Here is a 112,708-nt window from a genome sequence, read left to right as displayed (position 1 = left end):
GGGTGCGCCCGAGGGCGAAGCGGGCGTAGTGGTCGGCCGGGTCGAGCTCGATGACGCGCAGGAACCCCGCCTCGGCCCGCTGGAACTGCGCGGACGCGAGGTAGGCGCGGGCGGCGAGCAGGTGCACCGAGGCCGCGGCGTGCTCGGTCTCGAGCAGCGGCGCGAGGGCCTTGAGCGCGTCGAGAGGGCGGCGCCGCTCCAGGAGTTCCTCGGCGCGGCGGAACTCGTCCACCGCGGAGACCGCTCTGTCCTGGTCGGGATCGGGCTGTGCGGCGGACATCGTTGCCACCGTAGGCCGAGTCACGGAACGGCGCGAGGGCTCTCGCCCGCTCGCCCGGCGGCCCCCGGTGGTCGAGCTCCGCCGCGCTCCGTCTCCCGTGCGTGGCGCGGCGGTCGGCGCATGACCGGCGTCTACGATGCTGGCGACGTGCCGTGCCCCGGGGCGCGGTCTCGCGACACAGCGTTTCATCACAGGGTTCGGAGGCATGGTCCGTGGCGGTCATCGAGCAGGTCGGCGCACGGGAGATCCTCGACTCGCGGGGCACACCCACGGTCGAGGTCGAGGTGGCGCTCGACGACGGCACGCTGACCCGCGCCGCGGTGCCCTCCGGGGCGTCGACGGGCGAGCACGAGGCCGTGGAGCTGCGCGACGGCGACGACTCCCGCTACCTCGGCAAGGGGGTCGAGCGTGCCGTCGCCGGCGTCCTCGACGAGATCGGGCCGGGCCTGGTCGGCATCGACGCCGCCGAGCAGCGCGTCGTCGACCAGAAGCTCATCGACCTCGACGGCACCCCCGACAAGTCGCGCCTGGGTGCCAACGCGCTGCTCGGCGTCTCGCTCGCGGTGGCGCGCGCGGCCGCGGAGTCCGCGGAGCTCGACCTGTTCCGCTACGTCGGCGGCCCGAACGCCCACGTGCTGCCGGTGCCGATGATGAACATCCTCAACGGCGGCGCCCATGCCGACTCGGGCGTCGACATCCAGGAGTTCATGATCGCGCCGATCGGCGCGGAGTCCTTCCGCGAGGCCCTGCGCTGGGGCGCGGAGGTCTACCAGTCGCTGAAGAAGGTGCTCAAGTCCCACGGTCTGTCGACGGGCCTCGGCGACGAGGGCGGGTTCGCGCCGTCGCTGCCGAACAACCGCGAGGCGCTCGAGCTCATCGTCGCCGCCATCCGCGAGGCCGGGTACAGCCCCGGCCGCGACGTGGTGCTGGCCCTGGACGTGGCCGCCAGCGAGTTCTTCTCCAGCGGCGTGTACACCTTCGAGGGCGAGACCCGCAGCGCCGCGCAGATGAGCTCGTACTACGGCGAGCTGCTCGACGCCTACCCGCTGGTCAGCATCGAGGACCCGCTCTCGGAGGACGACTGGGAGGGCTGGACCAAGCTCACCGGGGACATCGGCGACCGCATCCAGATCGTCGGCGACGACCTGTTCGTCACCAACATCGAGCGCCTCGAGGAGGGCATCGAGCGCCGCGCGGCGAACGCCCTGCTGGTGAAGGTCAACCAGATCGGCACGCTCTCGGAGACCCTCGACGCGGTCAGCCTCGCCCAGCAGTACGGCTACCGCTGCATGATGAGCCACCGCTCCGGCGAGACCGAGGACACGACGATCGCGGACCTCGCCGTCGCCACCAACTGCGGACAGATCAAGACCGGCGCGACGGCCCGCTCCGAGCGGGTCGCGAAGTACAACCAGCTGCTGCGCATCGAGGAGGCCCTCGGCGACGCCGCCCGCTACGCCGGCGACCTGGCCTTCCCGCGCTTCGACCCGGACGCCTGAGCAGCGTGCCCGCCGGAGACCGCACCCCCGCCGACGGTCCCGCCGACCGTCCGACCGGCAGCGGGTCGGCCGGGCGGTCCGGGTCGTCGGGCACGTCGCGGGGTCGCGGTCGCCGGGGGAGCACCGCCGGCGGGTCGAAGGGCTCGAAGAGCGGCACGAGCAGCAAGGGTTCCGCGCCGTCCCCGCGCGGCCGCACCCGCGCCCGCCAGGGCCCGCGCCGCGACCCGCAGCGCGTCGTGCGCCGCCGCGGCCCGATCGTGCCGTCGGGCCCGGCCGCCGCGGCCGCGCGCGCCCGCCGGGCCGCCCAGGCCACCGGCGGGGCGCTGGGGCTGTCCACCGCGCGGCGGGCCGCCGTGCTCGCCGTCGTCGTCTGTGCGCTCGCGCTGACCGTCGCCGTGCCGCTGCGCAACTACGTGACCCAGCGCCACGAGCTGGCCGCCGTCGCCGCCGAGCAGCAGCGGTTGGGCGGTGACGTCCGCCGCCTCACCGACGACCGCGCGGCCCTGCGCGACCCCGCGCACATCGAGGCGCTGGCCCGCGAGCGCCTCGGGTACGCCCGGCCGGGCGAGGTGCCCTACCGGGTGGAGCTGCCCGGCGACGCCACCGCGCCCCGCGACGCCCGCGACGGCGAGGCGGGCGCGGGCCTCCCGCCCGCCGAGGCCGAGCTGCCCTGGTACTCCCGCGTGGCGCGGACGACCCTCGGGACGGCGCCGTGACCGGTCCGGACCCCCGGCCGGATCCCGACGACGTCGCGGCGGTCGCCGCGCAGCTCGGGCGCCGGCCCCGGGGGCTGCGCCGGGTCGCGCACCGCTGCCCGTGCGGGCTGCCCGACGTCGTCGAGACCGCGCCGCGCCTCGAGGACGGCACGCCGTTCCCGACCCTCTACTACGCGACGTGCCCGCGCCTGACCTCGCGGGTCGGGACGCTCGAGGCCGACGGGCTGATGCGCGAGCAGACCGAGCGGCTCGACGCCGACCCGGACTTCGCCGCCGGTTACGCGCGGGCCCACGCCGACTACCTCGCGGAGCGCGACGCCATCGCGCCCCTCGGGACCGAGACGAGCGCCGGCGGGATGCCCGAGCGCGTGAAGTGCCTCCACGTGCACGTGGCGCACACCCTGGCCCGGGGCCCGGGCGTGAACCCCGCCGGCGACGAGACCCTCGAGCGCCTCGAGCAGCGGTGGCGCGGGCCGTGGTGGCACGCGGGCCCGTGCGTCGAGGTCCCGGGTGGCTCGACGGGCTGACGGCTCGACCTGCTGATCCCGCGGTGCCCCACCGGGGGACGTGACCACCGGGCACCGTGCCGCCGCCCGCACGCACCGTGGCCCGCGCGCCACGGACCGGTGGAGCTGTGCCACGCCCCGGTCACGACCCCGCTCCCGGTTTGATCGGCGTCCGGCGGCACCGCAGGATGGGTCCCAGCCGGTTCCCCCGATCGGCAGAGTGCAGTGGTGCGGACGGCCCGCTGCACGAGGGCGGCCACCCGCCGCCGTGCCCCGCGGTCCCCGAGGCCGCGGGCGCACGCCGGGCCCGCCCGCGACCGGCCGTCGGGCGGCCCCACCCGCCGGGGCCGCCCGACGCCGGGCCGGTCGCCGTCCCCGGGGTGAACCCGCTCCGGGCGTGCGGATCACGACGTCAGTAGCGTGCGAGGGCGAGCCCCGTCGTCCGGGGGAGCCAGCTGGTGTGAGGGGGCGTCCATGCCACGGGTCGCGGCCGTCGACTGCGGGACCAACTCGATCCGCCTGCTGGTGGCCGACGTGACCGTGCGTGAGGACGGGTCGGCCTGGCTGCGCGACGTGCACCGCGAGATGCGGATCAACCGCCTGGGCCAGGGGGTCGACGCGACCGGGCGGCTCGCGCCCGAGTCCCTCGCGCGCACCCGCGAGGCCCTGGGCGCCTACGCCGAGATGCTGCGCCGCCACGGTGTGGCCGTCGGCCCCGACACCGTGCGGGTGTGCGCGACCTCGGCCACGCGCGACGCGGCGAACCGCGAGGAGTTCTTCGGCGCGGTCCGCGAGGTCGTCGGCGTCGACGCCGAGGTCATCACGGGCGACGAGGAGGCGCGGCTGTCCTTCGCGGGCGCCGTCGCCGACCTCGACCCCGACGAGGGACCGTTCGTCGTCGCCGACGTCGGCGGCGGGTCGACCGAGCTGGTGACCGGGACGTGGGACGCGGTGCGTGCGGAGGTCATCGGCGCCCGGTCGACCGACGTGGGCTGCGTGCGCCTGACCGAGAAGTTCCTGCACGACGACCCGCCGACCGCGGAGGAGACCGCCGAGGCCGAGGAGTTCACCCGCGCCACGCTCGCGCCGGCGTTCGCCGACGTGGCCGTCGGCGACGTCCAGACGTGGGTCGCGGTCGCCGGCACCGCCACCACGCTCGCGGCCATCGCGCTGGACCTGCGCACCTACGACGCCGAGCGCATCCACCTCTCGCGCCTGGGTCTCGACGACGTCCGCGCCACCGCGCACCGGCTCGAGTCGATGCCGCGCGAGCAGCGGGCCGCGCTCGGCCCCATGCACCCCGGCCGTGTCGACGTCATCGGGGGCGGCTCGCTGGTGATGCGCGTCCTCGCCGACGAGCTCGCCGAGCGCACCGACGTCACCGAGCTGGTGGTCTCCGAGCACGACATCCTCGACGGCATCGCCCGCGACCTGGCGGCGCGGTGGTGACGACGGCGCGCACCACCACCGCGGCCGGGGCCGGCGTCCTGCCGCTCGCCGCGCTGGTGCTCGCGCGCCGGGTCCGCGCGCTCGTCGCGGTCACCGTGCTGCACTCGGTCGCGATCGCGGTCACCGCCTGGTGGGCCGGCAACGGGCCGAGCCTGCCCGGCGTCGCCGCGCTCGCCGCCCACCTCGCGGTCTCGCTCGGGGCGGCGCTGCCCGTGCGCTGGCAGTTCGCGGGCGACCCCGCCCGCCGCGAGCGCCGGGCCGTGCGGGCGATGACGATGTCGTTCGTCGTGCTCGCGGTCTACAGCACGGTCGACGCGATCACCGACGCGCTGGCGCGGCCGCTGCCGGGCGAGACGCTGGTCGGCGCGGTCCTCGGGCTCCTCGGCGCCGTGGCGCTGCCGCTGCTGGTCGCCGCCGACGCCCGGCTCGCGCGCGCCGAGGGCGTCGACCGCGACCCGCGAGCCCGCGGGGCCGCCCCCGCGACCCTCGTCGTCGCGCTCGACGCGGTGCTGCTCGCGGCCGTCGCGGTCGACCTCACCCACCTGTTCGGCGGCCCGCCGGGGCCGTCGGTCGCCGCGCCGGCCGTCTCGGCCGTCGTGGCCGTGCTCGCCGCGCGGGAGGCGTGGGGTGCCTGGCGGGGCTGACACGGACCCCGCCCTCGTCCCCGACCTCCCCGCCCTCGACGCCGCGGTGTCGGAGTGCCGGGCCTGTCCCCGGCTGGTGGCGTGGCGGGAGGAGGTCGCGGCCACCCGGCGCGCCGCGTTCCGCGACGAGACCTACTGGGGCCGCCCGGTCCCGGGCTTCGGCGCCACCGACGCGCGCCTGCTGATCGTCGGCCTGGCCCCGGCCGCCCACGGCGCCAACCGCACGGGGCGCATGTTCACCGGCGACCGCAGCGGCGACGTGCTCTACGCCGCCCTGCACGCGGTCGGGCTCGCGTCGCAGCCGACGGCCGTCGCGGCCGACGACGGCCTGGAGCTCGCCGGCACCCGCATCACCGCGCCCGTGCGCTGCGCCCCGCCGGAGAACAAGCCGACACCCGCCGAGCGCGACCGCTGCCGGCCCTGGCTCGCCCGCGAGCTCGCGCTGCTGCGCGGCACGCTGCGCGCGGTGGTCGTGCTCGGCGGGTTCGGCTGGCAGGCGCTGCTGCCCGTCCTCGCCACGGCCGACCCCGCCGGTGGGCACCCCGGTTGGGTGGTCCCGCGGCCGCGGCCGGCCTTCGGGCACGCGGTGCACGTGACGCTGGAGCCCGCGGACGCCGCGGCGGCGGCGCCGCTCGAGCTCTTCGGCTGCTACCACGTCAGCCAGCAGAACACCTTCACCGGACGCCTCACCCCGGCGATGCTCGAGGCGGTCCTCGCCGACGCGGCCCGGGCGGCGGGGCTGGACCCGGCCCCTCCGGTCCGGCACTCCGACTAGGCTGCGGCCGCGCCGGTCACGACCACGAGGTCCGCCCCTGTAGCCCAATCGGCAGAGGCAGGCGACTTAAAATCGCCGCAGTGTGGGTTCGAACCCCACCGGGGGCACGCGCCGCTCGTCACCCGCTCGTCACCCCGTTGGCCCCTCCGTCACCTCCGGCACGCCGCTGCGTCGACTCCGCGTCACCCGCCCGTCGCAGCCATCGTGCGAAGAGCGGTCCGGTCGGCCGGGACGGCAGCGAAGGGTGACCGCTCGGGCGCCCCGATCGGACCGCTCGACGTTCGCGCCCGAAAGCTGCTCCGAACGGGCCAGAAGATCAGTCACACTCCCCGTCGGGAGGTGAGCGACGTGGCTGATCCCGGGGACCTGACGGGTCGCATCCCGGTGCCCGCCCGAGAGTCGTCCGGAGGCTTCTCCGGGGAGCCCTCAGGGGCCCGACCGCCGTGGCGGGAGCTCGAGGGACTGCGGCCGTTGACGCTGCGGGCCTGCCGGCGGCTGGTGGTCGTCGCGCCGCACCCGCGCGACGAGATCCGCGCGGCCGGCGGGCTGCTGCGCCGCCTCGCGGCGCGCCACGCCTCGGTGGACGTCCTCGCGCTCACCGACGGCCCCGGCCGCACCTGCACCCCGCCGGAGGGGCTCGCCGTCCCCCGCGGGCCGGAGCCGGCGCTCACCGACCTGGTCGTGCGCCCCGACGACCTCACGGACCCCGACACGCTCGCCTCGGTGCTGGCACGTCTCGACCGGGCGGTCGGCCCGGACGACGACGACGCCGCCGACGTGTCCGGCGTGTCCGGCGTCGACGTCGAGGAGGCCGAGCTCACCGCCGCCTACGAGGCGCTCGGGGTGGCCGAGGTCCGCCGGCACCGTCTCGGGCTCCCCGACGGCGGGCTCGCGGGGTGCGAGGCCGACGTGCTGGGCGCGCTCAGCGAGATCGTCGGCTTCGTCGAGGACCCGCACGGGCTCTGCGTGCTCGCGCCCTGGTCGGGCGACGGCGACGACGACCACGAGGCCGCCGGGCGCGCCGCCGAGACGGTCTGCGCCGCCTACCGCGTCCGTCTCGTGCGGTGGCTGGACCAGGCGTGGAGCTGGGCCGGCCCGGAGTCCGACGAGGTGCCGTGGCGGCGCGCCCGCCAGCTCGCGCTCTCCGAGACCGTGCAGGCCCGCAAGCTCGCCGCCAGCGCGGCGTTCGGCGGCCGTCCCGGACGCGACCGGGAGCTGCCGGACGGCTCGGCGCCGGGTCCCCGTGAGGTCTTCCTGGTGTGAGCCGCTCGTCCCGTGTCCTCCTCGTTCGTGGTGTGGACACCGTGTGGTGCACTCGGCCGGGCCCGGCGTCACCCGGTCGACCTCGTGGGGGTCACACCCACGTCGTGGCCGGGGTGGGGCCGATAGGCTCCGTGGGGTGACGGGCAGGACGAACGGCGATCACGGCGAGGTGGCGACGGAGGTCCCCGGTCTCGGCACCGAGACCACCAACGGCGCCGACTACGTCGCCGAGGCCCAGCGCGTCCGTGACTCCGTGGTGGACGCCGGCGGGAGCCGGACCGACCTCCCGCAGGTCCTGCACACCGCCCCCGCGGCCGTCGCGCTCATCGACCTCGGCGAGGGGCTCGTCACCTACGCCAACGACTCGGCCGCGGGGCTCACCGGGGGCCGGGCCACGCTGCCCGTCGAGATCGACGCCTGGAGCGAGGCGGCCGGCCTGACCGACCTGTCGGGGCGGCCCATGCGCGACACGGCGTCACCCCTGTCGCGCGTCGCCCAGGGCATCCCGGTCTCCGGCGAGCCCGTCGCCGTCGCCGACGCGGCCCGCAAAGGCTCCGAGGCGTCCGAGGAGGAGCGCGAGGAGGCCGAGGGCCGGCTGCTCTGGGTCACCGGCTTCCCGCTGTCCGAGGCGGTCAACTCCGACGAGCGGCGGCTCGCCCTCGTCGTGTTCCTGCAGCTCTCGGGCGCCGGCGCCCAGCGGCACCTGGAGATGGTGCGCGACCGTGCCGTCGTCGCCACCGAGCTCTCGTTCACGATCTCCGACCCGGCGCGCGACCAGAACCCCCTGGTCTGGGTCAACCCGGCGTTCACCGCGCTCACCGGCTACGAGCTCGACGAGGTGCTGGGACGCAACTGCCGCTTTCTGCAGGGCCCGAACACCGACCCCGCCTCGATCTCGCGCATCCGCACGGCGCTGGCCGAGGAGCGGCCCATCACCGAGGTGCTGCTCAACTACCGCCGCGACGGCACCGCCTTCTGGAACCAGGTGTCGATCACCCCGGTCGTCGACGGCCAGGGGCGGGTCGTCAACTTCGTCGGCGTCCAGGCCGACGTCACCGAGCGGGTGATGGTCGAGAACGAGCGGCGCGCCGCGCTCGCCGCCGCCGAGGAGACCCGCGAGCAGCTGCGCTTGCTGACCGAGTCGACCTCGGCGATGTCGGCGAGCCTCGACACCACCGGCGTCGCCGACGCGCTCGCCCGCATCGTCGTCCCCGCGATGGCGGACTTCTGCTGTGTCGACCTGCTGGACGAGGTCGACGACAACACCTCGGTGCGCCGTGCGGCGGTCAACCACCGCGACGAGTCCAAGTCGTCCGAGGTCCGCGAGCTGGGGCGGTGGGTCAGCCCGACCGAGGACGGCCGTGACCCCATCGGCCAGGCCCTCACCACCGGGGCGCCCTCCCTGCTGCCCGAGCTCCCCGTGCGGCCCGCGGGCATCGCCGAGAACCCCGATCTCCTGCGCCGTTACGAGGCACTGCGGCCGCGCTCGGCCATCGTCGTGCCGCTGCGCGCCCGCGGCCAGGTGCTCGGCGCGCTGACGCTGGGCACCGAACTGCCCTACGGACGGCGCTACTCCCAGCGGGACCTCTACCTCGCCGCCGATCTCGCCGCCCGGGCCGGCCTCGCGGTCGACAACGCCCGCCTCTACGCGCGCGAGCACGGCGCGGCCGAGACGCTGCAGCGCAGCCTCCTGCCCGCCGTGCCGACGATGGCGGGCATGACCATCGCGTCGCGCTACCTCGCCGCCACCGACGGCGCCCAGGTCGGCGGCGACTGGTACGACATGCTCACGCTGCCCGACGGCGCCGTCGGGCTCGCCGTCGGCGACGTCGTCGGCCACGACCTGCGCGCGGCCGCCGCGATGGGCGAGCTGCGCGGGGTGCTGCGCTCCTACGCCTGGGAGGGCCTCGGCCCCGCCGACGTCGTCGACCGCTGCGACGACGTCGTGCAGGGGCTGGACATGGCCGCGATGGCGACGGCCGTCTACGCCCGTCTCGAGCGCGGCGACGCCCCGGACGACACCGGCTGGACCCTGCGCTACTCCAACGCCGGGCACCCGCCGCCCCTGCTGCGCCGCGCCGACGGCGCCGTGGAGCTGCTCACCGGCAACCTCTCGCCCCTCATCGGCGCGACGCGGGCGATCACCCGCCAGGAGACCAGCGTGCGGTGCGGGCCCGGCGACCTGCTGGTGCTGCACACCGACGGGCTCATCGAGGCCCCGGGGATGGACCCCGACGAGCGCACCCAGCTCATCGTCGACACCCTCGCCGCGCAGCCGCTCGACATGCCCGTCGAGGAGCTGTGCGACCGGCTGCTCGGCGTCCTCGGTGTCGACAGCCTGCGCGACGACGCCGTCCTGCTCGCGATCCGCCTGGACCACCAGGCGCCCGGCTGACGGCTCGGGTCCCGGCTCCGGACTCCTTGCTGTCGACACACGACGGCCCGGCCCGTCAGCGGTGACGGACCGGGCCGTGGTTCGTGGGGCCGGCGTCTAGGGCCGGGGCTCCTCGCCGGGCGGGGGCGGCGGCGGGGCCTGACCCTCCGCCTGCTGGTCGCCGTGCAGGAAGTCCTTGGCCTTGTCGGCGCCCTGGCCGATCTGGTCCTCGTGGCCCTCGAACTTGCTGTTGACGAAGTCGGCGCCCTTGTCGACGAAGCCGTCGGCCTTCTCCGGGTTCTCGCCGGCCCAGTCCTTGGCCTTGTCCACCATCTTGCCGAAGTCCACCATGCTCGAGTCCCCCTCCTCGCGTGGGTCGTGGGGTGTGCCCGAGCAGCATGCCCCGTCGTCGCGGGATGACACCACCGACCCGGCCCAGTGCCTCCGAACGGGCGGATAGACTTCCCCACGGAGGTCCTCCACGGGGCGAACTGGACACGCTCCGTCCCCACGGAGTTCCCCACCATCCGGTAAAGTTCCTTTTACCCGGGCGGGAACCGAACCGCCGGTCCGGTCGTTGGACCGGGTGGACGACAGTCCGCGGCCGACCCGCACGATGACATCCCGCCATCGGTGCCGGCTCCGCGTAGGAGGAGGACGAGAGGTGCGCACCAGCAGCAACCCGGCGTTCCGCAACCTGCCCACCTCACCGGGTGGGTACGCGCGGTTCGGCCCGGCAGGCCAGGCCCCGGCGGGCATGGCCGGCGCGGGCGGCATGTTCGGCGGGGGCGGCAGCCCCATGCCGACGGCGGCGGCCGAGGACCGTCCGCTCACCGTCGACGACGTGGTCCAGAAGACCGCGCTCAACGCCGTCCTGGCCATCGCGGTCGGCATCGGCAGCGCCGTGGTCGGCCTCGGCGGCATCGGCATCCTCGGCGGCCTCGTCGTCGGGCTGGTGCTCGCCCTGGTCATCATCTTCAAGCAGAGCACCAACAAGTTCCTGGTGCTGGGCTACTCGCTGGCCGAGGGCGTCGCGCTGGGGTCGTTGACCGGCGTGCTCGAGGCCTCGAGCAGCCAGTACGCGGGCATCGGCTTCCAGGCCATCCTCGGCGTGCTCGGCGTCTTCATCGGCATGCTGGTCGTCTACAAGACCGGCGCGATCCGCGTGACGCCGCGCCTGACCAAGATGGTCATCGGCGCCGCCATCGGCGTGCTCGTGCTCATGATCGCGAACCTGCTGATCGGCTTCTTCGTCGACGGCGGCCTGGGCCTGCGCTCCGGCGGCCCGCTCGCGATCATCTTCAGCCTGGTCTGCATCGGCATCGGCGCCTTCATGCTGCTGCTCGACTTCGACCAGGCCGACCAGGCGGTCAAGGCCGGCGTCCCCGCGCGCTTCGCGTGGTACCTCGCCTTCGGCTTCATGACCACGCTGGTCTGGCTCTACATCGAGATCCTGCAGCTGCTGAGCTACTTCAGACAGTAGGCACCGCGGACGACGGCCCCTCCCGGCAGGTTCCGGGAGGGGCCGTCGTGTGTCCGGGGTCGGCGGCCCCCGGGGCGGGCGGCGCAGCGGGGCCGGGTGCAGCCGGGGCGGGCGGCGCGGGGTGCGGTGGCGAGGTGCGGTGGCGAGGTGCGGTGGCGAGGTGCGGCGGCGGTGTGGAGCGAGGGACGCCCTGGCTGCGTGCGACGCATCTAGGGACGCCTTCGCTCCTCGGGCCCCGCGGCGACCGGGTGGAGCGAGGGACGCCCTGGCTGCGTGCGAGGCATCCAGGGACTCCTTCGCTCCCCGGGCATGCCTCGGTCACCAGGGGCTCCGCGCTGTGACGGCCGGTCGCGGGCGCGCGCTGGCCACGGCGTAGGCGGCGAGGAGATCGGCGCGGACCTGCGCACGGTCGTCGCGGAGCTGTCGAGGTGTGTGCGCCACGACGTGGACCGCGTGTCCGGTCATCCGGGCCTCGCGGTGCAAGGTCGCGTCGAACGCCTCGGGAGCCCCGTGGTGCTTGAAGGAGTGGATCTCCCAGGCGAGCCCGACCTCGTCGAGCCAGCCGTCGGGGTCGGCCAGCCAGGTCCCGTCGTCGAGGACGAGGCGCGGGTTCCAGACGATCGAACTGAACTCGGGGATCGTCGCGGCGATCGATCGCGCCCATGCCTCCGGCGCCGACCGGACGCCGTCCTCGAGCTCGACGAGCACCGTGCGGACCTTGGCCGTGCCGCGCCGGGAACCATCCTCCAGCTCGCGGCGCAGGGCGCGGACCGACACCAAGCCGCGTTGAACGGCTTCCGCCAGCAGCGCCCGAATCTGGTCGAGGTCACGGAATCGGCGGGCCGCGTCGATGACGGCCCGGGCCACCGGGGCGATCCGGAGGCCGTTGACGACGACGGGCTCGGGGAGACGGTGGGTGCGCTCGACAGTGATCGGAGCGCGTGACACCCGGTGATGTCCGTGGTCGACGAGCACCAGGAGGGCCCCTCGATCGTCCGGGACCCGCTCGAGGCCGTGCAGGCGCGCAGCCGCGCTCCCGGACAGCACCGCTCCGTCACCTCCGTACAGGAGGGCTGCGGCAGATCGCTGATCGGCCGTCTTCGGAGGACCGGTCAGCGAGATGACTCCGTACGCGCTCCGGTCCCAGGTTCCCGCCTGCACCCGCCGCGTGATGGTGCTCGACAGGACGCCCATGCCGACGAGATCGGCGTGACGGATCTGATCGTGGAGTGCTGCTTGGTGGACGGCGACCCAGTCGATCGCGCGACGACGGCTCATGCGGGTTTCGACGACGGCGCGGTCCGCCCGGTTCCGTGGGGGTCGCCGCGTGGGAGCGAGGGCGTCCCTCGCTGCGTCCCACGCAGCGAAGGTGACCCTCGCTCCTCCACCCGCTCGCACGCGGAGGCGTCGCCCGGATAGCGAGGGCGTCCCTCGCTGCGTCCCAGGCAGCGAAGGTGACCCTCGCTCCCACCACCCGAGCTGCCACCCGCCCACGGCGCGGTACCCGGGTCAGTTCAGGCGCTCGAGCACCATTGCCATGCCCTGCCCGCCGCCGACGCACATGGTCTCGAGGCCGAGGGTGGCGTCGCGGGTGCGCAGCCCGTTGATCAGGGTCGTCGCGATGCGGGCGCCCGTCATGCCGAAGGGGTGGCCGACGGCGATCGAGCCGCCGTGCACGTTGAGCTTCGCCTCCATCTCGTCGTCGCTCATCCCGAGCCGGCGGGCCGAGGGGATGACCTGGGCGGCGAACGCCTCGTTGATCTCCACGAGGTCGATGTCGGCGAGCGAGAGGCCCGCCCGGGCCAGGGCACGCGCGGAGGCCTCGATGGGCCCGAGGCCCATGATCTCCGGCGACAGCGCGCTGACGCCCGTGGACACGATCCGCGCGAGCGGGGTGATGCCGAGCGCCTCGGCCCGCTCGGCGGACATCACCACGAGCGCCGCGGCGCCGTCGTTGAGCGGGCAGGCGTTGCCCGCGGTGATGCGCCCGTCGGGGCGGAACACGGGCTTGAGGTCGGCGAGCGCCTCGTAGGTCGTGCTCGGGCGCGGGCTGTCGTCGCGCTCCATCACCGAGCCGTCGGGCAGCGTCACCGGGGTGATCTCGCGGGCCCAGAAGCCGGTCTCCTCGGCGCGGGCGGCGTTCTGCTGCGAGCGGTACGCGAAGCGGTCCATCTCCTCGCGCGTGACGCCCTCGGCCAGCGCGACGTTCTCCGCGGTCTGCCCCATGGCGATGTAGGCGTCGGGCACCAGGCCGTCCGCGCGCGGGTCGTGCCACTCCGACGCGCCGGACGCCGCGACGTCGGCCGTGCGCTGCTCGGCCTCGGCGAAGTACGGGTTGTGGGTGTCGGGCAGCGAGTCGGAGTTGCCCTTCTCGAACCGCGAGACGGTCTCGACGCCGGCGGCGAGGAAGACGTCGCCCTCGCCGGCGCGGATCGCGTGCGCGGCCATCCGGGCGGTCTGCAGCGACGAGGAGCAGTAGCGCGTGATCGTCGCGCCCGGCAGCGTGTCCATGCCGAGCTCGACGGCGACGATCCGGGCGAGGTTGAAGCCCTGCTCCCCGCCGGGCAGCCCGCAGCCGAGCAGGAGGTCCTCGACCTCGGCGGGGTCGAGGGCCGGCACGGCGTCCAGCGCGGCCCGCACCACCTGGGCGGTGAGGTCGTCGGGCCGCATCGCGGCCAGCGAGCCCTTCCTGGCGCGGCCGATGGGCGAGCGGACGGCGGAAACGATGACGGCCTCGCGGGCAGGGTCGACCATGGCGCCGACCCTACGACCGCGAGCGTGTGGCGCTACAGACTCTGGATGGCAGCGGTGGGCCACCGCCGGCACGACACGCCCGGCCGCGACACGCAGCCACGACACGCCTGATCGCGTGAGACCGCGCACGTCGGTGGGGGCGAGCGGCGTGCGACTCCCGGAATCCGGAAGATGGGCGGCATGCGCTACGTCGAGCACGTCGCCGACCTCATCGGGCACACACCGCTGGTCCGTCTCAACCGGGTCGTGCCGACAGGGCCGGACGCCCCGCTCGTGCTCGCCAAGGTCGAGTACTTCAACCCGGGCGGCAGCGTGAAGGACCGCATCGCCGAGAAGATGATCGACGCCGCGGAGGCGTCCGGCGAGCTCAAGCCGGGCGGCACGATCATCGAGCCCACGTCGGGCAATACCGGCATCGGGCTCGCGATCATCGCCCAGCAGCGCGGCTACCACTGCATCTTCGTCTGCCCGGACAAGGTCAGCGTCGCCAAGCAGGACGCGCTGCGGGCCTACGGCGCCGAGGTCGTCGTCTGCCCCGCGGCCGTCGAGCCGGAGAGCCCGGAGTCGTACTACTCGGTGTCCGACCGGCTGGCCCGCGAGACCGAGGGCGGCTGGAAGCCCAACCAGTACGCCAACCCGGCGAACCCGGCGTCGCACGTCGCCACGACCGGCCCGGAGATCTGGGAGCAGACCGAGGGGCGCATCACCCACTTCGTCGCAGGCGTCGGGACGGGGGGCACGATCTCCGGCACCGGTCACCACCTCAAGGACGTGTCCGGCGGCCGCGTCCGGGTCGTCGGGGCGGACCCCGTGGGCTCGGTGTACTCCGGGGGCGACGGGCGTCCCTACCTCGTCGAGGGCGTCGGCGAGGACTTCTGGCCCGCCACCTACGACCGGGACATCTGCGACGAGATCGTCGCGGTGCCCGACGGCGACTCGTTCCACATGACCCGGCGCCTGGCCCGCGAGGAGGCGCTGCTGGTCGGCGGGTCCTGCGGCATGGCGGTGTGCGCGGCGGCGAAGGTCGCCGCGACCGCCGGGCCCGACGACGTCATCGTGGTGCTGCTCCCCGACGGCGGCCGCGGCTACCTGTCGACGGTGTTCAACGACCAGTGGATGTCGTCCTACGGGTTCCTCGCCATGGACACCGGCGAGTGGACCGTCGGCGACGTGCTGCGCCGCAAGGACGGGTCGATCCCCGACCTCGTGCACGGGCACCCCAGCGAGACCGTGGCGGACGCCGTGTCGATCATGCGCGAGTTCGGGGTCTCGCAGATGCCGATCGTCCGCGCCGAGCCCCCGGTGATGGCCGCCGAGGTCCGCGGCGCGGTGACCGTGCGCGACCTGCTCGACAAGGTGTTCAACGCGCAGGCCTCGCTCACCGACCCCGTCGAGCGGCACCTGTCGAAGCCGCTCCCGAGCCTCGGCAGCGCGGAGCCCATCTCGAAGGCCGTCGAGGCGCTGCGGGGCGGCGACGGGGCGCTCGTGGTCGTGGACGGCCGGCCCGCCGGCATCGTCACCCGCGCCGACATCCTCGCGTTCCTCGCCACCGGCAGCCGGTACGACGTCGGTGGACCCGCGTGATGCCGGCATGCCTAGGGTGGACGGGGTGAACGGTTTCTCCACCCGCGCCCTGCACGACGGGCAGGAGCCCGACCCGACCACGGGCTCGGTGGTCGTGCCGATCCACGCGACGTCGACGTTCGCGCAGGACGGCGTCGGCGGCCTGCGCTCGGGCTACGAGTACGCGCGCACCGGCAACCCCACCCGCACGGCGCTCGAGACGACGCTGGCCTCCCTGGAGGGCGCGCGGCACGCTCGCGCCTTCGCCTCGGGCATGGCCGCCGAGGACGCGCTGCTGCGCGGCGTGCTGCGCCCGGGCGACCACGTGCTCATCCCGATGGACGCCTACGGCGGCACCTACCGGCTGATCTCGACGGTCTACTGCGACTGGGGCGTCGAGTACACCGCGGTCGACACCGCCGACCTCGACGCCGTGCGCGCCGCGATCCGGCCGAACACCAAGGTCCTGTGGTGCGAGACGCCGACCAACCCGCTGCTCGGTATCGCCGACATCGCGGGGCTCGCGACGCTGGCCCGCGAGCACGACCTGATGCTGGTCGTCGACAACACCTTCGCCTCGCCCTACCTCCAGACCCCGATCGGCCTGGGCGCGCACGCCGTCGTGCACTCCACGACGAAGTACCTGGGCGGGCACTCCGACGTCGTCGGCGGCGCGCTGGTCACCGACGACGACGAGCTGCACGAGACGCTCGGCAAGATGCAGAACGGCATGGGCGCCGTGCCCGGCCCCTTCGACTGCTTCCTCACCCAGCGCGGGCTCAAGACCCTCGCCGTGCGCATGGAGCGGCACAGCGACAACGCCGAGCGCGTCGCCGACGTCCTCGCCGCGCACCCGGCGATCACGTCGGTGCTCTACCCGGGGCGTGCCGACCACCCGGGCCACGAGGTGGCCGCCAAGCAGATGCGCCGGTTCGGCGGCATGGTCTCCGTGCGCGTCGCCGGCGGCGAGCAGGCCGCGCGCGACCTCTGCGCCGCGACCCGCGTGTTCACGCTCGCGGAGTCGCTCGGCGGGGTCGAGTCCCTCATCGAGCACCCCGGCGCCATGACCCACGCGTCGGCGGCCGGCTCGCTGCTCGAGGTGCCCGCCGACCTCGTGCGCCTCTCCGTCGGCCTCGAGGACGCCGACGACCTCGTCGACGACCTCCGGCAGGCGCTCGCCTCGCTGGGGTAGTTCGAGCGATGCGGCTTTCCTGGCGTCTCGCGCCAGGATCGCCACAGCCTCGGCGCCGCGACACGCCGGAGCCTAGGAACGGATGCTCTCGCCGTAGATCCGCTCCACGGTCATGACCATGAGCACGCGGCGGTCGGCGACCATCGTCGCCCGGTAGTCGTCCCAGTCGCGGTGCTCCCCGGCGGCGTGGCGGTAGTAGTCCACGAGAACCTGCACCTCGGGGCCCTGCGGGTCGGTACCCGGCCCGGTGAGCGTCACCGGGCCCTCGGCGGTGGCCCACGCCCGGCCGTCGGCGGCGGTGACCTCCACCGCCGCGCGCGGGTCGCGGCGCAGGTTGGCGGTCTTGGCGCGGCCCTCGGTCATCGACACCGACAGGGTCCCGGCGGCGGGGTCGTAGAACGGCATGACGGGGGAGAGCTGGGGCAGGCCGCTCGCCTTGAGGGTGGCGAGGACCCCGAGGCGGCTCTCGGCGAGCAGGGTGGCGGGGTCGAACGCGGGGGAGGTCACGCCTCCACCGTGGACCCGCGCCGGCCGCTACCCGCGGCGCGCGGCCGGGTCGCCGTCGGCGGGGTCGCCCATCATCGGGTCGATCTTGCCGGGCGAGAAGCAGCCGCCGACCAGCGCGATGCCGTCGGGCGTGTCCACGTAGGTGCCCGGCTCGTCGCAGCCGGCCGCGCCGACCGTGCCCACCGCGGCGACGGCGAGCAGCGCGGCGAGGACGAGGGGGAGCACGCGGGCGATCCAGGACCGGCGCGTGTCGGGGCTCGTGGTGTCCCGGGTGTCCGTCGTGCCCACCGGAGTCCCACCCCCTCGCATCGGGTCGGCGCCGTTTCCTCACGCCGATACCACGAGGCTACCGACGCGCGGGGCGGTCGTGCGGGAGCAGCACGATCGGGCGACCGGCGTCGCGACGCGGGCGACGACCGGTCGGGACGGTCGCCGGGGCGACAGGGCAGGCGTGCGGTGTGCGGTGCGCCGAGCGGCACGTGCCCGTCACCGCGCCCCGTCGACGGGTCCCGCTCCGCGGCCGGGGCAGGATGCGCGACGTGGAGCTGGTGAGCCGCGCCGACGTCGAGGAGGCCCGCCGCGCGCTCGCGGGGGTGGCACGCGAGACGCCGGTTGTCCCGTCACGGGTGCTCGAGGCGGAGGCCGCCGGCCCCGTCCGGCTCAAATGCGAGAACCTGCAGCGGACCGGCAGCTTCAAGATTCGGGGCGCCTACCGGCGCATCGAGCGCCTCGCGCCCGACGAGCGTGCCGCGGGCGTCGTCGCGGCGAGCGCCGGCAACCACGCCCAGGGGGTCGCGCTGGCCGCGCAGCTGCTCGGCACGCGGGCGACCGTCTTCATGCCCGCGGGCGCGCCGCTGCCGAAGATCGAGGCGACGCGCGAGTACGGGGCGCAGGTGGAGCTCGTGGACTCGCTCGACGAGACGTTCACCGCGGCCGACGCGTACGCGCGGGAGACCGGGGCGGTGCTCATCCACCCGTTCGACCACCCCGACGTCGTCGCCGGGCAGGGCACGGTGGGGCTGGAGATCCTCGAGCAGGTGCCGGACGTCGCCACCGTGGTGGTGTGCACGGGGGGCGGCGGGCTGCTCTCCGGCATCGCCGCGGCGTGCGTGCCCGCCGGCGTGCGGGTGGTGGGGGCCCAGGCCGCGGGCCTCGCCGCCTGGCCGCCGTCCCTGGCCGCGGGGGAGCCGCTCGGGGTCAGCGGGGCCACCATCGCCGACGGCATCGCCGTCTCCCGGCCGGGCGCGGTGACCTTCGCCCACGTGTCGGCGCTGGTGGACGAGGTCGTCACCGTTTCCGAGGAGGCGCTGGCGCGCGGTGTCCTGCGCTGCCTCGAGCGCGAGAAGCTGCTCGTCGAGCCCGCGGGCGCGGCCGCGGTCGCTGCCGTGGCCGAGAACCCGGGCCGGTGGCCCGCGCCCGTCGTCGCGGTCCTGTCCGGCGGCAACGTCGACCCGGTCATGCTCGTCGACCTCGTCCGCCGCGGCCTCGTCGCCGCGGGCCGCTACGCCAAGCTGCGCGTGCGGCTCACGGACCGCCCCGGCTACCTCGCCGACGTGCTGCGGCGGGTGGGCCGGGCGGGCGGCAACGTCGTGGACGTCGAGCACCGCCGGCTGGTGGCGTCCGACATGGCGCCCGGGACCGTGGACGTGGCCCTCACGCTCGAGGCGCGGGGCCACGACCACCGGGCGGCGATCCTCGCCGACCTCGCCGGGGCGGGCTACGACGTGGCCGCCGAGTGACTCAGGGGGAGTACGGCTCCGCCGACACGAGCGTGACCTCCATCGACCCGCCGTCGGGCAGGTCGTAGCTCACGGTGTCGCCGGCCTTGGCGCCGAGCAGGGCCGAGCCCAGCGGGGAGTTGGGCGAGTAGACCTCGAGGTCGCCGTGGGCGCCCTCCTCGCGCGAGCCGAGCAGGAACGTCTCGGTGTCGTCGTCGCCCTCGAAGCGCACGGTGAGCACCGTGCCCGGGACGGCGGTGCCGCTCTCGGTGGGCGTCTCGCCGACCTTGGCGGTGTGCAGCAGCTCCTGGAGGTGGCGGATGCGCGCCTCCATGACGCCCTGCTCCTCGCGGGCCGCGTGGTAGCCGCCGTTCTCCTTGAGGTCGCCCTCCTCGCGGGCTGCGTTGATCTTCTGGGCGATCACGGGACGCTGGGCGACGAGCTCGTCGAGCTCGGCCTTGAGCCGGTCGTGGGCGTCCTGGGTCAGCCAGGTCACCTGCGTCTGCGTCTCGGTCACGGTGATCAACTCCTCGAAGGTCCGGGCCCGCGCTGCGCGGGTCGGCGGCCTGCTCTCCTCGACGGGCCTGATGACGTCGAGCCGGTGTGCCCGACGTCGCGGCCCGGGGGCCACAGACGGAAAAACACGGCCCGCGGCATGCGGGCCGTGTCGACCTACGGTAACACGCCCAGGCCCGTGTGAAACCCGTTCGAGCGTGCCGCGACGAGGATGGGGCGGCCGTGAAGGGCCTTGACGACCTGCGATTTCTCTGTCGGCGACCTCGATCCGGGGCACCCGGGGCGTGCCCGGCGGACGCTACGCCGACGGCGGTGCGGAGCCGCCGGCAGGGCCCGGTGACGGGTCGCACCGGGCGGTGTCGGGGGTGCCCGGGATGATGGAGGGCGACCGGGGTGTTGGACCTCGGTGGCCACCAGTACGACGCACGAGGACGGCTCCGGACAGACGATGAGCGCACTCCCCTCCTCCGATCAGCCGCTGCGGCTGATGACCGTGCACGCCCACCCGGACGACGAGTCGAGCAAGGGCGCGGCGACGTGCGCGCGCTACGTCGCCGACGGCGTCGAGGTCATGGTCGTGACGTGCACCGGCGGCGAGGCCGGCAGCATCCTCAACCCGGCGATGGACACCCCCGAGGTCCACGCGGACATGCCGGGCACCCGCCGCGCCGAGATGGCGAAGGCCGCGGCGATCCTGGGCGTGCAGCACCGCTGGCTCGGGTTCGTCGACTCCGGGCTGCCCGAGGGCGACCCGAAGCCCCCGCTGCCCGAGGGCTGCTTCGCCCTCGAGCCGCTGGAGGTGCCCACCGAGGCGTTGGTGCGGGTGATCCGCGAGTTCCGCCCGCACGTGCTGGTCACCTACGACGAGAACGGCGGCTACCCCCATCCCGACCACATCCGCACCCACGAGGTGTCGATGGCGGCGTTCGACGCGGCGGGCGACCCGGACCGCTTCCCGCTGGCCGGCGAGCCGTGGCAGCCGCTCAAGGTCTACTACGGCCACGGCTTCTCCAAGGCCCGCATCCAGGCCTTCCACGAGGCGCTGCTCGAGGCCGGCATGGAGTCGCCGTGGGCCGAGTGGCTCGACCGCTGGGACGACTCGCGGCCCGACCCGGGCAAGCGCGTCACCACCCGCGTCGAGTGCGCGGAGTACTTCTCGGTCCGCGACGACGCCCTGCGCGCGCACGCGACGCAGATCGACCCGAACGGGCGCTGGTTCCAGATGCCGATGGCGATGCAGCAGCGCGTGTGGCCGACGGAGGACTACGAGCTGGCCCGCTCCCTGGTCGACACCGAGGAGACCAACGAGCGCCCGGGGGATGACCTCTTCGCCGGCGTGCGGGAGCGTGTCGAGGCATGACACGCCTCGCGACCTGGTGGGCGCTGCTCCCGGCGTCGGCGCCCGTGCCGCCACCGGGCGGCGCCCCGGGCTCCGAGCGCGGCGAGGAGTTCGGCAAGACCTCGCCGATGGCGCTCGTCGTCATCATCCTGCTGGGCATCGCGACGGCGCTGCTGATCCGGTCGATGAACAAGCAGCTGCGCAAGGTGCCGGCGTCGTTCGACCCGCCGGAGCAGGAGGACGAGGGCGACGGCGCCCGGTCCGGTGACGCGGACGGAGCAGCGCCGTCCGCCACCAGCGGTCGGGCCGACGGTGAGCGCACGGAGGGGCCGCCGGGCACCGGCTCGCCCTGACCCGGCCCGGCTGCGACCATCCGTCCATGGCCAACCGGCTCGCCGGCTCCACCAGCCCCTACCTGCGCCAGCACGCGGACAACCCGATCGACTGGCAGCCCTGGTCGACCGGGGCGTTCGACGAGGCGCGGCGGCGCGAGGTGCCGGTGCTGCTCTCGGTCGGCTACGCGGCCTGTCACTGGTGCCACGTCATGGCGCACGAGTCGTTCTCCGACGCCGAGGTGGCCGCCTACGTCAACGAGCACTTCGTCGCGATCAAGGTCGACCGCGAGGAGCGCCCGGACGTCGACGCGGTCTACATGGAGGCGACCCAGGCCATGACCGGCCAGGGCGGCTGGCCGATGACCTGCTTCCTCACCGCCGACGGCGACCCGTTCCACTGCGGGACGTACTACCCGGCGCGCCCCTACGGCGGGATGCCGTCGTTCACCCAGCTGGTCGGCGCGGTGGTGAAGGCCTGGACCGAGGACGGCGAGCGGGTGCGCGACGCCGCCCGGTCCATCACCGGGCGGCTCGCCTCCGTGTCGCGCTCCCTGCCCGCCGCGGGCGTCGACGAGGACACCCTCGCGGGGGCGGTGGCCGCGCTGACCGAGGACTTCGACGAGCAGCGCGGCGGCTTCGGCGGGGCCCCGAAGTTCCCGCCGTCGGCCGTCCTCGAGTTCCTGCTGCGCCACCACGAGCGCACCGGCAGCTCCGACGCCCTCGCGATGACCGAGATCACCGCCGAGGCGATGGCCCGGGGCGGGCTGTTCGACCAGCTCGCGGGCGGGTTCGCGCGCTACTCGGTCGACGAGCGGTGGACCGTGCCGCACTTCGAGAAGATGCTCTACGACAACGCCCAGCTCCTGCGGGCGTACGCCCACCTCGCCCGGCTGACCTCGTCCGACGCCGCGGCGCGCGTCACCGACATGACCGCCGCGTTCCTGCTGCGCGACCTGCGCACGGCCGACGGCGGCTTCGCGTCCGCCCTCGACGCCGACGCGGCCGGCGAGGAGGGCTCGACGTACGTGTGGAGCCCGGCCGAGCTCGCCGAGGTCCTCGGCGCCGACGACGGCGCCTGGGCCGCCGCGCTGCTCGGGGTCACCGAGGCCGGCACGTTCGAGCACGGCCGGTCGACGCTGCAGATGGCGGCCGACCCCGACGACCCCGGCCGCTGGCAGGCCGTGCGCAAGGCACTCCTCGCCGCCCGCGCCCGCCGTCCCCAGCCCGAGCGCGACGACAAGGTCGTGGCCGCCTGGAACGGGCTGACCATCACCGCGCTCGTCGAGGCCTCGGCGGCCCTCGGGCGCGCCGAGTGGCTCGCCGCCGCCCGCCGCGCCGCCGCCCTGCTGCTGCGCCTGCACGTCGTGGACGGGCGCCTGCGCCGGACCTCGCGCGACGGCGAGGTCGGCTCCGCGCCGGCCGTGCTCGAGGACCACGCCGCGCTCGTCGAGGCGTTCCTCGCCCTGCACCAGGCCACCGGCGAGGCCCGCTGGCTCACCGAGGCGCGCGCGCTGCTCGACGTCACCCTCGACCACTTCGCCGAGACCGGCGACGACGGCGCCTTCACGGGACGCTTCTGGGACACCGCCGACGACGCCGAGTCCCTGGTCACGCGCCCGCGCGAGGTCACCGACGGCGCCTCGCCGTGCGGGTCCTCGCTGCTCGCGGGTGCCCTGCTCACGGCGTCGCTGCTCGTGGAGCCGGAGGCCTCCGCCCGCTACCGGGAGCTCGCCGAGACCGCGATCACCGAGGTCGGCGGCCTGCTCGCCCGCCACGCCCGCTTCGCCGGCGGGTGGCTCGGCGTCGCCGAGGCCGCCGCCCACGGGCCCCTGCAGGTCGCCGTCGTCGCGGCCGACGACACCGACGGCCGCGCCGGGCGCGACCGCCTCGCCGAGACCGCCCGGCGCCACGCCCCCGGCGGCTCCGTCGTCGTGGCGGGCGAGCCCGACGCCGACGGCGTGCCGCTGCTCGCCGACCGCCCCCTCGTCGACGGCGCCCCCGCGGCCTACGTCTGCCGGGGCTTCGTCTGCGACCGCCCCCGCACCGCCGCCGACGACCTCGCGGCGGCCCTGGCGCGCTAGATCCCCCGCCCTGCAGCGAACGGGTATCTCGCTGCTTCTACGCGACCGAAGTCCCCGTTGATCACCACGTCTGGCGGTGCCGTGGCCCTTCGCCGTCGGCGAACAACGATGCAACTGTTGCTGTGTAATGCTGTAAGCACAGCACGGAGGGAGACGTCATGATGGTGGGACGCGGTGGACACCGGGGGCGGCCCGGACGGGGCGGCGGACCGGGACGGCGTGGCGGCGGCCGGGTGCCGACGGACCTGCCCGGCACCGACGACCTCGGGGCCTGGCTCGCCGGACGACTGCCCGACGGGTGGTTCGTCGGCACGCCGACGGTGACGACCGACCGGGAGGAGATCCTGGTCGTCGGCGAGCTCACGGCGCCGACGCTCGACGCGGACGCCGACGAGGCGGCACGCGCCGCGGCGGCGCGCGGGCGCATCGAGCGCTTCCGCGAGGAGACCCGCGGCGAGCGCATGGAGGTCGCCCGGCAGGCCGAGCACCGCTACGGGCGCAAGGTGGCCTGGGGCGCGCGGATCGGCGACGTCGAGGAGCTGTTCACGACGCTCTCGGTGCCGGTGATGACGCGGCTGCGCCAGCCCGAGCGCCTGGTGCTCGACACGCTGGTCGACGCGGGCGTCGCGCGCTCGCGGTCGGACGCGCTGGCCTGGGCGGTCGCCCTGGTCGGGGAGCACGCCGGCAGCTGGCTCGAGGACCTGCGCGGCGCGATGAGCGCGGTCGACGAGCTGCGCACCCGCGGCCCGGTGCTCGACGACGACGGGGACGCGGGCGGCGTCGACGACCGCCCGGACCCCGGCGACGGCGGTGGCGGCGACCCGATTCCGCCGCAGGGCTGAGGTTCCGGAATGAGGGGCGCCCTCGCTGCCCAGGACGCAGCGAGGGCGCCCCTCACTGCGTCCCAGGGACGTCAGCCGCTGTAGAGGATCAGCCAGATGGCGACGTGGTGGCACGCGGCGGCCACGACCGTCGCGGCGTGGAAGAACTCGTGGTACCCGAACGTCCGCGGCCAGCCGATGGGGCGGCGCAGGGCGTAGAAGCCGGCCCCGAGGCTGTAGAACGCGCCGCCGACGAGGAGCAGCACCAGGGCGGCGACGCCCCCGTGGTGGAGCAGGTCGGGGATGACGAACACCGCGACCCACCCGAGGGCCAGGTAGAACGGCACGCCGACCCAGCGCGGGGCGTGCGGCCAGGCCACCTTGAGCACCACCCCGCCGAGGGCGCCGAGCCAGACGATCCAGAGCACGAGCGTGCCGGTGGCCTCGGGCATCGCCAGCACGGCGAACGGTGTGTAGGTGCCCGCGATGAACACGAAGATCATCGCGTGGTCGAGGCGCTTCATCACGCCGCGGGAGCGCGGGCTGACCCAGGTGCGGCGGTGGTACAGCGCGCTGACGCCGAACACGCCGCAGACGGTCAGCGAGTAGACGGCGACCGCGACCGCGGCCTGCGCCGACACGGTCGACCCGGCCAGCGACACCAGGACGATCCCGGCCGCCACGGCGACCACGAACGACCACAGGTGCAACCAGCCCCGCATCCGCGGCTTGACCGGAGCCGGCTCGGCGAGGGGATCGATGAGGGTCACGGTTCCAGGGTAGGGGTGGTCCCCGGGCGGACCGGCGTCCCTTCGCCCACGTTCCCACCGACGTCGCGCAGGCGTCACCGGCCCGTCACGGGGGTCCGCGTGCGTCACGTCACCGGCTAGCGTGGTCCGCCGTGAAGCTCCGGGACGATCTGCGGCGAGTGGTCTACTCGCTCTACGAGCGCCGGTTGCGTCGGCGGGGGGCGACCGTCGACCCGCCCCGCCACATCGGGGTCATCCTCGACGGCAACCGCCGCTGGGCCCGGGAGGCCGGCCTGGCCGACCCCAGCGACGGGCACCGCGCCGGCGCGGCCAAGATCGTCGACCTGCTCGACTGGAGCCAGGAGGCCGGGGTCGAGATCGTGACCCTGTTCCTGCTCTCCACCGACAACCTCGACCGTCCCGCGGCCGAGCTCGACCAGCTGCTGGAGATCATCACTTCGGCGGTCGAGGAGCTCGCCGCGCCGGACCGGCGGTGGCGCCTGCGGATCGTCGGCAACCCGGACGCCCTGCCCCCGGCGCTCGCGGGGCGCATCGAGGCCGCCGCGGGCAGCACCGCGGGGCGCGACGGGATGCAGGTCAACGTGGCGATCGGCTACGGCGGCCGCCAGGAGATCGCGGACGCCGTGCGCAAGCTGCTGCTGCGGCACGCGGAGGCCGGCACGTCGATCGAGGAGCTCGCGGAGGTCCTCGACGTCGACCACATCGCCGAGCACCTCTACACCTCCGGTCAGCCCGACCCCGACCTCGTGATCCGGACGTCGGGGGAGCAGCGGCTCTCGGGATTCCTCATGTGGCAGTCGGTGTACTCGGAGTTCTATTTCACCGAGGCGATGTGGCCCCAGTTCCGCCGGATCGATTTCCTGCGCGCCCTGCGTGACTACTCCCGTCGGAACCGTCGCTGGGGCGGCTGAATCGGCCGACCGGGTGAAACAGGTGACGGCCCCGGGAGCGCGTTGCTCCCGGGGCCGTCGACTCACCCTGTGGGCCCCGCCCGAGGCCGTGCCATCCCCCGATAAGCACGGTCGCCGGGCGCGGGCATCAGGTCATCGCGAGTTGTCGGTGCTCAGGACGTTGACGTGCGACAGGTCGGCGTTCGCCAGCAGGTTGTCCGCGCTGATGAGCCGGTCGCCCGCGGAGAAGGCGACCTTGCGGTCCCCGTCGCCGTCGCGGTCGCCGCGGTGGCCGTGGCGCCCGTCGCGGCCGCCGTCGCCATCGCAGTCGCCGCTCCGCGAGTTGTCCTCGGCGAGGACGTTGACATGGGAGATCGTGGCGTTGGACGCCACGTTGTCGAGGCTGACGAGCCGGTCGCCTGCGGAGCCCGCGAACTTGTCGCAGTCGCCGCGGCCGCCGTGGCCGTCGTGGCCGTGGCCGTCGTGCTGCCAGTGGTGGCCGTGGTCGCCGTTGTCGCCGTGCGAGGGAGCCTCGCCGGCGTTCGCCAGCGGAGCGAGGGAGAGCATGCCCGCCGTCGCGCCCAGCACGACCATTCCCGCCTTCTTCAGCATTCAGATGCTCCAGTTCGTTCGTGGTCATCGAGAGGAATTCGGGGTCCCTCTCGAATGGCTCCAGCCCCACGGACGGTGCGGCTGACGGGATAAAAGCTAGCCGTCGGCCGAGGGGCATTTCCAGCCGCGAACCCCCATCGAGTGATTGACAATTCCGAGCGCGACTTGAGTGGGATATCCGGGTGATCCGGTCATCGCCTAGCACCCGTTTTCCACGGCCGGAGGAGCATTCAGTGTCCGTGCGTCGCGGACCTCGACACCCGGCCGTCGTATCAAGAGCGGGTCGCGGTCGGACGAGGCCCCGAACGGCCACGCGGCGTAGCCTCGGCCGGTGCTTGCGGAGCCGGGGGCCGGTCCGGGCCCCGAGGGCCTCCCGCGGGCCTACGTGCGCCTCGCCCTGCGGCTCGACCGCGTGCTGCCCGGCGTGCTCGACGCCCACCTCGGCGACCCCGACGAGGCCGCCCGCGTGGCCGCGGAGCCCGCACCCCGCGCCGACGACCTGGCCCGCGAGGCCGACCGTCTGCGCGCGGCCCTGCCCGACGCCGGACTGGGCCGCGCCCGCACGTCCTTCCTCGACGCCCAGCTGCGCGCGTGCCGTGTGCTGGCCGAGCGCGCGGGCGACCACCCGATGGACTTCGCGGCGGAGGTGGAGCGGTGCTTCGGCGTGCGCGTCACCCGCGGCGACGAGGACCGCTACCGGGAGGCCCACCGCGACCTGGCGTCCCTGCTGGAGGGCCGCGGAGCCCTGCCCGAGCGGCTCGCGGCGTTCCGCGACCGTGACCGCCTGGCCCCGCAGCACCTGCCGGCGGCCCTGGCCGCGGCCGTCGCGGCCCTGCGTGCCCGCACCGCCGCGACGGTGGGGCTGCCGGAGGGCGAGGACGTGGCCCTCGAGGTCGTCGACGCCGCGCCGTGGAGCGGGTTCAGCCGGTGGCTCGGGCCGCCACCACGTCTGCGCTCGGCGGTCTCGGTGAACGGCGGCATCCCGCACCGCGTCACGCACCTGCCGCTGCTCGTGGCCCACGAGGCCTACCCGGGGCACCACACCGAGCACTGCCGGACCGCGGCCGCCCCGGATCCCCGGCCCGAGCGCGAGGTCTTCCTGGCCCGGACCCCGCAGAGCCTCGTGGCGGAGGGCGCCGCCGAGCTCGGCCTCGAGGTGGTGGTCGGCCCGGGCTGGGGCCGGTGGAACGCCGGCGTGCTCGCCGCCGCGGGTGTGCCCACCGACCCGGAGCGGGCGGACCTCGGCGAGGCCGTCGAGGCGGTCATGGCGCGCCTGGCCCCGGTGCGGCAGGACGCGGCGCTGATGCTGCACGCCGAGGGGCGCGGCGACGACGAGGTGATCGCGCACCTCCGGCGCTGGCTGCTCGTCGACGAGGCCCGGGCCCGCCGGATGCTGGAGTTCGTGGCGCACCCCCGCTGGCGCACGCACACCACGACCTACGTCGAGGGCGAGCGTCTCCTGCGTCCGTGGCTGATGCGTCCGGAGCGGTCGGGGCGGCCGCCGGGCCGCGACGTGGTCACGGCGCGTCTCACCCGCGTGCTCGACGACCCGCCCACTCCCGCGGAGCTCCGGGGCGACCACGGGGCGGACGGCCCTCCGGACAAGCCGTCCACGGGGGCCGGGAACGGTCGGCGTCGGCCCGGGTGGGCGCCGTGGCTGCGCCGAACGGTCCTGGAGAACCGCACGTCGCCCGGAAATCGATGACGCACGTCACCAACTCGTCACGTTCGGCGCGCGACAACGACCGGCTACCGGCGGTAGCGTCCGCGCCGACGGACCCGCACCGGATGCGGGGCGTCCGGGGAGGCCGGTAGTGGCAGATCGGAGCGGGACGGGGACGTCCACCGCTCGCGGAGCAGGTGCCGCCACGGTACCCCGCACCGCGGCCGGCGCGACGCGACCGCCCTGGTCCGGTCCCGGGGGAGGGCCGGCACCCGGTTCTGCCCCGCGATGGCGCAGGACGGCCCCCGGGCCGCGCCACCGCGCCGTCGAGCCGCCCGACTAGCCGACCCGTTCCGACGAGGAACACAGTGGTCGCGGGTGCCGTGGCCGCTCGAGGGAGTAGTCGTGAGCGCAGCACCAGCCGAGCGTCCCGCTTCCGTGAGCCCCGTCAGCACCCCGGAGGGGGCCCGCTGTTACGTCCTCGACACCTCCGTCCTCCTCTCGGACCCGTGGGCGCCCACGCGGTTCGCCGAGCACGAGGTGGTCCTCCCGCTCGTCGTCATCTCCGAGCTCGAGGGCAAGCGTCACCACTCCGAGCTGGGGTGGTTCGCGCGTGAGGCCCTGCGGCTGCTCGACGACCTCCGCATCCGCCACGGCCGCCTGGACCAGCCGCTGCCCATGACCGGCGAGGGCGGCACGCTGCGGGTCGAGCTCAACCACTCCGACCCCTCGGTGCTCCCGGCCGGCTTCCGCACCGCCGAGAACGACAGCCGCATCCTCGCGTGCGCGCTCAACCTCGCGGCGGAGGGCCACCTCGTCACCCTCGTCACCAAGGACATGCCGCTGCGCGTCAAGGCGGCCTCGGTGGGTCTGCCCGCCGACGAGTACCACGGCCAGGACGTCACGACGACGGGCTGGACGGGCACCGAGGAGGTCGCCGCGACGCCCGACGAGGTGTCCTCGCTCTTCGCCGACGGCCTGGCCGACGTCGAGGCCGCCCGCGAGCTGCCCTGCCACACCGGCCTGCGCCTGCTCGGCGGTGGCTCCTCGGCGCTCGGGCGGGTCACGCCGGACAAGCAGGTGCGCCTCGTCCGTGGCGACCGCGACGTGTTCGGGCTGCACGGCCGGTCCGCCGAGCAGCGGATCGCCATCGACCTGCTCACCGACCCGGACGTCGGCATCGTCTCCCTCGGCGGCCGGGCCGGCACCGGCAAGTCGGCGCTCGCGCTCTGCGCCGGGCTCGAGGCGGTCCTCGAGCGCCAGCAGCACCGCAAGGTCGTCGTCTTCCGGCCCGTCTACGCCGTCGGCGGGCAGGATCTCGGGTACCTGCCCGGCGGCGAGAACGAGAAGATGGCGCCCTGGGCCCAGGCGGTGTTCGACACCCTCGGCGCGCTCGTCTCGTCCAACGTGGTCGAGGAGGTCATCGAGCGCGGGATGCTCGAGGTCCTGCCGCTGACCCACATCCGCGGCCGCTCGCTGCACGACGCGTTCGTCATCGTCGACGAGGCCCAGTCGCTGGAGCGCAACGTGCTGCTCACGGTGCTCTCCCGCCTGGGCACCAACTCGCGCGTCGTGCTCACCCACGACGTGGCCCAGCGCGACAACCTGCGGGTGGGGCGCCACGACGGCGTCGCCGCCGTGATCGAGAAGCTGAAGGGCCACCCGCTCTTCGCGCACGTCACCCTGACCCGCTCGGAGCGCTCGCCCATCGCCGCGCTGGTCACCGAGATGCTGGAGGGCGAGCGGCTCTAGGCCCCCCTGTCACGTGAGCAGTTGGCGCCCCTATCGGGGCGCCAACTGCTCACGAGGGGCCGTGACCCTCACCAGCCGGCGGGCAGGGGGCGGCCCTCGGCGAAGCCGGAGGCCGACTGCACGCCGAGCACGGCACGCTCGTGGAACTCCTCGAGATCCGACGCGCCGGCGTAGGTGCAGGCCGAGCGCACGCCGGCGCAGACGCTGTCGAGGAGGTCCTCGACGCCGGGCCGCTGGGGGTCCAGGCGCATGCGCGAGGACGAGATGCCCTCCTCGAAGAGGGCCTTGCGCGCCTGGTCGAACGCCGAGTCGCCGCGGGTGCGTGCCGACACCGCGCGCTTCGACGCCATCCCGAACGACTCCTTGTACGGGTTGCCGTGCTCATCGCGCTGCAGGTCGCCGGGCGACTCGTAGGTGCCGGCGAACCACGAGCCGACCATCACCGCCGACGCCCCGGCGGCCAGGGCGAGGGCGACGTCGCGCGGGTGCCGCACGCCGCCGTCGGCCCAGACGTGCGCGCCGGCGGCGCGGGCGGCCGCGGCGCACTCGGCGACCGCGCTGAACTGCGGGCGCCCGACGCCGGTCGCCATCCGCGTCGTGCACATGGCGCCCGGGCCGACCCCGACCTTGACGACGTCCGCGCCCGCCGCCACGAGGTCGCGGGTCCCGTCGGCGGTGACGACGTTGCCGGCGACGATCACGGCCTCGGGCACGGCGCCCCGGGCCGCGGCCAGCGCGGTGAGCATCTTCTCCTGGTGCCCGTGGGCGGTGTCGACCACGAGGACGTCGATGCCGGCCGCGCTCAGCTCCTTGGCCCGCGTCGCCACGTCGCCGTTGACCCCGAGCGCCGCGGCGATCCGCAGGCGCCCGTCGGCGTCGACCGCGGGGCGGTACACCTCGGCGCGCAGGGCACCGGTGCGGGTGAGGATGCCGGCGAGCCGCCCGTCGTCGGTGACGCCCAGCGCCGGGGCCCCGGCGTGCGCGGGGTCCTGCAGGACGTCGAAGACCTCGCGTGGCGCGGTGGTCACCGGCAGCGCCAGCGCCGGGGTCATGACGTCGGCGAGGCGGGTGAAGCGGTCGACGCCGGTGCACGCCGACTCGCGGACCACCCCGACCGGGCGGCCGTCCCCGTCGACGATCGCGACCGCGCCGTGGGCCCGCTTCGAGACCAGGTTCAGCGCGTCGGCGACCGCGTCGCCCGCGTGCAGCACGACCGGCGTGTCCCACACGGTGTGGCGCGACTTCACGCCCGCGACGATGTCGGCGACGGCCGCGGGGTCGACGTCCTGCGGGATGACGGCGAGCCCGCCCCGGCGCGCCAGGGTCTCGGCCATCCGGCGGCCGCTGACCGCGGTCATGTTCGCCGCGACGATCGGGATCGTGGCCCCGGACGGGTCGGCGACACCCAGGTCGACGTCGAAGCGGGACGCCACGTCCGACCGGGTCGGGACGAGGAAGACGTCGTCGTAGGTCAGGTCGTGGCTCGGGCGTTCGCCGTCGAGGAACTGCACGTGTCACGAGGTTACGCGAGCGCCCCACGGTGAGGCGGACACCGACCGTCCGGCACCGCTGCGAGGCTGGCCGCCGTGACGACCGTCCTGGACCGCCGCGCGCTGAACCGGGCCGCGCTCGCACGGCAGTTCCTGCTCACGCGCGCGGACGTCGGCGCCCTGGACGCCGTCGCGCACCTCGGGGGCCTGCAGGCCCAGGAGCCGCAGGAGCCCTACACCGGGCTGTGGTCGCGGCTCGCCGGGTTCGACCCGGGCGCCTTCTCCGACCTGCTCGCCGCCCGTCGTGTCGTGCGGACCCACCTCATGCGCCGCACCGTCCACCTCGTCACCGCCGACGACGCGCTGGCGTGGCGGTCGCGCCACGACGCGATGCTGCTCCAGCGCCTGCTCGGGGTGTACCGGGCCGAGCTGGCCGACGTGGACCTCGGCGAACTGGCCGCCGCCGGGCGCGAGGTCCTCGTCGCCGAACCGAGCACCCTGCCCGCGGCCGGCCGGGTGCTCACGGGGCGCTGGCCCGACGTGCCGCCGCACGTGCTGGGGGAGGCGGTGACCTGCCTCGTCCCACTCGCCCAGGTCCCGCCGCGCGGGCTGTGGCGCCGGGCGGGCCCGGCGAGCAGCGTCGCGATGGCGACCTGGCTGGGCCGCGAGGTCGACCCGCCCGACGGCTCCGGTGATCGCGTCGGGCAGGCCCTCGTCCTGCGCTACCTCGCGGCGTACGGCCCGGCGGCGTCGGCGGACCTGCGCGCGTGGTCCGGTCTCGCGGGCCTCCCGGCCGCCGTCGCGGCCGTTCGGGACCGGCTCGTGGCGTTCCGCGACGAGCGCGGCCGCGAGCTCCTCGACCTGCCCGACGCCCCGCGACCCGATCCCGACACCCCCGCGCCGGTCCGCTTCCTGCCCGCCTTCGACAACCTCGTGCTGGGCTACGACGACCGCTCCCGGTTCATCGACGACGCCCACCGCGGGCTCTCGGTCTCCGGGACCCGGTTCGTGCTGGTCGACGGGCGGGTCGCGGCGAGCTGGACGGTCGCCGACGACGTCGTCACCGTGACCCCGCTGCGCCGCGTCACCCGTGCCGAGCGGACCGCCGTGGCGGAGGAGGGTCGCGCGCTCGCGGCGTTCCTGTCCGACGGTGCGGGTCACCGGGTCCGCGTCGCGGCGTCACCTCGGTGACGCGCCCGGCGCCGGTGATGCGTCGGCCTCGCGCGTGACCCTCGCCGCGTCCCCGCGCCGCGCCGCGGGGACACCGGCAGAGTGATCGTGTGGCCACGGTTCTCCCCACGTCCCGCGCGACCGCTCTCGCCCGCGCCTTCCGCACCGTCGCCATCGCCGAGGCCTGCTCGTGGATCGGGCTGCTGATCGGGACGGTGTTCAAGTACCTCGTCGTGTTCGACGACATCGGGGTGCGCGTGTTCGGGCCGATCCACGGAGCGCTGTTCGTCGCCTACGTGGTGATCACGCTCGTGACGGCCCGGGCGTTCCGGTGGGGTGCGGGGACGACGCTGCTCGCCCTCGCCGCGAGCATCCCGCCGGCGATGACGCTGTGGTTCGAGCGCCGCGCGGTCCGGCGGGGCGACCTCGGCTGACGCCCACCCCCGAGTGATCAACGGGGATTTCCGGCGCGTAGAAGCAGCGAACGCCACGTTCGCTGCAACATCTCAGAGCCGCAGGTCCCGGACCGCGTCGATCGTGTCGGCCTCCGACGCCGGCTTGTCGTCGCGGTAGCGCACGACGCGGGCGAAGCGCAGGGCGACGCCGCCGGGGTAGCGGGTGGAGGTCTGGACGCCGTCGAGCTCGATCTCCACGACGATCTCGGGGCGCAGGTACACCGTGTGGGCGTCGCGGTGGGTCTCGTACCGCGGGAACGTCTCGGTCTGCCAGGTCAGCGTCGCGTCGGTCATGCCCTTGAAGGTCTTGCCGATCATCACGAAGTCCCCGTCGGCCCCGCGCGCGCCGAGGTGGATGTTCGACAGCCACCCCCGGCGCCGGCCCGAGCCCCACTCGCACGCCAGGACGACGAGGTCGAGCGTGTGCGACGGCTTGACCTTCTGCCACGAGCGCCCGCGCCGACCCGCCGTGTAGGTCGAGTCGAGGGCCTTGACCATCGACCCCTCCTGCCCGGCGGCCAGCGCGTCGGCGACGGCGGCCTCGGCCTGGGCGACGGTCGGGCGCACGACGCCGGGGATGAGGCGGTCGCCGACGACCTCGGCCAGGACCTCGCGGCGCACCGACAGCGGCTCGTCGACGAGGTCGGTGCCGTCGCGATGCAGGCAGTCGAAGAACCAGGGTTGCATCGCCCCGCTGCCCAGCCCCTTCATCGACTCCTGGAACGGCCGGGGCCGCCCGTCCTCGGCGACGGCCAGGGTCTCGCCGTCGAGGACGACGGTCGCGACGGGCAGCGTCCGGGTCAGCGCCACGATCTCCGGCACCGCGTCGGTGATCTCGTGCAGCGTCCGGGACCAGACGCGGACCTCCCCGCCGCGGCGGTGCACCTGGACGCGGGCGCCGTCGAGCTTGTGCTCCACGACGACGCCCGGTTCGCCGTCTGGCGCCCCGAGCTCGGCCAGGGCCGCGTCCAGCGAGTCGCCGGGGGAGGCGAGCATCGGGCGGACCGGGCGCATGACCTCGAGCCCGATCGCCCCCAGATCGCCGCCGGTCAGGGCGGTGTGCGCGGTGGTCGGCAGCCGGCCGGAGAGCATGAACGCCCGGCGCACGGCGTCGGCGGGCACCGAGGCAGCCGTGGCCACCGCCTCGATCATGATCCCCTCGAGCGCGCCCTGCCGGAGCTCGCCACCCAGCAGGCGCACCAGGAAACGGCCCTCGTCCTCGGTCGCCGCGCCGAACAGCGCCCCCAGCTCCTCGGCCCGCCGCGCCCCGACCCCGGTGCCGGACCCGGCCAGGGCGGCGAGCCGGTCGAGCGCCGCGTCGACGTCGCCGACCGTCAGCGTCGAGGTCTCCGCCGGTTCCGGCGACACCCCCTGCAGCGTCCGCCAGCCGATGCCCGTCCGTCCCTGGAGCATCTCGCCGGCGAGCCACGCCGTCGCCGGGCGAACCTCGTCGGGGTCGAGACGGGCCAGCAGCGTCGCGAGCGCCGTGGTCTTGGCCTTGCGCGAGCGGGTCGCCGCCACCTCGCCGGAGGCGGCGACGACCGCACCCAGCAAGGTCACTACTGGTCGACCCGCGTCATCGCCAGCACGTCCAGCGCGGTGTCGAGCTGCTCCTGGGTGAGCCGACCGTCCCGGACGTAGCCCTCGGCCTCGATGACCTCGCGGATCGTCCTGCGCTCCTTCATCGCCTGCTTGGCGATCTTCGCGGCCTCCTCGTAGCCGATGAGGCGGTTGAGCGGCGTGACGATCGCCGACGACGACTCGGCGTAGCGGCGGCACGCCTCCTCGTCGGGCTCGGTGTTCTCGAGGACGCGGTCGGCGAGCAGGCGCGCGGCGGCGGCGAGCAGGCGGCACGACTCGAGGACGTTGTAGCCCATCACCGGCATCATGACGTTGAGCTCGAGGTTGCCCTGGCTGCCGGAGAAGGCGACGGTCGCGTCGTTGCCCATGACCTGGGCGGCGACCATCATCGTCGCCTCGCAGATCACCGGGTTGACCTTGCCCGGCATGATCGACGAGCCGGGCTGGAGGTCCGGGATGCGGATCTCGGCGAGGCCGGTCGACGGGCCCGAGGACAGCCAGCGGACGTCGTTGGCGATCTTGTAGAGGCTGACGGCGACCGTGCGCAGTGCGCCCGAGGCCTCGACGAGCCCGTCGCGGGCGCCCTGGGCCTCGATGTGGTTGCGCGCCTCGGAGAGCTCGGGGATGCCGGTGGCCTGGCGCAGCTGCTCGACAACCTTGCCGCCGAAGCCCTCCGGCGTGTTGATCCCGGTGCCCACGGCCGTGCCGCCGATCGGCAGCTCGGCGAGGCGGGGGAGCGCGGCGCGCAGGCGCTCGGTGCCGTGGCTGGTCTGGCTCGCCCAGCCGCCGGCCTCCTGGCCGAGGGTGATCGGCACGGCGTCCATGAGGTGCGTGCGGCCGGACTTCACGACGTGCCGCCAGTCCTGGGCCTTGCGGTTGAGCACGGCCCCGAGGTGGTCGAGCGCGGGGATCGTGTCGCGCACGATCGCCTCGGCGGCGGCGACGTGGATCGTCGTCGGGAACACGTCGTTCGAGCTCTGCGAGGCGTTGACGTGGTCGTTCGGGTGGATCTTCTGCCCCGACGCACGCGACGCCAGCGTCGCGATGACCTCGTTGGCGTTCATGTTCGAGCTGGTGCCCGACCCGGTCTGGAACACGTCGATCGGGAACTCGCCGTCGTGCGCGCCCGAGGCCACGGCGTCGGCGGCCTCGGCGACCGCGTCGGCGACCGCGCCGTCGAGCACCCCGAGGTCCTTGTTGACCCGCGCGCAGGCACCCTTGACCAGCCCGAGGGCCCGGATCTGGGCGGGCTCGATGGGACGGCCGGAGATCGGGAAGTTCTCCACGGCCCGCTGGGTCTGCGCGGCCCACAGCGCCGCGGCCGGCACCCGGACCTCACCCATCGTGTCGTGCTCGGTCCGGTACTCCCCTTCGACGGGTCGAGCTCCGCTTCGCTGCGTCTCCTGCTCCTCGGTCATGCCCGGCAGTCTTTCACCGGACTCAGGGGACCACCTGCACGGTGTCGCCCGACGAGAGCTCGCTGAAGAACTTCTGCGAGGCCGAGCGCCCGAGGTGGATGCACCCGTGCGAGCGCTCCGAGAGGCTCCCGCGGTGGAACGCCACGGCCGGCGCGAAGAACACCGAGTTCGGCATCTCCGCGTCGTAGAGGTTGCTGACGTGGTCGGCGTCCTTGTAGTCCACCGAGAACGTGCCGGTCGGCGTCGGGTACTTGCGGGTGCCGCCCAGCGCTCCGACCGGCCCGTAGGTGACGTTCCCGGCGCCGTCGGTGAGCCACGCGCGCTGCTCGGAGAGGTCGACGCACGCGTCCACGTCCGCGTCGCAGGGTGTCCCGGCCGTGGTGAGCGGCAGCAGCCCGAGCGCGGGCGCGTCGGTCACCGGTCGGGATGCGGGCGGCCCGGACGGCTCCGGGTCGCCCGGTGCGGCGGCCGCGCTCCCTGCGCCCACGACGAGGGCGCCGAGGAGACAGGCCAGGACGGCGAGTACGGCCGCCACCGGGGTGGACCGTCGCGCGTGGAACGACACGAGAGCCTCCGAGGAAGATCTGGTCACATCGGATTACCCCGAGTGACGCGGGATCATCCCAGTGGCGTGCTAGTCCGACCGTGCGACGCGCCGCGTCAGAGCGACGAGTGCGCCTGTCCCCAGGTCGGCGCGACGTCGTCGAGGGCGTCCTCGTCGCCGGCGCCGAAGTCGACGTTGGAGTACTCGCGCAGCTTGTGGAGCCGGTGCCACGCGTCGATCATCCGGACGGTCCCGGACTTCGAGCGCATGACCAGCGACTGCGTGGACGCCCCGCCGGCGCGGTAGTGGACGCCCTGGAGCAGGTCACCGTTCGTGACGCCGGTCGCGCAGAAGAAGATGTTCTCCCCGCGCACGAGGTCGCCGGTGCGCAGCACGCGGTCGAGGTCGTGGCCCGCGGCGAGCGCCTTCTCCCGCTCGGCGTCGTCCTTGGGCCAGAGCTTGGCCTGCAGCTCGCCGCCCATGCAGGCGAGCGCGGCCGCGGTGATGATGCCCTCGGGCGTCCCGCCGATGCCCAGCAGGATGTCGACCCCGCTGCCCGGGCGGGCCGCGGCGATGGCGCCGGCGACGTCGCCGTCGGAGATGAAGCGGATGCGGGCGCCGGCGTCGCGGATGTCCTGCACCAGCTGGTCGTGGCGCGGTCGGTCGAGAACGACCACCGAGACGTCGGCGACGTTGACGCCCTTGGCCCGGGCGACCGCGCGCAGGTTGTCGCGCACGGGGGCGTCGATGTCGACGACGTCGGCGCAGTCGGGGCCGACGGCGAGCTTGGACATGTAGAACACGGCGGACGGGTCGAACATCGCGCCCCGCTCGGCGACGGCGAGCACGGCGAGGGCGTTCGGCATGCCCTTGGCCATCAGCGTCGTGCCGTCCACGGGGTCGACGGCGACGTCGACCTCCGGCCCGTCGCCGTTGCCGACCTCCTCGCCGTTGAACAGCATCGGGGCCTCGTCCTTCTCGCCCTCCCCGATGACGACCGTGCCCCGCATCGACACCGAGCCGATGAGCTTGCGCATCGCGTCGACCGCGGCGCCGTCGCCGCCGTTCTTGTCACCACGGCCGACGAAGCGTCCGGCCGCCATCGCGGCGGCCTCCGTGACCCGGACGAGCTCGAGGGCGAGGTTGCGGTCGGGCCGCTCGGGGGACCGGACGGTTTCCTGCGAGCTCACCGGGTGCACCTCCGTGGGCGATCGGATCGGGTCGGGCGAGGCCGGCCTGCTGGATTCGGCGCGGGCTACCCGGCCCGTCGGGCCCGTCATCCTCGCAGAACCGGCAGGCCGCGGGCCCGTCGCGCACGACGTCTCACACCGGTGGATCGGTGCCGCACCGTTCCCGGTGTCGGCCGCTCGACGGCGGCGGATCCGCCGGTCGGCTCACCACCGGTCGCGCGGCGGCGGTCCCCAGCCCTCGTCGGCCTCGACCGGTGGGTGGTCGTCGGGATCCCGCCGGGTGGCGCCGCGCGTGCCGTCGGCGGTGTCGCGCTCCCCGCCGCGCCGTACCGCGACGCGCTCGTCGTCGCGCTCGTCCCGCTCCTCCTCCGGCTCGTCGCCGCGGGCGGCGCTGCGCCAGCCGTCGGTCCAGCCCTGGTGGCCGGCGGTCCAGCCCTGGTGGCCGGCGGTCGACGCCGGCAGTGCTCCCGGCGGGTGCGGGTCGCCGCGGCCGGCCTCGCGATCGGCCTCTCGATCGGTCCCGCGATGGGCCTCGCGACCGCTCTCGCCGTCGTACCGGCCGTCGTGCTCGTCGCCCGGTGCCCACCAGGCCGGGCCGGGGTCGGGGCGCCGCGGCGGGGAGTACGTCGGCCGGGGCGTCTCCGGCGCCTCGGGACCCCAGCCCGCGGTCGAGGGCCCGGAGGCGGCCGGCCTCGGGCCGGACCGCATGTCTTGCCGGCCGTCGTACCGGCCGTCGTACCGGCCGTCGTACCGGCCGTCGCGGCGGGGGTCGTACGCCGGGTGCTGCGTCTCCGGGGCGACGGCGTCGTCCGCGTTCAGCGCGGCCGCGACGCCTTCGCGGGCCAGCGAGTGCACGCTCTCGCGCAGCGCCCGGGTCGCCGCGGCGCGCAGCTCGGCGGAGAAGCGCGGCGCCGGGGCGAACCGGCCGAACGTGTCGCGCAGGAAGTGCGCGAGCAGCGTCGCGGTCGACCGCGAGCGCCACATCGTCCAGCCGACGTAGAGGTCGCGGCCGTAGGGCTGCACGAGCAGCATGGCGCGCTCGCTGTACTGGCTGAACAGCAGCACCGGCACGCCGGCCACCGTCGACGGGCGCACCTCGGCGGGGCTCTGGCGGGCCTCGGCCGCGCGCCGGACGTACTCGGCGGCGGCGGTGGCCGCGTCGCCGCGGTTCTCCAGCAGCCGGGAGTGCTCGGCGATCGGCTCCTTCGCGGGGGCGAAGAACGACGCGATCCCCGCGAGGTAGAGGACGACGACGACGAGCCCGAGCAGCGTCGACAGCACGTCGGTGAAGCCGTCGGGCGACGACATCGACGCGAGGTAGTCGACGACGAGCTTGACGAGCAGCAGCACGGTCGGCGCGACGAGGAAGAGCAGCGTGCGCATGAGGTGCGGCGCGAGCATCCGGTAGGTGACGACGTCGTCGACGAGACCGTCCGGGTCGGAGTGCTGCTGGATCTCGCGGTGGTAGTCGGCGTGGGCGCCGGAGACCGCCCGGTCGACGTCGGAGCCCGGGCCTGTGGGGCTCCCGGGGCCGCCGGGCGTGTACGGGCTGCTCATGGCCGACGAGTCTGCTCCATCACGTGCGCACCGAGGGTCGTTCTCGCCCGGGTGTCGCCCGCCGTCACCCGGCCGTCGGCGCTCCCCGAATCCGACTACTGCCCGTCGTCGGCGTCCCCGGCCTCGTGCAGCACCGTCTCGACCCGCTCGCGCGCCCCGGCGAGGTGCCGCTCGCACACCCGCGCCAGCGCCTCACCCCGCTCCCAGAGGGCGAGGGAGTCCTCCAGGCTCAGCCCGCCGGCCTCGAGCTTCGCGACGACAGCCTCGAGCTCGTCCCGCGCCTCCTCGTAGCCGGGGTCGCTGCCGGAGCCGCTGCCGGGCTCGCCACCAGGGTCCTGCGCCATGCCCGTCATCCTGCCCCGGACCCCCGACGGTGCTCGGGGTCGGCGGGGTCGTCCCCGGGATCGGCGCGGACGACGGCGTGCACGGCGCCGTCGGCCAGCCGCACGCGCAGGGCGTCGCCGGGCGCCGGCGCGGTCGCGGAGCGCACGACCGGCGCGTCGACGGCGTCCCCGTGCTGCACGATCGCGTAGCCGCGGGCGAGGGTCGCGGCCGGGCCGAGGGCGGTGAGCGAGGCGCGGCGGTGGCGCAGATCGGCCTCGCGCGCGGTGAGCCCGGCCTCGACCACCTGGCGGGCGCGGGTGCGCAGACGCGCGACGGCGTCGGCGCGGGCGGTGATCGGCCCGAGCGGGTCGGCGAGCACCGGCCGGCGGCGCAGGGCGGCGAGGCGGGCGTCCTCGCGCTCCACCCACGCGTGCAGGGCGCGCTGGGCGCGGCGGCGCAGCTGGGCGAGGTGCGCGGTCTCCTCGGCGAGGTCGGGCACGATCCGCTTCGCCGCGTCGGTCGGGGTGGCGGCGCGGACGTCGGCGACGTGGTCGACCAGCGGGGTGTCGGGTTCGTGGCCGATCGCCGACACGACCGGGGTGCGGCAGGCGGCGACGCCCCGGCACAGCGCCTCGTCGGAGAACGGCAGCAGGTCCTCGACGCTCCCGCCGCCCCGCGCCAGGACGATCACGTCGACGTCCGGGTCGCGGTCCAGGGCGGTGAGCGCGTCGAGGATCTCCGGCACCGCCTGCGCGCCCTGGGTCGGTGTGTTGACGGTGCGGAAGCGCACCGCGGGCCACCGGGAGGTCGCGACGGTGATGACGTCGTGCTCGGCGGCGCTCGCGCGGGAGGTGACGAGGCCGACGCAGCGGGGCAGGCGCGGCGGGCGCCGCTTGCGCGAGACATCGAACAGGCCCTCGGCCGCCAGCAGGGCGCGCAGCCGTTCGATGCGGGCGAGCAGCTCGCCCACGCCGACGGGACGGATCTCGTCGACGCGCAGCGAGAGCGTGCCGCGGCCGAAGAAGTAGGACGGCTTGCCGTGGACGACGACGCGCGCGCCCTCGGTCAGCGGCGGGACGGCGCCGCGCACCATCGCCGTCGACGCGGTGAGGTTCAGCGAGACGTCCGCGGCCGGATCGCGCAGCACGAGGAACGCCGTGCCCGTCCCCGGCCGCGCCGTCACCTGCGTGAGCTGGCCCTCGACCCACACCGCGCCGAGCCGGTCGATCCAGGCCTGGATCTTGCGGGCGACGGTGCGGACCGGCCAGGGCTCCTCGGCGCTGGTGGGCGGCGGTGCGGTCACCGTGGCAGGCGGGTGGTCAGGACTCGGCGTTCAGCGTCGCGATCCGGTTGGAGAGCATCGTGACGAACGGCGGGCGGTCGCCGTGCGCCTGCTCCCACGCCAGCAGCTCCGCGACCTGCTCCACCGACAGCGAGCGCAGCTTGCCGCGCAGCTGGGCGATCGTCATCGTCTCGTAGCCCGGCAGCGCGTCCGGGGTCACCGACGCCGTCTCGCCGCCCTCGCCCGCGACGCCCAGCGCCGGCGCGTGGCCGTTGGTGCGCTTGGGGGTGTCCGCCAGCTCGGAGTGCTCGAGCGACGTGTCGTCGATGTCGATCCGGCTCCACGCGGCGCGCGGGGCCGGCAGCTCGTCGGGGAGGTCGTCGTCGAACCGGGCCCAGGACGGGGCCTCCTCCACCGGGCGCCCCCCGTCGAGCGCCCCGTCGCCCTTGATCGCCAGCTCGGTGACGACCTGCTGAGCCCGCATCGTGAGCTGCAGCACGCGGCTCACCGCGGTGATGGGCAGGCCCGCGACGGTGCGCGGCAGATCCTTGGCCTCCTCGACGGCGGTGACGACGAGACCGGCGGCGACCCGCACCGGGAACGGCAGCGAACTCATACGCCACAGGGTGCCAGCCGCGGGCGCCCGGTGTGCGGACGGCCACGGCCGCGTGCGTGCGGACGGACCGTGACGCTCGTCGCCCGTAGGCTGGCCGTATGTCCACTGAGCACTCCGAGGAGCAGGGCCTCCGCGTCCTGCTCGCGAAGCCCCGTGGCTACTGCGCCGGCGTCGACCGCGCGGTCGTCGCCGTCGAGAAGGCGCTCGAGACCTACGGCGCACCGGTGTACGTCCGCAAGGAGATCGTCCACAACCGCCACGTCGTGAACACCCTCGCCGAGCGCGGTGCGGTGTTCGTCGAGGAGACCGACCAGGTGCCCGAGGGCGCCACCGTCGTGTTCTCGGCGCACGGGGTGTCCCCGGCGGTCCACGCCGAGGCGGCGTCCCGCGAGCTGCGCACCGTCGACGCGACCTGCCCGCTGGTCACGAAGGTGCACCAGGAGGCCAAGCGCTTCGCGCGCGACGACTACGACATCCTCCTGATCGGGCACGAGGGCCACGAGGAGGTCGAGGGCACCGCCGGCGAGGCCCCCGAGCACGTGCAGCTCGTCGACGGGCCGTCCGCGGTCGAGCACGTCACGGTGCGCGACCCCGAGAAGGTCATCTGGCTGTCCCAGACGACGTTGTCGGTCGACGAGACCCTCGAGACCGTCCGCGCGCTGCGCGAGCGCTTCCCGGCGCTGTCCGACCCGCCGTCCGACGACATCTGCTACGCGACCCAGAACCGCCAGGTCGCCGTCAAGCAGATGGCGCCCGAGTGCGACCTCGTGCTCGTCGTCGGCTCGCGCAACTCCTCGAACTCCGTGCGCCTCGTCGAGGTCGCGCTGCAGTCCGGGGCGAGCGCCTCCCACCTCGTGGACCACGCCGGCGAGATCGACGAGGCGTGGCTGGACGGCGTGCGCTCCGTCGGCGTCACCAGCGGCGCGTCGGTGCCCGAGATCCTCGTCGGCGACGTCCTGCACTGGCTCGCCGACCGCGGCTACGCCGACGTCGAGGAGATCACCACGGCGAACGAGAAGCTCACCTTCTCGCTGCCCCGCGAGCTCAAGCGGGACATGAAGCCCCAGGCGGTCCGGTAGCGGGGCGTCGTCCGGGGTCGGCGCGGGGCCGGCTGGGATGCAGCGAACGTCCTGTTCGCTGCTTCTAGGCGCTCGAAGTCCCCGTTGATCACGTCGGCGCCGGGCGGTCCGTTGGACGCCGGAGACCAGGAGTGCGTCATGCACCCCGCGGACCCGTGACGAGTCGATGATGTGCTCGTGATCTCCGCGGCTTGGCCCCGCTGGTGACGAACCGGGTCAGCGCGGGGTGTCGGGGCCGTCGACGCGGCGCGGGACGCGGCGGACGCCGGGGCCGAACTCGTCGTCCGGGTCGTCGGGACGTGACGGGCGGCGTCGGGCGTCGCGCTCCCGGGCGGGGCGCGCTTCGACCGGCACGCGCTTGGGTCGGTCGCGGTCCCGGGGGTCCCGGTCACGCGCGTCGCGGTCGCGGGGGTCGCGGTCGCGGGGGTCGCGGTCGCGGGGGTCGCGGTCGCGGGGGTCGCGGTCGCGGTCACGCGGCTCTCGTGGACGACGCTCCCGCGGGTCCCGATCGCGCGGGTCCCGATCGCGCGGGTCCCGATCGCGCGGATCGCGGTCGCGGGGGTCGCGGTCCCGGTCGCGCGGATCCCGGTCCCGCGGGTCGCGGTCGCGCGGCTCTCGTGGACGACGCTCCCGCGGGTCCCTGTCGCGGGGATCCCGGTCCCGGGGATCGCGCGCGGGCCGGGCGTCGGGGTCGAGGTCGTCGTCCGCGCGCCGGTAGGGCTCCAGGCGGGTGCGGACGAAACCGAGCGCGAGGCTGACCGCGGTGGTGATCGCCAGGGTCGGGAAGGCGTTCACGAGGGGCCCGCCGATGGCGAGCAGCGCCGACGCGGTGCCCCGCGCGCGGGAGAGCCCCCCGGTCGCGGCGACCACGACGGGCACCCCGACCGCGAGCAGCAGCGGCGGCTGCACGAGCGGGACGAACAGCGAGTCGCGCCGCGCCCAGGCCGTCGCGAGGATGCACCCGCCGGCGAAACAGGCCGTGAACACGACCCCGAGCTCGCCCGAGGTCAGCAGGTCGACGGCGATCCCGGCGCCGGTGAGCACGGCGGCCAGCGCGAGCGAGCCCCACCAGCGCAGACCCCGCAGTGACCGCACGACGGAGCGCTCCCCGGGGCCGACCGCCCCGGGGGACGCGGTGTCGTCCCGTGTACTGGTCACCCCTCAACGCTAGCGGGCGTTCGGTGACCCACCGTCATCCCGCCACGGGCGGCCGGAGAGGTCGTGACGTGGACCACCGGGTCGGACGACGGGCGGGCCTCCTCAGTCGGTCTCCGCGGGCGCGCGCGGGCGGCGCTCGACCTGCTCGGGGCCCTCCAGCTCGGCGGTCGTCACCGACAGATCGGCGAAGCGCCGGGCGCTGACCAGCACCCGGGACTCCAGCGAGCTGACCGTCTCGTTGAACGACCGCACGCTGCCGTCGAGCGAACGGCCCAGCCGCGCCAGGTGACCGGACATGGTCGCCAGCCGCCCGTGCAGCTCGCGGCCCAGCGCGTGCACCTCGGCGGCGTTGCGCGCCAGGGCCTCCTGCCGCCAGGCGTAGGCCACCGTGCGTAGCAGCGCCATGAGCGTCGTCGGGGTGGCGATGACGACGTCGACGCCGAAGGCGTGTTCGAGCAGCGCCGGGTCGGCCTCCAGCGCCGCGGAGAGGAACACCTCGCCGGGCACGAACATGACGACGAACTCCGGCGACGGGTCGAAGCGGCGCCAGTAGGCCTTGGCGCCCAGCGCGTCGACGTGCGCACGCACCTGCTTGGCGTGCGCCCCGACGCGCTCGCGGCGGGCGTCGTCGTCGCGGGCCTCGGTGGACTCGAGGTAGGCGGTGAACGGGACCTTCGCGTCGACGACCACCTGCTTGCCCCCGGCGAGGTGCACCACCAGGTCGGGCCGCTGGGCGCCCTCGTCGTCCTGGCCGCGGGCGTGCGCCTGCCGCGTGAAGTCGCAGTGCTCGACCATGCCCGCGAGGTCGACCACCCGCTCGAGCTGCAGCTCGCCCCAGCGCCCGCGCACGTGCGGGGACCGCAGCGCGCCTGCGAGCGCCCGCGTCTCGCCGGCCACGCCCTGCGCGCCCGCGGCGACCGCGCCGACCTGCTCGCGCAGCGAGGCGAACGCCGTCTCGCGGTCGCGCTCGGCCCCGGCCATCTGCCGCTCCATGCGCTGCAGCGTCGCGGCGACCGGCTCGAGCACGCGGTCGAGCGCCTCCGTCGACGCCGCCCGGACCGCGGGGCTCAGCGCGCGCTCGCGCTCACCGGCCCCGCGGCGCTCGGCGTCGAGCTCGGCGCGGGCGGCCGCCACCTCGGCCCCGGCGCGGCGCACCGCGTCGGACACCGCCGCGTCGCGCCACGCGCGGGCCAGGCGCAGCGCCACCCACGTGCCGATCGCCGCGCCCAGCGCCAGCCCCACCAGGAGGCCGACGAGCACCCCGTCCACCGTCATGATCCGCAGGATGGATCAGACCCCCGACACTGATCCCTCGGCGGCCGGCTCCTCGGGCAGCCAGCTGGCCTCCATCGCCAAGAGCCGGTCCTTGATCTCGAGACCCCAGCGGTAGCCGCCGAGCCCGCCGCCGCGGCGCAGCACGCGGTGGCACGGCACGAACAGCGTCGTCGCGTTGCGCACGCACGCCCGCGCCGCGAGACGGTGGCCGCGCGGGTGCCCGGCGGCCTCGGCGAGCTCGCCGTACGTCGTGGGCTGCCCGGGCGGCACGAGACGCATCCGGTCCCAGATCGCGGTCGTCGCCGGCCCGCTGATCTGGCGCACCGGCACCGCGGCCGCCGGCGCGGGGTCGCCGTCGTGGAAGGCGGCGACCGCCCGGGTGACGTCGCCGAGGTCGGTGCGGCGGGCGGGGTCGGTGGGCCGCAGCTCGGCGTGGACCGGTGCGAGCAGCGCGTCGACGTCGTCGGTCCAGCCGGACGCGAGGACGACGCCCTCGTCGTCGACGAGCGTGGTGAACGGGCCGAGCACGGTGGGCACGGTGGCGAGAGCTGACACGGGAACCTCCGGGTGAGAACGGTCGTCACCCTGGTTGGACGCCGCCGGAGCCCGCACGGATCCCTCGCTGGCAGACTGGGATCCCGTGAGCTTGACCCTCGGCATCGTCGGCCTGCCCAACGTGGGCAAGTCGACGATGTTCAACGCCCTGACCCGCAACGACGTCCTCGCCGCGAACTACCCCTTCGCCACGATCGAGCCGAACGTCGGCGTCGTCCCCCTGCGCGATCCCCGCCTCGACCGTCTCGCGGAGATGTTCTCGTCGGAGAAGATCGTGCCGGCGACGGTGTCGTTCGTGGACATCGCCGGGATCGTCTCGGGGGCGAGCGAGGGCGCCGGGCTGGGCAACAAGTTCCTGGCCAACATCCGCGAGGCCGACGCGATCTGCCAGGTCGTGCGGGTGTTCGCCGACGACGACGTCGTGCACGTCGACGGGCGCGTCGATCCTGCGGCCGACATCGAGACGATCGCGACCGAGCTCGTCCTCGCCGACCTGCAGACGATCGAGAAGGCCCTCCCGCGCCTGGAGAAGGAGGCGCGGGTCAAGAAGGAGACCAAGGCCGCCGTCGACGAGATCCAGCACGCGCAGTCCGTGCTGAACGAGGGCCGGACGCTGTTCCAGGCGGGCCTGGACTCGCCGCGCCTACGCGAGCTGAACCTCATGACGGTCAAGCCGTTCCTCTACGTCTTCAACGCCGACGAGCCGGTGCTCACCGACGACGCGCGGCGCAAGGAGCTCGCGGAGCTCGTCGCCCCCGCCGAGTCGGTGTTCCTCGACGCGAAGGTCGAGCAGGAGCTCCTCGAGCTCGACGCGGAGTCGGCGCTGGAGCTGCTCGAGTCGATCGGCCAGCCCGAGCCCGGTCTCGACGCCCTGGCCCGCGCCGGGTTCCGCACCCTCGGCCTGCAGACCTACCTCACGGCGGGCCCCAAGGAGTCGCGCGCCTGGACGATCCGGATCGGCGCCACGGCGCCCGAGGCCGCCGGCGTGATCCACACCGACTTCCAGAAGGGCTTCATCAAGGCCGAGATCGTGTCCTACGACGACCTCGTCGCGGCCGGGTCGATGAACGCGGCCAAGACCGCGGGCAAGGTCCGCATGGAGGGCAAGGACTACGTCATGCACGACGGCGACGTCGTGGAGTTCCGCTTCGGATCACCATCACGCAGCTGACGACAACTCCAACGACTACGAGACAACAGACCGGATCAGCAGCCGCGCTACCTGCGAAGGTCGTAGTCGACGAGGGCAGATGGGCAACGAGTTCCCCACGATCAAGGCGCAGAGGCTCCGGGCGATCCTCGTACGCCTGTGCGGCGAGGCCATCCACGTCGAGGGCTCGCACCACACGTTCGTGAGTCGAGACGGCAAGACGAGATTCACCTTCAGCAAGCACGATGGCGTGGAGGTCACCGGCGGTACTTTTCGCCGTATCCTGGTGGATGACGTCGGGTTGACCTTGGACCAGGCCCGGCACGTCGCGCGGAAGGGGAAGCTGCCGTGAGCGATGTTCACGCGATCTTCCGCCAGGTCGGACATGACCAGTGGGAGGCCTACTCCCGCCCTGTCAGCGTCTACGCGGGTGGATCGTCGCTGCCTGTGGCACGAGACGAGTGGGCGCGCGCTGCTGAGGCTCACCTCCAGAACGAGTGGCCGAACACCACGGTGATCGAGCATGTCGAGCACGAGGTGGCGCCTGACATCTTCATCCGGACCGCTGTGGATCACGCCGCGGGGCGGAGGGAACGTGTCGCGAACGTACTGCGGGACGGGCTTGCTCGACCGGAGGTGCTGGCCACGACACGCAGGACCGCGCTTGAGTCGAGTGCGGGCGACATCGTGTTCGTTTGCTGCCTTCCCACTGATCGGATTCAGTGGGTGAGCGAGCAGCTGGGGCGGATGGACGCCGTGCAGGTGAGCGCGCCCTACGGTCAAGAGGGCGGTGTGTGGTGGATGCCGCTCGCCTCGCCGAACGTCGAGGTCGAGGCTCCCGGCACCCGGACACTGCACGACGCTGGCCTAGGTGGGCCCGACGCCACAATCGCGGACCTGGTCGCGGTCATCGACAGCGACCACGGCGGGCCGCGTGACGCTATGCCCGGCCAGTCTCAGCGCAAGCGCGCCGAGCGCACATCGGCGGTCGCACGCCGCACCGGGGCGCTCGTCGCCGCTTGATGTCTCTAGGCTGCTCGATAGAGGGACGGTTCGCCGAGCGATCGCTGGAAACTCACGTCGATCACGTGGCTGACGTTGAACCGATAGAGGTGGAGTTCCGCTTTGGATCACCGTCACCTTCGTAGCCGTCGACCACGTTCGTAGCCGTCGACCGAAGGCTCCCAGAGCCCCGGGTGTCGATGGTGGCCCGCTCCGTCTAGGTCGAGGCCGGGACCGGGACGCCCGAGGTCGCCGCCGCGGTGGTGCGCTCCAGGTGACGCTGGGCGAGCCAGAGCGCGGCGCCGATGATCGGCAGGCCGATGTCTGTGTAGAGGATCGCGCCCGCGTTGCCGGGCGACAGGTTGTTGCTCCCGACGATCTCTACGATGTGGCCGACCGCGGCCCCGAGCAGGAAGCACGAGGGACCGAGGACGGCCACGCCCCGCACCCCGAGGGAGGCACGGAAGGCGCAGAGACCGACCAGGCCGAAACCGAGGCTCGCGTACCCGACCTCGGCCTGGAACGGGCTGTCCGCCCAGCCGATCAGCGTCGCGGCGAACTCGCCAGCGAACACGTGGAACGCGAAGTTGTAGAGGAACGAGATGCCGACCGAGAACAACAGGAAGTAGGCGAACAGGTCCTCGATTACGAGCCGGGCGGTCAACGGCCTCGGGCGACGGGCGAGCGAGATTCCGCTCGCGATGAGGCCGACGATGAGGAACGTGACGGTGAAGTTCCCCAGCACCAGGAACAGAATGGAAGTCACCGGAGTAGTCCTTTCAGGCGATGTGTGCTCGCGGCTACTTGTACTATCAGTTAGTCCGCGCGCCCAGGGCTGTGCCACAAGGACGGTTGCAATCGTTACTCAAGCGCTATTGTCACCATGCGTGGTCGATCGTCACGAGGACGGCGCCGTCGTCGGTCGCCGGCTGCTTCGCGGCACCACGACCGGCCCGGTCGGTCGACGCGTTCGGACCGCTGACGTCGTCCGAGCATCGGTGGAGGCCGGTCCCGCGCACAAGCGGTGCTGGTGGCGCGAGTCCATGATCGTTGTTCCGTTCCCCCGCCCGCTCCTGCCAGCGCGTGGTCTCGCACTGGACGCCGGTGAAGGAGGAGTCGTGTCGAAGCGAGCCCGTCGGGCAAGGTCGTGGTCTTCGGAGGGGCGTCCCGGAACCTGGGACGGTTGATCTGCGAGACGGTCGCGGCCGATGGTGCCGCAGTGGTCGTGCACTACAACAGCGAGTCGTCGGCGGCGAAACGCCCAGGACGTGGTTCCGCTTCAACGTCTGACCCTTCCCGATGCCGGGTCGCTCCTGACTGTCGGACCTGCCGCCTGCCCTGGCATCATGAACGCATCAGATGATGCGGCGTGTGATGCGGAGGGTGTATGCGCACCACGGTGACGATCGACGACGATCTCGTTGCGCAGGCGACCGAGCTGACCGGGATCGCAGAGCGCTCCGCACTCCTGCGTGCCGGCCTGGAGACTCTCGTGCGCGTCGAGAGTGCACGTCGGCTCGCTGCACTCGGAGGTACGGATCCGGACGCGACGGCGGCGCCACGCCGGCGCGGTGAGGTCGCGTGATCCTGGTCGACACGTCGGTGTGGATCGATCATCTGCACCGGACCGAACCCGCCCTCTCAAGGCTGCTCGGTGACGATGTCGTGGCGACGCACGACGGCATCGTCGAGGAGATCGCGTTGGGTTCGATCGCACGACGCGATGCGACGCTCTCGTTGCTCAGGGCTCTGATCCGAGCACCGCGACTGCGCCACGACGAGCTTCTGTCACTCGTCGACCGGGACCGGCTGTGGGGTCGCGGGCTGAGCGTCATCGACGTCCAGCTCCTCGGTGCCGCCCGGCTCGCGCGGGCCGCTCTCTGGACGCGCGACGAGCGCCTTCTGGCCGCCGCCGCCGACCGTGGCGTCGACGTGTTCGACGAGTCGTCCTGAGCGACGGACCGGTTGCACAGCTGCGTCACTCGGTGGAGTTCCGCTTCGACGTCCAGCCCGACGCCCCTACGATCCGGGCCGTGATCCGGACCGGCAGGGGGGCGCGGTGAGTGGTGTGCGGGTGTTGGTGGCCGGGGCGAGCATCGCCGGGCCGGCGCTGGCCCACGGGCTGCGGCGGCGCGGCGCCGAGGTGACCGTGGTGGAGCGCGCCCCGGAGCTGCGTCCGGGCGGGCAGGCGGTCGACGCCCGCGGGGTGGCCAAGGAGGTCATCCGCCGCATGGGGCTGGACGCCGAGGTGCGCGCGGCGTGCACCCAGACCGTCGGGGCGTACTCCGTCGACGCGGACGGCACCGTCCTCGAGACCTACCGCGCCGAGGACGACGAGGGCGACGGGTTCATCGCGGAGATCGAGATCCTGCGCGGGGACCTGTCCCGTGTCCTCTACGACGCGACCCGGGACGACGTCGAGTACGTCTTCGGCGACCGGATCGCCGAGCTGACCCAGGACGTCGGCGGTGTCGACGTGGTGTTCGCGGGCGGTGACCGGCGGCGCTTCGACCTGGTGATCGGGGCCGACGGCCTGCACTCGACCCTGCGGGAGATGGTTTTCGGGCCGCGGGAGCGGTTCGTCCGCCACCTCGGGCACGTGCTCGCCTTCTACAGCGTGCCGAACGAGTTCGGGCTGGACCGCTGGCTGATCGAGTACCAGGAGGCCGGCCGGTCGGCCGGTCTGCGGCCGATCCAGGACGCCACGCAGGGGATGGCGATGTTCTCCTTCCCGGCGGCCGACGTCGAGGTCGACATCCGCGACGTCGCGGCCCAGAAGCGCCTGCTGCGGGAACGGATGGCGGGCTTCGGGTGGTGGACCTCCCGCATCCTCGAGCACGTGGACGACAGCCCGGACTTCTACCTCGACCAGGTCGCCCAGGTGCTGATGGACCGCTGGTCGAGCGGGCGGGTGGGGCTGCTCGGGGACGCGGCGTGCAGCTCGTCGCCGATGTCCGGGCAGGGCACCAGCATCGCCCTCGTGGGTGCCCACCTGCTGGCCGGCGACCTGGCCGCCGCGGACTGGGACCCCGAGACCGCGTTCGCGGCCTACGAGCGGCGGATGCGCCCGTTCGTCGAGGCCAACCAGGAGATCGGGCGGATGAACGCGGCCGGCCGGCTCCCCGACGCGGGACCGCCGAGCATGGACTTCGAGAGCCAGGAGTTCCGGGAGCTGCTCGACCGTGCGATCAACGGCCCGGAGCTGCCCGACGACGCCCGGGAGCCGGATCCCGCGACGCCGACCCGTCCGTGAAGTGGTTCCGCGCGACGCGACCGTCACGGAGCTGACCCGGAGCTGACGGCGGTCCGGGCGACGAACATCGTCAGCGGTGGCCAGCCGCCGTCGGGCTGGCCCCGCCCCTCCTGCCCGGGGAAGTCCGGGAGCGTGACGTCGTCGAACACGGCGCGGGCCGTGTCGAGCACGTCGACGCCGGCGAAGCCGGCGCCGGCCGCGTAGACGCCCCGCAGCACGGCGATCACCGGCGTCGACCAGCCCCGCGGGACCAGCCGCATGTCGAAGACGAACAGCCGCCCGCCCGGTCGCAGCGCTGTCCGAACGGCGGCGAGGACCGCGGGGACGTCGGGCATCGCGCTGATCGACGCGCAAGCGTAGACGGCGTCGAACGCGCCGTGCCCGATCTCGGTGCGGGTGGCGTCGGCGCGGCGGAGCTCCACGTTCGCCAGGCCGTTCCCGCGCACGACCGCGTCCGCGCGGGCCAGCATCTTCGGGCTGTGGTCGATGCCGACCACCCGCCCCGTCGGGCCGACGGCGGCGCTCAGGGTGGACAGAGCGGCCCCGCTGCCGCACCCGAGGTCGAGCACCACGGCGCCGGGTCCGAGCGCCAGGTGCGTCAGGGCGACCTCGGCGACGCGGGTCGTCTGCCCGCCGGCCGACCCGTGGACGGGGCTGACGAGGTCCCACCAGCGGCGTCCCCGCCGCAGGCGTCGCTCGTGGAGCGTGTCGGGCACGGCGACCCCCTCGTGTGGCGATGCAGCTGCATCGTCACACGGTGGCACGCTCGGTCGCAATACACGTGCATCGTGTCAGGATGCGCGCGTGCCGAAGAAGGTCGATCCGCACGAGCGCCGCGCGCAGATCGCCCGGGCCCTGCACCGCGTCATCGCGGGTCGCGGCCTCGACGAGGTGAGTCTGCGACACGTCGCGACGGAGGCCGGCGTCTCCGCCGGGCTGGTGCAGCACTGGTTCCGCACGAAGGACGAGATGCTGCGCTTCGCCCTGGAGGTGGTGGCCGAGCAGGGGCAGGCGCGACTCGCCCGCCGCGGAGCGGAGATCGAGCACGGCACGCCGCGCGAGGCCGTGCGCGCGCTGCTGGTCGAGTTGCTGCCCCTCGACGAGGAACGCCGCCTGGAGGCCCACGTCGCCCTCGCGTTCGGGGCACGGGCGGCCGTCTCGCCGGAGATCGCGCGGTGGGTGCGCGACGGGATGGACCAGATGCGCGCCTTCGTCGCCGACCGCCTCCGGGCCGCCGGGCGGGTCGGTGACCCGGAGGCCGCCGCCGTTGCGCTGACGGCGATGGTCGACGGGCTGGCGGCGCACGTCCTCGCCGAGCAGTGCACGCCGGAAGCGGCCGAGGCGGCTTTCGACGACCACCTCGACACGGTCCTCGGCCTCTGACGGCTCCGCTCAGCCCGGGGACCCGAGCCGGACGACGTTGCCGCTCGGGTCCGAGAACCGGAACTCCCGCAGACCGCACGGTTCCTCGCGGACCTCCGACACCGGGAACCCGGCGTCGGCGGGCGCGGCGCGCAGGCCGTCGGCGTCGTCGACGTGCAGGCAGCAGCCCGTGGCGTTGCCCGCGACGTCGAGATCCGGCCGGTCCTGCCGACCGGGCTCACCGCCAGCCGAGCTCCGGGGCGAGGTGGGTCAGGACGCTCTCGATCACGTGGGCGTTGTAGTCGACGCCGAGCTGGTTGGGCACGGTGAGCAGCAGCGTGTCCGCGGCGGCGATCGCCTCGTCCTCGGCGAGCTCGGCGACGAGCTTGTCCGGCTCGCCGGCGTAGGTCCGGCCGAAGCGCGCGTCGCCGCCGTCGAGGTGACCGACCTGGTCGGTCGAGTGCCGCTCGCGCCAGAACAGCTGGCGGTCGAGGTCGCTGACGATCGGGAAGATGCTGCGGCTGACCGACACGCGCGGCTCGCGCTCGTGCCCGGCGGCGGCCCACGCGTCGCGGAAGCGCTGGATCTGCTCGGCCTGCAGGCGGTGGAACGGCACCCCGGTGTCCTCGGTGAGCAGCGTCGAGCTCATGAGGTTCATGCCCTGCTCGGCGGTCCACTCGGCGGTGGCGCGGCTGCCCGCGCCCCACCAGATGCGGTCGCGCAGGCCCTCGGAGTGGGGCTCGAGACGCAGCAGGCCGGGCGGGTTGGCGAACATCGGCCGCGGGTTGGGCTGGGCGAACCCCTCCCCGCGCAGCACGTCCAGGAAGAGCTGGGTGTGGTGGCGGGCCATGTCCGCGTCGGTCTCGCCCTCGGTGGGCACGTGGCCGAAGTACCGGTACCCGTCGATGACCTGCTCGGGGGACCCGCGGCTGATGCCCAGCTGCATCCGGCCGCCCGAGATCAGGTCGGCGGCGCCGGCGTCCTCGGCCATGTACAAGGGGTTCTCGTAGCGCATGTCGATCACGCCGGTGCCCAGCTCGATCCGGCTGGTCCGGGCGGCGGCCGCGGACAGGAGCGGGAACGGGGACGCGAGCTGGCGGGCGAAGTGGTGCACGCGGAAGTACGCGCCGTCGGCGCCGGCCTCCTCGGCCGCGACGGCCAGCTCCACCGACTGCAGCAGGGCGTCCTGCGCGGACCGCACCATCGACTGCGAGGACGGCGACCAGTGCCCGAAGGAGAGGAACCCAATCTTCTTCACGTTTCAACCAACGTCGTCGGCGTCGGGCCCATTCCTCAGCGGCCGGCGACCGACCGGACGGCGGCGACGACGGCGTCGGGGCGCTGGATCTGGATGTAGTGGGTCGTGCCGGGCACGGTCTCCAGCCGCGATCCGGGCAGGTCGGCGGCGAGGCGGGCGAACGCCTCGGGGCGCGTCGCGGTGACGGCCGCCACGGCGTCGAAGGACGGGTCGTCCGGTGGCACGGGGTCCACGTCGCCCGCCATCAGCACGACGGCGGGCACCCGGCGCGCCGGCGGCGCCCCGCCGAGCTGGTCCAGGCTCGCCGTGAGGTCGTAGGCCTCCATCGCGTAGCCGGGGATCGGGCTCGGCGGCTCCGAGACGGTCCGGGCGAACGCGTCCCACTGCCCGGGCGGGAGGAGGTCCCGCAGCGCCGGGGGCGTCGGGTCGACGAGCACCACGCCGGCGACGTCGTCCGGGAACGTCCGCGCGGAGAGCTGCGTGAACGGCCCGCCCAGGGAATGGCCCACGAGCACGCAGGGGCCGGGGACGCCGGCGGTGGTGAGGAGGGCGTGGAGCTCGGCGACCACGTCGGCCGCGGTGCGGGGCATCGGCACCGGTCGGCTGCGGCCCGGCTGCGGCTGGTCCGACGGCGCACCGTCGTCGGTCGAGACCCGCAGCGCCCCGGGCCGGTCGTACGCGCACACCCGGGTGAACCCGGCGACACCCGCCGCGACCGAGGGCGGGCGCTCGGCCCCGACCGACCAGATGTCGGCCGCGTTCCCGAACCCGGACTGCAGGACGACGGTTGGGCTCCCGGCGCCGCGGCACTCGAGCCAGATCCCGCGCCCGTCGACGTCCACGAGCCCCGCGAAGTCGCCCGGTCCGGCCGCGAGCGCCACCTGCTGCCGCGGCGCGGAGCACGCCGCGAGCGCGACGCCCACCACGATCGCCAGCACCCCGATCCGTCCGACCGACCGCCGCATGCGCCCTCCCGTCCGGCACCCTCGGGTGAGAGGTACACCGGCCGCGGCGCCACCGCAGTCAGCGAGGTGTCAGCGCGGGCCGGCGAGCGGGGTGACGCGCACCGGGTGCGGGACCCGGTGTCGGTGGGCGATGATCGCCAGCAATGCTCCGCCCGGCCGTCCTGGCGCTCGTCGGGACGGTCCTGCTCGCCTGCTCCGGCCCGACCGCCCCGGGCACGGGACCGGACCCCGCCGCGGCCGGCGTCGCGCGGCTGACCGACGGCCGGGTGCCCCCGGGCCTGACCTGGCGGCCCTGCCCGGACGCCCCCGAGCCCGGCGTCGAGTGCGCCGACCTCCCCGTGCCCCGCGACTACCGGGACCCGGCCTCGCCGACGCTGACCCTCGCCGTCACGCGGCTGCGCGCCACCGACCCGGAGCAGCGCCGCGGCGTACTCTTGACCAACCCCGGCGGGCCGGGCGCGGAGGCGCGGTACAACAGCCTGGGCGTCGACGCCCTCGCGGACCACGCGCTGCGCCGGAGCTACGACCTGATCGGCCTCGACCCCCGTGGCGTCGGCGCGAGCACGCCGGCGGCCCGCTGCGGACTGAGCGACCCCGTTGCTCCGGCTCGCGACCGGCGACCCCACCGCCCTCGACTTCGACGCCGACGCGGCCGCCGCCCGCAACATCGCCGCGTCCTGCGCCCGCGCCGGCGCGGACCTGTGGCCGTTCCTCAGCACGGCCGACGCGGTCCGCGACATGGACGTGCTGCGCTCCGCGCTCGGCGAGGAACGGCTGTCGTTCTACGGGACCTCGTACGGCACCTCGCTGGGGACCGCGTACTCGTCGGTCTTCCCCGACCACACCGACCGTGTCGTCCTCGACAGCGTGGACGACGACACCGTCGGCTGGCAGGAGCGCTTCCGCCTCTCCGACGCCGGGACCGACGCGAGCTTCACGGCGGTCGCCACGGCGATCGCGGCCGATCCGCGGTGGGGCCTGGGCACCGCCGACGACGTGCGCGCCCGCTACCTCGACCTGCGCGCGCGGGCGGCGCGGGGCGAGCTGGTCCTCGGGGGGTCGCCCGTGGAGGTCCGCGGGCTGCGCCTCGTCCTCGAGGACGCGCTGCGCGGCGGCGGGGCGTACGTCGACGACCTGGCCGCCCTGCTCGCCGTCGACGCCCGCACGCCCGGCGCGCCCCGCGAGGACGACCTCGCCGCCCGGCTGGGCGTCGGCGCCACACCGCCCGACGCCGCGCGCGAGGCCCGGGTCGACCGGGCGGTCGCCGCCGGGCTGGGCGTGCAGTGCGCCGACCCGTCGTGGTCCCGCGACCCCGCCGACTACCGCCGCGCGTTCGAGGAGGACCGCGCGGCCCACCCGGTCAGCTCCGGGGCCCGCGCGACGATCCGTCCGTGCGCGTTCTGGCCGACCGCGCCGCGCGACCCGCTCCCGACGCTCACCGACGCCGGCCACGACGGTCCGCCGCAGGCGCTGATGCTGCAGAACCGTGCCGACCCGGCCACCCCGCTCGAGGGCGCCCGCCACGTCCGCGACGCCCTCGGCTCGCGTGCGGTCATGATCACCACCGGCGACGTCGGGCACGGGGTGCTCGGCCGGAACCGGTGTGCGACCGACGCCACCGTCGCGTGGCTGGTCGACGGCGAGCTGCCGGCGGGCGACACCACCTGCTGACCCCGGCCTTGACACCGGTCGGCGGGAGGTCGAGCGTGCGCGGACGATCAGGCCGGGCCGACTCGAGGAGGAGCGCACCGTGGGGCAGCAGGACTTCGACGTGGTGTCCGACGGATGGTCGTACCTGGAGTGCCCCCGCTGGCACGAGGGTCGGCTCTGGGTCTCGGACTTCTACACCGAGCGGGTCGTGGCGATCGACCCCGACGGCGGCCACGAGGTGGTGGCCGAGGTCCCCCAGCAGCCCTCCGGGCTCGGGTTCCTGCCCGACGGGCGCGCCCTGATCGTCTCGATGCGCGACCACCGGATCCTGCGCCGGGAGCACGACGGGTCGCTCGTCGAGCACGCCGACCTGTCGGGGCTCGTCAGCCACCACCTCAACGACATGCTGGTCGACGACGGCGGCGGCGCGTACGTCGGTAACTTCGGCTTCGACCTCATGAGCGGCGCCCCGATCGCCCGCACGACGCTGACCCACGTCGCTCCCGACGGCACCGCGCGCACCATCGCCGACGACCTGCTCTTCCCGAACGGCATGGTGCTCTTCGACCGGGTCCTGGTGGTCGCCGAGACCTTCGGCGCCCGGCTGACCGCGTTCGACGTGGCCGCCGACGGCGGGCTGGCCCGGCGCCGCGACTGGGCCCGCTTCTCGGCGCCGCCGGTCACCGACGACGTCGGCGAGGCCCTCGGCGCGCTGGCGGTGGCCCCCGACGGCATCGGCGGCGACGCGGAAGGCGCGATCTGGGTGGCCGACGCCCTGCACCAGCGCGTCGTGCGCGTCGCCGAGGGCGGGACGATCCTCGAGGAGCGGGGCACCGGCAACCTCGGCGTCTACGCCTGCATGCTCGGCGGCGAGGACGGCCGGACGCTCTACGCCTGCGCGGCGCCGTCGTTCGCGGAGCACGAGCGGCGCCCGGTGCGGGAGGCGGTGCTGCTCGCCGGCCGCGTCGACGTCCCGCACGCGGGACGGCCCTAGGTCAGGCCTGCCACGGGCAGGGACGCCAGCCGGCTGCCGCCGAGCGTGCCGGGGTCGACGCGGCGCAGGTCGGCGGCGGGGACGGCGAGACGGGCGGCGGGGAAGTCGGCGACCAGGACGTCGACGACGGCCGCGAGCTCGGCGCGGGCCAGGTGCGCCCCCGCGCACACGTGCGGCCCGGCGCCGAACGCGAGCCCGGCGCCGGGGCCCGCGGCCGGGTCGTCGGCCAGCCCGGCGATGTCGACGAGCACCGGCGTCCCCGGCGCGAGCACGACCCCGTCGAGCACGACCTCCTCCGCGGCGAAGCGCCAGAGCGTGAAGGGCGCGGGCGGGTCGCGGCGCAGGACGTCGTCGACGAGCGCCCCGACGTCGTCCGGCGGCCCGTCGGTCAGGACCCGCGCGACGAGGAAGCCCAGCGCGGTGTCGGTGGTCAGCTGCCCGGCGAAGATCAGGGCGAACAGCAGGTAGTGCACCTCGTCGTCGGAGATCCCCGCCGGCAGGCGCTCGCGCAGTTCGCGGGCGAGCCCGTCGTGCGCCATCGCCGCCGCGCCCAGGCGGGCGAACGCCGCCATCGCGGCCGCGCCCTCGGCCGCGTCGCCGACCCTCTGCCGGCACGCGGCCACCGCGTCGTCGAGCATCGCGCGCGGGAGCCCGAGCAGGTCGCCGACGACGGTGAGCGGGTAGCGGGTGGTGAAGTCCGTGACCAGGTCGACGGGGCCGGGCCCGGCGGCCCGGAGCATCGTCCGGGCGGTGTCGCGCATCGCCGGCGCGAGGGCCCGCATCCGCCGCGGCGAGAGCATCGGCGCGTGGGCACGGCGCAGGGCGGCGCGGGTCGCGCCCTCGGCCGTGGTCAACGACAGCGCCTGCGCCGCCGTCGGCTCGAGGCCCGCCGCGTGCGGGTCCCAGTGCGACGGGGCGAGCGTGGTGTCCTTGACGATCCGCGGGTCGCCGAGCACCGCGCGGGCCAGTGCCGCGGTCGTCACCACCGCCACCGGCCCGTCCGCGGGCGCCTCGACGACCACCACCGGGCCGGCGGCCCGGAGCGCCTCCCGGCCCGGGTAGGGCTCCTCCGGGCGGCGGGTCCCGGCGACGAAGGGGCAGGCGCCGTGAGACGATTGCTGCATCATGCAGATACCGTGACACACAATTGCTGCATCGTGCAGTGAAAGGGAGGTCCGGTGTCCCCGGAGGACGTGGTCGCCGCCCTGGCGGCGTGGAGCGTGCGGCTCGTGCAGTTCAACGGACTCGTCGCGGGGCGCCTCGGTGTCGGCACCACCGAGCTGCAGTGCCTCTACGAGCTCACCCGCCACGGCCCGGCGACGCCCGGGGTCCTGGCGGGGCGCCTCAACCTCACCACCGGGTCGGCGTCGCGGGTGGTCGAGCGCCTGCACGCCGCCGGCCACGTGCGCCGCGTGGCCGATCCCGCCGACCGCCGCCGCGTGCTCGTCGAGCCCGAGCCGGCGTCGCTCGCGCGGATCGGGGCGTTATACGAGCCGCTCAACGACCGGCTGGCCGCGCTCCTGACCGACGTCGACGCGCCGGTGCTCGAGCAGATGGGCGCGTTCCTCGCGGCCGCCGAGGACGAGACCGACGACGTGATCAGGAACGGGTGAGCGGCGCGTCGGCGGGCAGCGTCGCCGGCAGGCCGGCCAGGGCGAGGTGCTCGGGCCCGATGAAGGCGGTGACCTCGGCGATCCGGCCGTCGGAGGCGAGCGCGAGCACGTCGAGCACCTGGCCGTGCCAGACCCCGTCCTCGTCGTCCCACGTGTAGCAGCCGACCGCGAGCTGCCCGTTGGCGCGCGCCGGGACGTGGCGCCACGCCACGGTGAACGGCGCGGCCCGCAGGAACGCGGTGACCGCCGCGGTGCCCCGGAACCACGCCGCGTTCGGCGGCATCGACCACGTGACGTCGGCGGTGAGCAGCCCGACCAGCGCGTCGGCGTCGCCCGCCTCGAGCGCCGCGGCGTAGCGCGCGACGGTGGCCGCCAGCTCGGCGTCGGGCAGCCCGCGCAGGGTGCGCTGCTGGCTCGGGCCCGGCACCTTCTCCGCGACCGTCGCCCGGGCCCGCTGCACCGCGCTGTTCACCGACGCGACCGACGTCGCCATCATCGCCGCGACCTCCGCGGCCGAGAACCCGAGGACCTCCATGAGCAGCAGGGCGGCGCGCTGGTTGCCCGGCAGGTGCTGCAGCGCGGCGACGAACGCGAGCTCGACGGACTCCCGCTGGGCGACCGTGGCGTCCGGGTCGTCGGGGTAGGGGCCCAGCCAGGCGATCTCGGTGCGCGGGGGGTCCTCGCCCGGGCCCTCGCTGGACGGGCCGAGGTCCATCGGCAGCGCGCGCCGGCCGCGCCGGGTGATGGCGTCGAGGCTCGCGTTGGTCGCCACGGTGTAGAGCCACGACCGCAGCGCCGAGCGGCCCTCGAACCGCCCGATCGCCCGCCAGGCGCGCACCAGGGCGTCCTGCAGCGCGTCGTCGGCGTCGTACACCGAGCCGAGCATCCGGTAGCAGTGGGCGTGCAGCTCGCCGCGCAGCGGCGCCACCAGCCGGTCGAACGCCGCGTCGTCGCCCGCGCGTGCCCGGTCGAGGTCGTCCTCCGGGGCCGCGGCGAGGCTCTCGCTCATGGGTGGGCAGTCTGCCCGGTGCGCCCGACAGTGACGACGTCCGCGCGCGACGCGCAGCGGTCGGCCGGGCCCGGACGAGCGTGGGCTCACGCGCGGCGACGGGACCACGGGCCGGTCGGCCGCGCTCGATCACCCGCGCGGACGCACCGCTCGACGCCGTGTGCCGCCGCCCGGGGACTGCTCGCTCGGGTGGGGGACGATCGTGCCTAGTCTGTCTCCGTGCGCTCGGAGCGGTGGTCGTCCCGGACCGCGGATCTGACGCTGCCCGAGCGGGTGGCCTGGGTCCTCGGCGACGACGAGGCCCGCCCCCTGTCGACCCTCACCGAGCCGGCCGGCCTGCTCGTCGCGGCCGCGATGGTGGAGCTCCTGCTCGACGCCTCGCTGCTCGACGCGGGCGCCGCGTACCGGCGCGGCCCCGTCGAGCCCACCGACCCGTTGCTCGCCTGGGTCGCCGACGGTCTCCTCGGCCACGGTGGCGCCAAGTCCGACCTGCAGCACGCCGTCACCGGCCAGCGCGGCGCCCAGATGATCCGCCGCACGATGGACCGCCTCGTCGAGCGCGGCCTGGCCGCCCGCGAGCCGCGCCGCGTGTTCGGCTACGTCGCCATGCCGGTGTTCGGGTCGGCGCTGCGGGTGCACGAGGTGGACGCGCTGCACCACGACCGGGCCGCGGTCCGCGCCGCCCTCGACGGCGAGGAGGACCCGGACGAGGCGGTCGCGATGCTCATCGTGCTGCTCCACTTCGGTCGCCGGGTGCGCAGCCTGAGCCCGGTCGACGTCACCGGGTCGACCCGGCGCGCGCGGGCCGTCGCCGACGGGCGGCACGTGTCGCTCGGGGTCGCCCAGGACATCCGCCGGCTGGTCTCGCCGACGGTCGGCGCCGTCCTCGCGGCGCTCACCGCGACGACCGTCATCTCCTCCGAGCGCTGACCGCGGGCCCGTCCCGACCCGATCTCGCGGTGATCCACCGCGTCTGATCGTCGCGGGTTGATCGATTCGGAGCAGTGATCGCCCCCGGGCGGCCCCGTCGCTCGCGATTCCCTCGACCGGACCCCCTGTTCTCGGGCCGGAATCGGTCTACGGTAGGGCATCCGACCGGGCGAGAGAGCCCGGGGCCGGGGAAGGGGGCTTCCCATGACGTCGACCCGCCCTCCGGAGGGCCTGCCGGTGCTCGAGGCCGGCGCGCACCGCGATGCCGAGGCCGGCAGCTGCCTCATGGAGTACGTCTCCGTGCTCGCCGGTGAACGCTTCACCGACCGTCCGAGCTGTACTCATCCGGCGCTCGCGGCGGTCGCCTGGCAGGTCAACGACGCGGTGTCGTCGACCTCCCGCCAGCAGCTCGCCACCCGCGCGGTGACCCTGATCGGGCTCGGCCGCGAGGCCGGCGTGGAGGTCCGCCCGATCGTGCTCGCGACGATCGCCAGGGCCGGCCTGGCCGTCGACCCCGGCAACCGCTTCTTCCCGCGGCTGCAACGCCGCCTCGAGCGGCGGGCGTCGGTCGCCCCGCGCCGTCCGGGACGTGGCGAGAACGGGAACGGCGGACGGCTCGCGACGCTGCTGCACGTCGGGCCCGTCAACCACGCCTGCGCCCACCTGCTCGTGGCCGCCCGCGTGGCCGATCTCGACGCCGACGCGCGCGACCGGATGCTCATCGGGCTCCTCGACGACACCATCGCCGCGGTCCGCGACGCCGAGCGCGCCCACCGCGCGGAGGCGACCCCGCTCGTCGTCGAACCCACCCGCGTCTGACCCCTCCGCGTGGCCGGGGTGCGCGCCCCGGTGTGCGAGCGATGCGGCTTTCCTGGCGTCTGACGCCAGGATCGCCACATCCTCGCTGCGCGACACGCCGGGTCGGTCATGATCGCGAACTCGGTGACGAACCCTGTCGGATGTGAGTGCGGACGTCACCGAGATCGCGATCGCGGTGGGATCCGCCCGGGGCGCCCGCCGGAGGTCAGCGTCCGAGCCCGACGTCGACGCAGACGGCTCGCAGCGCGCACGCGTCGACGCCGATCCCGCCCGAACCGCCCGAGGACCCGCCGGACGAGCTTCCCGAGGAGCCGCCGGACGACCCCGAGCCACCCGACGAGCCCCCCGACGAGCCGCCCGACGAGCCACCCGACGAGCCACCCGACGACTCGTGCCCGGAGGAGCCTCCTGTGCCACCCGAGCCCACGGACCCCCCGGAGCCGCTCGAGCGCCCCGACCCGCCCGACCCCGACGACCCTCCGGAGCGCGAGGTGCCGCCCGACGACGCGCGTCCCGTCGGGTCCGGGGTCGCGTTCCCGGCGGTCGCCACCGCCACCGGACCACCGGGCGCACCGGGGACGGCCGGCACACCCGGTCCGGCCGGGACCGCCGGCGCTCCGGGGCCACCGGGCACCGGACCCGCGGGCGTCGCCGACGTCGACAGCGCCGGCGCGGCGCCCGGGTCCGCCGTCTGCGGCGGCGTCGCCGGCGTCAGGTAGCCGGCCTGCGCCGACCCCAGCATGACCACGGCACCGAACAGCGCCGCGAGCAGCAGCTTCTTGACCACGCCGGCCTCCGTCACCGCGGGACCCGGAAACGTGACGGGTCGGGCACAGGCGGACATCGCAGGCGACACCACCCTCGTGACCTGCCGGAACGCCGTCTCGCCCGAACGCGGCGCGAGATCACCCGCGAGGACGCGCGCCATCGACCCGTGGAGATCGTCAGCGTCCGGACGGGCGATCACCGGGACCGTTCGGACGCACCGCCGTCCCCGGCCGCGGGCTCCGCTCGGACCGCGGGGCACGGGGCGCTTGGTCTCCGGGACTCGTGGTCGACGCGACCGGCACGTTCGGCAGGCCGCTGGGCCCGCTGATCATGCGGACCGTGCCCCTCGCGGCAGAGCTGGCCGGCGGCGTCCGGCCCGGGACGCTCAGGCCCGGCGACGCGCCAGGGCCGGCGCGATCGGCGCGACGAGCACGCAGGCGAGGGCGGCGACGAGGAAGGCCTCCGGCGCGCCCGCGGCGCCGAGGATCGCGGAGAGCGTCGCGGCCCCGAGGCCGGTGCCGGCGTCGTAGGCGGTGTTCCACCAGGTGCTGGCCGCGCCGGAGTGCGCGGGCCCGGCACGGGCGAAGAGGTCGACGAGCGTGTCGCTCTGCACCGCGCCGAACCCGAGGCCGACGAGGGCGGCCCCGGCGAGCACGAGGGCGGCGACGGCCGTGCCCCCGAGGGCCACGACCGCGGCGCCGGCGGCCACGGCGGCCAGCCCGAGCAGGGTCACGACAGGCGTCCGGCGTGCCCCGGGGCGGTCCGCCAGCTCGCCGGTCAGGCTCCGCCCGGCGAGCTGGCCCGCGGTGAGGACGGCGAGCGCGATCGCCGCGGTGGCGGTCCCGCCGGCGAGGCCCGCCGGGTCCCCGGTGCCGGGTGTCCACAGCGGCAGCACCGTGATCACGCCACCGGCGGCGGCCGCCGAGACGACCATCGCCGTCCACGGCCCGGTCACGACGGACAGGGGGAGGGCGCGCCCGGGGGCGGGGGCGGCCGGCGGCGCGGTCCGTGCCGGCAGCCGCACGCACACGAGGGCCGCGACCACCGGCAGCACGGCGCCCGCGAGCATCACCACGACCGGTCCGAGCGCCGCATACGCCCACACCCCGCCGCTGAGCAGGGCGAGCTGGGGGAGCCCGACGGCGAGGCCGTAGAGCCCGACGGCGCGCCCGCGCCGTGCGGGCGGGGCGAGGTCGGCGACGACGGCCGCGCCCGTCACCGTCACCAGCCCGAAGCCGAAGCCCCGGACGACCGCGACACCGACCAGCACCGGCAGCGCGGCGGTCGCGACGAGCAGCGCCGCGGGTACCCCGAGCGCCAGCACGCCGACGACCAGCGCGGTCCGCGCGCCGACGCGTCGCAGCACGGCGGGGACGGTGAGCTGGGCGGCGACCGTCGCTGCCATGAAGACACCGGTCGTGGCGCCCGCCGCGGCGGGGGATGCGCCGCCGGCCGCCGCGTGCACCGGGACCACCGGCAGCAGCAGGGCGTAGCCGCCGAAGGCGAGCACGGTCGCGGCGAGGACCGCGACGAACGGGACGGTCCAGAGCGGCTCCGGGGCCCGGCCGCCGGTCAGGAAGCGCCGCGGCGGTCGAGGACCCCCGAGATCTTCGCGGCGAGGTCGGTGTCCTTGGCGGTGAGGCCGCCCTCGGAGTGCGTCGACAGCTTGAACTTCAGGCTGTTGTACCGGATGTCCATGTCCGGGTGGTGGTTGTCGGCCTCGGCCAGCTCGGCGACCTCGTCGACCGCCGCGACGGCCTCGGGGAAGCTCGGCAGTTTCGCGAAGCGGACGATGGTGGCGTCGTCCTCCCGCTGCCAGCCGGGCAGCTTCTCCAGGGCCTCGGCGATCGCGCTCTCGTCCAGGAGTTCAGCCATGGCCGCATCCTGACACGCGCGCCGATGACCCACACTGCTCAGCATGACCGGTGTGGTGGTCGGGGCCGCTGTGGTGCGCGACGGCCGGGTCCTCGCGGCGCGCCGCACGCGCCCCGCGGCGGCCGCCGGCCGGTGGGAGCTGCCGGGCGGCGCGGTGGAGCCGGGCGAGGACGAGGCGACGGCGCTCGCCCGCGAGCTGCGCGAGGAACTGGCGCTCGCCGACGTGGGCGTCGGCGAACGCCTCGGGCCGGAGGTGGCGCTGCCGGGGGAGAAGGTCCTGCGGATCCGGGTGTGCCGGGCCGAGGGGGAGCCGACCGCGCTCGAGCACGACGCCCTGCGGTGGGTGGGTCCCGACGAGCTCGACGGCCTCGACTGGCTCGACACCGACCGCGAGGTCCTGCCCGCCCTCGCGACGCTGCTCAGGCGGCGCGGGCCTTCTTCAGCGCCTTCTTGAGGTCCTTGCCCTCCACGCCGGACTCCTGCAGGCGCGCGGCGCGCATGAGCACCACCGGGCAGCCCTTGCAGCGGGGCGTCGACCGGCAGCACTTCTTCTTGATCTTCTTGGCGCCGGTGAGCGTGGCGGCGTGCGCGTAGTGGGCCAGGTGCAGGGGGACCTTCGTGCCCTTGGAGGACTTGGTGGCCTTCGAGGAGGCGGCCTCCTTGTCCTTCTTGGCTCCCTTGCCCATGAGGTGAGGCTAACCTCTGACGGGGCCCCGGGACCAGACCCGTCGACCTGGTGCGACGCGCACCGTGCCACGATGAGTTCGCCGGACCGGCGGGTCACGCAGGACGCGCCGGTGTCGGATGCCCAGGGCGGTCCCCCGAGGAAGAGAGGCCGGGACGAAGGCGTGACTGGTCCCCGACGTGCCGTCGGAGTCCTCCCCGCCCTCCTGCTCGCCCTCGCGGTCCTGGCGGCCTGCTCCGGCGCGCCGCCGCCGGTCGTCGGGCAGGTCCCCTCCCCGGCGCCCGCGCCGACGCCGCAGCTCGAGCCGGACCCGACCGAGCTCCGTCTCGGCGTCGACGATCTCGGGGTGGGCTTCAACCCCCATCGCGTCGCCGACGACACCCCCGTCTCCCGCGGGATGGCCGCGCTGGTGCTGCCCTCGGCGTTCCGCCCCGGGCCCGACGGCGAGCCGCGGCTCGACACCTCCGTCGTGACGTCCGCGCGCGTCACCGCGACCCAGCCGTTCACGGTGTCCTACGAGATCGCCCCGGCGGCGACGTGGTCGGACAACGCCCCGGTCGCCGCCGAGGACTTCGTCTACCTGTGGCAGCAGATGCGCAGCCAGCCCGGCACCGTCGGCGCGGCCGGGTACCGGGCGGTCAGCGACGTGCGCTCCCGGGCCGGCGGCAAGGCCGTCGACGTGGTGTTCGACCGGCCCTTCCCGGCCTGGCAGACGCTCTTCGACCACCTGCTGCCGGCGCACCTGCTCAAGGACGCGCCCGGGTCGTGGGGCGGCGGGCTGACCGACAGCATCCCGGTGTCGGCGGGGCCGTACCAGGTGCGCGTCGTCGACCGTATCCGCGGCCAGGTGACGCTGGCCCGCAACGACCGCTACTGGGGGACGCCCGGGGTCCCCGACGAGGTCGTCTTCCAGGCCGCCGAGGCGACGTCGCTGATCGACCGCGTGCGCTCGGGCGACGTCCAGGCGACCCAGTTCCGCGCCACCGGCGACGACCTCGCCGCGCTGGCCGCCACCGGTCCGGGGCTGACCGTGCGTCCCCTGCCCGAGCCCGCGCTCGTGCAGCTGGCGCTGCGCAGCGACGACGGCCCGCTCGCCGACCTGCGGGTGCGGCGCGCCGTGGCTGCGTCGATCGACCGCACGGCCCTGCGCTCCGTGGGCACCGACGGGGGGCCGAGCGCCGACCTGCCCGCGGACGCGTTCGCGCGGGCCCCGTCCCAGGCGGGCTACCGGTCGACCCTGCCCGCCGACTCGCCGGCGGCGCGGCGCGACCTCGACGAGGCCGCGCGGCTGCTCACCGACGCCGGCTACACCCGCGGCGAGGACGGCATCTGGGCCCGCGCGGGACAGCCGCTGGTGCTGCGCCTGGCCGCGCCGCCCCAGGTCGCGCCGTACGGGCGGCTGCTCGGCACCCTCTCCACGCAGCTGCGCGCCGCCGGTATCGCGGCGGTGGTGGTCGCCGACGGGGGCGACGCGGGGTTCCTGCCCGGACGCGGCCCCGCCTCCACGACGTCGACGGGCACACCGGCCCAGCCGACCCCGGTGCCGACCCCGGGCTCGCCCACGCCGGCCAGGACCCCGACGGGCACACCCACCCCGCTGCCGGCCGGCGCCTCGAGCACGTCGGCCGGGCCGAGCACGACCACCACGACCGTGCCGCCGACCCCGGACTCGGCCTCCGACCTCGCCGTCGCCGACATCGCGCTCGAGGCGCTGCCCGTCGGGACCGACCCGATCACCGACCTGGCGTCGGTGGTCGGCTGCCCCGGCGGGCGCGCGCCGTCCACCTCCGGGCGCACCCTGTCCGACCCGGCCTCCGACGTCGCGGCCTCCGACCTCACGCCCGCGGCCACCCCGGGGGCGACGTCGACCGCGCCGAGCACGCCGGCCGCGCCCACGAGCACCTCGGCGCCGACGAGCGCGGCCCCGGCCGCCTCGGCCACCGGGGCCGCCCCGACGTCGACCGTCGCGCCGGGCGCGACGACGGCCGGCTCGGCGCCCGACGCCGACGAGCTCGCCGAGATCACCGAGGAGCTCACCGAGCCCCAGGCCTCGGAGGCGCTGACGCCCACCGGGTTCTGCGACCCCGCCCTGCAGTCGCTGCTCGACGCCGCGTCGGCGGGGACGGTCTCGCCGGACACCGCCCTCGCGCTCGCCGAGCCCGCGCTGTGGAGCTCGCTGCCGACGATCCCGCTCTTCCAGGCCGCCTCCGTGCTCGTCGGCCCGGCCGACCGCACCGACGTCGTCGTCCCGCCGCTGCCCGAGAGCCCGTTCGCGGGAGCCGACCGGTGGACCCCGCCGCCCGCGAGCCAGCGCGGCGACGACGGCATCAACTGACGACGGCCCTGACGACTGCGTGACAGTTCACGTGAACGTTCCCGGAACTCTTGCCGCTTTCAAAGGAAACGCTTAGGTTGCCTGCGGCCGCGTGACGGGCCGTATCCGGTCAGTTACCCGCGCGGGGGACACCACGTCCTGACACCCCCGAGGAGGAACGTTGTCGTTGCGTCGGTTGGTCGCGATCGTGGCCGGGATGCTCGCCGTGGCGCTGGTCGCCACCGCGTGCGGCGGGGGAGGGGGCGGCGACGACCAGTCCGCCCAGACGCTCAGCATCGAGTGGGGTGAACCCGAGAACCCGCTGATCCCGGGCAACACCACCGAGCAGAACGGCGGCGACGTCATCGACGCCCTGTTCGCCGGGCTCGTCAAGTACGACGTGAACACCGGCCAGCCCTCCAACGAGGTCGCCGACTCGATCACCACGACCGACAACAAGACCTTCACCATCAAGATCAAGCCGGGCTGGACGTTCCACGACGGCACCCCGGTGACGGCGCAGAGCTTCGTCGACTCCTGGAACTGGACCGCGCTCGGCACCAACGCCGCCCAGGCGCAGTCGTTCATGGAGAAGATCGACGGCTATGACGAGGTCTCCACCGAGGCGCCGACCGCGCAGACGATGCGGGGCCTGCGCGTGGTCGACCCGCAGACGTTCACGGTGACGCTCAAGCAGCCGTTCACGATCTTCCCGCTGACGCTGGGGTACTCGGCGTACTACCCGCTGCCGCAGAAGTTCTTCACCGACCGCGCCGGCTTCGAGGCGGCCCCGGTGGGCAACGGCGAGTTCCGGTTCGAGTCCCGCACGCCGAACCAGAACCTCACCCTGGTGCGCAACGACCAGTACGCGGGCTCGGTGAAGCCGCAGGTCCAGCGCCTCGAGTTCCGCGTCTACTCCGAGCTGCAGACCTCCTACGACGACGTCGTGTCCGGCAACCTCGACCACGTCCGCGCCATCCCCAGCGCGGCGCTGGCGGGCAACCGCTGGAAGACCGACCTCGGCGCGGGCGCCCGGCAGAAGGAGGGCCTGGTCACGGACTCGCTGGGCTTCCCGCTCTACGACCCGCGGTTCGCCAACCCGGTGCTGCGCAAGGCCATCTCGATGGCCATCGACCGGCAGACGATCGTCAACCAGATCTTCGGCGGCGTGTACACGCCGGCGACGGGCTACGCGACGTCCGCCGCGGAGGGCTACGTGCCGAACCAGTGCGGCGAGGCCTGCACGTTCAACCCGCAGCGCGCTCAGCAGCTGCTGGCGCAGGCCGGCGGCTTCCAGGGCCCGCTGACGCTGACCGCCAACTCCGACGGCGGGCACGACCCGTACATGCAGGCCGTGGCCAACAGCATCCGGCAGACCCTCGGCATCGACGCCCGCTACCAGCCGGTGCCGTCGTTCTCCGAGCAGCGCCGCCTGGCCAACTCCCAGCAGTTCACCGGCCTGTTCCGCAACGGGTGGCAGGGCGACTACCCGGACATCGAGACCTTCCTGACCCAGCTCTACCGCACGAACGCGTCGTCGAACGACTACGGCTACTCGAACCCGGCGGTCGACGCCGCGCTCTCCCAGGCCGACCAGGCCCCGACCGTCCAGGCGGCCGACCAGGGCTACGCGGCCGCCGAGCGCCTCGTGCTGAACGACATGCCCAACATCCCGCTCTGGAGCCGTCCGGTGATCTACGGCAACGGGTCGCGCGTGGCCGAGGCCGAGCACAACCCGCTCAACCGCCAGGACACCACCACCTATCGGCTCAACCCGCAGGGCTGATCTCCTCCCGGGAGACGACCACCACCACCGGGGTCCGTGACCGCGCACCGTCGCGCGGTCACGGGCCGCGGGTCGGGGCCCCGAAGGAGGTAGTCCGTGGGCCGCTACACCCTGCGGCGCCTGCTGCAGCTGATCCCGGTGTTCCTGGGGTCGACGTTCATCGTCTACGCCCTCGTGTGGGGGCTCTCGGACGATCCGTTCGCCGGCAAGTGCGGGCAGCGGGCGTGCTCGCCCGCCTACATCGCGGTGATGACCGAGCGCTACAACCTCGACGACAACATCGTCGTGCAGTACCTCAAGTACCTCGGGGCGCTGTTCACCGGCGACTTCGGGCAGACGGCGTCGGGCACCGAGGTCGCCGACGTCATCGCCAACGCCTACCCCACGACGATCAAGCTGGCCATCGTCGCGCTCGTCATCGAGGCCGTGATCGGCATCCTCGCCGGCATCGTGTCCGGCCTGCGGGGCCGCGGGTTCGTCGACTCGCTCGTGCTCGTCTCGACGCTGTTCCTGATCTCCCTGCCGGTGTTCGTCACCGGCCTGGTGCTCAAGCAGGTCCTCGGTGTCGAGCTCGGGATCATCCGGACCTCGGTGCCCAACGACCCGTCGATCGCGGACCTCATCGTCCCCGGGTTCGTGCTCGGCAGCCTCTCGATGGCCTACGTCGCCCGCCTGACGCGCACGAGCCTCATCGAGAACACCCGCGCCGACTACGTGCGGACCGCCGTCGCGAAGGGGCTGTCGCGCCGGCGGGTGGTGGGCGTGCACATGCTGCGGAACTCGCTCATCGCCGTCGTCACGTTCCTCGGCACCGACCTGGGCGCCCTCATGGGCGGGGCGATCGTGACCGAGGGCGTGTTCAACATCCGGGGAATCGGCGGGCTCGTCTTCAAGGGCATCCTGCAGCAGGACACCGCCACCGTCGTCGGCATCGTCGTGCTGCTGGTGATCGTCTACCTGATCGCGAACCTCGTCGTGGACCTGCTCTACGCCGTGCTCGACCCGAGGATCCGCTATGACTGAACCGCTGCTGGCCGCCCGCCCGGCCGACACCGAGCCGGAACCCGAACCGGACGCCGCCGAGGTCAGCGGGCTCTGGACCGACGCGTGGCGCCAGCTGCGCCGCCGCCCACTGTTCTGGGTCGCCTCGGTGATCATCCTCGTGCTGCTGGTGATGGCGTTCTTCCCGTCGCTGTTCACCTCGATCGACCCCCGGGCGACGGACCTCGCCGGGTCGGGGTCGGAGCCGGGCCCGGACGCGATCTTCGGCCGCGACCTGCAGGGTCACGACGTCTTCGCCCGGGCGGTCTACGGCGCCGGGCCCACGCTCGCGGTCGGCGTGCTCGCCACCCTCGGCACGGTGCTCGTCGGCGCCCTCGCGGGCCTGCTCGGCGGGTTCCGCGGCGGCTGGCAGGACTCGCTGCTCTCGCGCTTCGCGGAGATCTTCGCGGGCCTGCCGTTCGTGCTCGGCGGCATCGTCATCCTCACAACGTTCAACCCGCCGGGCCAGCCCGTGCCCGAGAGCCGGCTGATCTTCCAGGTGGTCACGACGATCACCGTGCTGTCGTGGCCGATCGCCATGCGGATCATGCGCGCGGCCACCATCACCGCGAAGCAGCAGGACTACGTCAAGGCCGCCCGGGCCCTCGGCGCCGGGCCGCTGCGCATCGTCTTCCGGCACATCCTGCCCAACACCCTCGCGCCCGTGCTCGTCTACGCGACGATCCAGCTGGGCGCGTTCATCGGGGCCGAGGCGACGCTGTCGTTCCTCGGGATCGGGCTCAAGGACCCGGTCGTCTCGTGGGGCGTGATGATCGCCGAGTCCCAGGACCGCGTCGCGCAGATCCCGCACGCGATCCTGTTCCCGGCGGGCTTCCTGGTCGTCACCGTGCTGGCGTTCGTCATGCTCGGGGACGCGGTCCGCGACGCGCTCGACCCGCGGGGGCGGTGACCGTGGCCGCCTCCCACCTCCTCGAGGTCGAGGACCTGCACGTCGAGTTCGGCCAGGGCAGGGACACGGCGTCGGTGCTCAACGGCGTCGGCTACCACGTCGACGAGGGCGAGACGCTGGCCGTGCTCGGCGAGTCGGGCTCCGGCAAGAGCGTCACCGCGCAGACGGTGATGGGCATCCTCGACACCCCGCCGGGACGGATCACCGGCGGCTCGGTGCGCTTCCGCGGCGAGGAGCTGCTCGGCGCCGACCCCGAGCGCCGGCGGATGCTGCGCGGCGAGTCGATGGCGATGATCTTCCAGGACGCGCTGTCGGCGCTGAACCCCGTCTACTCGGTGGGCTTCCAGATCGCCGAGCAGTTCCGGTTCCGTCGCGGGATGTCGCGCAAGGACGCGATGGCCCGCGCGGCCGAGATGCTCGACCTCGTCCGGATCCCGAACGCGAAGCAGCGCGTGCGCGAGTACCCGCACCAGTTCTCGGGCGGCATGCGGCAGCGGGCGATGATCGCGATGTCGCTCGCGCTCGATCCCGAGCTGCTCATCGCCGACGAGCCGACCACGGCCCTCGACGTCACCGTCCAGGCCCAGATCATGGAGCTGCTCGACGAGCTGCGCCGCGAGCGCGGCATGGGCCTGATCCTCATCACCCACGACCTCGGCGTCGTCGCCGAGGTCGCCGACCGGATCGCGGTGATGTACGCGGGCCGGATCGTCGAGCACACCGACGCCGCGACGCTCTACGCGCACCCCGGGCACCCCTACACCCGGGGGCTCATGGACTCCGTGCCGCGCGTGGACGACGTCGCGGGCGCGGCGCTGCGTCCCATCCCGGGCCTGCCGCCGAGCCTGTCCGCGATCCCGCCGGGCTGCCCCTTCCACCCGCGGTGCGCGCACGCGGAGGACGTCTGCGCCGCCGAGGTGCCTCTGCTGCGCGAGCTGGGGGGCGACCACCAGGCGGCCTGTCACTTCGCCGAGCGCTTCGTGGCCGAGGATCCCGACCGTCCGACGACGCACGAGGTGGTGTCCCGGTGAGCGAGCCCATCCTCCAGGTGCGCGACCTGGTCAAGCACTTCCCCGTGACCCGGGGCGTCGTGTTCCGTCGGACCATCGGGCACGTCCGCGCCGTCGACGGCGTCTCGCTCGACCTCCACCCCGGCGAGACGCTCGGGGTCGTCGGCGAGTCGGGGTGCGGCAAGTCGACGCTCGCGCAGGTGCTGATGCGCCTGACGCCGCCGACGAGCGGGACCGCGACGTTCGAGGGCCAGGACCTGTTCGCCAAGCGCGGCGCCGACCTCACGGCGTGGCGCCGCGACATGCAGATCGTCCTGCAGGACCCCTACACGTCGCTGAACCCGCGCAAGACGGTCGGCGACGTCGTCGGCGAGCCCTTCGACATCCACCCCGAGGTGGCGCCGAAGGGTGACCGCCGCCGCCGGGTGCAGGAGCTGCTCGAGGTCGTCGGGCTCAACCCCGAGCACATCCGCCGGTACCCGCACCAGTTCTCCGGCGGGCAGCGCCAGCGCATCGGCATCGCCCGCGCGCTGGCCCTGCGGCCCAAGGTGATCGTGTGCGACGAGCCGGTCTCGGCGCTCGACGTGTCGATCCAGGCCCAGGTGCTCAACCTGCTCTCGGACCTGCAGCGCGAGTTCGGGCTGGCGTACCTGTTCATCGCCCACGACCTCGGCGTCGTGCGCCACCTCTGCGACCGCGTCGCCGTGATGTACCTCGGCTCGATCGTCGAGACGGGCACCGCCGAGGAGATCTACACCCGCGCGAGCCACCCGTACACGCAGGCGCTCCTGTCCTCGGTGCCCGTGCCCGATCCCTCGCTACGCGGGCGCCGGGAGGCGATCCGTCTGGAGGGCGACGTCCCGAGCCCGGCCGACCCGCCCTCGGGCTGCCGCTTCCGCACGCGGTGCCCGAAGGCCGCCCCGGTGTGCGCCGAGGACCCCCCGGCCCTCGAGGTCCGCGACGGCACCGACCACCCCGCGGCCTGCCACTTCGCCGCACCCCCGCACCTCGTCCGCGCGGACTAGCGGGGTGTGTCAGCGAAGTGCCGTCGCGGACGCTGAGCGTCCGTATCGGGACTTCGATCACCGGGACCCGCGGAGCCCCATGCCACCGGACGGCCTACGGTGCCCCGGGTGAGCACCGGCCCCCTGCTGCTCGTCCACGCCCACCCCGACGACGAGACGATCACGTGCGGCGGGGTGATGGCGCGCGCCGCCGCGGCGGGGGTGCCGACGACGCTGGTGACGTGCACGCGCGGCGAGCAGGGCGAGGTGATCCCGCCCGGGCTGCGGCACCTCACCGGCGACGCGCTGGGCGAGTACCGCGAGGGCGAGCTCGCCCGGGCCTGCGCGGCACTCGGCGTCGCCGACCACCGCTGGCTCGGGCACGCCGGGCGGTGGCACGACTCGGGGATGGTGCTCGCCGGCGCGGGCATCCGCGCCGCCGCGCCGGCGACGATCGACGCCGGCGCCTTCGCCGTCCCCGACGGGTTCGACGCGCAGGTCGAGGCGCTCGTGGCCGTGCTCCGCGAGGTCGGGCCGCGCGTGGTCGTCACCTACGACGAGCGCGGCGGCTACGGCCACCCCGACCACGTCCGGGCCCACGAGGTCACCCTCGCCGCCGTCGCCGCGGTCGACCCCGACGCCACGGCGATCTCGGTGGCCGCCACCGCCGCACCCCACGACGCCGTCGACGCCGGCCTCGCCGTGCTCCGGCGCCGGGCGTGGCTCGGCGTGCCGGTGCCGCCGGTGGACGACCTCCCCACCGTCCCCGACGCGACGATCACCACGCGCGTCGCGCTGGGCGGCGCGCGGGTCGCCAAGCTCGCTGCGCTGCGCGCGCACGCCACGCAGATCAGCGTCTACGACGACGGCCGCGAGCCCCCGGCCTTCGCGCTGTCGAACGACCTCGCCCAGCCGGTGCTGCCGCTCGAGTGCTTCGTGCACCTGCGGGGTCCCGCCGGTGCGCCCGACGACCTGTTCCCCGCGCCGTGAGCACCTCCGACGAGCCCGCGGCACCCGCGGCCGGCGCGAGCAGCGAGGGCGTCCCTCGCTCCGCCGGGAGCAGCGAGGGCGACCCTCGCTCCACCACCCGCCGCGCCGCCGTCCTCGCCGTCCTCGTGCTCGTCGTGCTCAGCCTGGACGCCGTCCTGCTGGCGTGGACCGAGATGGCGTGGCTGACGCTGCGCACCGTCGACGCCGGGATCCCGCTGCCGCTGTCCGCGCTGGTCGCGGCGCTGACGACGCCCGTGCTCGTGCTCGCCGCCGACGCCGTCCTGCCGACGTCGCCGACGAGCCGCGCCCCGCTCGTCCCGCTCGCGGTGTGGACGCTGACCGTGCTGGTCGCTGGCCTCTGGAGCCCCGCCGGGGCCGGGGTGCTCCCGGCCGACTGGCGGGCCATCCTGCTGCTCGCCGCGGGCGTCCTGCCCGGCGCCCTCGTGCTGTCGTGGAGCACGGGGCGCCGGCGGGCCCGCGCCGCCGCGTCGGGCGAGGGCTGATTCAGGACCGCGCCCGCCCGGCCGCCGCGCAGGCGACCGGTCCGTGGCACGCCGCGAGTGCCGTGAGCGTGGTGTGCAGCGCGGCCGCGCGGTCGGGCGGGAGCGCCGCGACGGCGTTGGTCCGCTGGAACGGGTCGGTCGCGCGGTCGTGGTACTCCCGCTCGCCCGTGACGTACTCGACGTAGGTGCCGGCCGCCGTCTCGATCGCGGTGTACGAGGGCGGGTTGCTGCGATTCCGGCCCGTCGCGCGGTCCGGGTCGGACGGGTCGTCGTTCGGGCCGTGGTGTTCGACGAGGGCGGCGGTGCGCCAGTCGGGCGGGTCGGTCTCGGCCAGCAGCGGGACGAGCGAGCGGCCGTCGGCGGCGGGGAGCCCCGGCGCGTGGGCGAGGTCGGCGATCGTGGGCGCGAGGTCGACGTTCTGGGCGAGCTGGGGCACGGTGCGCGGCGCGACGCCGGGTCCGGCGGCGATCAGCGGGACCGTCAGGTCGGTGGCGAACGCGGTCTGCTTGCCGCCCGCGAGCTGGTGCTGTCCCAGGTGGAAGCCGTTGTCGGAGCTGAACATCACCACGGTGTTCGCCAGCTGCCCGGTCTGCGCCAGCGTCGTCTGCAGGTCCCCGAGCATGCGGTCGACGGCCTGCACCGACTGGGCGCGCTTGCGGTACTGCGCGTCGATCCGGTCGACCTGGCGGTGGTCGAGCGGCGCCAGCGAGCGCAGCCAGCCCGGCGCGCCCGGGGCGTCCGGGGTGTTGAACGAGGGGTCCCGCGGCGCGATGAGCCCCGGGAACGCGTCCACGTCCGGCGGGGCGGGCGTGGACGGACCGTGGGGCGCGAACGTCGCGATCTCGAGGAAGAACGGCTGGCCGGCTCCGGCGTGGGTGCGCACGAAGTCCTGGCCGCGCGCCGAGACGACGTCGGTGAGGTAGTCCGGCGGCGCGTCGCCGTGGTGCGTGACCCGCCCGTTCTGGTCGAGGTCGTAGCCGTACTCGCGGTAGCCGTTCCCGGCGACGTCCCATTCGTTCCAGCCCTGCGGCACACCGTCGGAGGTCGGCTCGTAGCCGTTGAGGTACTTGCCCATCATCGCGGTGCGGTAGCCCGCCGCCTGCAGACTCGTCGCGAACGTCTGCTGCTCGAGACCCCGGGAGTGGAACACGTCGTAGCCGCCGTCGGGGCTGGTGTTGGTGAACACCCCCGTGTCGTGCGGGTACTGCCCCGTGAAGATCGACGACCGGCTCGGGCAGCACAGGGTGTCGCTCACCGAGTAGTCCGCGAACGACGCGCCCCGGGCCGCGAGCTGCTGCGCGTGCGGCATGAAGCGCAGCAGGCTGGTGTCGAGGTCGTCGGTGAGGACGAGCACGACGTTCGGGTGCCCTGGTGGTGACGCGGGCGGCACCTCCGGTCCGGGCAGCTCCGGCCCGGGGGCCGGGTCGGCGCGGCGCGATCCCGCGCAGCCGGCCGCCGCGACGAGGGCGAGCGCGAGGGCCAGCACGAGGGCCGGGCGGGGGAAGGCGTTCACCCCGCGGACGGTGCCCGGTCGGTCTGAAGGCCCGCTGAAGCCCGGCCGGGGTTGAGCGGGGCGACGGTCGGGAACCGTGCGGCCATGCCCGCCATCGGAGACGAGCACGTCGTCCGCGTGCTGCGTCCGTTCGTCGCCGCGACCGGACCGGTCCTGCGCGGCCTGCGCGACGCGGACCCCTTCCGTCTCGGGCGCCTCGCCCAGCGCCGGGCGGTCGAGCTGTCCGAGCACGGCCGCGAGCCCGAGCCGCCGGCCACATCGCGCCGCGGGAAGGTCGGCCGGGCGGTGCGCACGGGTCGCGCCCGGGCCCTGGACCGCCTGGCCACCTCGAAGCTGCCCGGGACCCCCCGCTGGCAGGCGATGAGCCCCGGGGAGCGCGACCAGTGGTGGGTGTCCCGGGTGGGGCGCTTCACCTCGGCGGTGGCCTCGATCCCGGGCATCGGCGGTGCGCTCGCCCGCCGGCTGCCGGTCTCGGACATCCTCGGGCTCGCGGCGCAGGGCCTCGTGGTCTGCGCGATCGCCAGCGAGCACGGGATGGACGGACGCGACGCGCAGGTGCGCCTGCTCGCGTCCGTGCTGTTCGGCCGGGACGTCGACCCGAGCCGTCACGGCGACCCGCACGGCGCCGACGTCGAGCGGGAGGCCGGCGAGCTGGCCGGGAGCGTCGGCACCCAGCGTGAGGAGCGGGGCCGGCTCTCGGCCCTGTCCCGGGCGGTCTGGCGGATGGGGAGCACCCTGTGGGGCCTGCAGTCCGAGCTCGACCGGCGCCCGCAGGGCAACCGCTTCTGGCGCACACTGGCCAACCTGCCCGTGGTCGGGGCGGTCGCGAGCTACCGCAGCGAGCGTTCCGGCCTCAAGCGGGCCGCCCGGGCCGCGGCGCGGTGGGTGGCCCGGGAGCAGGGCCGATCGTGACGGGCCCGAGACCGGTGACGTGACCGGGATGTGACGCCCGACATGCCCGTGTCGGGCAATCTGGGCGCCCCCGCACGGGCGTGATGCGGCAACGGACGGAATACTCGCCGCAGGCGCCCCTGGTGACCGTGTGACACCACCACAGCCAGGTCCGGGGAGCCGGACGACGCGAGTGAGGAGCAGGAGCAGACGTGACGTACGTGATTGCCGAACCGTGTGTCGACGTGCTCGACAAGGGCTGCATCGAGGAGTGCCCCGTCGACTGCATCTACGAAGGGGGCCGGATGATGTACATCCACCCCGACGAGTGCGTCGACTGCGGGGCGTGCGAGCCGGTCTGCCCGGTCGAGGCCATCTACTACGAGGACGACGTCCCCGACCAGTGGTCGGTCTACACCCAGGCCAACGTCGACTTCTTCGACGAGCTCGGGTCGCCCGGCGGTGCCGCCAAGGTCGGCAAGGTCGATCGTGACGCGGGACCCGTCCCGAGCCTGCCGCCACAGGGCGAGTGACGACCACGGGGGCGGGGGTGCGGTTCCCGGCGCTCCCGGACTTCCCGTGGGACAGCCTCACCGGGGCCGCCGCCGTCGCGCGGGGGCACCCCGACGGGGTGGTCGACCTGTCGGTCGGCACCCCCGTCGACCCGGTGCCCGAAGCGGTCGGTGAAGCGCTGCGGGCGGCCTGGGACTCCCCGGGCTACCCGCAGACCTGGGGCACACCCGCGCTGCGCGAGGCCGCGGCCGCGGCGCTGGGGCGCCGCCACGGGGCGGGCCGCTCGGCCGTCGAGGGCCTCGACCCCGATGCCGTGCTGCCCACCGTCGGCTCCAAGGAGCTGGTGGCGTGGCTGCCGACGCTGCTGGGCCTCGGTGACGGCGACGTCGTGGCGTTCCCCGACCTCGCCTACCCCACCTACGAGGTCGGCGCGCAGCTCGCCGGGGCCCGTCCCGTCCGCGTGGGCGACGACGAGCCGCTGCCGGCCGACGCCCGGCTGGTCTGGCTGAACTCGCCGTCCAACCCGACCGGGCGCGTCCTCGACGCCGCGGCCCTCGCGGCCCGCATCGCCGAGGCGCGCGCCCTCGGCGCGGTCGTCGCCGCCGACGAGTGCTACCTCGGGCTGCCCGGCCCGGGCGTGGTCGCGACCTCGGTGCTCGACCCCGTCGTGCACGGCGGCGACCTCGAGGGCCTGCTCGCCGTGCACTCGCTGTCGAAGATCTCGAACCTCGCGGGGTACCGGGCCGGCCTCGTGCTCGGCGACCCTGCCCTCGTGGCCGGCCTGCTGCAGGTCCGCAAGCACGCCGGGATGATCGTGCCGCGCCCCGTGCAGGAGGCCATGACCGCGGCCCTGGGCGACGACGTCGGGGTCGCGGCGACCCGCGATCGCTACGACGCGCGGCGTGCCGTCCTGCGTCCGGCGCTCGAGGCCGCGGGGATGCGCATCGAGCACTCCGAGGCGGGGCTCTACCTCTGGGCGACGGCCGACGAGCCGTGCCGTGCCACGGTCGACCGGCTCGCCGCGCGCGGCATCCTCGTCGCGCCGGGCGAGTTCTACGGGCCCGCGGGCGCCGCGCACGTCCGCGTCGCCCTCACCGCGTCCGACGAGCGGATCGCCGCCGCCGCGCAGCGCCTCGCGGGCTGAGCGAGAGCTCCCGCCGGCTCCGATGGGCCGTTCGGTCGGTCCGCGCCGACGGTGCGTGACAGCCGTCACTCCGGTCGAGCACCGTGGTCCCTCCACGGACCGAGCGGAGGAGCGCCATGGCTGCTGCGGGTGTCGGGACCGCGGGCGCGTCGCACCGCAGCGGTGACACGACGGTGCCGCTGCCCGAGCAGACGATCGGCGACGCGCTGCGCCTGGCCGCGGCGGCGGACCCGGACCGGCGGGCCGTGGTCGAGGGCGCGCCCTCCTCGCGGCGCACCCTCACCTACGCCGGGCTCCTGGCGCGGGCCGAGGAGGTGGCGCGGGCGCTGCTCGCGCGCTTCCGGCCCGGCGAGCACGTGGCCGTGTGGTCGCCCAACTCGCTGGAGTGGATCCTCGTCGAGTACGGCGCCGCGCTCGCCGGGCTCGTGCTCGTCACGGCGAACCCCGCCTACCGGTCCGCCGAGCTCGCGTACGTCCTGCGCCGGTCGCGCAGCGCCGGGCTGTTCCACGTCGCGAGCCACCGCGGCAACCCGATGGCCGAGATCGTCGCCGAGGTGCGCGGCGACCTGCCCGACCTGCGCGAGGTCGTCGACCTCGCCGAGCTCGACGTGTTCGTCGCCGGCGGCGACCCCGCGGCCGCGCTGCCCGCCGTGCGCCCCGACGACCGGGTGCAGATCCAGTACACGTCCGGGACGACCGGGTTCCCCAAGGGCGTGCTGCTGCGCCACCACGGGATGCTCGAGAACGCGCGGCTCACCCTGGGGCGGATGGGCGTCGGGCCCGCGGACGTCTGCGTCTGGCCGATGCCGCTGTTCCACACCGCGGGCTGCGGGATGGGCGTGCTGGGCGCGCTGACGACCGGGGCGACGATCGTCTACGTCACCGCCTTCGACCCGGCGTTGCAGCTGGAGCTCATCGAGACCGAGCGGGCCACGATCTCCGGCGGCGTGCCGACGATGCTCATCGCGATGCTCGCCCATCCCGACCTGGAGACCCGGGACACCTCGACCCTGCGCTGCCTGTTCGCCGGCGGTTCCCCGGTGCCCGTGGACGTGGCCCGCGAGGTCGAGCGGCGCCTCGGCGGGCGGATGTCGATCGTGTTCGGGACCACCGAGACGTCGCCGATCGTCACCGCGACCGCGCCCGACGACCCCGAGGACGTGCGGACCGGGACGCTCGGGTCGCCGCTGCCGCACACCGAGGTGAAGATCGCTGACCCGGTGACCGGCGAGGCCGTGCCCGTCGGTGACGTGGGCGAGCTGTGCGCGCGGGGCTACCTCGTGATGGAGGGCTACTACGACCAGCCCGAGGCGACGGCGGCCGTGCTCGACGCCGCCGGCTGGTACCACACCGGCGACCTGGCCTCCATGGATGCGCAGGGCCGCCTGCGGGTCGAGGGCCGGATCAAGGACATGATCATCCGGGGTGGGGAGAACATCTCCCCCCGCGAGATCGAGGAGCTGCTCCAGGGGCACCCGGGGGTCGCCGAGGTGGCGGTCGTCGGCCGGCCCGACCCGCACTGGGGCGAGACCGTCGCGGCGTTCGTCCGGCCCGCCGCGGGCGCGACACCGACCGGCGAGGAGCTGCACGCGTGGTGCCGGGCGCACCTGGCGGCGTTCAAGACGCCGGCGAGCTGGCACCTCGTCGACGTCATGCCCGTGACGGCCTCGGGGAAGATCCGCAAGAACGTGCTGCGGGACCGCCTCAGGACGGGGCCGGGCGCAACCGACGCGTGACGGCGGCGTGCACCGGTTCCACGACGCGTGCGGCGACGGGGCCGAGGACCGCCATGAGCAGCACGTACGTCGTCGCCAGCGGGGCGAGGCCGGGGTCGACCGAGCCGGTGGTGAGTGCCAGCCCGGCGATGACGATCGAGAACTCGCCGCGGGCGACGAGCGCGGCCCCGGCGCGCCACCGTCCGAGACGCCCGACCCCGATCTGCCGTGCGGCGAACCACCCGGCCCCGATCTTCGTCGCCGTCGACACGATGGCCAGCGCGATCGCCGCGGGCAGCACCGCGGGGATCTGGCGCGGGTCGGTGTTGAGCCCGAACACGACGAAGAACACGGCGGCGAACAGGTCGCGCAACGGCGAGAGCACACGCGTCGCGTTCTCCGCGGTGTCCTCGGAGATCGCGATGCCGAGCAGGAACGCGCCGACGCCCGCGGAGACCTGCAGCTCGGAGGCGATGCCGGCGACCAGCAGGGCGATCCCGAACACCCGCAGCAGGAACACCTCGGAGCTCGGCGACTCGACGATCGCCGACACCACGTTCCCGAATCGCAGCGCCACCACGAGCACGACGACGAGCAGCCCGACCGCGATGGCCACGGTCCGCAGCCCCGCGGCGAACCCGAGCGCGGCGAGCGCCGCCGTGGTGATCGGGAGGTAGAGGGCCATCGCCAGGTCCTCCATGACGAGCACGGAGAGCACGGCCGGGGTCTCGCGGTTGCCGAGCCGCCCCAGCTCCTCGAGGAGCTTCGCGACGATCCCGGACGACGACACCCACGTCACGCCGGCCATCGCCAGCGCCCCGAGCGGTCCCCAGCCCAGGATGATCGCGGCGACCGCCCCGGGCGCGGCGTTGAGGACCATGTCGACGATCCCGGCCAGCCACGAGCGCCGGAGGCCGCCGACCAGGTCGGACGCCGAGTACTCCAGCCCGAGCAGCAGGAGCAGCAGGACGACGCCGACCTCGCTGGCGACGCCGGTGAACGGCTCGATGCCCTCCAGCGGCACGAGGCCGCCCGCGCCGAACGCGAGCCCGCCGAGCAGGTAGAGCGGCACGGGGGAGATGCCGAGGCGCCCGGCGGTGCGCCCGAGGACGCCGAGGCCGAAGAAGAGCGCGCCCAGCTCGATCAGCGAGAGGGCGGTGTCGTGCACGAGCCGCTCAGCCGTCCTCGAGGATCGCCGCGGCCTGCCCGAGACCCTCGCCGGTGCCGACGACCACGACGAGGTCGCCCGCGCGGAACACGAACTCGGGCCCCGGTGACGGCGACACCACGTGGTCGCGCACGACGGCGACGATCGACGTGCTGGTGCGCGTGCGCATCGCGGTGTCGCCCAGCGTGCGCCCGTCGTAGGGCGAGCCCGCGCCGACGGGGAACTGCGCGGTGCTGATGCCCTCGACCTCGCGCTGCTGGTCCTGCAGCTGGGCGACGAGGTTGGGCGCACCCAGCAACGTGCCCAGCGCCTGGCCCTCCGCGTCGGACAGCGCCACCGACGCGGTGCACGCGTCGGGGTCGTCGCGCCCGGACACGAGCAGCTCACGGTGCCCGTCGCGATGCGTCAGCACCCCGATCCGCCGCCCCGCCGCGGTGTCGAACTCCTGCTTGGTGCCGATCCCCGGCAGCCGCGTGACCTCGACGTCCACACCGCCACCCTACGAGGCCGTTCCGGACATGCACGGCGGGCGGGGCGATCATCGTCATACCGGGCGGGGCGCCTCACGGGCGCCGAGCGGCCGTCTCCGCGATCTCGGTGAGGGCCCGGCCGAGGGCGTCGAGGTCGACGTCCCCGAGGTGGTCGAAGAAGCTGCGGCGCACGCTGGCCAGCAGGTCGGGCCACGCCGCCCGGAGGCGCTCGAGGCCGGCGTCGGTGAGGACGGCCTCCGTCGCCCGCCCGTCGCGCGCGGCCGGGCGGCGCGTGACCAGCCCGTCGGCCTCGAGCCGCCCGACGGTGCGCCCGACCGCACTGAGCGACTGCTGCGCGCCCTCGGCGAGCCGGGCGAGCTGGCAGGCGCGCCCGTCGGACTCCGAGAGCAGCCGCAGCACCGTGTACTCGACGTGGGAGAGGCCGTGCGTGGCCTCGAGGTCGGCGTCCCAGCGCCGCAGCAGCGCCCGGATCGCCGCCGGCAGCGCCCGCAGCACGGTCTCCTCCTCGCCGGTCAGCGGCGCCTCGGCCATGGACCCACGGTAGTCGCGCCGATCTCTTCTCCCGCCCGGGAACAGAAGCTTGCGCACGCAAGTTAATGCTTGCGTGCGCAAGCTTCACCGAGGAGGGAATCGATGACCACGCAGGAGATCGCCGTCGTCGGGGCGACGGGGTTCGTGGGCGGCGGCCTGGCCCGCGGCCTGCAGGCGGCCGGCCACGCCGTCTCCGGTCTGGCCCGCAGCGACGACGCCGCGCTGGTGCTGCGGAGGCGCGGGATCACGCCGGTGCCGGGTGACGTGGTCGCGGGCCTCGACGAGGCCGCGACGTCCCTGTCGCGGTTCGACACCGTCGTCCTGGCCGCGTCGCTGGACACCGACGACGAGCACCGCGCCGCCACGGCGCTGATCGGGACCGGCGCCCGGGTCGTGTTCCTCTCGGGCAGCGGCGTGATGCTCGAGCGCACCGCGGGCGGCGCCGGCGCGGGGCCCTGGGCGGAGGACGACGCGTTCCCGGTCGAGCCGCTGGCCGCGCGCCGGGTCGAGACCGAGGCGCTGGTGCGCGGGGCGGGCGGGCTCGTGCTGCGACCGCCGCTGATCTGGGGGCCGGGCGACCACGGCCACGTGGCGATGACCTACGCCTCGGTCGCCGCGACCGGCGCCGCGGCCTTTGTCGGCGAGGGCGCGTCCGCGTACACGAACGTCCACGTCGACGACGTCGCGCGCCTGCTCGCCCTCGCCGTCGACCGGGCCCCCGCCGGCGCGCTCTACCACGCGGCCGGCGGGGAGCTGACGAACCGCGCGATCGCCGCGGCGGTCGCCGCCGACCTCGGGGCGCCGGCGCGCAGCGTCACGCCCGAGGAGGCAGCGGACGTCTGGGGGGAGTTCGGCGCGCTGGTGATGGGCAGCAGCAGCCGGATCACCGCGCCGCGGGCGCGTGACGAGCTGGGCTGGCGCCCGGAGCACCCGGACATGCTCGCCGAGGTCGGCGAGGACCGGCTGCGGGCCCTGGCGACGGCGGTGGCGCGATGACCACGGACCTGCCCGCGGGCTTCACCGTCCACCGGGTCCCCACGCACGGCACGAACCTCGCCGTCACCGTGGGCGGCGCCGGGCCGGTCCTCGTGCTCCTGCACGGCTGGCCGCAGACGTCGCGGGCGTGGTGGCGGGTCATGCCGGCGCTCGCGCGGCGCTTCACGGTCGTGGCGCCGGACCTGCGCGGCACCGGCGACAGCGACCGTCCCGAGGACGGCTACGCGAAGGTCGACCAGGCCGAGGACGTGCGCGGCGTGCTCGACGCCCTGGGTCTCGACGGGCCGGTGACGGTCGTGGGCCACGACATCGGCGCGATGGTCGCGTTCGCCTGGGCCGCGTCCCGGCCCGACGACGTGTCCGCCCTCGTCCTGCTGGACGCCCTGCTGCCGGGCTTCGGGCTCGAGGAGGCCATGGACGTCGCCCGCGGCGGGATGTGGCACTTCGGGTTCTTCATGGCGCCCGGGGTCCCCGAGATGCTGTTCGACGGCCACGAGCGCGAGTTCGTCACCGCGACGTTCACGGCGATGAGCGCGCCCGGCACCTTCGACGAGGACGACCTCGCCGCGTACGCCGCCTCCTACACGGGCCGCGACCGGCTCCGCGGCGGCTTCGCGCACTACCGCGCGGTGCTCGACGACGGCCGGGAGAACCGCAGGCTGCTCGCGGCGCGACCGCTGCGGATGCCGGTCCTCGCCGTCGGCGCGGGAGCCGGGCTCCCGCCCGCGGAGATCGCCGAGCACCTCACCACCCGCACGGCCCCCACCGGCCACTTCGTCGCCGAGGAGGACCCGGACTGGCTGGTCCGGGCCGTCACCGAGTTCACGTCCTGAGGAGAACCGCATGTCCACACGCCTCTCCGGCCACACGGCCGTCGTCACCGGCGCCGCCCGGGGTCTCGGCCGCGCGTTCGCGCTCCGGCTCGCGGCCGAGGGCGCCGCCGTCGCGGCGCTCGACCTCCAGCAGCCCGACGAGACCGTCGCGGGCGTCGCGGACGCCGGCGTCGCCGCCGGCGGGTTCACCGTCGACGTCGCCGACGCGGACGCCGTCGCCGCGCTCGTGCCGTCGATCGAGGAGCTGGTCGGCACCCCCGACATCCTCGTGAACAACGCCGGCATCTACCCGTTCATGAAGCTCGCCGAGATCACCCCGGAGGCGTGGCGGCACGTCCTCGCCGTGAACCTCGACGCCCAGCTCTGGACCACGCAGGCCTTCATGGGCGGCATGGTCCGCCACGGCTGGGGCCGCATCGTCAACATCAGCTCGAACTCCGTCGGGCTGCAGATCCCCGACGCCGTCCACTACGTGACCTCGAAGATGGGCGTCATCGGGCTGACCCGCGGGCTCGCCACGGAGCTGGCGCCGCACGGGATCACCGTCAACGCCGTCGCGCCCACCGCCACCCGCACCCCGGGCATGGCCTTCGCCCCCGACGAGCTCATGCAGACCGTCGCCGACGAGCAGACGATCAAGCGGATCGGGATGCCCGAGGACCTCACCGGCACCGTGGCGTTCCTCGCCTCGGACGACGCCGCCTTCGTGACCGCCCAGACGTTCTTCGTCGACGGCGGGCTGGTGCGGAACTGAGGTGCGCCTGCGGCGCTCGTGAGCAGTTCGGCGCGTGATAGCGCGCCGAACTGCTCACGAGCGCGGAGCGCACACGGCGTCCACGACGACGTCGAGGAGGTGGTCGGCCCGGGGCGCGAGGGCGGGCTGGGCGCCCAGCCACGCCATCGCGCTGATCAGGGCGAAGAGGTCGGTGCCGTCGAGGTCGGCCCGTGCCGCGCCGGCCTCCTGCGCGCGGGTGAGCAGCCCGGTGCCCGCCGCCCGCATCGCCACGCAGGACGCGTGCAGGGCGGAGTCGGGGTCCTCGATCGCCGCGACCATCAGCTCGGTCGCGCCCCGGTACTCGACGGTCCACGCGACGCCCTCGCGCAGCCACGTCACGAGGGCCTCGCGGGGCGACGCCGCGGTCCCGAGCTCCGCCGCCCGGGCCGCGAGGGCGTCGAACTCGGTGCGCAGCAGGCCCTCCAGCAGCGCGTCGCGCGTCGGGAAGTGGCGGTAGAGCGTGCCGAGCCCGACGCCCGCGCGCCGCGCGACCTCCCGCAGCGACGCCTCGGCGCCGTGCTCGCCCACAACGGCGCGCGCGGCCACCAGCAGCTGGTCGTGGTTCCTGCGGGCGTCGGCGCGCACCGGTCCCCCTCGTTGACAATCGGAGCACTGCCCCGGTTATATTCGGGTCACTGCTCCACTTACGGTACGCGGGGAGGTCGCGATGGCGACGGGCACGATGCGAGCGGTCCGGCTGCACGGGTTCGGCGGTCCGGAGGTGCTGCGCGAGGACGTGGTGCCGATCCCGGTGCCGGGGCCGGGCGAGGTGCTGGTGCGCGTCCGCGCGGTCGGGGTCAACCCGCCCGACTGGTACGTGCGCGAAGGGTTCCCCGACGTGCCGCCCGAGGTGATGCCCCGCCCGGAGCTGCCCCTGATCCCGGGCACGGACGTGGCGGGCGAGGTGGTCGCGGTCGCGGACGACGTCGAGCACCCGGCGATCGGCGACGAGGTCTTCGGGATGCTGCGCTTCCCCGGCCTCGACGGCCACGCCTACGCCGAGTACGTCGCGGCGCCCGCCGCCGACCTCGCCCGCACGCCCGCCGGCCTCGACCACGAGCACGCGGCCGGCGCGCCGATGGCCGGCCTCACCGCCTGGCAGTTCCTCATCGCCCTCGGGCACGACGCGGCGAACCCGTTCCAGGCGTTCCCGCACCGCCCGGTGCCGCTGCACGCCGGGACCCGGGTGCTGGTCAACGGCGCGGCCGGCGGGGTGGGCCACCTCGCGCTGCAGCTCGCCCGGTGGCGCGGCGCGCACGTCACCGCCGTCGCGTCGGGCCCGCACGCGCCGTTCCTGCGCGACCTCGGCGCCGACGAGGTCATCGACTACACGACGACCCGGCCCGAGGAGGCCGTCCACGACCTCGACCTCGTCCTCGACACGGTCGGCGGCCCTGCCAGTGGACGGTGGCTGCGCACCCTGAAGCCCGGCGGGGCGCTGTTCCCGGTCTACCTGGCCGAGTACGACCCCGAGGAGGTCGCCGCGCGCGGCGTCACCACCTCGACCGCCCAGGTGCGCTCGGACGGCACCCAGCTCGCCCAGCTCGGGACGCTCCTGCGCGACGGCACCGTGCGGGTCGCGATCGACAGCACCTACCCGCTGGCCGACGCCGCGAAGGCACACGACCGCGCGGCGCGCGGCCACCTGCGCGGCAAGATCGTGCTGACGGTCGACTAGTTCGCGTGCAGGGCGGCGTTGAGCTCGACCTTCGCGCCCTCGGTGCGCGGCAGGGCGTGGACGGCGCCGGAGACCGAGTCGCGGCGCAGCAGGATGCCCGAGCGCCCGGAGAGCTCGGCGGCCTTGACGACGCTGCCGTCGTCGAGGGTCACGCGCGTGCCCGCGGTGACGTAGAGGCCGGCCTCGACGACGCAGTCGTCGCCGAGCGAGATCCCGATCCCGGCGTTGGCGCCGAGCAGGCAGCGCTCGCCGATCGCGATGACCTCCTTGCCGCCGCCCGAGAGCGTCCCCATGATCGACGCGCCGCCGCCGACGTCCGAGCCGTCGCCGACGACGACGCCGCCGGAGATCCGCCCCTCGACCATCGACGTCCCGAGCGTGCCGGCGTTGAAGTTGACGAAGCCCTCGTGCATCACGGTGGTGCCGCTCGCGAGGTGGGCGCCGAGGCGCACCCGGTCGGCGTCGCCGATGCGCACGCCCGAGGGGATCACGTAGTCGACCATGCGCGGGAACTTGTCGACCGCGTAGACGGTGACCGGGCCCCGCCCGCGCAGCCGCGCCCGGACCCGCTCGAACTCGGGCACGGGGCACGGCCCGTGGTTGGTCCACACCACGTTGGCGAGGTGGCCGAAGATCCCGGTCAGGTCGACGCCGTGGGGCTGGACCAGCCGGTGCGAGAGCAGGTGCAGGCGCAGGTAGACGTCGTAGGCCGACGCGGGCGGCCCGGTGAGGTCGGCGACGGTGCGCACCGCGACGACCTCGACGCCGCGGGCCTCGTCGGGTCCCAGCGCGTCGACCAGCGAGGGCTCGAGCTCGCCGGCCGGCACGACCACGGTGCCCGGCTCCTCGGCCATCCCGTCGCCCGCGTCCGCCAGCTCGGGCAAGGGGTACCAGGTGTCGAGGACGGTGCCGTCGGTGGCCACTGTGGCCAGGCCGACGCCGAGGGCGCGGGACGGGTGCGCGGGGGTGCTCATCGTCCGCCAGGCTAGCGGGCGTGGGCGAACCGGCGGCCGGGCGCGGGATCGGCAGGTCAGCGGGGCGGGTGGCGACCGCGTCGACGCTGCTCGCCGCCGTCGCGGGCGTCGTCGACCTGTGGGCGGTGACGAGCCTCGGCGGGCCGTTCGCGGGGGTCGTCACCGGCAACCTCGTCACCGCCGGCGGCGCGGCCGGGCGGGGTGACCTCTCGGCGCTGTGGCCGCCGCTGGTCGCGGTGCTGGGGTTCGGGGTCGGTGTCGCGATCTGGTCGTTCGCGTGGCGCGGCCGGCCGCACGCCGTCGGGGCCCCCTTGCTCGTCGAGCTCGGGGTGCTCGTCGCCCTGGCCGTCGCCTGGGCCGTCACGGGGCCGCGCAGCGCCGTGGTCCTCGTCCTGCTCGGCGCCGCCGCCCTCGCGATGGGCGGGCAGAGCAGCACGGCGCTGCGGCTCGGGGAGTCGACGACCTACCTCACGGGCACGCTCACCGGCGGGCTCGCGGCCCTCGTCGCCGGCGGGTCGCGGGGCCGGGTCGTGGCGCTGCGGCAGCTGGGCGCGCTCGTCGTCGCCGCGGCCGTCGCGGCGCTGCTGCTCGGGATCGCCCGGTGGTCGGTGCCGGTGCTGGCGGTGCTCCTGCTGGTCGCGGCGCTGGGGACGCTCGGACGACCCGACCGCACGCGGGTGGCGGGCACCCGTCCGGGTGAGTCGCCGACTCCCGGCGCAACCGACCGAACCCCCGGTTAACCTCGGGCCGCGTGAGCGCCCCTCCCGTGACCCTCGACCTGCTGGCCGACCCCGTCTCGCTGACCGCGGCGCTCGTCGACGTCCCGAGCGTGTCGGGGGACGAGCGGGCGCTCGCCGACGCCGTGCAGGCCGCGCTGGCCGCCCAGGCGCCGCACCTGGAGCTGCTGCGCTCGGGGGAGGCGCTGCTCGCCCGCACGCGGCTGGGCCGTCCCCGCCGGGTCCTGCTGGCCGGGCACCTCGACACGGTGCCGATCGCCGACAACGTCCCGTCCCGCCGCGACGGCGGCACGCTCTACGGCTGCGGCACCAGCGACATGAAGTCCGGGGTGGCGGTGATGACCCACCTCGCGGCGGCGCTCGCCGAGCCGGCGCACGACGTGACCCTCGTGCTCTACGACTGCGAGGAGATCGAGGCCTCCCGCAACGGCCTCGGGCGCCTCGAGCGCGAGCACCGCGACTGGCTCGACGCCGACCTCGCGCTGCTCGGCGAGCCGACGTCGGGCCAGGTGGAGGCGGGGTGCCAAGGGACCCTGCGGGTCGTCGTGCGCACCACCGGGCGGCGGGCGCACTCGGCGCGGTCGTGGCTGGGCGAGAACGCGATCCACGCCGCCGCGCCCGTGCTCGACCGGCTGGCCGCCCACGTCGCGCGCGAGGTGGACATCGACGGCTGCGTCTACCGCGAGGGGCTGCAGGCGGTGCGGATCGCCGGCGGCGTGGCGGGCAACGTCGTGCCCGACGCGTGCGAGGTCACCGTCAACTTCCGTTTCGCCCCCGACCGCTCCCTCGACGACGCGCGCGGCTACGTGGCCGGGGTGTTCGCGGGCTTCGACCTCACCGAGACCGACGCCTCCCCGGCCGCGCTGCCGGGGCTGTCGGCGCCCGCCGCGGCCGACTTCGTCGCGGCCACCGGCACGGTCCCGGTCGCCAAGTACGGCTGGACCGACGTCGCCCGCTTCGCCGCCCTCGGCATCCCCGCGCTGAACTTCGGGCCCGGCGACCCCAACCTCGCCCACACCCGCGAGGAGTCGGTCCCCGTCGGCGCGATCTCCGAGGCGTGCGACGTCCTGCGCGCCTACCTGACGCGCGCCTGACCGTGTCAGCGAAGTGCCGTCACGGACACTGAGCGTCCGTATCGGTACGTCGATCACTCGGCCCGCGAGCCGTCCGGCCGCGCCACGCGCAGCCGCCCCACAACCCCGCGTTCGGACCCCGTTCGTGTGGGGTCCTTAGGCTCGTCCGCATGCTCCACGACGACCCGGCCGGTCAGGACGCCACCGCGCCGCGGCCCACGACGATCGACCGCCGGCGTCCCGAGCACCGCGACCCGGCCCGCCTGAGCTCCACCACCGACCAGCGCCTGCTCGACTCGCGCGGCCCGGCCGACTGGGTGCACTCCGACGCCTGGCGCGTCCAGCGGATCCAGGCGGAGTTCGTCGAGGGCTTCAGCGTCCTCGCGGAGATCCCCCGCGCCGTGACGGTGTTCGGCTCGGCGCGCACCCCGCAGGGGCACCCCGAGTACCAGCGGGGCGTCGACCTCGGCGGTGCGCTCGCGCGCGCCGGCTACGCCGTGATCACCGGCGGCGGGCCGGGGGCGATGGAGGCCGCCAACCGCGGGGCCGCGGAGGCCGGCGGGCTGTCGGTCGGCCTCGGCATCGAGCTGCCCTTCGAACAGGGGCTGAACCCGTGGGTCGACCTCGGCGTCGGCTTCCGCTACTTCTTCGCCCGCAAGACGATGTTCGTGAAGTACGCCCAGGCGTTCGTGTGCCTGCCCGGCGGCTTCGGGACGCTCGACGAGCTGTTCGAGGCGCTGGTGCTGGTCCAGACCGGCAAGGTCACGCGCTTCCCGGTCGTGCTGCTCGGGCGGGACTACTGGGGCGGGCTGCTCGAGTGGCTCGCCGGGCCGGCGCTCGACGCGGGCACGATCAGCCGCCGCGACGTCGACCTCGTGCACCTCACCGACGACATCGACGAGGTGGTGACCATCGTCGAGGAGGGGTTCCGCGAGGCGGTCGGATCATGAGGGGGGTCTCGTGACGCGACCCCACACCGTCTGCGTCTTCTGCGCCTCCGGGGCGGTCCCCGAGCCCTTCATCGCCCTCGCGGGCGAGGTGGGGGCAGCGATCGCCGCCCGCGGCTGGAGCCTCGTCTCCGGGGGCGGGCGCGTGTCGATGATGGGCGCGGTGGCCCGGGCCGCCCGCGAGGGCGGCGCGCGCACGGTCGGCGTCATCCCCGAGGCCCTGGTGGCCCACGAGGTCGCCGACGACGACGCCGACGAGCTGGTCGTCGTCGGCGACATGCGCACGCGCAAGGGGGAGATGGACGTGCGCAGCGACGCGGTCCTGGCCCTGCCGGGCGGTCTCGGCACGCTCGAGGAGCTGTTCGAGGCGTGGACGTCGCACGCCCTGCGGATGCACGACAAGCCCGTCGTCGTGCTGGACCCCGAGGGGCACTACGACCCGCTGTTCGCCTGGCTCGACGGCCTGCGCGGCACCGGTTTCGTCTCCGACCGGGGGATGGCCGGCGTGGTGCGCACCACCACCGTCGGCGCGGCCCTCGACGCTCTCGACCCGGCGTCCACCGCGCGGAGCGTGCCAGGATCGGGGTGATGACCACCCATCACCGGCCGCTGCTGCCCGCCGACGGGCGGATCGCGGTGATGGCGATCGTCAACCGCACGCCGGACTCGTTCTACGACCGCGGCGCGGCCTGGGACCCGTCGGCGGCCCTCGACGCGGTCGACCGCGCGGTGGCCGAGGGCGCCGACGTCGTCGACGTGGGCGGGGTCAAGGCCGGCCCGGGCCCGGGCGTCGACGCCGCCGAGGAGCTGCGCCGCGTGCTCCCGACCATCGAGGCCGTCCGGGCGCAGCACCCCGACATCGCGATCAGCGTCGACACATGGCGGGCGGAGGTGGCCCGCGAGGTCTGCGCGGCGGGCGCCGACCTCATCAACGACACGTGGGCGGGCGTGGACCTGGAGCTGGGCGAGGTGGCGGCGGAGTTCGGCGTGGGCATCGTGTGCTCCCACACCGGCGGCGCCGTCCCCCGCACCCGCCCGCACCGCGTGCGCTACCGCGACGTCGTCGCCGACGTGATCGCGGAGGTCTCACGGCAGGCGAAGGCCCACGAGCAGGCGGGCGTCGACCCCGCGAAGATCCTGGTCGACCCCACCCACGACTTCGGCAAGAACACGTTCCACGGGCTCGAGCTGCTGCGCCGCCTCGACGAGCTCGTCGCCCTCGGTCGCCCGGTCCTCATGGCGCTGTCGAACAAGGACTTCGTCGGCGAGACCCTCGGCACCACCGAGGTCACCGAGCGCCTCGACGGCACCCTCGCCGCCACCGCCGTCGCGGCCTGGGGCGGCGCGCGCATGTTCCGCGCCCACGAGGTGGCGGCGACCCGGCGCGTCGTCGACATGGTCTCGGCGATCCGCGGCGACCGCGCCCCCGTCCGCACCGTCCGGGCCCTCGCGTGACCCCCTGTGTGAGCAGTTGGCGCCTCGATAGGGGCCCCAACTGCTCACGTATGGGGGCGCAACGGTGAGGGCGGAGACCGAGGAGTGGTTCGCGCGGCGGACCTGGGCGCGCCCGGACTGGACCGCCGACGAGCTGACCGCCGCCAAGCGCGGGCGGACGGTGTCGGTCGTGCTGCCGGCGCTCGACGAGCAGGAGACCGTCGGTGGCGTGGTCGCCGCGGTGCGGCCGCTGCTCGGCACCCTGGTCGACGAGCTCGTCGTCGTCGACTCCGGCTCCACCGACGCCACCGCCGCCCGGGCCCGGGACGCCGGCGCGCGCGTCGTCCCCCGCGACGCGGTGCTGCCCGAGGTGCCGGTGCGCCCGGGCAAGGGCGAGGTACTGTGGCGCTCGCTGGCCGCGACGTCGGGCGACCTCGTCGTCTTCCTCGACTCCGACCTCGTCGACCTCGGCCCCGACTTCGTCGTGAACCTCGTCGGGCCGCTGCTCACCGTCGACGGCGTGGCGCTGGTCAAGGGCTTCTACCACCGCCCCCTCCGGATCTCCGACCACGACGCCGCGCTCACCGGCGGCGGGCGGGTCACCGAGCTCACCGCCCGGCCCGCCCTCGCCGCGCTGCGCCCCGAGCTCTCCGGCGTCGTCCAGCCGCTCGGCGGCGAGTACGCCGCGACGCGGGAGCTGCTCGAGTCGCTGCCGTTCGCCGCGGGCTACGGCGTCGAGATCGGCCTGCTGCTCGACACCCACCGCGAGCGCGGGCTCGACGCGATCGCGCAGGTCGACCTCGGGGTGCGCAAGCACCGCCACCGCAGCCTGCGCGCCCTGGGCGCGACCGCCGCCGAGGTGCTCGACGCCGTCCTGCGCCGCTGCGTCCCCGGGCACCCGGGCAGCGACCCGCTCACCCAGTTCGTCCCCGTCGACGGCGACTGGCTCCCCGACGAGCAGGCCGTCGCCACCGCCGACCGCCCGCCCCTGGCGATGCTGCGCTCCCACGACCGGGGCGCCGGCGGGAGCTGACAGGGGGCGTCACCTCCGCCACCTACGATCGGGCCCATGGGCAGCGCGCTGGTGTACGTCATCGTGGTCGGCCTCGTGGCCGCCGCGGTCTACCTGCTCGTGGCCTTCGTCTTCGGCCGGGGCGAGGAGCTCGCCCCCATGCCCCCCGGCGCCACCCCCACGCGGCTACCGGCCCGCGACCTGACCGGCGGCGACGTGCGCGACCTGCGCTTCCAGCAGGCCCTGCGCGGCTACAAGTGCAGCGAGGTCGACTGGGCGCTCGAGCGTCTCGCCGCGGAGGTCGAGGCCCTGCGCGCGCGGGTCGACGCCATGGAGGGCCTCGAGAGCCCCGAGGAGGACGACGCCCCGGTCGCCCACACCAACGGTCACACGACGACGACGTCGGCCGACGTGGCCGACCCGTCGCCCACCGACCCGACCGTCCGCGGCGAGGGCGCGTCGGCGGACGCGCGGCGGGGAACGTCCGGGGTCGACGGCCTGGCGCGGTAGCCCCGGCCGGACCACGAGCACCACGAGAGGCGGAGCAGCGGGCATGGCACGGCGCGAGATCACCCTGTCGGTCGACGTCGACGCCCCGGTCGAGACGGTCTGGGGCGAGGTCACCGACTGGGAGTCGCAGGGCGAGTGGATGCTCGGCACGAGCGTCAAGGTCACCCGTGGTGACGGCACGAGCGTCGGCTCGGAGCTGGCCGCGACCACGGGGGTCGGCCCCCTCGGCGTCACCGACACCATGGAGATCGTCGGCTGGGACCCGCCGCACCGCGCGACCGTGCGGCACACCGGGCGGGTCGTGCGCGGCAGCGGCGTGTTCAGCGTCGTCGAGCGCCGCACCGCCGACGGGCGCGAGGGCTCGACGTTCGTGTGGAGCGAGCAGCTCGACCTGCCGCTGGGCCTGCTCGGGGCGCTCGGCTGGCCCGTCGTGAAGCCGGCCTTCGCCTGGGGGCTGCGGCGCTCGCTGGACGAGCTGGCCCGGCGCTGCGAGCGGGCCGCGCGATGAGCACGGTGACCCCGTGACGGCCGCGGTCGTCGGCGACGACGGCGTCGGGCGCTGCCCCTGGGGCCTTGGCAACGACCTGCTCGCGGAGTACCACGACGCCGAGTGGGGACGGGAGCTGCGCGGGCGCGACGCGCTCTACGAGCGGATCAGCCTCGAGGCGTTCCAGTCCGGCCTCTCGTGGCTGGTGGTCCTGCGCAAGCGGCCCGCCTTCCGCGCCGCGTTCGAGGACTTCGACCCGGAGGCCGTGGCCGCGTTCGGTGACGACGACGTCGCCCGCCTGCTCGCCGACGCCGGGATCGTCCGCAACCGCGCGAAGATCGACGCGACGATCGCCAACGCGCGTGCCGTCCTCGGCCTCGCCGAGCGCGGGGAGGACCTCGACACGCTGCTGTGGTCGTTCGCGCCGCCCGCGCGGGAGAAGCCGCCGGCGGGCTTCGAGGAGGTCCCGGCGACGACGCCGGAGTCGACGGCGATGGCGAAGGCGCTGCGCGCCCGCGGCTTCCGCTTCGTGGGCCCGACGACGTGCTACGCGATGATGCAGGCGACCGGGATGGTCGACGACCACGTCGCCGGGTGCTTCCGCGCGATCGACGCCGGCTGACCCCGTCGGCGGGCCCGACATCACCGGGACCGCGGGCCGACACGCGGCCTGACCGGGGAGGACACGCCCGGATGATCGCTCCGGTGTCGTGCCGGTCGGGCCCATAGGGAAGAATCGTCACCTGACACACGGCGCTCGCTCTCCGGCCGCCCACACGGGCACTCCGGGGGACGAAGACGACCAGCTCGTGGAGGGAGCACGCTATGGCGGCCATGAAGCCCCGGACCGGTGACGGTCCCCTCGAGGTCACCAAGGAGGGGCGCGGCATCGTGATGCGCGTGCCTCTCGAGGGTGGGGGGCGCCTCGTCGTCGAGATGACGGCCGACGAGGCGGGCGACCTGCGGGAGGCCCTGCAGGGCGTGGTCGGCTGAGCACCCCGACGTCCGCCGCAGGCGCGGAGGACCGCACCGTCGGCTCGGCCGACGTCGACGGGGCGGCCTTCGCGGCCCCGGCGCTCCCCACCCCGCTCGCCGCGCTCACCACCGAGCCCGCGCCGGAGCGCGTCGCCGTTATGCGGTGGCGACGCCGCCCCGAGCAGCCCGGCGAGCCCTCCGACCCGGGCGCCGGTCCCGGAGCCGAGCCCGACCCCGGGGTCGACGCCGACCCCGCGATCGACGGCGCCCCACCGGGCTGGCGGCCCTCCGCCGGCGCGGTGGCTGCGCTGCCCGGACCGGCACCCGGCCAGTGGCTCGTCGGTGCCGGCGCGGGCGCGGCCACGGACTGGCGCGCGGCAGGCGCCGCCGCGGTCCGTGCGCTGCGCGACGCGCCCGCCGGTGCCGTGGTCCCCGATCCCGGCACCGATCCCGCTACCGATCCCGCTACCGATCCCGGCACCGACCCCGGCACCGACCCCGGCACCGCTCCCCGCGTCGCCGCCCTGCGTCCGGACCGTCCCGAGGACGTCCCCGACGACGCCGACGGCTGGGCCGCCCTCGCGCTCGGTGTGGTGCTCGGCTCGCACCGCTTCCTCGTCCGCGCCGGCGACCGGCCCGCCCTGCGGGTGCACCTCGACGTCCCCGCCGAGCACCGCGAAGTCGTCGAGCCCGCCGTCGACCGGGCCGTCGAGCTCGCCACCGCGACGGCCCGCGGCCGCGACCTCGCGGACACGCCGTCGGGCACCAAGTCGCCGGCGTGGTTCGCCGCCACCGCCGCCGACCTCGTCGCGGACGCCGAGGGGCTCGGGGTCACGATCCGCGACGAGGCGTGGCTCCGCGAGCAGGGCTTCGGCGGGGTGCTCGCCGTGGGCGGCGGGTCGTCCCGCCCGCCGCGGCTGCTCGAGCTGGCCTGGTCGCCCCCCGACGCCGGCACCGACCACGTCGTCCTCGTCGGCAAGGGCATCACGTTCGACACCGGCGGCATCTCGATCAAGCCGAACGCCGGGATGGCGGACATGCGCACCGACTGCTCCGGCGGCGCCGCGGTCGTCGCGGCGCTGCGGGCGCTGGCCCGGCTGCGCACCCCGGTCCGCGTCACCGGCCTCGTGCCGCTGGCCGAGAACCACGTCTCCGGCTCGGCCTACCGGCCCGGCGACGTCGTGCGGCACCGCGGCGGCACGACCACCGAGGTCACCAACACCGACGCCGAGGGCCGGATGGTGCTCGCCGACGCGATCGCCTACGCGCTGGACTCGCTCGCGCCCGACGTGGTCGTCGACGTCGCCACCCTCACCGGGGCGATGAAGGTCGCTCTCGGCGTGCGCACCGGCGGCGTGTTCGGCAGCGATCCGGCTTTGCGCGATGCGCTCGTCGACGCCGGCGCGGCCGCGGGGGAGCCCTGGTGGCCGATGCCGCTGTCCGCGGACCTCGACCCCGACGTCGACTCCACGATCGCCGACGTGCGCCAGGCGCCGGGCGGGCCGGGCGGCATCGCGGCGGCGCTGTTCCTGCGCCGCTTCACCGACGGGCGTCCCTGGCTCCACCTCGACATCGCCGGGCCCGCGCGCAGCGACGGCCAGCACGAGGAGGTCGCCAAAGGCGCCACCGGCTTCGCCGCGCGCACCCTCGTCGAGTTCTGCGCCCGGCGGTCGTCAGGGAGCTGAGCCGTCCCGCAGGGCCGCGCAGAGCAGGCCCTCGGCGACGGGGAGCATCAGCGGGACGAGGCGCTCGTCCTCGCGCACGGTCCGCACGGTCTCGCGCAGGGCGCCCGCGAGCGCCTCGCGACGCACCGGGTCGGCGATGCGGCCCTGCCAGAGGACGTCATCGAGCACCACGACCCCGCCGGGGCGCAGCAGGCGCATCGCGGCCTCGAGGTCGCGGGGGAAGTCGGTGGTCACGCCGTCGACGAGCACGAGGTCGTAGCCTGCGTCCGAGAGCTTCGGCAGCACCTGGCGCGACGAGCCCGTGATCATCCGGACGCGCCCGGGCCCGAACCCCGCCTCGACGCACGCCGCCCGGGCCTGGGCCTGCCGGGACCCGTCGGGGTCGATGCTCGTGAGCAGGCCGTCGGCGGGCATCCCGCGCAGCAGCGCCACCGTGCTCAGGCCGAGGCCGGTGCCGATCTCCACGACGGCCCGGGCCCGGGTGGAGGCCGCGAGGAACGTCAGCGCCGCGGCGGTGGCCGGGGAGACGGCCACGACGCCCTGCTCGGCGGAGCGCGTGCGCAGGCGCGTGAGCAGCTCGTCCTCGGCGAGGAACGCGTCCGCGCGGTCGGCGATCCGGGTGCGCGCGCGGGCGGCGCCCGCAGCGTCCGTCCCGGGCGCCCCGTCCCCGGCGGGCTCGGCGCCGGACGCGGACGTGCCGGCCGGGGCGCCGGCGGCGCGGACCGCCCGCAGGGGCCGCGACGCGCCGCGCACGCCACCGCCTCGACTGCCCGACCCGCCCGGGCGTCCCGTCGCCATGGGAGCAGGCTAGATCGAGAACGGGGGCCGGTCGGCGTGCCGCGCCGACACGCCGACCACACGGTCGGGGTCGCGCCCACCACCGGTGGATCTCCGCCGCACACGGAAACTCAGCGGCCTCTCAGCACGACCTCACCCCTGTGACATCACGGCGCGCCAGAGTGGTGTCACGTCGCCGGCATCCCCGACCGGCGCCGCCAGGACGAGCCGAGGAGCCCGCACCCCGATGCCCGACACCTCCGCCGCCGCCGCGGTCCTCGACCGCCCCGACACCACGGCTCGCGACCAGGCCTTCCAGGACGCCGAGTCCGGTCTCGACGCGGCCGAGGTGTGGGTGCCGCCGACGTGGGACGACGTCGTGCGCCAGCACGCCGACCGCGTCTACCGCCTGGCCTTCCGCCTGACCGGCGACGCCCACGACGCCGAGGACCTCACGCAGGAGACGTTCATCCGCGTGTTCCGGTCGCTCGCGGGCTACAAGCCCGGCACGTTCGAGGGCTGGCTGCACCGCATCACCACCAACCTCTTCCTCGACATGGTGCGCCGGCGCGCCCGCCTGCGGATGGAGGGCCTGCCCGAGGACACCGACCGGCTGCCCGGCGGCGGTCCCGACCCGGAGCAGGTCTGGTCGGAGGCGCACCTCGACCCCGATCTGCAGGCCGCGCTGGACGCCCTCGCCCCCGAGTTCCGCGCCGCGGTCGTGCTCTGTGACGTGGAAGGTCTGTCGTACGAGGAGATCGCGGCGACGCTCGGTGTCAAACTGGGGACCGTGCGAAGCCGCATCCACCGTGGGCGCCAGTCGCTGCGCGCCGCGCTCGAGTCCCGCGCCGCCGAGCGGACACCTCTCCGGGACCAGGCATGATCTCCGGTCGCGGCGGCTCGGGGTGGTGGTCCGAGCGCTTCACCGAGGCCGGCCACCTCGCGCTCGACGCCGTCGTCGCGTTCGTCGACGACGAGCTGCCGCCCGGACCGGCGCACCGCGCCGCGATGCACGTCGACCGCTGCCTGTCCTGCGCCGCCGAGGTCGCCGCCCAGCGGCAGGCCCGGCGCCGGGTCCGCGCCGCCGGCGACCCGGCCGCGCCGAGCTCCCTGCTCAGCGCCCTGTGCTCCATCCCCGACGCCGCGCCGCTGCCCGGCCCGCCCGCGGGGCTCGCCGTCGACGCCGACGGGCAGTTCGTCGTGCCGGCCGACACGCCGGACGGCCCCCGCGCCGAGCGCCGGGGTCGGCGCCGCGGACGACGGCGCGCGCTCGCGGTGCCCGTGGCCGTCAGCTCCGGCGTCGTCGTCGGCGCGGCCGCCCTCGCGGCCCTCACCGGCCCGGTCGTCGTGGCCGGCACCCCGGCGCCCGCCCCGCCCGGCAGCACCGCACCACGCGCCGAACGCCCGCTGCCCACCACCGCCGCGGCCGCCGACCTGTCGGTGCGCAGCGAACGCGCGGCCGCACCCGGCGCCGCGCTGCCCGGTCCCGGCACACCCTGACCCGGTCGGCCCTGACCTGGCCCTGCACACCGGACCTTCACCACTGCGGTCGCACGCTGTGACCGTGTCGACGCGGCCCGCCCCCCGAGGCTCTACGGTGGAGGGGCGATGAGCACCGACCCGCGCGGCCGCCCGCCCCACGAGCCGGCCGACACGTCTCCCACCGGGAACGGCGACGACCGCCGGCACGGTGGACCGGCCGACGGCGGCACGACCAACGGCGCCCCGTCCGACGGCGGCACGAACGGGCACGGCAACGGCCACGACCCGGGCCACGGCACCGTCAACGGCGCGGGTCACGGCGCCCCCAACGGCAACGGTGCGAGCACCGGCACCACGAACGGCACCACGAACGGCACCACGAACGGCATCACGAACGGTGCCGCGAACGGTGCCGGGAACGGGCACGACCGCGACCTGGCCGCCGCGTTCGGCCGTCCGACCGGCGTGTCCGGGGGCTTCGGCGACCGCAGTGCGGACAGCGGCCGGCCCCACGGGACCGGCGGGAGGACACCGCACGGCGACACGCCGGCGCCGGCGCTCGTCGCCGCGTTCGGCCGTCCCGAGGGCTCGACGGCGTCCGGCGCCACCTCCCTGCAGCGCCCCGAGCGTCCCGCCGACCGGGGCGACGACCGTCCCGACGACTTCTGGGAGGGCGACGAGAAGGCCGGCGCGGACCCGTGGCGCTACCCGGGCACCGGCGCCGAGCTCGGCGGGCCCGCGCTGGGGGACACCCGCAGCGCGCCGGCGACGCCGCCGACCGGGCCGCGGCTCTCGGCACGCGAGCTGGTCCTCGGGCGCCGCGTGCGGCCGACCGCGCTGGCACTGCTCGCGGTGGTGGCCCTGCTCATCGGCGGCGTCGGCGGGATCGTGGGCTGGGCGGTCGCCGGGGGCGCCGACAGCCTCGTCGACCCCGGCGCCTCCCTGAGCCCGGTCTCGGCGGGCCACGAGCGCCCGCCCGGCTCGGTCGCCGACATCGCCGGTCGCGTCGCGCCGGCCGTCGTCTCCCTCGAGCTGCAGGCCGGCACGAGCGGCGGCACGGGCTCGGGCGTCGTGCTCGACCCGAACGGCTACATCGTCACCAACAACCACGTCGTCGAGCTGGCGGCCAACGACCCCCGGGCCTCGCTCGAGGCCGTCTTCGCGTCCGGGCTGCGGGCGCCGGCGCGCGTGGTGGGCCGGGACCCGCAGACCGACGTGGCCGTCGTCAAGGTCGACATCGCCAACCCGGTCGTCGCGCAGCTCGGGCGGTCCTCCGACCTGCGGGTGGGCGACGGCGTCATCGCGATCGGCTCCCCGCTGGGGCTCGCCGGCACGGTCACCGAGGGCATCGTCAGCTCCCTGGACCGCCCGGTGCGCCTGGACGCCGAGACCAGCGACGCGAACCCCGTCATCGACGCCATCCAGACGGACGCGGCGATCAACCCCGGCAACTCCGGCGGCGCGCTCGTCGACACGTCCGGCGCCGTGGTCGGGATCAACAGCGCCATCCGCACGCTCGGCGGCGGCGAGGGCGGCTCGATCGGGCTCGGCTTCGCGATCCCCATCGACGACGTCCGCACCATCGCCGAGTCGATCATCCGGACCGGCAGCTACACCCACAGCGACCTCGGCGTGAACGCGAAGTCGGTCACGGACGGCACCTCGGACGGCGCGCAGGTGCTCAACGTGCGCCAGGGCGGACCGGCGTCACGTGCCGGGCTGCTCGAGGGCGACGTGGTCCTGCGGGTCGACGACCGCCCGATCGCGTCCGCCGACGAGCTCGTCGTGGCCGTGCGGGAGCATCCTCCGGGGCAGACGATCCAGCTGGGCGTCGTCCGCCAGGGACGGCCGCTCACGCTGCAGGTGACGCTCTAGGAGGTCGGGTGTTCGACAACATCGGCTGGCCGGAGCTGCTGGTCCTCGCCCTCGTCGGCCTGTTCGTCCTCGGCCCGGAGCGCCTGCCGGCGGCCGCGGCCTGGGTGGCGAACACCGTCCGCACGATCCGCGACTACGCCACCGGCGCGCGCGACCAGCTGCGCCAGGAGCTCGGCCCCGAGTTCGACGAGTTCCGCAAGCCGCTCGAGGACCTGCGCTCGGTGCGCGACCTCGATCCCCGCCGGGCGGTGCGCCAGCACCTGTTCACCGACCCCCCCGCGGACGGCACGTGGAGCGGGTCGGCCACCCCGGCGGCGGCCAGCACGCCCGCGATCACACCGTCGGCCCCCACCTCGAGCACGCCGAGCACGCCGAGCACGCCGCGCGCCGGGCGTGCCGACAGCGGGCCGCCGCTGAAGCCCGGCGAGATCGCGCCGGTGGACCCCGACGCGACCTGAGGCGCGGGAACGACACGGCAGCGCGACGGAGGAGCGCTGTCGAGTCGTCTCCTCGTCGCCGGGACGGCCCTGACCCTGCTCTCCCGTCGTCAGTTGACCTGGCGGTCGCGGCCCTCCCAGTACTCCGCGCGCAGCTTGAACTTCTGCAGCTTCCCGGTGGCCGTGCGGGCCAGGCCGTCGCGGAACTCGATCGAGGTCGGGGCCTTGTAGCGGGCCAGGTGCGCCTTGCAGTGCTCGATCAGGTCGGCCTCGTCGGCGTGGGCGCCCGGAGCGAGCACGACCAGCGCCTTGATCGTCTCGCCCCACTTCTCGTCGGGCACGCCGATGACGGCGACCTCGGCGACCGCGGGGTGGTTGAACAGCGTGTCCTCGACCTCGATGGACGAGACGTTCTCCCCGCCGCTGATGATGACGTCCTTACGGCGGTCGCTGATCGTCAGGTAGCCGTCGTCGTCGACGGTGCCGCCGTCGCCGGTGTGGAACCAGCCGTCCTTCAGCACCTTCTCGGTCTCGTCCGGCCGCTCCCAGTAGCTCTTGAGGATCACGTTGGAGCGGGCGAGGACCTCGCCGTCGTCGGAGATGCGGACCTTGACGCCCAGCGCCGGGGCGCCGGCCCGCCCGAGCCGGGCCGCGCGCTCGTCGGTCTCCAGGTCGTCCCACTCGGCGCGCGTGCGGTTGAACGTCAGCAGCGGCGAGGTCTCGGTGAGCCCGTAGATCTGCACGAACTCCCAGCCGAGGACCTCCTCGACCTGGGCGATCGTCCTCGTGGGCGGGGGTGCGCCCGCGCCGACGATGCGGACCCGCCCGCGCCCGGGGATCTCGCCCTGCCACTCCGCGGCCGCGCCGAGCACCGCACTGATCACGGCCGGGGCGGCGCAGAGCACCGTCACCCCGTGGGCCTCGACCCGGCGCAGGATCTCCGCGCCGTCCACCTTGCGCAGCACGATGTGCTTCGCCCCGAGCCCGGTGACGCCGTACGGCATGCCCCAGCCGTTGGCGTGGAACATCGGCAGCGTGTGCAGGTAGACGTCACGGTCGTTCACGCCGAGGTGCATCGAGAACGTCGTGGCGTTGACCCACAGGTTGCGGTGGGTGAGCTCCACGCCCTTGGGGCGCGCCGTCGTCCCGCTTGTGTAGTTGATCGTCGCGGTGGCGTCCTCGTCCGGCTCCCAGGGCTCCGGGTCGACCCCGAAGCGGTACATCTCCTGGTCGCCCTGCTCGCCGAGCACGATCGTGCGGGCGCACGGGACGCCCTTGAGCTGCTCCTCCAGCTCCGGGTCGACCAGCAGCAGGCTCGCCCCGGACTGCTCGACGATGTAGGTGACCTCCTCGACCGACAGCCGGAAGTTCACCGGCACCAGCACGCGCCCGTGGCCCGAGACCCCGAAGAACGACACCAGCAGGCGGGCGCTGTTGTGGGAGACGATCGCGACACGCTCGCCGAACCCGATCCCCATCGCGTCCAGGCCCGCGGCCTGCGCCCGCGCCAGCGCCGCGACCCGGGCGTACGTCAGCTCGGTCAGCGGTGTGGCCGGCTGGTCGGGCTCGTCGACGATCCCCGTCCGTGCCCCGTACACGATCTCGGCGCGGTCGAGGAAGTCCTGGATCTCGAAGGGGACCTGCATCATCAACTCCCGGGAACGGCGCCGGCGACCGCGACGCGGTGGACCGCACGTTCCCACGGAGATCGTTGTTTCGGCGAGAGGATGCTCACGAGGGCCGCTCGCGGCTCGGGGCGTCGCGCCATGACTGTTACCGTCGATCAACGTGCTGGTGCGCCCGAGTGAGCCGGTGCGCCGCCGGGTCCGCGGCGCGGCGAGTCGGCTCGACAGCGATCCACGGCTGCTCGCCGCGCTCGAGTGGGCCCGGGCCTGGCTGCCCGGTGACGCGCACTACGGCGACCCGCTGTCCACCGGAGACGACCCGGCGGGGCGCGTGGCCGCCCAGCTCGCCCCGCTGGCGGCGACGCGGCCGAGCGTCCTGCGCGAGGTCGGGCTCACGGCGCTGCAGGTGTGGCAGGCGCACGCCGGGACCGAGGAGCGCACCGGCGACGAGGTCGTCGCGGTGCTCTTCACCGACCTCGCCGGCTTCTCCGACTGGACGCTCGAGGTCGGCGACGACGCCGCGGTGCGCGCGCTGCGCCGCGTCGGTGTCGCCGTGGAGCCGCTGGTGCGCCGGCGCGGGCGCGTGGTCAAGCGGCTCGGCGACGGGCTGATGGCGGTCTTCCCGGACGCCGACGACGCCGTCGAGGCCGCGCTCGCCGCCCGCGACGCCGTGGCGGGGCTCGAGGTCGACGGGCACCGTCTGCACCTGCGTGCCGGGGTGCACGTCGGGACCCCGCACCAGCTCGGCGGCGATTTCTACGGCCGCGACGTCAACATCGCGGCGCGGATCACCGACGCCGCGCGCCCCGGGGAGGTGTGCGTGTCGAGCACGACCCACGCGCACCTCGAGAGCGGTCGCTTCGCCGTCCGGCCGCACCGCCACCGCCGGGGCAAGGGCGTGCCCCGCGACATCACGCCGTGGCGGGTGGATCGCACTCGTGCTCGGCGTTCTCCCGCCTGAGCGGGTTCGCGCGCATCCTCCCGGCCGGGTCGAGCCGCCCGAGGATCGCCGCCGTCACGTCGGCGAGGGACGTGACGCCCTCGCCGTCGAGGGCGTCGAAGATGAGCCGCCGGACCTCCGCGGCGTGGCCGGGAGCGGTCTCCCGCACCTTCTCCAGGCCCGCGTCCGTGAGCCGGGCGACGGTCACGCGTCCGCTCTCCGGGGACGGCTCCCGCGTCACCCAGCCCTGCTGCTCCAGTCGGGCCACCACGTGCGAGAGCCGCGAGAGCGACGAGTTCACCGTGGCCGCCAGCGCGCTCATGGGTAGCGTGCGGCCCGGCGTCTCCGAGAGCATGGCCAGTGTCAGGTAGGAGAACTGGGTCAGTCCGGCGTCCCGCTGCAGCTGGGCGTCGAGCGCGGCCGGCAGCAGCGTCATCACCGCGGCCGTCCGCCGCCACGCCCGCTGCTCGTCGGCGTCCAGCCAGCGTGTGTCGTCCATGACGACCACATTACTTGATGCTTCAACTCTGAACAGGTAGCGTCCGGAGTTGAAGGATCAACCTCGTGCAGGGAGACGCCATGGACCCGTTCGCCACCGCCCACCCGGGAGCGGCGTTCGACGCCTACGAGCCGGGCGCCCGCGAGCGCGCCGCGCGCCGCACGCCCTGGACGCCGCAGGACGGCCCGCTGCCCGCGCTGTACGTCAGCCACGGCGCGCCGCCGCTGTTCGACGACGCCGAGTGGATGACGCGCCTGGGGGAGTGGGCCGACCGCCTCCCCACCCCGAAGGCGATCCTCATCGTCTCGGCGCACTGGGAGTCCGCGCCGCTGACGCTGTCCAGCGCCGAGGCCGGCACGCCCCTGGTGTACGACTTCGGCGGGTTCGCCGAGCGCTTCTACCGCATGACCTACGCGACCCCGGACGCCTCGGAGCTCGCCGCCCGCGTCGCCGCGACGCTCCCGGACGGGCAGCCGGCGCACACGTCGCGCCGCGGGCTCGACCACGGCGCCTGGGTGCCGCTGAAGGTGATGTACCCGCTCGGTGACGTCCCCGTCCTGCAGATGAGCCTGCCGACCGAGGACCCCGACCGGCTCCTGGCCATCGGCGCGCGGCTGCGCGAGCTGCGCGGCGAGGGCGTGCTGGTGATCGGGTCGGGGTTCATGACGCACGGCCTGCCGTTCCTGACCCGCGAGATGCTCGCCGGCCGGGACACCCCGGGCTGGACCGGGGACTTCGACGCCTGGGCCGCCGAGGCCCTCGACCGCGGCGACCTCGAGACGCTGCACCGCTTCCGCGACGCCCCGGGCATGCCCTACGCGCACCCGACGGCCGAGCACTTCGTCCCGCTGTTCGTCACCCTCGGCGCGGCCACCGATCCCGAGGGGCCGGTGACGACGACGATCGACGGCGCCATGTGGGGCCTCTCGCGACGCTCACTGCAGGTGGCCTGACCGTCACGGGAAAGGGGCTGGCGCGACCCGGCTCCTGATGGGCATGCTCGGTCCCGTCCGGGGAGAGGTCCCCGGGGACGACTTCGAGGAGTGAACGCCATGGCCGCCCGGAGCGGGCGCCATGACCGGCGCCGTCACGCCATCACACGGTGACGCCCCCGTGGCACTGATCAGCGGCGCGGCGTCCTGCTCGAAGGGTCGTACCCCGCAGTGTTCTCCTCTTCTCCGCACGTCTCCGTCCTGACCGGCCTCGGCTGGGACGACTCCTGGGAGCAGCTCGCTCCCACCGGCGACGCGTCGGGCACGCCTGGTCGTGTCGCCCGCGTCGACCGGGGCCGCGTCGACGTCCTGACCGACGCCGGTCGTGTCCGCGCCACGCCGCTCGGCGTCTGTGCCGTCGGGGACTGGGTGCTGGTCGACGGTCCTTCCGTCGTCGCCGTCCTGCCGCGGCGCACCGCCCTGACCCGCGCGTCGGCGTCCGGGCGCTCCGAGGGGCAGGTCCTCGCCGCCAACGTCGACACGGTGCTCGTCACCGTCGCCCTCGGGTCCGCGCTGCGGGCGGGGCGGACCGAACGGCTGCTCGCGCTCGCCTGGGAGAGCGGCGCGACGCCGGTCGTCGTCCTCACGAAGATCGACCGGGACGACGGCACGTCGCTGGTCGCCGCCCTCACCGACCTCGCCGCCGCGGCGCCGGGCGTGGACGTCGTCCCGGTCAGTGCCGTCACGGGCGACGGTCTCGCCGAGGTGGCCGCGGCCGCCCGCGGCACGACCGTGCTCGTCGGTCCCTCGGGCGCCGGCAAGTCGACGCTGGCCAACGCGCTGCTCGGCGAGGACGTCCTGGCCGTCGGCGCGGTCCGCGACGTCGACGACAAGGGCCGCCACACCACCGTGCACCGGGAGCTCCTGCTTCTCCCCGGGCGAGGCCGCACGCAGCGCAGCGGAGCTGCGGCGCCGGAGGCGCATCACAGCGTGCTGATCGACACCCCGGGCCTGCGCGCCGTGGGTGTCCGCGACGCCGCCGGGGGCATCGACCGGGCGTTCGCCGACGTCGTCGACCTCGCCGAGCGCTGCCGCTTCGCCGACTGCGCCCACGACCGCGAGCCCGGCTGCGCGGTCCGGTCCGCCGTCGACGCGGGCGAGCTCTCGGCGCGCCGGCGGGAGGGCTACCGCACGCTGCAGCGCGAGGACGAGTGGGCGGCGGCGCGCACCACGCCCGGCTGGCGGCCGAGCGTCGCGGGCGATGGAAGCAGGTCACCCACGACCAGCGCCTACCGGGTCCGCGGCCGCTGAGCGCATCCGGAGACGAACGAACGGCGCTTTCGTTGCATCGGTAGCAGCGAAAGTGCCTTTCGTTCACCGAGGTCATGCGCATCCGGCGGTGCCACCTCCACCGGCCGGCGGCTCAGCGGCCGGCGGGGCTGATGTTCAGCGACATCCCGGCGAGGCCGCGCGAGCGCACGGAGAGCTTCTCCGCGACCGCGCGCAGGGCGGCGCCGGCGGCGGACTCGGGCTGGGTCAGCACGAGCGGCATGCCGGCGTCGCCACCCTCGCGCAGGCGGGTGTCGATCGGGATCTGGCCGAGCAGGGGCACGGTGCCGCCGACCGACTTCGTCAGCGAGTCGGCCACGATCTGCCCGCCGCCGGAGCCGAAGAGGTCCATGCGGGAGCCGTCGGGCAGGTCCATCCACGACATGTTCTCGACGACGCCGGCGAGGCGCTGGCGGGTCTGCAGCGCGATCGCGCCGGCGCGCTCGGCGACCTCCGAGGCCGCCTGCTGCGGCGTCGTGACGACGAGGAGCTCGGCGTTCGGGACCAGTTGGGCCACGGAGATGGCGATGTCGCCGGTGCCCGGGGGCAGGTCGAGCAGCAGGATGTCCAGGTCGCCCCAGAACACGTCGGCGAGGAACTGCTGCAGGGCGCGGTGCAGCATCGGCCCGCGCCACACGACCGGGGTGTTGCCCGGCGTGAACATGCCGATCGAGATGACCTTCACGCCGTGGCTCTGCGGCGGCATGATCATGTCGTCGACCTTGGTCGGCTTGTCGTCGGTGCCGAGCATGCGCGGCACCGAGTGGCCGTAGATGTCGGCGTCGACCACCCCGACCGACAGGCCCTTGTCGGCCATCGCGGCCGCGAGGTTCACCGTCACCGACGACTTGCCGACGCCGCCCTTGCCCGACGCGACCGCGTAGACGCGGGTCAGCGACCCGGGCTGGGCGAACGGGATCACGGGCTCGTCGGCGTCGCCACGGACCTTCTGGCGCAGCTCGCGGCGCTGCTCGTCGTCCATGACGTCGAGCTCGACCGACACGGCCGTCACGTTCGACACCGCCGAGACGGCCGTGGTCACGCGCTGGGTGATGGTCTCCTTCATCGGACAGCCGGCGACGGTCAGGTAGACGGCCACCTCGACCTTGCCGTGGTCGAGGACGCGGATGTCCTTGACCATGCCCAGCTCGGTGATCGGCTTGTGGATCTCGGGATCCTCGACGCCGGCCAGCGCGGACCGGATCGCGTCGACGGACGGTGCTGCGGCCATCGGACCCTTCTCGACTCTCCGAGGGACACCGGTCCCGCCCACGGCGGCCACGTCGCGGCCCGCCTGGGAGACCGGGGACGGGGGCAGACGGCCCCCATCGGCTCACTCCCATGCTACGTGCCGGTCACCTCGGGGTCTCCGGCACGGCGGGCGTCGCACGTCACGCCGAGCAGGGGACTGGTGGCGGAGGGTGGCCGGGAGGGGGCTCAGCGTCCGTTCGCCGAGCTCGACGACCCGGGCTGGTCGCCGTCCCCGTCGACCACTGTCCCCGCGCCGGTGCCCGCTCCGGCACCCGCGCCGGTCTCGTGCCGGTCGAGCGCGCGCACGAGGGCCTGCTCGACGGCGGCGGACAGGCGGGTGTCGACCGCCCGGTCCACGGCGCGGTCGACGGCCCGGGCGACCGCCCTCTCCAGGGCCTTGTCCGGCTTGCCGCTGCCGTCGGGGTCGCGGGTGCCGTCGCGGACGCCGCGGACCTGCTCGAGCTCGCCGCGCAGGTAGTCGCGGGTGACGACCTCGCCGAGCTGCAGGCGCATCGACGCCAGCTCGCGCGCCAGGTACTCCGTCTCGGCCGAGAGCCGGCCCGCCCGCGTCCGGTCCTCCTCGAGGGAGATGCGGTCGCGGTCGTCCTGCCGGTTCTGCGCGAGCAGGATCAGCGGCGCGGCGTACGCGGCCTGGGTGGAGAACGCCAGGTTGAGCAGGATGAACGGGTAGGGGTCCCATTGCAGGCTGATCGCGAAGACGTTCAGGACGATCCAGACCGCCACGATGACCGACTGCCAGAGCAGGAACGTGCCGGTGCCGAGGAAGCGCGCGAGACGCTCGGCGAACCGGGCGAACCACTCCGCGTCGACGGAGAGCCGGAAACGGCTGGTGCCGGCGGGCTGGTCGAGCCGGCGCCGGGTGCTGGCCTCAGGCACGGGCGCCCCCGGCAGGTTCGGGGTCCGGCTGGGAGCGCCAGTCCTCGGGCAGCAGGTGGTCGAGGACGTCATCGACGGTCACCGCGCCCACGAGGTGCCCGCCCTCGTCGATGACCGGGCCGCACACGAGGTTGTAGGTCGCGAAGTAGCGGGTGACCTCGGCCAGGCTCGCCTCCGGCCCGATGCGGGTCAGCTCGGAGTCGAGCACGCCCGCGACGAGCTCGGACGGTGCCTCGCGCAGCAGGCGCTGGGAGTGCACGCAGCCGAGGTAGCGACCGGTCGGCGTGGCCGTGGGCGGGCGGCAGACGAACACCATCGACGCCAGGGCCGGTGTGATGTCGGGGTTGCGCACGTGGGCCAGCGCCTCGGCGATCGTCGCGCCGGGTGTCAGGACGATCGGCTCGGGCGTCATGAGCCCGCCCGCGGTGTCCGACGAGTACGACAGCAGGCGCCGCACCGGCTCGGACTCCTCGGGCTCCATGAGGCCGAGGAGCTCCTCGGACTCGGCGCCGGGCAGGTCGGCCAGCAGGTCGGCGGCGTCGTCGGGGTCCATCTCCTCGAGGACGTCGGCGGCGCGGTCGGAGGAGAGGTGGCGCAGGAGGTCCTGCTGCTCGGCCGACGGCAGCTCCTCGAGCACGTCGGCGAGCCGTTCGTCGCCCAGGCCGTCGGCGACGTCGTGGCGGCGGCGCTGCGGGAGGTCCAGCAGCGCGTGGGCGATGTCCGCGGGGCGCATGTCCTCGAACGTGGCGAGCAGCTGCTCGGTGCCCTGCCCCGCCTCGGACAGCGACAGGCCCGACACCGCCGCCCACGGCAGCACCTGCACCGGGCCCCGTCGGCCGAGGCGCCCGACCAGCTCGCGCACCGCCAGGCGCGTCACCAGCCAGTCGCGGCTGCGCTGGTGCTCCATGAGGACGTCGACCACCTGGGCGTCGGTGTCGTGGTCGGTGACGCGCACCCGGGCGTCGAGCATCTCGCCCACCACCAGCACCTCGTTCGGGCGCTGGGCGAACGCCCGCAGGTTGACCTGCCCGGTGGCCAGCGTGACGGCCGCGGCGTCGACCGACGTGACCCGCAGCATCGGCACGAAGATCCGCCGCCGCGACCCGACCGTGACGACGAGCCCGAGCACCCGCGGCGGGCGGGGTCCGACCGCCACGGCGCACACGGCGTCGCGGACGCGCCCGATGCGTTCGCCATCCGGGCCCAGGACGGGCAGCCCGACCATGCGGGCCACGAACACCCTGGCCATGGCGGTAGTCACGGCAGAAGGCTAACCGCCGGCGGGCGCCGAGCTGGATCGAGTCACCTCTGAGAGGGTCCTCACCACGTCCGATGCGGCCCGGGAGCCCGTGTCAGCATCGCGGACCAGTCGTGGACCCTGTCGTGGAGGTCAGCAGCTCGTGAGTGTGGAGAACCGTCCCCGCCGGTCGTGTCTGGCGGTGCCCGGGTCGAGCCAGAAGTTCATCGACAAGGCCCGCACCCTGCCCGCCGACCAGATCTTCCTGGACCTCGAGGACGCCTGCGCACCGCTGGTGAAGCCCGAGGCCCGCAAGACGATCGTGGCGGCGCTCAACGAGGGCGGCTGGGAGGGCAAGACGCGCGTCGTGCGCGTCAACGACTGGACCACCGAGTGGACCTACCGCGACGTCACCGAGGTCGTGGAGGGCGCCGGGGCCAACCTCGACGCGATCATGCTGCCGAAGGTGCAGACCCCCGAGCAGGTCCACGCGCTGGACTTCCTGCTCACCCAGATCGAGAAGACCATGGGCTACGAGGTCGGCGCCATCGGCATCGAGGCGCAGATCGAGAACGCCCGCGGCCTCAACAACGTCGTCGCCATCGCCGAGTCGTCGCCCCGGCTGGAGACGATCGTCTTCGGGCCCGCCGACTTCATGGCCTCGATCAACATGAAGTCGCTGGTCGTCGGCGAGCAGCCCCCCGGCTACACCGAGGGCGACGCCTACCACTACATCCTCATGCAGATCCTCATGGCCGCGCGGGCCAACGACCTGCAGGCCATCGACGGCCCCTACCTGCAGATCCGCGACGTCGACGGCTTCCGCCGCGTGGCCAACCGCGCCGCGGCCCTGGGCTACGACGGCAAGTGGGTGCTGCACCCCGGCCAGATCGACGCCGCGAACGAGACGTTCTCGCCCTCGCAGGAGGACTACGACCACGCCGAGAACATCCTCGACGCCTACGAGTGGTTCACCTCGGAGGCAGGCGGCGCCAAGGGCTCCGCGATGCTCGGCGACGAGATGATCGACGAGGCCAGCCGCAAGATGGCCCTGGTCATCGCGGGCAAGGGGCGCGCCGCCGGCATGTCCCGCGGCGAGCGCTGGACGCCGCCGGAGAGCTGATCGATACTCGCCGGTAACTTCTAGACGCCCAGGAGCACCACGCATGGCACGCCTCGCCCAGACCGCCGGCCTGACCGATGTGCAGACCGAGATCCTGTCCACGGTCCGCGACTTCGTGGACAAGGAGATCATCCCGCACGCGCAGCAGCTGGAGCACGACGACGTCTACCCGCAGGACATCGTCGACGGGATGAAGGAGATGGGCCTGTTCGGGCTCATGATCCCGGAGGAGTACGACGGTCTGGGCGAGTCGCTGCTGACCTACGCCCTGGTCGTGGAGCAGATCGCCCGCGGGTGGATGAGCGTCTCCGGCGTCATCAACACCCACTTCATCGTCGCGTACATGCTGCGCCAGCACGGCACGCCCGAGCAGAAGCAGCACTACCTGCCGAAGATGGCCACCGGCGAGATCACCGGGTCGTTCTCGATGTCGGAGCCCGACCTCGGCTCGGACGTCGCGGCCATCAAGACCAGCGCGAAGGCCGACGGCGACGACTACGTCGTCAACGGCGCCAAGATGTGGCTGACCAACGGCGGGTCGTCGAACCTCACCGCCGCGCTCGTCAAGACCGACGAGGGCGGCGAGAAGCCCTACCAGAACCTGACCACGATCCTCGTGGACAAGGAGCGGGGCTTCGGCAAGGTCGCCGAGGGCCTGAGCATCCCGGGCAAGATCGAGAAGATGGGCTACAAGGGCGTCGACACCACCGAGATGGTGTTCGACGGCTTCCGCATCCCGCAGTCACAGGTGCTCGGCGGCGCGCCCGGCAAGGGCTTCGCGCAGATGATGGACGGCGTCGAGGTCGGGCGCGTCAACGTCGCCGCCCGCGCCTGCGGCATCGCGATCCGCGCCTTCGAGCTCGGCATCGAGTACGCCCAGCAGCGCTCCACGTTCGGCAAGCCGATCGCGCAGCACCAGGCGATCTCGTTCAAGCTCGCCGAGATGGCCACCAAGGTCGAGGCCGCGCACCACATGATGGTCAACGCCGCCCGGCTCAAGGACCGCGGCGAGCGCAACGACGTCGAGGCCGGGATGGCGAAGATGATCGCCTCGGAGTACTGCAAGGAGGTCACCGAGGAGTCGTTCCGCATCCACGGCGGCTACGGCTACTCCAAGGAGTACGAGATCGAGCGCCTCATGCGCGAGGCGCCGTTCCTGCTCATCGGCGAGGGCACCTCGGAGATCCAGAAGACGATCATCAGCCGCGGCCTGCTGAAGGACTACAAGCTGCGCTGACAGCGGTACGGTCCTTCGTCACAGCTCGCCCCGCCCGGGCACTCCCGGGCGGGGGCGGGCGTTGACGACTCAGTAGGACCGTTTGCGAAGGACAGCGAGGGATCGTCGTGACTGCGCCGTTCACCGGGAACCGCCCGGGCGCCCAGCCGGGGCTGCCCAATCTCCCCGAGCCGCCGTCCGGCTGGCCCGTGGGCTCCTACGCGAAGTACGAGGAGGCCCAGCGGGCCGTCGACCACCTCGCGGACAACGAGTTCCCCGTCGCCGACGTCACCATCGTCGGCGTCGACCTCATGCTCGTCGAGCGCGTCATCGCCCGCCTGACCTGGGGTCGCGTGCTCGCCACGGGCGCGGCGTCCGGGGCCTGGCTGGGCCTGTTCGTCGGGCTCGTGCTCTCGCTGCTCGCGCCCGTCGGCAGCGGGCTGGGCTCGATCCTCACCGGCCTGGTGCTCGGCATCGTCTTCGGTGTCGTGTCCGGCGCGATCACCTACGGCGCCTCCCGCGGCCGGCGCGACTTCACCTCGCAGAGCCAGCTCGTGGCCGGGCGCTACGACGTCCTCTGCCAGCCCCGCAACGCCGAGAAGGCGCGCGACATGCTCGGCAAGCTCGCGATGGGCACCGACGGCTAGATCGGACCGCGGGCTGTTCGAGCGATGCGGCTTTCCTGGCGTCTCACGCCAGGATCGCCACATCCTCGCCGGCGCGACACGCCGGGGCCGGCCCGCGCCCGCCGCGCACCTCGACCCTCGATCGCGATCTCGGTGACGATCGGTGTCAGATGGAGCCTGTTGCCAAATCGCGCGCCTTCGCCTGTCGATCTCGGGATCGGGGGAGGATCTTGGGGTGGCGAAGAGGTATCGGCCGGTGGATCGGGATCAGCGGTTCCTGCTGGCCCCGGACA

At 74.8% G+C, this 112,708-nt stretch carries 113 protein-coding genes, 1 tRNA gene and 2 pseudogenes (1 of these 116 cut by a window edge); 73 read left to right on the top strand and 43 right to left on the bottom strand.

What is annotated here, in order from left to right; genetic code table 11:
* On the bottom strand, positions 1-280 hold the 5' portion of the coding sequence (locus QSK03_RS15050; RefSeq protein WP_285653463.1) for a tetratricopeptide repeat protein. It extends 143 nt beyond the left edge of the window; 280 of the gene's 423 nt are visible here — the first part of the coding sequence; the start codon lies at positions 278-280; its stop codon lies beyond the left edge, outside the window.
* A 212-nt stretch (positions 281-492) separates the two neighbouring features.
* On the opposite strand from QSK03_RS15050, the gene eno reads away from it, so the two are divergent.
* The 9 genes from eno to QSK03_RS15005 all read left to right on the top strand — a co-directional run bounded on the left by eno (position 493) and on the right by QSK03_RS15005 (position 9,527).
* A complete protein-coding gene (eno, locus tag QSK03_RS15045; protein ID WP_285653459.1) occupies positions 493-1,779 on the top strand; it encodes a phosphopyruvate hydratase in 1,287 nt (428 codons plus the stop codon).
* A 5-nt stretch (positions 1,780-1,784) separates the two neighbouring features.
* Entirely contained in the window at positions 1,785-2,495 is a 711-nt protein-coding gene (locus tag QSK03_RS15040; RefSeq protein WP_285653456.1) for an FtsB family cell division protein, read from the top strand.
* Positions 2,492-3,022 (top strand): DUF501 domain-containing protein, encoded by a 531-nt coding sequence (locus tag QSK03_RS15035; RefSeq protein WP_285653451.1) that lies wholly within the window; start codon positions 2,492-2,494, stop codon positions 3,020-3,022. Before QSK03_RS15040 ends, QSK03_RS15035 begins: the two co-directional genes overlap by 4 nt.
* Positions 3,023-3,475: 453 nt before the next feature.
* Positions 3,476-4,450 (top strand): Ppx/GppA phosphatase family protein, encoded by a 975-nt coding sequence (locus tag QSK03_RS15030; protein ID WP_285653448.1) that lies wholly within the window; start codon positions 3,476-3,478, stop codon positions 4,448-4,450.
* Positions 4,447-5,094 (top strand): hypothetical protein, encoded by a 648-nt coding sequence (locus QSK03_RS15025; protein ID WP_285653445.1) that lies wholly within the window; start codon positions 4,447-4,449, stop codon positions 5,092-5,094. The genes QSK03_RS15030 and QSK03_RS15025 overlap by 4 nt, the downstream gene beginning before the upstream one ends.
* Complete coding sequence (locus QSK03_RS15020; RefSeq protein ID WP_285653442.1) at positions 5,078-5,869, top strand: uracil-DNA glycosylase; 792 nt, start codon at positions 5,078-5,080, stop codon at positions 5,867-5,869. The genes QSK03_RS15025 and QSK03_RS15020 overlap by 17 nt, the downstream gene beginning before the upstream one ends.
* A gap of 33 nt (positions 5,870-5,902) precedes the next feature.
* Positions 5,903-5,976 (top strand) — tRNA-Leu (locus tag QSK03_RS15015).
* A 241-nt stretch (positions 5,977-6,217) separates the two neighbouring features.
* Positions 6,218-7,132, top strand: a complete 915-nt coding sequence (locus QSK03_RS15010; RefSeq protein WP_285653439.1) for a PIG-L deacetylase family protein — start codon at positions 6,218-6,220, stop codon at positions 7,130-7,132.
* A gap of 136 nt (positions 7,133-7,268) precedes the next feature.
* Positions 7,269-9,527: a SpoIIE family protein phosphatase gene (locus tag QSK03_RS15005; RefSeq protein WP_285653437.1), complete on the top strand. Its 2,259-nt coding sequence runs from the start codon at positions 7,269-7,271 to the stop codon at positions 9,525-9,527.
* Between the two features lie 96 nt (positions 9,528-9,623).
* On the opposite strand, the gene QSK03_RS15000 is transcribed toward QSK03_RS15005, so the two are convergent.
* Complete coding sequence (locus tag QSK03_RS15000; RefSeq protein ID WP_285653434.1) at positions 9,624-9,857, bottom strand: antitoxin; 234 nt, start codon at positions 9,855-9,857, stop codon at positions 9,624-9,626.
* Between the two features lie 313 nt (positions 9,858-10,170).
* On the opposite strand from QSK03_RS15000, the gene QSK03_RS14995 reads away from it, so the two are divergent.
* Positions 10,171-10,989, top strand: coding sequence for a Bax inhibitor-1/YccA family protein (locus QSK03_RS14995; RefSeq protein ID WP_285653431.1), 819 nt, complete (start codon positions 10,171-10,173; stop codon positions 10,987-10,989).
* Positions 10,990-11,307: 318 nt separating this feature from the next.
* Here QSK03_RS14995 and QSK03_RS14990 read toward each other — a convergent pair whose 3' ends face one another.
* Positions 11,308-12,036 (bottom strand): hypothetical protein, encoded by a 729-nt coding sequence (locus tag QSK03_RS14990; protein WP_285653428.1) that lies wholly within the window; start codon positions 12,034-12,036, stop codon positions 11,308-11,310.
* Positions 12,037-12,498: 462 nt separating this feature from the next.
* On the bottom strand, positions 12,499-13,743 hold the full coding sequence (locus QSK03_RS14985; RefSeq protein WP_285653425.1) for an acetyl-CoA C-acetyltransferase: 1,245 nt from the start codon (positions 13,741-13,743) through the stop codon (positions 12,499-12,501).
* 180 nt (positions 13,744-13,923) lie between these two features.
* Between QSK03_RS14985 and QSK03_RS14980 the strand changes: the two genes are divergently transcribed.
* Positions 13,924-15,327, top strand: a complete 1,404-nt coding sequence (locus QSK03_RS14980) for a cystathionine beta-synthase (protein WP_285653423.1) — start codon at positions 13,924-13,926, stop codon at positions 15,325-15,327.
* Positions 15,328-15,334: 7 nt separating this feature from the next.
* Positions 15,335-16,498, top strand: a complete 1,164-nt coding sequence (locus QSK03_RS14975) for a cystathionine gamma-synthase (protein ID WP_285653421.1) — start codon at positions 15,335-15,337, stop codon at positions 16,496-16,498.
* Between the two features lie 72 nt (positions 16,499-16,570).
* Here QSK03_RS14975 and QSK03_RS14970 read toward each other — a convergent pair whose 3' ends face one another.
* Positions 16,571-17,005, bottom strand: coding sequence for a PPOX class F420-dependent oxidoreductase (locus tag QSK03_RS14970; protein WP_285653419.1), 435 nt, complete (start codon positions 17,003-17,005; stop codon positions 16,571-16,573).
* A gap of 27 nt (positions 17,006-17,032) precedes the next feature.
* Positions 17,033-17,293, bottom strand: coding sequence for a hypothetical protein (locus QSK03_RS14965; RefSeq protein WP_285653417.1), 261 nt, complete (start codon positions 17,291-17,293; stop codon positions 17,033-17,035).
* A gap of 251 nt (positions 17,294-17,544) precedes the next feature.
* Here QSK03_RS14965 and ilvA point away from each other — a divergent pair, with 251 nt between their 5' ends.
* Positions 17,545-18,744, top strand: a complete 1,200-nt coding sequence (gene ilvA, locus QSK03_RS14960) for a threonine ammonia-lyase (RefSeq protein WP_285653414.1) — start codon at positions 17,545-17,547, stop codon at positions 18,742-18,744.
* A gap of 1 nt (position 18,745) precedes the next feature.
* Here the strand turns inward: ilvA and greA are convergent, their stop codons facing one another.
* Entirely contained in the window at positions 18,746-19,240 is a 495-nt protein-coding gene (greA, locus tag QSK03_RS14955; protein ID WP_285653411.1) for a transcription elongation factor GreA, read from the bottom strand.
* Positions 19,241-19,687: 447 nt separating this feature from the next.
* Between greA and mca the strand changes: the two genes are divergently transcribed.
* From mca to abmR, 4 genes are all read left to right on the top strand, one after another.
* The gene (mca, locus tag QSK03_RS14950; RefSeq protein WP_285653408.1) at positions 19,688-20,599 is read left to right on the top strand and encodes a mycothiol conjugate amidase Mca; all 912 of its coding nucleotides are present in this window, start codon (positions 19,688-19,690) and stop codon (positions 20,597-20,599) included.
* Positions 20,596-20,931: a hypothetical protein gene (locus QSK03_RS14945; RefSeq protein ID WP_285653405.1), complete on the top strand. Its 336-nt coding sequence runs from the start codon at positions 20,596-20,598 to the stop codon at positions 20,929-20,931. The genes mca and QSK03_RS14945 overlap by 4 nt, the downstream gene beginning before the upstream one ends.
* Positions 20,932-20,957: 26 nt before the next feature.
* Positions 20,958-22,994 (top strand): thioredoxin domain-containing protein, encoded by a 2,037-nt coding sequence (locus tag QSK03_RS14940; RefSeq protein WP_285653401.1) that lies wholly within the window; start codon positions 20,958-20,960, stop codon positions 22,992-22,994.
* 161 nt (positions 22,995-23,155) lie between these two features.
* Entirely contained in the window at positions 23,156-23,836 is a 681-nt protein-coding gene (gene abmR / locus QSK03_RS14935) for an ATP-binding transcription factor AbmR (protein WP_285653819.1), read from the top strand.
* A 71-nt stretch (positions 23,837-23,907) separates the two neighbouring features.
* Here the strand turns inward: abmR and trhA are convergent, their stop codons facing one another.
* Positions 23,908-24,537: a PAQR family membrane homeostasis protein TrhA gene (gene trhA / locus QSK03_RS14930; protein ID WP_285653817.1), complete on the bottom strand. Its 630-nt coding sequence runs from the start codon at positions 24,535-24,537 to the stop codon at positions 23,908-23,910.
* A gap of 179 nt (positions 24,538-24,716) precedes the next feature.
* On the opposite strand from trhA, the gene QSK03_RS14925 reads away from it, so the two are divergent.
* Positions 24,717-25,496: an isoprenyl transferase gene (locus QSK03_RS14925; protein ID WP_285653398.1), complete on the top strand. Its 780-nt coding sequence runs from the start codon at positions 24,717-24,719 to the stop codon at positions 25,494-25,496.
* A 132-nt stretch (positions 25,497-25,628) separates the two neighbouring features.
* Here QSK03_RS14925 and QSK03_RS14920 read toward each other — a convergent pair whose 3' ends face one another.
* On the bottom strand, positions 25,629-26,087 hold the full coding sequence (locus QSK03_RS14920; protein WP_285653396.1) for a hypothetical protein: 459 nt from the start codon (positions 26,085-26,087) through the stop codon (positions 25,629-25,631).
* Between the two features lie 331 nt (positions 26,088-26,418).
* Here QSK03_RS14920 and QSK03_RS14915 point away from each other — a divergent pair, with 331 nt between their 5' ends.
* Positions 26,419-27,792, top strand: coding sequence for a DUF885 domain-containing protein (locus tag QSK03_RS14915; RefSeq protein ID WP_285653393.1), 1,374 nt, complete (start codon positions 26,419-26,421; stop codon positions 27,790-27,792).
* A gap of 363 nt (positions 27,793-28,155) precedes the next feature.
* On the top strand, positions 28,156-29,502 hold the full coding sequence (phoH2, locus tag QSK03_RS14910) for an RNA 5'-3' helicase PhoH2 (RefSeq protein WP_502872173.1): 1,347 nt from the start codon (positions 28,156-28,158) through the stop codon (positions 29,500-29,502).
* Between the two features lie 68 nt (positions 29,503-29,570).
* Here the strand turns inward: phoH2 and QSK03_RS14905 are convergent, their stop codons facing one another.
* Positions 29,571-31,013 (bottom strand): GuaB1 family IMP dehydrogenase-related protein, encoded by a 1,443-nt coding sequence (locus QSK03_RS14905; RefSeq protein ID WP_285653390.1) that lies wholly within the window; start codon positions 31,011-31,013, stop codon positions 29,571-29,573.
* A gap of 75 nt (positions 31,014-31,088) precedes the next feature.
* Here QSK03_RS14905 and QSK03_RS14900 point away from each other — a divergent pair, with 75 nt between their 5' ends.
* Positions 31,089-32,183, top strand: coding sequence for a winged helix DNA-binding domain-containing protein (locus QSK03_RS14900; protein WP_285653388.1), 1,095 nt, complete (start codon positions 31,089-31,091; stop codon positions 32,181-32,183).
* 89 nt (positions 32,184-32,272) lie between these two features.
* Positions 32,273-32,596 carry a DUF3817 domain-containing protein gene (locus QSK03_RS14895; protein WP_285653384.1) on the top strand — a complete coding sequence of 108 codons (324 nt, stop codon included), beginning with the start codon at positions 32,273-32,275 and terminating at the stop codon, positions 32,594-32,596.
* Between the two features lie 72 nt (positions 32,597-32,668).
* On the opposite strand, the gene QSK03_RS14890 is transcribed toward QSK03_RS14895, so the two are convergent.
* The 8 genes from QSK03_RS14890 to QSK03_RS14855 all read right to left on the bottom strand — a co-directional run bounded on the left by QSK03_RS14890 (position 32,669) and on the right by QSK03_RS14855 (position 41,129).
* Positions 32,669-34,177 carry an ATP-dependent DNA ligase gene (locus QSK03_RS14890; protein ID WP_285653382.1) on the bottom strand — a complete coding sequence of 503 codons (1,509 nt, stop codon included), beginning with the start codon at positions 34,175-34,177 and terminating at the stop codon, positions 32,669-32,671.
* Complete coding sequence (locus tag QSK03_RS14885) at positions 34,177-35,616, bottom strand: class II fumarate hydratase (protein ID WP_285653379.1); 1,440 nt, start codon at positions 35,614-35,616, stop codon at positions 34,177-34,179. Before QSK03_RS14885 ends, QSK03_RS14890 begins: the two co-directional genes overlap by 1 nt.
* A 22-nt stretch (positions 35,617-35,638) precedes the next feature.
* Positions 35,639-36,151, bottom strand: coding sequence for a L,D-transpeptidase (locus tag QSK03_RS14880; RefSeq protein ID WP_285653376.1), 513 nt, complete (start codon positions 36,149-36,151; stop codon positions 35,639-35,641).
* A gap of 125 nt (positions 36,152-36,276) precedes the next feature.
* The gene (glpX, locus tag QSK03_RS14875; protein WP_285653373.1) at positions 36,277-37,350 is read right to left on the bottom strand and encodes a class II fructose-bisphosphatase; all 1,074 of its coding nucleotides are present in this window, start codon (positions 37,348-37,350) and stop codon (positions 36,277-36,279) included.
* Positions 37,351-37,554: 204 nt separating this feature from the next.
* On the bottom strand, positions 37,555-38,907 hold the full coding sequence (locus QSK03_RS14870) for a chromosomal replication initiator protein DnaA (RefSeq protein WP_285653371.1): 1,353 nt from the start codon (positions 38,905-38,907) through the stop codon (positions 37,555-37,557).
* 95 nt (positions 38,908-39,002) lie between these two features.
* Positions 39,003-39,251, bottom strand: coding sequence for an exodeoxyribonuclease VII small subunit (locus tag QSK03_RS14865; RefSeq protein WP_285653368.1), 249 nt, complete (start codon positions 39,249-39,251; stop codon positions 39,003-39,005).
* Between the two features lie 5 nt (positions 39,252-39,256).
* Complete coding sequence (gene xseA / locus QSK03_RS14860; RefSeq protein WP_285653366.1) at positions 39,257-40,534, bottom strand: exodeoxyribonuclease VII large subunit; 1,278 nt, start codon at positions 40,532-40,534, stop codon at positions 39,257-39,259.
* A 16-nt stretch (positions 40,535-40,550) separates the two neighbouring features.
* On the bottom strand, positions 40,551-41,129 hold the full coding sequence (locus QSK03_RS14855) for a lipid droplet-associated protein (RefSeq protein ID WP_285653360.1): 579 nt from the start codon (positions 41,127-41,129) through the stop codon (positions 40,551-40,553).
* Between the two features lie 98 nt (positions 41,130-41,227).
* Here QSK03_RS14855 and QSK03_RS14850 point away from each other — a divergent pair, with 98 nt between their 5' ends.
* Positions 41,228-42,208, top strand: a complete 981-nt coding sequence (locus QSK03_RS14850) for a 4-hydroxy-3-methylbut-2-enyl diphosphate reductase (RefSeq protein ID WP_285653359.1) — start codon at positions 41,228-41,230, stop codon at positions 42,206-42,208.
* Positions 42,209-42,424: 216 nt separating this feature from the next.
* Here the strand turns inward: QSK03_RS14850 and QSK03_RS14845 are convergent, their stop codons facing one another.
* From QSK03_RS14845 to QSK03_RS14835, 3 genes are all read right to left on the bottom strand, one after another.
* Positions 42,425-43,366 carry a DUF6542 domain-containing protein gene (locus QSK03_RS14845; RefSeq protein WP_285653357.1) on the bottom strand — a complete coding sequence of 314 codons (942 nt, stop codon included), beginning with the start codon at positions 43,364-43,366 and terminating at the stop codon, positions 42,425-42,427.
* A gap of 102 nt (positions 43,367-43,468) precedes the next feature.
* Positions 43,469-44,641 carry a DNA recombination protein RmuC gene (locus QSK03_RS14840; protein ID WP_285653355.1) on the bottom strand — a complete coding sequence of 391 codons (1,173 nt, stop codon included), beginning with the start codon at positions 44,639-44,641 and terminating at the stop codon, positions 43,469-43,471.
* 15 nt (positions 44,642-44,656) lie between these two features.
* Positions 44,657-45,196, bottom strand: coding sequence for a methylated-DNA--[protein]-cysteine S-methyltransferase (locus QSK03_RS14835; RefSeq protein ID WP_285653353.1), 540 nt, complete (start codon positions 45,194-45,196; stop codon positions 44,657-44,659).
* An 85-nt stretch (positions 45,197-45,281) separates the two neighbouring features.
* Here QSK03_RS14835 and ychF point away from each other — a divergent pair, with 85 nt between their 5' ends.
* The 3 genes from ychF to QSK03_RS14820 all read left to right on the top strand — a co-directional run bounded on the left by ychF (position 45,282) and on the right by QSK03_RS14820 (position 47,369).
* Positions 45,282-46,367: a redox-regulated ATPase YchF gene (gene ychF / locus QSK03_RS14830; RefSeq protein ID WP_285653351.1), complete on the top strand. Its 1,086-nt coding sequence runs from the start codon at positions 45,282-45,284 to the stop codon at positions 46,365-46,367.
* 79 nt (positions 46,368-46,446) lie between these two features.
* Entirely contained in the window at positions 46,447-46,698 is a 252-nt protein-coding gene (locus QSK03_RS14825) for a type II toxin-antitoxin system HicA family toxin (RefSeq protein WP_285653349.1), read from the top strand.
* A complete protein-coding gene (locus tag QSK03_RS14820; protein ID WP_285653347.1) occupies positions 46,695-47,369 on the top strand; it encodes a hypothetical protein in 675 nt (224 codons plus the stop codon). Before QSK03_RS14825 ends, QSK03_RS14820 begins: the two co-directional genes overlap by 4 nt.
* A 196-nt stretch (positions 47,370-47,565) precedes the next feature.
* Here QSK03_RS14820 and QSK03_RS14815 read toward each other — a convergent pair whose 3' ends face one another.
* Positions 47,566-48,114, bottom strand: a complete 549-nt coding sequence (locus QSK03_RS14815; RefSeq protein WP_285653344.1) for a DUF6790 family protein — start codon at positions 48,112-48,114, stop codon at positions 47,566-47,568.
* Between the two features lie 621 nt (positions 48,115-48,735).
* On the opposite strand from QSK03_RS14815, the gene QSK03_RS14810 reads away from it, so the two are divergent.
* The 3 genes from QSK03_RS14810 to QSK03_RS14800 all read left to right on the top strand — a co-directional run bounded on the left by QSK03_RS14810 (position 48,736) and on the right by QSK03_RS14800 (position 50,601).
* On the top strand, positions 48,736-48,933 hold the full coding sequence (locus tag QSK03_RS14810) for a type II toxin-antitoxin system VapB family antitoxin (protein WP_285653342.1): 198 nt from the start codon (positions 48,736-48,738) through the stop codon (positions 48,931-48,933).
* Positions 48,930-49,301, top strand: coding sequence for a PIN domain-containing protein (locus QSK03_RS14805; protein WP_285653339.1), 372 nt, complete (start codon positions 48,930-48,932; stop codon positions 49,299-49,301). Before QSK03_RS14810 ends, QSK03_RS14805 begins: the two co-directional genes overlap by 4 nt.
* A 106-nt stretch (positions 49,302-49,407) precedes the next feature.
* Entirely contained in the window at positions 49,408-50,601 is a 1,194-nt protein-coding gene (locus QSK03_RS14800; RefSeq protein WP_285653336.1) for an FAD-dependent monooxygenase, read from the top strand.
* A gap of 23 nt (positions 50,602-50,624) precedes the next feature.
* Here the strand turns inward: QSK03_RS14800 and QSK03_RS14795 are convergent, their stop codons facing one another.
* On the bottom strand, positions 50,625-51,317 hold the full coding sequence (locus QSK03_RS14795; RefSeq protein ID WP_285653333.1) for a class I SAM-dependent methyltransferase: 693 nt from the start codon (positions 51,315-51,317) through the stop codon (positions 50,625-50,627).
* Positions 51,318-51,405: 88 nt separating this feature from the next.
* Here QSK03_RS14795 and QSK03_RS14790 point away from each other — a divergent pair, with 88 nt between their 5' ends.
* A complete protein-coding gene (locus QSK03_RS14790; RefSeq protein ID WP_285653330.1) occupies positions 51,406-51,984 on the top strand; it encodes a TetR/AcrR family transcriptional regulator in 579 nt (192 codons plus the stop codon).
* Positions 51,985-52,201: 217 nt separating this feature from the next.
* Here the strand turns inward: QSK03_RS14790 and QSK03_RS14785 are convergent, their stop codons facing one another.
* Entirely contained in the window at positions 52,202-53,221 is a 1,020-nt protein-coding gene (locus QSK03_RS14785; protein ID WP_285653327.1) for an LLM class flavin-dependent oxidoreductase, read from the bottom strand.
* 35 nt (positions 53,222-53,256) lie between these two features.
* Positions 53,257-54,186, bottom strand: a complete 930-nt coding sequence (locus QSK03_RS14780; protein ID WP_285653324.1) for an alpha/beta fold hydrolase — start codon at positions 54,184-54,186, stop codon at positions 53,257-53,259.
* Positions 54,187-54,783: 597 nt separating this feature from the next.
* Between QSK03_RS14780 and QSK03_RS14775 the strand changes: the two genes are divergently transcribed.
* Positions 54,784-55,857: an alpha/beta hydrolase gene (locus QSK03_RS14775; protein WP_285653321.1), complete on the top strand. Its 1,074-nt coding sequence runs from the start codon at positions 54,784-54,786 to the stop codon at positions 55,855-55,857.
* 79 nt (positions 55,858-55,936) lie between these two features.
* Complete coding sequence (locus tag QSK03_RS14770; RefSeq protein ID WP_285653318.1) at positions 55,937-56,830, top strand: SMP-30/gluconolactonase/LRE family protein; 894 nt, start codon at positions 55,937-55,939, stop codon at positions 56,828-56,830.
* On the opposite strand, the gene QSK03_RS14765 is transcribed toward QSK03_RS14770, so the two are convergent.
* Positions 56,827-57,957, bottom strand: a complete 1,131-nt coding sequence (locus QSK03_RS14765; RefSeq protein ID WP_285653316.1) for a cytochrome P450 family protein — start codon at positions 57,955-57,957, stop codon at positions 56,827-56,829. The genes QSK03_RS14770 and QSK03_RS14765 overlap by 4 nt on opposite strands.
* A 51-nt stretch (positions 57,958-58,008) precedes the next feature.
* On the opposite strand from QSK03_RS14765, the gene QSK03_RS14760 reads away from it, so the two are divergent.
* The gene (locus tag QSK03_RS14760) at positions 58,009-58,443 is read left to right on the top strand and encodes a MarR family winged helix-turn-helix transcriptional regulator (RefSeq protein ID WP_285653312.1); all 435 of its coding nucleotides are present in this window, start codon (positions 58,009-58,011) and stop codon (positions 58,441-58,443) included.
* Here QSK03_RS14760 and QSK03_RS14755 read toward each other — a convergent pair.
* The gene (locus tag QSK03_RS14755; RefSeq protein WP_285653308.1) at positions 58,430-59,452 is read right to left on the bottom strand and encodes a sigma-70 family RNA polymerase sigma factor; all 1,023 of its coding nucleotides are present in this window, start codon (positions 59,450-59,452) and stop codon (positions 58,430-58,432) included. The two genes, QSK03_RS14760 and QSK03_RS14755, sit on opposite strands and share 14 nt — an antisense overlap.
* Positions 59,453-59,671: 219 nt before the next feature.
* Between QSK03_RS14755 and QSK03_RS14750 the strand changes: the two genes are divergently transcribed.
* Together QSK03_RS14750 and QSK03_RS14745 are read left to right on the top strand one after the other, a co-directional pair.
* A complete protein-coding gene (locus QSK03_RS14750; protein WP_285653305.1) occupies positions 59,672-60,382 on the top strand; it encodes a GPP34 family phosphoprotein in 711 nt (236 codons plus the stop codon).
* 204 nt (positions 60,383-60,586) lie between these two features.
* A complete protein-coding gene (locus tag QSK03_RS14745) occupies positions 60,587-61,201 on the top strand; it encodes a hypothetical protein (RefSeq protein ID WP_285653302.1) in 615 nt (204 codons plus the stop codon).
* 205 nt (positions 61,202-61,406) lie between these two features.
* Here the strand turns inward: QSK03_RS14745 and QSK03_RS14740 are convergent, their stop codons facing one another.
* From QSK03_RS14740 to QSK03_RS14730, 3 genes are all read right to left on the bottom strand, one after another.
* On the bottom strand, positions 61,407-62,003 hold the full coding sequence (locus tag QSK03_RS14740) for a hypothetical protein (protein WP_285653299.1): 597 nt from the start codon (positions 62,001-62,003) through the stop codon (positions 61,407-61,409).
* Positions 62,004-62,354: 351 nt separating this feature from the next.
* A complete protein-coding gene (locus QSK03_RS14735; RefSeq protein WP_285653297.1) occupies positions 62,355-63,479 on the bottom strand; it encodes an MFS transporter in 1,125 nt (374 codons plus the stop codon).
* A 62-nt stretch (positions 63,480-63,541) separates the two neighbouring features.
* Positions 63,542-63,844 carry a 4a-hydroxytetrahydrobiopterin dehydratase gene (locus QSK03_RS14730; protein WP_285653294.1) on the bottom strand — a complete coding sequence of 101 codons (303 nt, stop codon included), beginning with the start codon at positions 63,842-63,844 and terminating at the stop codon, positions 63,542-63,544.
* 43 nt (positions 63,845-63,887) lie between these two features.
* Here QSK03_RS14730 and QSK03_RS14725 point away from each other — a divergent pair, with 43 nt between their 5' ends.
* Positions 63,888-64,298, top strand: a complete 411-nt coding sequence (locus QSK03_RS14725) for an NUDIX domain-containing protein (protein WP_285653291.1) — start codon at positions 63,888-63,890, stop codon at positions 64,296-64,298.
* Here the strand turns inward: QSK03_RS14725 and QSK03_RS14720 are convergent.
* The gene (locus QSK03_RS14720) at positions 64,264-64,530 is read right to left on the bottom strand and encodes a hypothetical protein (RefSeq protein ID WP_285653288.1); all 267 of its coding nucleotides are present in this window, start codon (positions 64,528-64,530) and stop codon (positions 64,264-64,266) included. The two genes, QSK03_RS14725 and QSK03_RS14720, sit on opposite strands and share 35 nt — an antisense overlap.
* A gap of 162 nt (positions 64,531-64,692) precedes the next feature.
* On the opposite strand from QSK03_RS14720, the gene QSK03_RS14715 reads away from it, so the two are divergent.
* The 8 genes from QSK03_RS14715 to QSK03_RS14680 all read left to right on the top strand — a co-directional run bounded on the left by QSK03_RS14715 (position 64,693) and on the right by QSK03_RS14680 (position 74,087).
* Positions 64,693-66,864, top strand: coding sequence for an ABC transporter family substrate-binding protein (locus QSK03_RS14715; protein ID WP_285653286.1), 2,172 nt, complete (start codon positions 64,693-64,695; stop codon positions 66,862-66,864).
* Between the two features lie 160 nt (positions 66,865-67,024).
* A complete protein-coding gene (locus QSK03_RS14710; RefSeq protein ID WP_285653284.1) occupies positions 67,025-68,629 on the top strand; it encodes a peptide ABC transporter substrate-binding protein in 1,605 nt (534 codons plus the stop codon).
* A 96-nt stretch (positions 68,630-68,725) separates the two neighbouring features.
* Positions 68,726-69,652, top strand: coding sequence for an ABC transporter permease (locus QSK03_RS14705; protein WP_285653282.1), 927 nt, complete (start codon positions 68,726-68,728; stop codon positions 69,650-69,652).
* A complete protein-coding gene (locus QSK03_RS14700) occupies positions 69,645-70,580 on the top strand; it encodes an ABC transporter permease (RefSeq protein WP_285653281.1) in 936 nt (311 codons plus the stop codon). The genes QSK03_RS14705 and QSK03_RS14700 overlap by 8 nt, the downstream gene beginning before the upstream one ends.
* 2 nt (positions 70,581-70,582) lie before the next feature.
* Positions 70,583-71,611 carry an ABC transporter ATP-binding protein gene (locus QSK03_RS14695; protein WP_285653280.1) on the top strand — a complete coding sequence of 343 codons (1,029 nt, stop codon included), beginning with the start codon at positions 70,583-70,585 and terminating at the stop codon, positions 71,609-71,611.
* On the top strand, positions 71,608-72,615 hold the full coding sequence (locus QSK03_RS14690) for an ABC transporter ATP-binding protein (RefSeq protein WP_285653279.1): 1,008 nt from the start codon (positions 71,608-71,610) through the stop codon (positions 72,613-72,615). Before QSK03_RS14695 ends, QSK03_RS14690 begins: the two co-directional genes overlap by 4 nt.
* Before the next feature lie 108 nt (positions 72,616-72,723).
* Positions 72,724-73,584: an N-acetyl-1-D-myo-inositol-2-amino-2-deoxy-alpha-D-glucopyranoside deacetylase gene (gene mshB / locus QSK03_RS14685; protein ID WP_285653277.1), complete on the top strand. Its 861-nt coding sequence runs from the start codon at positions 72,724-72,726 to the stop codon at positions 73,582-73,584.
* Entirely contained in the window at positions 73,581-74,087 is a 507-nt protein-coding gene (locus QSK03_RS14680) for a hypothetical protein (protein WP_285653275.1), read from the top strand. Before mshB ends, QSK03_RS14680 begins: the two co-directional genes overlap by 4 nt.
* 1 nt (position 74,088) lies before the next feature.
* Here the strand turns inward: QSK03_RS14680 and QSK03_RS14675 are convergent, their stop codons facing one another.
* On the bottom strand, positions 74,089-75,600 hold the full coding sequence (locus QSK03_RS14675) for a sulfatase family protein (protein WP_285653273.1): 1,512 nt from the start codon (positions 75,598-75,600) through the stop codon (positions 74,089-74,091).
* Positions 75,601-75,684: 84 nt separating this feature from the next.
* Here QSK03_RS14675 and QSK03_RS14670 point away from each other — a divergent pair, with 84 nt between their 5' ends.
* The 4 genes from QSK03_RS14670 to QSK03_RS14655 all read left to right on the top strand — a co-directional run bounded on the left by QSK03_RS14670 (position 75,685) and on the right by QSK03_RS14655 (position 79,884).
* The gene (locus QSK03_RS14670; RefSeq protein ID WP_285653271.1) at positions 75,685-76,512 is read left to right on the top strand and encodes a hypothetical protein; all 828 of its coding nucleotides are present in this window, start codon (positions 75,685-75,687) and stop codon (positions 76,510-76,512) included.
* 191 nt (positions 76,513-76,703) lie between these two features.
* Complete coding sequence (gene fdxA, locus QSK03_RS14665; RefSeq protein WP_285653268.1) at positions 76,704-77,024, top strand: ferredoxin; 321 nt, start codon at positions 76,704-76,706, stop codon at positions 77,022-77,024.
* The gene (dapC, locus tag QSK03_RS14660) at positions 77,021-78,148 is read left to right on the top strand and encodes a succinyldiaminopimelate transaminase (RefSeq protein ID WP_502872172.1); all 1,128 of its coding nucleotides are present in this window, start codon (positions 77,021-77,023) and stop codon (positions 78,146-78,148) included. The genes fdxA and dapC overlap by 4 nt, the downstream gene beginning before the upstream one ends.
* Positions 78,149-78,264: 116 nt before the next feature.
* Positions 78,265-79,884, top strand: a complete 1,620-nt coding sequence (locus QSK03_RS14655) for an AMP-binding protein (RefSeq protein ID WP_285653266.1) — start codon at positions 78,265-78,267, stop codon at positions 79,882-79,884.
* On the opposite strand, the gene QSK03_RS14650 is transcribed toward QSK03_RS14655, so the two are convergent.
* From QSK03_RS14650 to QSK03_RS14640, 3 genes are all read right to left on the bottom strand, one after another.
* Positions 79,853-81,031 carry a cation:proton antiporter gene (locus QSK03_RS14650; protein WP_285653264.1) on the bottom strand — a complete coding sequence of 393 codons (1,179 nt, stop codon included), beginning with the start codon at positions 81,029-81,031 and terminating at the stop codon, positions 79,853-79,855. The genes QSK03_RS14655 and QSK03_RS14650 overlap by 32 nt on opposite strands.
* Before the next feature lie 7 nt (positions 81,032-81,038).
* Positions 81,039-81,521 (bottom strand): cation:proton antiporter regulatory subunit, encoded by a 483-nt coding sequence (locus QSK03_RS14645; protein ID WP_285653262.1) that lies wholly within the window; start codon positions 81,519-81,521, stop codon positions 81,039-81,041.
* 73 nt (positions 81,522-81,594) lie between these two features.
* Positions 81,595-82,053, bottom strand: coding sequence for a MarR family winged helix-turn-helix transcriptional regulator (locus tag QSK03_RS14640; RefSeq protein ID WP_285653261.1), 459 nt, complete (start codon positions 82,051-82,053; stop codon positions 81,595-81,597).
* Positions 82,054-82,155: 102 nt separating this feature from the next.
* On the opposite strand from QSK03_RS14640, the gene QSK03_RS14635 reads away from it, so the two are divergent.
* From QSK03_RS14635 to QSK03_RS14625, 3 genes are read left to right on the top strand one after another with little or no spacing between them, the layout of a single operon-like run.
* A complete protein-coding gene (locus QSK03_RS14635) occupies positions 82,156-83,049 on the top strand; it encodes an NAD-dependent epimerase/dehydratase family protein (RefSeq protein WP_285653260.1) in 894 nt (297 codons plus the stop codon).
* Positions 83,046-83,882, top strand: coding sequence for an alpha/beta fold hydrolase (locus QSK03_RS14630; protein WP_285653258.1), 837 nt, complete (start codon positions 83,046-83,048; stop codon positions 83,880-83,882). The genes QSK03_RS14635 and QSK03_RS14630 overlap by 4 nt, the downstream gene beginning before the upstream one ends.
* A gap of 10 nt (positions 83,883-83,892) precedes the next feature.
* The gene (locus QSK03_RS14625; protein ID WP_285653257.1) at positions 83,893-84,636 is read left to right on the top strand and encodes an SDR family NAD(P)-dependent oxidoreductase; all 744 of its coding nucleotides are present in this window, start codon (positions 83,893-83,895) and stop codon (positions 84,634-84,636) included.
* 54 nt (positions 84,637-84,690) lie between these two features.
* Here QSK03_RS14625 and QSK03_RS14620 read toward each other — a convergent pair whose 3' ends face one another.
* Positions 84,691-85,242 carry a TetR/AcrR family transcriptional regulator gene (locus QSK03_RS14620; RefSeq protein ID WP_285653255.1) on the bottom strand — a complete coding sequence of 184 codons (552 nt, stop codon included), beginning with the start codon at positions 85,240-85,242 and terminating at the stop codon, positions 84,691-84,693.
* Positions 85,243-85,324: 82 nt separating this feature from the next.
* Here QSK03_RS14620 and QSK03_RS14615 point away from each other — a divergent pair, with 82 nt between their 5' ends.
* Positions 85,325-86,335: an NADP-dependent oxidoreductase gene (locus tag QSK03_RS14615; protein WP_285653253.1), complete on the top strand. Its 1,011-nt coding sequence runs from the start codon at positions 85,325-85,327 to the stop codon at positions 86,333-86,335.
* On the opposite strand, the gene dapD is transcribed toward QSK03_RS14615, so the two are convergent.
* Positions 86,332-87,309, bottom strand: coding sequence for a 2,3,4,5-tetrahydropyridine-2,6-dicarboxylate N-succinyltransferase (gene dapD, locus QSK03_RS14610; RefSeq protein WP_285653252.1), 978 nt, complete (start codon positions 87,307-87,309; stop codon positions 86,332-86,334). The genes QSK03_RS14615 and dapD overlap by 4 nt on opposite strands.
* A gap of 20 nt (positions 87,310-87,329) precedes the next feature.
* On the opposite strand from dapD, the gene QSK03_RS14605 reads away from it, so the two are divergent.
* The 11 genes and pseudogenes from QSK03_RS14605 to QSK03_RS14555 all read left to right on the top strand — a co-directional run bounded on the left by QSK03_RS14605 (position 87,330) and on the right by QSK03_RS14555 (position 96,169).
* Positions 87,330-88,049, top strand: coding sequence for a DUF1275 family protein (locus tag QSK03_RS14605; protein WP_285653250.1), 720 nt, complete (start codon positions 87,330-87,332; stop codon positions 88,047-88,049).
* 11 nt (positions 88,050-88,060) lie between these two features.
* Positions 88,061-89,140, top strand: coding sequence for a succinyl-diaminopimelate desuccinylase (gene dapE / locus QSK03_RS14600; protein WP_285653248.1), 1,080 nt, complete (start codon positions 88,061-88,063; stop codon positions 89,138-89,140).
* A gap of 149 nt (positions 89,141-89,289) precedes the next feature.
* Positions 89,290-90,069 carry an LOG family protein gene (locus QSK03_RS14595; protein WP_285653247.1) on the top strand — a complete coding sequence of 260 codons (780 nt, stop codon included), beginning with the start codon at positions 89,290-89,292 and terminating at the stop codon, positions 90,067-90,069.
* A gap of 10 nt (positions 90,070-90,079) precedes the next feature.
* A complete protein-coding gene (locus QSK03_RS14590; protein ID WP_285653245.1) occupies positions 90,080-90,655 on the top strand; it encodes an LOG family protein in 576 nt (191 codons plus the stop codon).
* Positions 90,655-91,521: a dihydropteroate synthase gene (gene folP, locus QSK03_RS14585; RefSeq protein ID WP_285653243.1), complete on the top strand. Its 867-nt coding sequence runs from the start codon at positions 90,655-90,657 to the stop codon at positions 91,519-91,521. The genes QSK03_RS14590 and folP overlap by 1 nt, the downstream gene beginning before the upstream one ends.
* Before the next feature lie 64 nt (positions 91,522-91,585).
* Complete coding sequence (locus QSK03_RS14580; RefSeq protein ID WP_285653239.1) at positions 91,586-92,533, top strand: glucosyl-3-phosphoglycerate synthase; 948 nt, start codon at positions 91,586-91,588, stop codon at positions 92,531-92,533.
* A gap of 36 nt (positions 92,534-92,569) precedes the next feature.
* A pseudogene (locus QSK03_RS14575) lies at positions 92,570-92,848 on the top strand (DivIVA domain-containing protein); the annotation flags it as partial.
* A 217-nt stretch (positions 92,849-93,065) separates the two neighbouring features.
* Positions 93,066-93,530, top strand: a complete 465-nt coding sequence (locus QSK03_RS14570; protein ID WP_285653237.1) for an SRPBCC family protein — start codon at positions 93,066-93,068, stop codon at positions 93,528-93,530.
* Positions 93,531-93,543: 13 nt separating this feature from the next.
* Positions 93,544-94,131, top strand: coding sequence for a DNA-3-methyladenine glycosylase I (locus QSK03_RS14565; RefSeq protein WP_285653235.1), 588 nt, complete (start codon positions 93,544-93,546; stop codon positions 94,129-94,131).
* Positions 94,132-94,334: 203 nt separating this feature from the next.
* On the top strand, positions 94,335-94,502 hold the full coding sequence (locus QSK03_RS14560; RefSeq protein WP_133827309.1) for a DUF3117 domain-containing protein: 168 nt from the start codon (positions 94,335-94,337) through the stop codon (positions 94,500-94,502).
* Positions 94,503-94,642: 140 nt separating this feature from the next.
* Positions 94,643-96,169, top strand: a complete 1,527-nt coding sequence (locus QSK03_RS14555; RefSeq protein WP_285653231.1) for a leucyl aminopeptidase family protein — start codon at positions 94,643-94,645, stop codon at positions 96,167-96,169.
* Here the strand turns inward: QSK03_RS14555 and QSK03_RS14550 are convergent.
* On the bottom strand, positions 96,158-96,967 hold the full coding sequence (locus QSK03_RS14550; protein ID WP_285653230.1) for an O-methyltransferase: 810 nt from the start codon (positions 96,965-96,967) through the stop codon (positions 96,158-96,160). The genes QSK03_RS14555 and QSK03_RS14550 overlap by 12 nt on opposite strands.
* A gap of 226 nt (positions 96,968-97,193) precedes the next feature.
* Between QSK03_RS14550 and sigE the strand changes: the two genes are divergently transcribed.
* From sigE to tatB, 4 genes are all read left to right on the top strand, one after another.
* Positions 97,194-97,829 (top strand): RNA polymerase sigma factor SigE, encoded by a 636-nt coding sequence (sigE, locus tag QSK03_RS14545; protein ID WP_285653228.1) that lies wholly within the window; start codon positions 97,194-97,196, stop codon positions 97,827-97,829.
* On the top strand, positions 97,826-98,446 hold the full coding sequence (locus QSK03_RS14540) for a hypothetical protein (RefSeq protein ID WP_285653226.1): 621 nt from the start codon (positions 97,826-97,828) through the stop codon (positions 98,444-98,446). The genes sigE and QSK03_RS14540 overlap by 4 nt, the downstream gene beginning before the upstream one ends.
* A 108-nt stretch (positions 98,447-98,554) precedes the next feature.
* Positions 98,555-100,303 carry a S1C family serine protease gene (locus QSK03_RS14535; protein ID WP_285653225.1) on the top strand — a complete coding sequence of 583 codons (1,749 nt, stop codon included), beginning with the start codon at positions 98,555-98,557 and terminating at the stop codon, positions 100,301-100,303.
* A gap of 8 nt (positions 100,304-100,311) precedes the next feature.
* The gene (tatB, locus tag QSK03_RS14530; protein WP_285653224.1) at positions 100,312-100,761 is read left to right on the top strand and encodes a Sec-independent protein translocase protein TatB; all 450 of its coding nucleotides are present in this window, start codon (positions 100,312-100,314) and stop codon (positions 100,759-100,761) included.
* An 89-nt stretch (positions 100,762-100,850) separates the two neighbouring features.
* Here the strand turns inward: tatB and QSK03_RS14525 are convergent, their stop codons facing one another.
* Positions 100,851-102,386, bottom strand: a complete 1,536-nt coding sequence (locus QSK03_RS14525) for an AMP-binding protein (RefSeq protein ID WP_285653221.1) — start codon at positions 102,384-102,386, stop codon at positions 100,851-100,853.
* A 142-nt stretch (positions 102,387-102,528) separates the two neighbouring features.
* On the opposite strand from QSK03_RS14525, the gene QSK03_RS14520 reads away from it, so the two are divergent.
* Complete coding sequence (locus QSK03_RS14520) at positions 102,529-103,326, top strand: adenylate/guanylate cyclase domain-containing protein (protein WP_285653218.1); 798 nt, start codon at positions 102,529-102,531, stop codon at positions 103,324-103,326.
* On the opposite strand, the gene QSK03_RS14515 is transcribed toward QSK03_RS14520, so the two are convergent.
* Positions 103,277-103,804 carry a MarR family winged helix-turn-helix transcriptional regulator gene (locus tag QSK03_RS14515; RefSeq protein WP_285653216.1) on the bottom strand — a complete coding sequence of 176 codons (528 nt, stop codon included), beginning with the start codon at positions 103,802-103,804 and terminating at the stop codon, positions 103,277-103,279. The genes QSK03_RS14520 and QSK03_RS14515 overlap by 50 nt on opposite strands.
* Positions 103,805-103,884: 80 nt before the next feature.
* Between QSK03_RS14515 and QSK03_RS14510 the strand changes: the two genes are divergently transcribed.
* Together QSK03_RS14510 and rsgA are read left to right on the top strand one after the other, a co-directional pair.
* The gene (locus QSK03_RS14510; RefSeq protein WP_285653213.1) at positions 103,885-104,757 is read left to right on the top strand and encodes a dioxygenase family protein; all 873 of its coding nucleotides are present in this window, start codon (positions 103,885-103,887) and stop codon (positions 104,755-104,757) included.
* Positions 104,758-104,967: 210 nt separating this feature from the next.
* The gene (gene rsgA / locus QSK03_RS14505; RefSeq protein WP_285653210.1) at positions 104,968-106,047 is read left to right on the top strand and encodes a ribosome small subunit-dependent GTPase A; all 1,080 of its coding nucleotides are present in this window, start codon (positions 104,968-104,970) and stop codon (positions 106,045-106,047) included.
* Positions 106,048-106,159: 112 nt separating this feature from the next.
* On the opposite strand, the gene QSK03_RS14500 is transcribed toward rsgA, so the two are convergent.
* The 3 genes and pseudogenes from QSK03_RS14500 to QSK03_RS14490 form a co-directional block, all read right to left on the bottom strand.
* A complete protein-coding gene (locus QSK03_RS14500) occupies positions 106,160-107,296 on the bottom strand; it encodes an Mrp/NBP35 family ATP-binding protein (RefSeq protein WP_285653207.1) in 1,137 nt (378 codons plus the stop codon).
* A gap of 431 nt (positions 107,297-107,727) precedes the next feature.
* A pseudogene (locus QSK03_RS14495) lies at positions 107,728-108,213 on the bottom strand (DUF1003 domain-containing protein); the annotation flags it as partial.
* A complete protein-coding gene (locus QSK03_RS14490; protein ID WP_285653811.1) occupies positions 108,206-109,462 on the bottom strand; it encodes a magnesium transporter MgtE N-terminal domain-containing protein in 1,257 nt (418 codons plus the stop codon). The gene QSK03_RS14490 and the pseudogene QSK03_RS14495, both read right to left, overlap by 8 nt.
* 151 nt (positions 109,463-109,613) lie before the next feature.
* Here QSK03_RS14490 and QSK03_RS14485 point away from each other — a divergent pair, with 151 nt between their 5' ends.
* The 3 genes from QSK03_RS14485 (at position 109,614) to QSK03_RS14475 (ending at position 112,436) form a co-directional block, all read left to right on the top strand.
* On the top strand, positions 109,614-110,573 hold the full coding sequence (locus tag QSK03_RS14485) for an HpcH/HpaI aldolase/citrate lyase family protein (RefSeq protein ID WP_285653204.1): 960 nt from the start codon (positions 109,614-109,616) through the stop codon (positions 110,571-110,573).
* A 43-nt stretch (positions 110,574-110,616) separates the two neighbouring features.
* Complete coding sequence (locus QSK03_RS14480; RefSeq protein ID WP_285653201.1) at positions 110,617-111,810, top strand: acyl-CoA dehydrogenase family protein; 1,194 nt, start codon at positions 110,617-110,619, stop codon at positions 111,808-111,810.
* 107 nt (positions 111,811-111,917) lie between these two features.
* Positions 111,918-112,436: a YflT domain-containing protein gene (locus QSK03_RS14475; RefSeq protein WP_285653198.1), complete on the top strand. Its 519-nt coding sequence runs from the start codon at positions 111,918-111,920 to the stop codon at positions 112,434-112,436.
* The last annotated feature ends 272 nt before the right edge of the window (positions 112,437-112,708 follow it).

This window comes from Actinomycetospora sp. NBRC 106375, from assembly GCF_030269665.1.
Classification (GTDB): Bacteria; Actinomycetota; Actinomycetes; order Mycobacteriales; family Pseudonocardiaceae; genus Actinomycetospora.
The sequence above is the reverse complement of the archived record's forward strand: the minus strand, read 5'-3'. Positions and strand labels throughout refer to the sequence as shown.

Excerpts from the sequence above, each read along its gene's own strand:
- QSK03_RS15030 (WP_285653448.1), top strand. The coding sequence starts at position 3,476 with ATGCCACGGGTCGCGGCCGTCGACTGCGGGACCAACTCGATCCGCCTG.
- QSK03_RS15000 (WP_285653434.1), bottom strand. The coding sequence starts at position 9,857 with ATGGTGGACTTCGGCAAGATGGTGGACAAGGCCAAGGACTGGGCCGGC.
- QSK03_RS14985 (WP_285653425.1), bottom strand. The coding sequence starts at position 13,743 with ATGGTCGACCCTGCCCGCGAGGCCGTCATCGTTTCCGCCGTCCGCTCG.
- QSK03_RS14980 (WP_285653423.1), top strand. The coding sequence starts at position 13,924 with ATGCGCTACGTCGAGCACGTCGCCGACCTCATCGGGCACACACCGCTG.
- QSK03_RS14975 (WP_285653421.1), top strand. The coding sequence starts at position 15,335 with ATGCCTAGGGTGGACGGGGTGAACGGTTTCTCCACCCGCGCCCTGCAC.
- mca (WP_285653408.1), top strand. The coding sequence starts at position 19,688 with ATGAGCGCACTCCCCTCCTCCGATCAGCCGCTGCGGCTGATGACCGTG.
- QSK03_RS14945 (WP_285653405.1), top strand. The coding sequence starts at position 20,596 with ATGACACGCCTCGCGACCTGGTGGGCGCTGCTCCCGGCGTCGGCGCCC.
- QSK03_RS14940 (WP_285653401.1), top strand. The coding sequence starts at position 20,958 with ATGGCCAACCGGCTCGCCGGCTCCACCAGCCCCTACCTGCGCCAGCAC.
- abmR (WP_285653819.1), top strand. The coding sequence starts at position 23,156 with ATGGTGGGACGCGGTGGACACCGGGGGCGGCCCGGACGGGGCGGCGGA.
- trhA (WP_285653817.1), bottom strand. The coding sequence starts at position 24,537 with ATGCGGGGCTGGTTGCACCTGTGGTCGTTCGTGGTCGCCGTGGCGGCC.
- QSK03_RS14920 (WP_285653396.1), bottom strand. The coding sequence starts at position 26,087 with ATGCTGAAGAAGGCGGGAATGGTCGTGCTGGGCGCGACGGCGGGCATG.
- QSK03_RS14885 (WP_285653379.1), bottom strand. The coding sequence starts at position 35,616 with ATGACCGAGGAGCAGGAGACGCAGCGAAGCGGAGCTCGACCCGTCGAA.
- QSK03_RS14870 (WP_285653371.1), bottom strand. The coding sequence starts at position 38,907 with ATGAGCAGCCCGTACACGCCCGGCGGCCCCGGGAGCCCCACAGGCCCG.
- QSK03_RS14865 (WP_285653368.1), bottom strand. The coding sequence starts at position 39,251 with ATGGCGCAGGACCCTGGTGGCGAGCCCGGCAGCGGCTCCGGCAGCGAC.
- QSK03_RS14855 (WP_285653360.1), bottom strand. The coding sequence starts at position 41,129 with ATGAGTTCGCTGCCGTTCCCGGTGCGGGTCGCCGCCGGTCTCGTCGTC.
- QSK03_RS14850 (WP_285653359.1), top strand. The coding sequence starts at position 41,228 with ATGTCCACTGAGCACTCCGAGGAGCAGGGCCTCCGCGTCCTGCTCGCG.
- QSK03_RS14840 (WP_285653355.1), bottom strand. The coding sequence starts at position 44,641 with ATGACGGTGGACGGGGTGCTCGTCGGCCTCCTGGTGGGGCTGGCGCTG.
- QSK03_RS14825 (WP_285653349.1), top strand. The coding sequence starts at position 46,447 with ATGGGCAACGAGTTCCCCACGATCAAGGCGCAGAGGCTCCGGGCGATC.
- QSK03_RS14810 (WP_285653342.1), top strand. The coding sequence starts at position 48,736 with ATGCGCACCACGGTGACGATCGACGACGATCTCGTTGCGCAGGCGACC.
- QSK03_RS14780 (WP_285653324.1), bottom strand. The coding sequence starts at position 54,186 with ATGCGGCGGTCGGTCGGACGGATCGGGGTGCTGGCGATCGTGGTGGGC.
- QSK03_RS14765 (WP_285653316.1), bottom strand. The coding sequence starts at position 57,957 with ATGATGCAGCAATCGTCTCACGGCGCCTGCCCCTTCGTCGCCGGGACC.
- QSK03_RS14755 (WP_285653308.1), bottom strand. The coding sequence starts at position 59,452 with ATGAGCGAGAGCCTCGCCGCGGCCCCGGAGGACGACCTCGACCGGGCA.
- QSK03_RS14745 (WP_285653302.1), top strand. The coding sequence starts at position 60,587 with ATGACGTCGACCCGCCCTCCGGAGGGCCTGCCGGTGCTCGAGGCCGGC.
- QSK03_RS14730 (WP_285653294.1), bottom strand. The coding sequence starts at position 63,844 with ATGGCTGAACTCCTGGACGAGAGCGCGATCGCCGAGGCCCTGGAGAAG.
- QSK03_RS14725 (WP_285653291.1), top strand. The coding sequence starts at position 63,888 with ATGACCGGTGTGGTGGTCGGGGCCGCTGTGGTGCGCGACGGCCGGGTC.
- QSK03_RS14720 (WP_285653288.1), bottom strand. The coding sequence starts at position 64,530 with ATGGGCAAGGGAGCCAAGAAGGACAAGGAGGCCGCCTCCTCGAAGGCC.
- QSK03_RS14700 (WP_285653281.1), top strand. The coding sequence starts at position 69,645 with ATGACTGAACCGCTGCTGGCCGCCCGCCCGGCCGACACCGAGCCGGAA.
- QSK03_RS14670 (WP_285653271.1), top strand. The coding sequence starts at position 75,685 with ATGCCCGCCATCGGAGACGAGCACGTCGTCCGCGTGCTGCGTCCGTTC.
- QSK03_RS14655 (WP_285653266.1), top strand. The coding sequence starts at position 78,265 with ATGGCTGCTGCGGGTGTCGGGACCGCGGGCGCGTCGCACCGCAGCGGT.
- QSK03_RS14640 (WP_285653261.1), bottom strand. The coding sequence starts at position 82,053 with ATGGCCGAGGCGCCGCTGACCGGCGAGGAGGAGACCGTGCTGCGGGCG.
- QSK03_RS14635 (WP_285653260.1), top strand. The coding sequence starts at position 82,156 with ATGACCACGCAGGAGATCGCCGTCGTCGGGGCGACGGGGTTCGTGGGC.
- QSK03_RS14630 (WP_285653258.1), top strand. The coding sequence starts at position 83,046 with ATGACCACGGACCTGCCCGCGGGCTTCACCGTCCACCGGGTCCCCACG.
- QSK03_RS14625 (WP_285653257.1), top strand. The coding sequence starts at position 83,893 with ATGTCCACACGCCTCTCCGGCCACACGGCCGTCGTCACCGGCGCCGCC.
- QSK03_RS14615 (WP_285653253.1), top strand. The coding sequence starts at position 85,325 with ATGGCGACGGGCACGATGCGAGCGGTCCGGCTGCACGGGTTCGGCGGT.
- dapD (WP_285653252.1), bottom strand. The coding sequence starts at position 87,309 with ATGAGCACCCCCGCGCACCCGTCCCGCGCCCTCGGCGTCGGCCTGGCC.
- QSK03_RS14595 (WP_285653247.1), top strand. The coding sequence starts at position 89,290 with ATGCTCCACGACGACCCGGCCGGTCAGGACGCCACCGCGCCGCGGCCC.
- folP (WP_285653243.1), top strand. The coding sequence starts at position 90,655 with ATGACCACCCATCACCGGCCGCTGCTGCCCGCCGACGGGCGGATCGCG.
- QSK03_RS14570 (WP_285653237.1), top strand. The coding sequence starts at position 93,066 with ATGGCACGGCGCGAGATCACCCTGTCGGTCGACGTCGACGCCCCGGTC.
- QSK03_RS14560 (WP_133827309.1), top strand. The coding sequence starts at position 94,335 with ATGGCGGCCATGAAGCCCCGGACCGGTGACGGTCCCCTCGAGGTCACC.
- QSK03_RS14555 (WP_285653231.1), top strand. The coding sequence starts at position 94,643 with ATGCGGTGGCGACGCCGCCCCGAGCAGCCCGGCGAGCCCTCCGACCCG.
- QSK03_RS14550 (WP_285653230.1), bottom strand. The coding sequence starts at position 96,967 with ATGGCGACGGGACGCCCGGGCGGGTCGGGCAGTCGAGGCGGTGGCGTG.
- sigE (WP_285653228.1), top strand. The coding sequence starts at position 97,194 with ATGCCCGACACCTCCGCCGCCGCCGCGGTCCTCGACCGCCCCGACACC.
- QSK03_RS14540 (WP_285653226.1), top strand. The coding sequence starts at position 97,826 with ATGATCTCCGGTCGCGGCGGCTCGGGGTGGTGGTCCGAGCGCTTCACC.
- QSK03_RS14535 (WP_285653225.1), top strand. The coding sequence starts at position 98,555 with ATGAGCACCGACCCGCGCGGCCGCCCGCCCCACGAGCCGGCCGACACG.
- QSK03_RS14525 (WP_285653221.1), bottom strand. The coding sequence starts at position 102,386 with ATGCAGGTCCCCTTCGAGATCCAGGACTTCCTCGACCGCGCCGAGATC.
- QSK03_RS14515 (WP_285653216.1), bottom strand. The coding sequence starts at position 103,804 with ATGGACGACACACGCTGGCTGGACGCCGACGAGCAGCGGGCGTGGCGG.
- QSK03_RS14510 (WP_285653213.1), top strand. The coding sequence starts at position 103,885 with ATGGACCCGTTCGCCACCGCCCACCCGGGAGCGGCGTTCGACGCCTAC.
- QSK03_RS14500 (WP_285653207.1), bottom strand. The coding sequence starts at position 107,296 with ATGGCCGCAGCACCGTCCGTCGACGCGATCCGGTCCGCGCTGGCCGGC.
- QSK03_RS14490 (WP_285653811.1), bottom strand. The coding sequence starts at position 109,462 with ATGGCCAGGGTGTTCGTGGCCCGCATGGTCGGGCTGCCCGTCCTGGGC.
- QSK03_RS14480 (WP_285653201.1), top strand. The coding sequence starts at position 110,617 with ATGGCACGCCTCGCCCAGACCGCCGGCCTGACCGATGTGCAGACCGAG.